Source organism: Alkanindiges hydrocarboniclasticus, assembly GCF_001982605.1.
Taxonomy (GTDB): domain Bacteria; phylum Pseudomonadota; class Gammaproteobacteria; order Pseudomonadales; family Moraxellaceae; genus Alkanindiges; species Alkanindiges hydrocarboniclasticus.
In genome coordinates, this window is sequence record NZ_MLCN01000023.1 from 1 (window position 1) to 115,343 (window position 115,343).

At 47.4% G+C, this 115,343-nt stretch carries 107 protein-coding genes and 1 pseudogene (1 of these 108 running past the window's edge); 67 read left to right on the plus strand and 41 right to left on the minus strand.

Going from position 1 to position 115,343, the window contains the following annotated elements:
- The first annotated feature begins 320 nt into the window (after window positions 1-320).
- The 3 genes from tig (at window position 321) to clpX (ending at window position 3,860) form a co-directional block, all read left to right on the plus strand.
- Window positions 321-1,655, plus strand: a complete 1,335-nt coding sequence (tig, locus tag BKE30_RS08910) for a trigger factor (protein ID WP_076878258.1) — start codon at window positions 321-323, stop codon at window positions 1,653-1,655.
- A gap of 240 nt (window positions 1,656-1,895) precedes the next feature.
- Window positions 1,896-2,486 (plus strand): ATP-dependent Clp endopeptidase proteolytic subunit ClpP, encoded by a 591-nt coding sequence (gene clpP / locus BKE30_RS08915; protein WP_026471036.1) that lies wholly within the window; start codon window positions 1,896-1,898, stop codon window positions 2,484-2,486.
- 45 nt (window positions 2,487-2,531) lie between these two features.
- Window positions 2,532-3,860 carry an ATP-dependent Clp protease ATP-binding subunit ClpX gene (clpX, locus tag BKE30_RS08920; protein ID WP_076878259.1) on the plus strand — a complete coding sequence of 443 codons (1,329 nt, stop codon included), beginning with the start codon at window positions 2,532-2,534 and terminating at the stop codon, window positions 3,858-3,860.
- A gap of 111 nt (window positions 3,861-3,971) precedes the next feature.
- Here clpX and BKE30_RS08925 read toward each other — a convergent pair whose 3' ends face one another.
- Complete coding sequence (locus BKE30_RS08925; RefSeq protein ID WP_158073180.1) at window positions 3,972-4,334, minus strand: MerR family transcriptional regulator; 363 nt, start codon at window positions 4,332-4,334, stop codon at window positions 3,972-3,974.
- Window positions 4,335-4,427: 93 nt separating this feature from the next.
- On the opposite strand from BKE30_RS08925, the gene BKE30_RS08930 reads away from it, so the two are divergent.
- Complete coding sequence (locus tag BKE30_RS08930; RefSeq protein WP_076878260.1) at window positions 4,428-5,522, plus strand: SDR family oxidoreductase; 1,095 nt, start codon at window positions 4,428-4,430, stop codon at window positions 5,520-5,522.
- A 19-nt stretch (window positions 5,523-5,541) separates the two neighbouring features.
- Here BKE30_RS08930 and BKE30_RS08935 read toward each other — a convergent pair whose 3' ends face one another.
- The 5 genes from BKE30_RS08935 to rep form a co-directional block, all read right to left on the minus strand.
- On the minus strand, window positions 5,542-6,348 hold the full coding sequence (locus tag BKE30_RS08935; protein WP_076878261.1) for a class II glutamine amidotransferase: 807 nt from the start codon (window positions 6,346-6,348) through the stop codon (window positions 5,542-5,544).
- Window positions 6,349-6,623: 275 nt separating this feature from the next.
- Window positions 6,624-7,532, minus strand: a complete 909-nt coding sequence (argB, locus tag BKE30_RS08940) for an acetylglutamate kinase (RefSeq protein ID WP_076878262.1) — start codon at window positions 7,530-7,532, stop codon at window positions 6,624-6,626.
- A gap of 19 nt (window positions 7,533-7,551) precedes the next feature.
- Window positions 7,552-10,065, minus strand: a complete 2,514-nt coding sequence (locus tag BKE30_RS15750; protein ID WP_143253693.1) for a phosphomannomutase/phosphoglucomutase — start codon at window positions 10,063-10,065, stop codon at window positions 7,552-7,554.
- Window positions 10,066-10,192: 127 nt separating this feature from the next.
- On the minus strand, window positions 10,193-10,645 hold the full coding sequence (dut, locus tag BKE30_RS08950) for a dUTP diphosphatase (RefSeq protein WP_076878263.1): 453 nt from the start codon (window positions 10,643-10,645) through the stop codon (window positions 10,193-10,195).
- Between the two features lie 115 nt (window positions 10,646-10,760).
- Window positions 10,761-12,806 (minus strand): DNA helicase Rep, encoded by a 2,046-nt coding sequence (gene rep, locus BKE30_RS08955; RefSeq protein ID WP_076878264.1) that lies wholly within the window; start codon window positions 12,804-12,806, stop codon window positions 10,761-10,763.
- Window positions 12,807-13,142: 336 nt separating this feature from the next.
- On the opposite strand from rep, the gene BKE30_RS08960 reads away from it, so the two are divergent.
- The 6 genes from BKE30_RS08960 (at window position 13,143) to BKE30_RS08985 (ending at window position 18,406) form a co-directional block, all read left to right on the plus strand.
- Window positions 13,143-13,826, plus strand: coding sequence for a hypothetical protein (locus BKE30_RS08960; RefSeq protein ID WP_083698517.1), 684 nt, complete (start codon window positions 13,143-13,145; stop codon window positions 13,824-13,826).
- Window positions 13,827-13,831: 5 nt separating this feature from the next.
- Complete coding sequence (locus BKE30_RS08965; protein WP_076878266.1) at window positions 13,832-14,536, plus strand: hypothetical protein; 705 nt, start codon at window positions 13,832-13,834, stop codon at window positions 14,534-14,536.
- A 211-nt stretch (window positions 14,537-14,747) separates the two neighbouring features.
- Entirely contained in the window at window positions 14,748-15,200 is a 453-nt protein-coding gene (locus tag BKE30_RS08970) for a bacteriohemerythrin (RefSeq protein ID WP_076878417.1), read from the plus strand.
- A gap of 282 nt (window positions 15,201-15,482) precedes the next feature.
- A complete protein-coding gene (locus tag BKE30_RS08975; RefSeq protein WP_143253694.1) occupies window positions 15,483-16,571 on the plus strand; it encodes a hypothetical protein in 1,089 nt (362 codons plus the stop codon).
- 18 nt (window positions 16,572-16,589) lie between these two features.
- Window positions 16,590-16,928: an RnfH family protein gene (locus BKE30_RS08980; protein WP_076878268.1), complete on the plus strand. Its 339-nt coding sequence runs from the start codon at window positions 16,590-16,592 to the stop codon at window positions 16,926-16,928.
- A gap of 182 nt (window positions 16,929-17,110) precedes the next feature.
- The gene (locus BKE30_RS08985) at window positions 17,111-18,406 is read left to right on the plus strand and encodes an FAD-dependent oxidoreductase (RefSeq protein WP_076878269.1); all 1,296 of its coding nucleotides are present in this window, start codon (window positions 17,111-17,113) and stop codon (window positions 18,404-18,406) included.
- A gap of 108 nt (window positions 18,407-18,514) precedes the next feature.
- On the opposite strand, the gene BKE30_RS08990 is transcribed toward BKE30_RS08985, so the two are convergent.
- Window positions 18,515-18,913, minus strand: coding sequence for an outer membrane protein assembly factor BamE (locus BKE30_RS08990; RefSeq protein WP_026471024.1), 399 nt, complete (start codon window positions 18,911-18,913; stop codon window positions 18,515-18,517).
- A gap of 116 nt (window positions 18,914-19,029) precedes the next feature.
- On the opposite strand from BKE30_RS08990, the gene fur reads away from it, so the two are divergent.
- On the plus strand, window positions 19,030-19,467 hold the full coding sequence (fur, locus tag BKE30_RS08995; RefSeq protein WP_026471023.1) for a ferric iron uptake transcriptional regulator: 438 nt from the start codon (window positions 19,030-19,032) through the stop codon (window positions 19,465-19,467).
- Window positions 19,468-19,668: 201 nt separating this feature from the next.
- Here the strand turns inward: fur and BKE30_RS09000 are convergent, their stop codons facing one another.
- Window positions 19,669-20,130: a winged helix-turn-helix transcriptional regulator gene (locus BKE30_RS09000; RefSeq protein WP_076878270.1), complete on the minus strand. Its 462-nt coding sequence runs from the start codon at window positions 20,128-20,130 to the stop codon at window positions 19,669-19,671.
- 210 nt (window positions 20,131-20,340) lie between these two features.
- Between BKE30_RS09000 and BKE30_RS09005 the strand changes: the two genes are divergently transcribed.
- The gene (locus tag BKE30_RS09005) at window positions 20,341-21,231 is read left to right on the plus strand and encodes a metal-dependent hydrolase (protein WP_076878271.1); all 891 of its coding nucleotides are present in this window, start codon (window positions 20,341-20,343) and stop codon (window positions 21,229-21,231) included.
- A gap of 223 nt (window positions 21,232-21,454) precedes the next feature.
- Complete coding sequence (locus BKE30_RS09010; protein ID WP_076878272.1) at window positions 21,455-21,886, plus strand: PaaI family thioesterase; 432 nt, start codon at window positions 21,455-21,457, stop codon at window positions 21,884-21,886.
- 81 nt (window positions 21,887-21,967) lie between these two features.
- Here BKE30_RS09010 and BKE30_RS09015 read toward each other — a convergent pair whose 3' ends face one another.
- Together BKE30_RS09015 and BKE30_RS09020 are read right to left on the minus strand one after the other, a co-directional pair.
- Window positions 21,968-23,092, minus strand: a complete 1,125-nt coding sequence (locus BKE30_RS09015; protein ID WP_076878273.1) for a PilT/PilU family type 4a pilus ATPase — start codon at window positions 23,090-23,092, stop codon at window positions 21,968-21,970.
- A 37-nt stretch (window positions 23,093-23,129) separates the two neighbouring features.
- Entirely contained in the window at window positions 23,130-24,167 is a 1,038-nt protein-coding gene (locus BKE30_RS09020; protein ID WP_076878274.1) for a type IV pilus twitching motility protein PilT, read from the minus strand.
- A gap of 125 nt (window positions 24,168-24,292) precedes the next feature.
- On the opposite strand from BKE30_RS09020, the gene BKE30_RS09025 reads away from it, so the two are divergent.
- Together BKE30_RS09025 and BKE30_RS09030 are read left to right on the plus strand one after the other, a co-directional pair.
- Window positions 24,293-24,970: a YggS family pyridoxal phosphate-dependent enzyme gene (locus BKE30_RS09025; RefSeq protein WP_076878275.1), complete on the plus strand. Its 678-nt coding sequence runs from the start codon at window positions 24,293-24,295 to the stop codon at window positions 24,968-24,970.
- Window positions 24,971-24,975: 5 nt separating this feature from the next.
- Entirely contained in the window at window positions 24,976-25,749 is a 774-nt protein-coding gene (locus BKE30_RS09030; RefSeq protein ID WP_076878276.1) for a hypothetical protein, read from the plus strand.
- A gap of 1 nt (window position 25,750) precedes the next feature.
- On the opposite strand, the gene BKE30_RS09035 is transcribed toward BKE30_RS09030, so the two are convergent.
- The 4 genes from BKE30_RS09035 to BKE30_RS09050 form a co-directional block, all read right to left on the minus strand.
- Entirely contained in the window at window positions 25,751-29,362 is a 3,612-nt protein-coding gene (locus BKE30_RS09035) for an AAA family ATPase (protein ID WP_076878277.1), read from the minus strand.
- A gap of 10 nt (window positions 29,363-29,372) precedes the next feature.
- Window positions 29,373-30,665, minus strand: coding sequence for an exonuclease SbcCD subunit D C-terminal domain-containing protein (locus BKE30_RS09040; RefSeq protein ID WP_076878278.1), 1,293 nt, complete (start codon window positions 30,663-30,665; stop codon window positions 29,373-29,375).
- Between the two features lie 262 nt (window positions 30,666-30,927).
- Window positions 30,928-31,344: a hypothetical protein gene (locus tag BKE30_RS09045; RefSeq protein WP_076878279.1), complete on the minus strand. Its 417-nt coding sequence runs from the start codon at window positions 31,342-31,344 to the stop codon at window positions 30,928-30,930.
- Window positions 31,345-31,583: 239 nt separating this feature from the next.
- Complete coding sequence (locus BKE30_RS09050; protein WP_083698518.1) at window positions 31,584-32,585, minus strand: TIGR04086 family membrane protein; 1,002 nt, start codon at window positions 32,583-32,585, stop codon at window positions 31,584-31,586.
- Between the two features lie 717 nt (window positions 32,586-33,302).
- Here BKE30_RS09050 and dsbD point away from each other — a divergent pair.
- Entirely contained in the window at window positions 33,303-35,426 is a 2,124-nt protein-coding gene (gene dsbD, locus BKE30_RS09055; protein ID WP_076878280.1) for a protein-disulfide reductase DsbD, read from the plus strand.
- A gap of 87 nt (window positions 35,427-35,513) precedes the next feature.
- Window positions 35,514-36,137: a 2-hydroxychromene-2-carboxylate isomerase gene (locus tag BKE30_RS09060; protein ID WP_076878281.1), complete on the plus strand. Its 624-nt coding sequence runs from the start codon at window positions 35,514-35,516 to the stop codon at window positions 36,135-36,137.
- Here BKE30_RS09060 and thiO read toward each other — a convergent pair.
- From thiO to BKE30_RS16015, 3 genes are all read right to left on the minus strand, one after another.
- Entirely contained in the window at window positions 36,129-37,271 is a 1,143-nt protein-coding gene (thiO, locus tag BKE30_RS09065) for a glycine oxidase ThiO (RefSeq protein WP_076878282.1), read from the minus strand. The two genes, BKE30_RS09060 and thiO, sit on opposite strands and share 9 nt — an antisense overlap.
- On the minus strand, window positions 37,271-38,284 hold the full coding sequence (gene hemB, locus BKE30_RS09070; protein WP_076878283.1) for a porphobilinogen synthase: 1,014 nt from the start codon (window positions 38,282-38,284) through the stop codon (window positions 37,271-37,273). Before hemB ends, thiO begins: the two co-directional genes overlap by 1 nt.
- Window positions 38,285-38,569: 285 nt before the next feature.
- Entirely contained in the window at window positions 38,570-38,737 is a 168-nt protein-coding gene (locus BKE30_RS16015; RefSeq protein ID WP_158073181.1) for a hypothetical protein, read from the minus strand.
- Window positions 38,738-39,066: 329 nt separating this feature from the next.
- Here BKE30_RS16015 and BKE30_RS09080 point away from each other — a divergent pair, with 329 nt between their 5' ends.
- The gene (locus tag BKE30_RS09080; protein ID WP_076878285.1) at window positions 39,067-39,654 is read left to right on the plus strand and encodes a BLUF domain-containing protein; all 588 of its coding nucleotides are present in this window, start codon (window positions 39,067-39,069) and stop codon (window positions 39,652-39,654) included.
- 93 nt (window positions 39,655-39,747) lie between these two features.
- Here the strand turns inward: BKE30_RS09080 and BKE30_RS09085 are convergent, their stop codons facing one another.
- Entirely contained in the window at window positions 39,748-40,047 is a 300-nt protein-coding gene (locus BKE30_RS09085) for a hypothetical protein (protein WP_076878286.1), read from the minus strand.
- Between the two features lie 304 nt (window positions 40,048-40,351).
- On the opposite strand from BKE30_RS09085, the gene BKE30_RS09090 reads away from it, so the two are divergent.
- From BKE30_RS09090 to BKE30_RS09100, 3 genes are all read left to right on the plus strand, one after another.
- Window positions 40,352-40,924 carry a thioesterase family protein gene (locus BKE30_RS09090; protein ID WP_083698520.1) on the plus strand — a complete coding sequence of 191 codons (573 nt, stop codon included), beginning with the start codon at window positions 40,352-40,354 and terminating at the stop codon, window positions 40,922-40,924.
- A gap of 36 nt (window positions 40,925-40,960) precedes the next feature.
- A complete protein-coding gene (locus tag BKE30_RS09095; protein ID WP_076878287.1) occupies window positions 40,961-41,212 on the plus strand; it encodes a YkgJ family cysteine cluster protein in 252 nt (83 codons plus the stop codon).
- 247 nt (window positions 41,213-41,459) lie between these two features.
- Window positions 41,460-42,431, plus strand: coding sequence for a hypothetical protein (locus BKE30_RS09100; protein ID WP_076878288.1), 972 nt, complete (start codon window positions 41,460-41,462; stop codon window positions 42,429-42,431).
- A gap of 85 nt (window positions 42,432-42,516) precedes the next feature.
- Here the strand turns inward: BKE30_RS09100 and BKE30_RS09105 are convergent, their stop codons facing one another.
- The 3 genes from BKE30_RS09105 to BKE30_RS09115 form a co-directional block, all read right to left on the minus strand.
- Entirely contained in the window at window positions 42,517-43,113 is a 597-nt protein-coding gene (locus BKE30_RS09105) for a DOMON domain-containing protein (RefSeq protein ID WP_076878289.1), read from the minus strand.
- Window positions 43,114-43,150: 37 nt separating this feature from the next.
- Window positions 43,151-43,474, minus strand: coding sequence for a ribosome assembly RNA-binding protein YhbY (gene yhbY / locus BKE30_RS09110; protein ID WP_076878290.1), 324 nt, complete (start codon window positions 43,472-43,474; stop codon window positions 43,151-43,153).
- Between the two features lie 174 nt (window positions 43,475-43,648).
- Complete coding sequence (locus BKE30_RS09115; protein ID WP_076878291.1) at window positions 43,649-44,659, minus strand: zinc-binding alcohol dehydrogenase family protein; 1,011 nt, start codon at window positions 44,657-44,659, stop codon at window positions 43,649-43,651.
- 234 nt (window positions 44,660-44,893) lie between these two features.
- On the opposite strand from BKE30_RS09115, the gene BKE30_RS16210 reads away from it, so the two are divergent.
- From BKE30_RS16210 to folP, 4 genes are all read left to right on the plus strand, one after another.
- A complete protein-coding gene (locus BKE30_RS16210; protein WP_198938066.1) occupies window positions 44,894-45,043 on the plus strand; it encodes a winged helix-turn-helix transcriptional regulator in 150 nt (49 codons plus the stop codon).
- 194 nt (window positions 45,044-45,237) lie between these two features.
- Window positions 45,238-45,885 carry a 23S rRNA (uridine(2552)-2'-O)-methyltransferase RlmE gene (rlmE, locus tag BKE30_RS09120; protein WP_076878292.1) on the plus strand — a complete coding sequence of 216 codons (648 nt, stop codon included), beginning with the start codon at window positions 45,238-45,240 and terminating at the stop codon, window positions 45,883-45,885.
- A 171-nt stretch (window positions 45,886-46,056) separates the two neighbouring features.
- Window positions 46,057-47,961: an ATP-dependent zinc metalloprotease FtsH gene (ftsH, locus tag BKE30_RS09125; protein ID WP_076878293.1), complete on the plus strand. Its 1,905-nt coding sequence runs from the start codon at window positions 46,057-46,059 to the stop codon at window positions 47,959-47,961.
- Window positions 47,962-48,071: 110 nt separating this feature from the next.
- The gene (folP, locus tag BKE30_RS09130) at window positions 48,072-48,929 is read left to right on the plus strand and encodes a dihydropteroate synthase (protein ID WP_076878294.1); all 858 of its coding nucleotides are present in this window, start codon (window positions 48,072-48,074) and stop codon (window positions 48,927-48,929) included.
- 31 nt (window positions 48,930-48,960) lie between these two features.
- On the opposite strand, the gene BKE30_RS09135 is transcribed toward folP, so the two are convergent.
- Both BKE30_RS09135 and rsmI read right to left on the minus strand, forming a co-directional pair.
- Window positions 48,961-49,332, minus strand: a complete 372-nt coding sequence (locus BKE30_RS09135) for a hypothetical protein (protein WP_076878295.1) — start codon at window positions 49,330-49,332, stop codon at window positions 48,961-48,963.
- 138 nt (window positions 49,333-49,470) lie between these two features.
- On the minus strand, window positions 49,471-50,307 hold the full coding sequence (gene rsmI / locus BKE30_RS09140) for a 16S rRNA (cytidine(1402)-2'-O)-methyltransferase (RefSeq protein ID WP_076878296.1): 837 nt from the start codon (window positions 50,305-50,307) through the stop codon (window positions 49,471-49,473).
- 15 nt (window positions 50,308-50,322) lie between these two features.
- Here rsmI and BKE30_RS09145 point away from each other — a divergent pair, with 15 nt between their 5' ends.
- From BKE30_RS09145 to BKE30_RS09165, 5 genes are all read left to right on the plus strand, one after another.
- Window positions 50,323-51,339, plus strand: coding sequence for a penicillin-binding protein activator (locus tag BKE30_RS09145; protein WP_083698521.1), 1,017 nt, complete (start codon window positions 50,323-50,325; stop codon window positions 51,337-51,339).
- Between the two features lie 61 nt (window positions 51,340-51,400).
- Window positions 51,401-51,841 (plus strand): YraN family protein, encoded by a 441-nt coding sequence (locus tag BKE30_RS09150; RefSeq protein ID WP_076878297.1) that lies wholly within the window; start codon window positions 51,401-51,403, stop codon window positions 51,839-51,841.
- A 195-nt stretch (window positions 51,842-52,036) separates the two neighbouring features.
- Complete coding sequence (locus BKE30_RS09155) at window positions 52,037-52,825, plus strand: BON domain-containing protein (protein ID WP_454464560.1); 789 nt, start codon at window positions 52,037-52,039, stop codon at window positions 52,823-52,825.
- Window positions 52,826-52,875: 50 nt separating this feature from the next.
- On the plus strand, window positions 52,876-53,904 hold the full coding sequence (locus BKE30_RS09160) for an alpha/beta hydrolase (protein WP_198938067.1): 1,029 nt from the start codon (window positions 52,876-52,878) through the stop codon (window positions 53,902-53,904).
- A gap of 374 nt (window positions 53,905-54,278) precedes the next feature.
- Window positions 54,279-55,652: an erythromycin esterase family protein gene (locus BKE30_RS09165; RefSeq protein WP_198938068.1), complete on the plus strand. Its 1,374-nt coding sequence runs from the start codon at window positions 54,279-54,281 to the stop codon at window positions 55,650-55,652.
- A 202-nt stretch (window positions 55,653-55,854) separates the two neighbouring features.
- Here the strand turns inward: BKE30_RS09165 and nudC are convergent, their stop codons facing one another.
- The 3 genes from nudC to dnaQ form a co-directional block, all read right to left on the minus strand.
- The gene (gene nudC, locus BKE30_RS09170) at window positions 55,855-56,661 is read right to left on the minus strand and encodes an NAD(+) diphosphatase (RefSeq protein WP_227518382.1); all 807 of its coding nucleotides are present in this window, start codon (window positions 56,659-56,661) and stop codon (window positions 55,855-55,857) included.
- Window positions 56,662-56,682: 21 nt separating this feature from the next.
- The gene (locus tag BKE30_RS09175; RefSeq protein WP_076878299.1) at window positions 56,683-58,341 is read right to left on the minus strand and encodes a hypothetical protein; all 1,659 of its coding nucleotides are present in this window, start codon (window positions 58,339-58,341) and stop codon (window positions 56,683-56,685) included.
- Between the two features lie 282 nt (window positions 58,342-58,623).
- On the minus strand, window positions 58,624-60,066 hold the full coding sequence (gene dnaQ, locus BKE30_RS09180) for a DNA polymerase III subunit epsilon (protein ID WP_076878424.1): 1,443 nt from the start codon (window positions 60,064-60,066) through the stop codon (window positions 58,624-58,626).
- Window positions 60,067-60,393: 327 nt separating this feature from the next.
- Here dnaQ and BKE30_RS09185 point away from each other — a divergent pair, with 327 nt between their 5' ends.
- The 10 genes from BKE30_RS09185 (at window position 60,394) to dps (ending at window position 73,187) form a co-directional block, all read left to right on the plus strand.
- Window positions 60,394-63,681, plus strand: a complete 3,288-nt coding sequence (locus BKE30_RS09185) for a LysM peptidoglycan-binding domain-containing protein (protein WP_076878300.1) — start codon at window positions 60,394-60,396, stop codon at window positions 63,679-63,681.
- A gap of 147 nt (window positions 63,682-63,828) precedes the next feature.
- Window positions 63,829-65,643 (plus strand): extracellular solute-binding protein, encoded by a 1,815-nt coding sequence (locus BKE30_RS09190; RefSeq protein ID WP_198938069.1) that lies wholly within the window; start codon window positions 63,829-63,831, stop codon window positions 65,641-65,643.
- Between the two features lie 96 nt (window positions 65,644-65,739).
- Window positions 65,740-66,828 carry a microcin C ABC transporter permease YejB gene (locus tag BKE30_RS09195; protein WP_076878301.1) on the plus strand — a complete coding sequence of 363 codons (1,089 nt, stop codon included), beginning with the start codon at window positions 65,740-65,742 and terminating at the stop codon, window positions 66,826-66,828.
- Window positions 66,825-67,835 carry an ABC transporter permease gene (locus tag BKE30_RS09200; RefSeq protein WP_076878302.1) on the plus strand — a complete coding sequence of 337 codons (1,011 nt, stop codon included), beginning with the start codon at window positions 66,825-66,827 and terminating at the stop codon, window positions 67,833-67,835. The genes BKE30_RS09195 and BKE30_RS09200 overlap by 4 nt, the downstream gene beginning before the upstream one ends.
- The gene (locus BKE30_RS09205; protein WP_076878303.1) at window positions 67,813-69,459 is read left to right on the plus strand and encodes an ABC transporter ATP-binding protein; all 1,647 of its coding nucleotides are present in this window, start codon (window positions 67,813-67,815) and stop codon (window positions 69,457-69,459) included. Before BKE30_RS09200 ends, BKE30_RS09205 begins: the two co-directional genes overlap by 23 nt.
- A 123-nt stretch (window positions 69,460-69,582) precedes the next feature.
- The gene (locus BKE30_RS09210; RefSeq protein WP_076878304.1) at window positions 69,583-70,134 is read left to right on the plus strand and encodes a hypothetical protein; all 552 of its coding nucleotides are present in this window, start codon (window positions 69,583-69,585) and stop codon (window positions 70,132-70,134) included.
- An 18-nt stretch (window positions 70,135-70,152) separates the two neighbouring features.
- On the plus strand, window positions 70,153-70,851 hold the full coding sequence (locus tag BKE30_RS09215; protein WP_076878305.1) for an XAC2610-related protein: 699 nt from the start codon (window positions 70,153-70,155) through the stop codon (window positions 70,849-70,851).
- A gap of 68 nt (window positions 70,852-70,919) precedes the next feature.
- A complete protein-coding gene (locus BKE30_RS09220; RefSeq protein WP_076878306.1) occupies window positions 70,920-71,750 on the plus strand; it encodes an enoyl-ACP reductase FabI in 831 nt (276 codons plus the stop codon).
- Between the two features lie 29 nt (window positions 71,751-71,779).
- On the plus strand, window positions 71,780-72,343 hold the full coding sequence (locus tag BKE30_RS09225) for a hypothetical protein (protein ID WP_076878307.1): 564 nt from the start codon (window positions 71,780-71,782) through the stop codon (window positions 72,341-72,343).
- A 334-nt stretch (window positions 72,344-72,677) separates the two neighbouring features.
- Entirely contained in the window at window positions 72,678-73,187 is a 510-nt protein-coding gene (gene dps, locus BKE30_RS09230) for a DNA starvation/stationary phase protection protein Dps (protein WP_406564679.1), read from the plus strand.
- Between the two features lie 126 nt (window positions 73,188-73,313).
- Here dps and BKE30_RS09235 read toward each other — a convergent pair whose 3' ends face one another.
- From BKE30_RS09235 to BKE30_RS09245, 3 genes are all read right to left on the minus strand, one after another.
- Window positions 73,314-74,741, minus strand: coding sequence for an efflux transporter outer membrane subunit (locus BKE30_RS09235; protein WP_076878309.1), 1,428 nt, complete (start codon window positions 74,739-74,741; stop codon window positions 73,314-73,316).
- Between the two features lie 73 nt (window positions 74,742-74,814).
- Window positions 74,815-76,836, minus strand: coding sequence for a MacB family efflux pump subunit (locus BKE30_RS09240; RefSeq protein WP_076878426.1), 2,022 nt, complete (start codon window positions 76,834-76,836; stop codon window positions 74,815-74,817).
- Between the two features lie 36 nt (window positions 76,837-76,872).
- Complete coding sequence (locus BKE30_RS09245; protein WP_076878427.1) at window positions 76,873-78,207, minus strand: MacA family efflux pump subunit; 1,335 nt, start codon at window positions 78,205-78,207, stop codon at window positions 76,873-76,875.
- A gap of 547 nt (window positions 78,208-78,754) precedes the next feature.
- Between BKE30_RS09245 and BKE30_RS09250 the strand changes: the two genes are divergently transcribed.
- The 15 genes from BKE30_RS09250 (at window position 78,755) to BKE30_RS09320 (ending at window position 95,246) form a co-directional block, all read left to right on the plus strand.
- Window positions 78,755-79,324, plus strand: coding sequence for an NADH-quinone oxidoreductase subunit A (locus BKE30_RS09250; protein WP_076878310.1), 570 nt, complete (start codon window positions 78,755-78,757; stop codon window positions 79,322-79,324).
- Between the two features lie 6 nt (window positions 79,325-79,330).
- Complete coding sequence (locus tag BKE30_RS09255) at window positions 79,331-80,008, plus strand: NADH-quinone oxidoreductase subunit B (RefSeq protein WP_076878311.1); 678 nt, start codon at window positions 79,331-79,333, stop codon at window positions 80,006-80,008.
- A 103-nt stretch (window positions 80,009-80,111) separates the two neighbouring features.
- The gene (gene nuoC / locus BKE30_RS09260; protein ID WP_076878312.1) at window positions 80,112-81,911 is read left to right on the plus strand and encodes an NADH-quinone oxidoreductase subunit C/D; all 1,800 of its coding nucleotides are present in this window, start codon (window positions 80,112-80,114) and stop codon (window positions 81,909-81,911) included.
- Between the two features lie 15 nt (window positions 81,912-81,926).
- Window positions 81,927-82,436, plus strand: a complete 510-nt coding sequence (nuoE, locus tag BKE30_RS09265; protein WP_076878313.1) for an NADH-quinone oxidoreductase subunit NuoE — start codon at window positions 81,927-81,929, stop codon at window positions 82,434-82,436.
- Window positions 82,433-83,782, plus strand: coding sequence for an NADH-quinone oxidoreductase subunit NuoF (gene nuoF / locus BKE30_RS09270; protein ID WP_076878314.1), 1,350 nt, complete (start codon window positions 82,433-82,435; stop codon window positions 83,780-83,782). The genes nuoE and nuoF overlap by 4 nt, the downstream gene beginning before the upstream one ends.
- Before the next feature lie 11 nt (window positions 83,783-83,793).
- Window positions 83,794-86,511, plus strand: coding sequence for an NADH-quinone oxidoreductase subunit NuoG (gene nuoG / locus BKE30_RS09275; RefSeq protein ID WP_076878315.1), 2,718 nt, complete (start codon window positions 83,794-83,796; stop codon window positions 86,509-86,511).
- A gap of 43 nt (window positions 86,512-86,554) precedes the next feature.
- Window positions 86,555-87,544 carry an NADH-quinone oxidoreductase subunit NuoH gene (gene nuoH, locus BKE30_RS09280; protein WP_076878428.1) on the plus strand — a complete coding sequence of 330 codons (990 nt, stop codon included), beginning with the start codon at window positions 86,555-86,557 and terminating at the stop codon, window positions 87,542-87,544.
- 19 nt (window positions 87,545-87,563) lie between these two features.
- Window positions 87,564-88,127: an NADH-quinone oxidoreductase subunit NuoI gene (nuoI, locus tag BKE30_RS09285; RefSeq protein ID WP_076878316.1), complete on the plus strand. Its 564-nt coding sequence runs from the start codon at window positions 87,564-87,566 to the stop codon at window positions 88,125-88,127.
- Complete coding sequence (gene nuoJ, locus BKE30_RS09290) at window positions 88,124-88,684, plus strand: NADH-quinone oxidoreductase subunit J (protein WP_076878317.1); 561 nt, start codon at window positions 88,124-88,126, stop codon at window positions 88,682-88,684. Before nuoI ends, nuoJ begins: the two co-directional genes overlap by 4 nt.
- On the plus strand, window positions 88,684-88,992 hold the full coding sequence (nuoK, locus tag BKE30_RS09295; protein ID WP_076878429.1) for an NADH-quinone oxidoreductase subunit NuoK: 309 nt from the start codon (window positions 88,684-88,686) through the stop codon (window positions 88,990-88,992). The genes nuoJ and nuoK overlap by 1 nt, the downstream gene beginning before the upstream one ends.
- Window positions 88,989-90,866 (plus strand): NADH-quinone oxidoreductase subunit L, encoded by a 1,878-nt coding sequence (gene nuoL, locus BKE30_RS09300; RefSeq protein ID WP_076878318.1) that lies wholly within the window; start codon window positions 88,989-88,991, stop codon window positions 90,864-90,866. The genes nuoK and nuoL overlap by 4 nt, the downstream gene beginning before the upstream one ends.
- A 1-nt stretch (window position 90,867) precedes the next feature.
- Complete coding sequence (gene nuoM, locus BKE30_RS09305; protein WP_076878319.1) at window positions 90,868-92,475, plus strand: NADH-quinone oxidoreductase subunit M; 1,608 nt, start codon at window positions 90,868-90,870, stop codon at window positions 92,473-92,475.
- Window positions 92,476-92,478: 3 nt separating this feature from the next.
- Window positions 92,479-93,939 carry an NADH-quinone oxidoreductase subunit NuoN gene (nuoN, locus tag BKE30_RS09310; RefSeq protein ID WP_076878320.1) on the plus strand — a complete coding sequence of 487 codons (1,461 nt, stop codon included), beginning with the start codon at window positions 92,479-92,481 and terminating at the stop codon, window positions 93,937-93,939.
- A 134-nt stretch (window positions 93,940-94,073) separates the two neighbouring features.
- On the plus strand, window positions 94,074-94,727 hold the full coding sequence (gene upp / locus BKE30_RS09315) for a uracil phosphoribosyltransferase (RefSeq protein ID WP_076878430.1): 654 nt from the start codon (window positions 94,074-94,076) through the stop codon (window positions 94,725-94,727).
- Between the two features lie 12 nt (window positions 94,728-94,739).
- Complete coding sequence (locus BKE30_RS09320) at window positions 94,740-95,246, plus strand: GNAT family N-acetyltransferase (protein WP_076878321.1); 507 nt, start codon at window positions 94,740-94,742, stop codon at window positions 95,244-95,246.
- 34 nt (window positions 95,247-95,280) lie between these two features.
- Here BKE30_RS09320 and gigC read toward each other — a convergent pair whose 3' ends face one another.
- Window positions 95,281-96,168 carry a LysR family transcriptional regulator GigC gene (gene gigC, locus BKE30_RS09325; protein WP_076878322.1) on the minus strand — a complete coding sequence of 296 codons (888 nt, stop codon included), beginning with the start codon at window positions 96,166-96,168 and terminating at the stop codon, window positions 95,281-95,283.
- 97 nt (window positions 96,169-96,265) lie between these two features.
- Between gigC and BKE30_RS09330 the strand changes: the two genes are divergently transcribed.
- Window positions 96,266-97,039 (plus strand): ferredoxin--NADP reductase, encoded by a 774-nt coding sequence (locus BKE30_RS09330; RefSeq protein WP_076878323.1) that lies wholly within the window; start codon window positions 96,266-96,268, stop codon window positions 97,037-97,039.
- Between the two features lie 76 nt (window positions 97,040-97,115).
- On the opposite strand, the gene BKE30_RS09335 is transcribed toward BKE30_RS09330, so the two are convergent.
- Window positions 97,116-97,538, minus strand: coding sequence for a hypothetical protein (locus BKE30_RS09335; RefSeq protein WP_076878324.1), 423 nt, complete (start codon window positions 97,536-97,538; stop codon window positions 97,116-97,118).
- Window positions 97,539-97,699: 161 nt separating this feature from the next.
- Between BKE30_RS09335 and BKE30_RS09340 the strand changes: the two genes are divergently transcribed.
- Entirely contained in the window at window positions 97,700-98,248 is a 549-nt protein-coding gene (locus tag BKE30_RS09340; RefSeq protein ID WP_083698522.1) for a DUF805 domain-containing protein, read from the plus strand.
- Between the two features lie 473 nt (window positions 98,249-98,721).
- On the plus strand, window positions 98,722-100,371 hold the full coding sequence (locus BKE30_RS09345) for a mechanosensitive ion channel (RefSeq protein ID WP_076878326.1): 1,650 nt from the start codon (window positions 98,722-98,724) through the stop codon (window positions 100,369-100,371).
- An 89-nt stretch (window positions 100,372-100,460) separates the two neighbouring features.
- On the opposite strand, the gene BKE30_RS09350 is transcribed toward BKE30_RS09345, so the two are convergent.
- Window positions 100,461-101,039 (minus strand): DUF2306 domain-containing protein, encoded by a 579-nt coding sequence (locus tag BKE30_RS09350; protein ID WP_083698523.1) that lies wholly within the window; start codon window positions 101,037-101,039, stop codon window positions 100,461-100,463.
- 169 nt (window positions 101,040-101,208) lie between these two features.
- On the opposite strand from BKE30_RS09350, the gene BKE30_RS09355 reads away from it, so the two are divergent.
- Together BKE30_RS09355 and BKE30_RS09360 are read left to right on the plus strand one after the other, a co-directional pair.
- Window positions 101,209-101,946 (plus strand): YARHG domain-containing protein, encoded by a 738-nt coding sequence (locus tag BKE30_RS09355; RefSeq protein WP_076878328.1) that lies wholly within the window; start codon window positions 101,209-101,211, stop codon window positions 101,944-101,946.
- Window positions 101,947-101,992: 46 nt separating this feature from the next.
- Complete coding sequence (locus BKE30_RS09360; RefSeq protein ID WP_227518383.1) at window positions 101,993-102,358, plus strand: DUF4870 family protein; 366 nt, start codon at window positions 101,993-101,995, stop codon at window positions 102,356-102,358.
- Between the two features lie 60 nt (window positions 102,359-102,418).
- Here BKE30_RS09360 and BKE30_RS09365 read toward each other — a convergent pair whose 3' ends face one another.
- The gene (locus BKE30_RS09365) at window positions 102,419-102,940 is read right to left on the minus strand and encodes a DUF421 domain-containing protein (protein WP_076878329.1); all 522 of its coding nucleotides are present in this window, start codon (window positions 102,938-102,940) and stop codon (window positions 102,419-102,421) included.
- Between the two features lie 192 nt (window positions 102,941-103,132).
- On the minus strand, window positions 103,133-104,320 hold the full coding sequence (locus BKE30_RS09370) for an ammonium transporter (protein WP_076878330.1): 1,188 nt from the start codon (window positions 104,318-104,320) through the stop codon (window positions 103,133-103,135).
- 573 nt (window positions 104,321-104,893) lie between these two features.
- Between BKE30_RS09370 and BKE30_RS09375 the strand changes: the two genes are divergently transcribed.
- Window positions 104,894-105,430 carry a DUF421 domain-containing protein gene (locus BKE30_RS09375; RefSeq protein ID WP_076878331.1) on the plus strand — a complete coding sequence of 179 codons (537 nt, stop codon included), beginning with the start codon at window positions 104,894-104,896 and terminating at the stop codon, window positions 105,428-105,430.
- Window positions 105,431-105,539: 109 nt separating this feature from the next.
- Here the strand turns inward: BKE30_RS09375 and BKE30_RS09380 are convergent, their stop codons facing one another.
- Together BKE30_RS09380 and BKE30_RS09385 are read right to left on the minus strand one after the other, a co-directional pair.
- The gene (locus tag BKE30_RS09380; RefSeq protein WP_406564680.1) at window positions 105,540-106,685 is read right to left on the minus strand and encodes a BaiN/RdsA family NAD(P)/FAD-dependent oxidoreductase; all 1,146 of its coding nucleotides are present in this window, start codon (window positions 106,683-106,685) and stop codon (window positions 105,540-105,542) included.
- Window positions 106,686-106,814: 129 nt separating this feature from the next.
- Entirely contained in the window at window positions 106,815-107,708 is an 894-nt protein-coding gene (locus BKE30_RS09385) for a 1-aminocyclopropane-1-carboxylate deaminase/D-cysteine desulfhydrase (RefSeq protein WP_076878332.1), read from the minus strand.
- A 106-nt stretch (window positions 107,709-107,814) separates the two neighbouring features.
- Between BKE30_RS09385 and BKE30_RS09390 the strand changes: the two genes are divergently transcribed.
- Together BKE30_RS09390 and BKE30_RS09395 are read left to right on the plus strand one after the other, a co-directional pair.
- Window positions 107,815-108,291 (plus strand): hypothetical protein, encoded by a 477-nt coding sequence (locus tag BKE30_RS09390; protein WP_076878333.1) that lies wholly within the window; start codon window positions 107,815-107,817, stop codon window positions 108,289-108,291.
- 110 nt (window positions 108,292-108,401) lie between these two features.
- Window positions 108,402-109,163, plus strand: coding sequence for a TIGR04219 family outer membrane beta-barrel protein (locus tag BKE30_RS09395; RefSeq protein WP_083698524.1), 762 nt, complete (start codon window positions 108,402-108,404; stop codon window positions 109,161-109,163).
- Window positions 109,164-109,229: 66 nt separating this feature from the next.
- Here BKE30_RS09395 and BKE30_RS09400 read toward each other — a convergent pair whose 3' ends face one another.
- The 4 genes and pseudogenes from BKE30_RS09400 to BKE30_RS09415 form a co-directional block, all read right to left on the minus strand.
- Complete coding sequence (locus BKE30_RS09400) at window positions 109,230-109,631, minus strand: helix-turn-helix domain-containing protein (protein ID WP_076878334.1); 402 nt, start codon at window positions 109,629-109,631, stop codon at window positions 109,230-109,232.
- Between the two features lie 2 nt (window positions 109,632-109,633).
- Window positions 109,634-109,753 (minus strand): annotated as a pseudogene (locus BKE30_RS09405) (type II toxin-antitoxin system HigB family toxin); the annotation flags it as partial.
- Between the two features lie 6 nt (window positions 109,754-109,759).
- Window positions 109,760-110,182: a type II toxin-antitoxin system VapC family toxin gene (locus BKE30_RS09410; protein WP_076878335.1), complete on the minus strand. Its 423-nt coding sequence runs from the start codon at window positions 110,180-110,182 to the stop codon at window positions 109,760-109,762.
- The gene (locus BKE30_RS09415) at window positions 110,176-110,448 is read right to left on the minus strand and encodes a type II toxin-antitoxin system Phd/YefM family antitoxin (RefSeq protein ID WP_076878336.1); all 273 of its coding nucleotides are present in this window, start codon (window positions 110,446-110,448) and stop codon (window positions 110,176-110,178) included. The genes BKE30_RS09410 and BKE30_RS09415 overlap by 7 nt, the downstream gene beginning before the upstream one ends.
- A gap of 160 nt (window positions 110,449-110,608) precedes the next feature.
- Between BKE30_RS09415 and BKE30_RS09420 the strand changes: the two genes are divergently transcribed.
- Genes BKE30_RS09420 through BKE30_RS09430 form a run of 3 tightly spaced genes read left to right on the plus strand, consistent with a single transcriptional unit; the run spans window position 110,609 to window position 111,541 of the window.
- On the plus strand, window positions 110,609-111,016 hold the full coding sequence (locus tag BKE30_RS09420) for a hypothetical protein (protein WP_076878337.1): 408 nt from the start codon (window positions 110,609-110,611) through the stop codon (window positions 111,014-111,016).
- A gap of 2 nt (window positions 111,017-111,018) precedes the next feature.
- Window positions 111,019-111,267: a type II toxin-antitoxin system Phd/YefM family antitoxin gene (locus tag BKE30_RS09425; protein WP_076878338.1), complete on the plus strand. Its 249-nt coding sequence runs from the start codon at window positions 111,019-111,021 to the stop codon at window positions 111,265-111,267.
- The gene (locus BKE30_RS09430; protein ID WP_076878339.1) at window positions 111,257-111,541 is read left to right on the plus strand and encodes a type II toxin-antitoxin system RelE family toxin; all 285 of its coding nucleotides are present in this window, start codon (window positions 111,257-111,259) and stop codon (window positions 111,539-111,541) included. The genes BKE30_RS09425 and BKE30_RS09430 overlap by 11 nt, the downstream gene beginning before the upstream one ends.
- Window positions 111,542-111,584: 43 nt before the next feature.
- Here BKE30_RS09430 and BKE30_RS09435 read toward each other — a convergent pair whose 3' ends face one another.
- Window positions 111,585-114,545, minus strand: coding sequence for a valine--tRNA ligase (locus tag BKE30_RS09435; protein WP_076878340.1), 2,961 nt, complete (start codon window positions 114,543-114,545; stop codon window positions 111,585-111,587).
- Between the two features lie 165 nt (window positions 114,546-114,710).
- On the opposite strand from BKE30_RS09435, the gene BKE30_RS09440 reads away from it, so the two are divergent.
- A protein-coding gene (locus tag BKE30_RS09440; protein ID WP_076878341.1) for an SDR family oxidoreductase crosses the window boundary here: on the plus strand, window positions 114,711-115,343 show its 5' portion. 171 nt of this gene lie beyond the right edge of the window; the window shows 633 of its 804 coding nt (coding positions 1-633); it begins with the start codon at window positions 114,711-114,713; its stop codon lies off the right edge, out of view.

Sequence of the window (115,343 nt, forward strand, 5' to 3'; positions counted from 1 at the left end):
TTGTACAAGCCTGTGAAAAATTATATGTAAGTTATTAAAATTAAATAATTTTATAGTAATATTCATACTGCATGCCAGTTGAGGTAATCTTAGCAAGAATTTTATAAAAAAGTCTGGCAGCCTTTAGCTCTAAAAATGATTTTAATTACCCAAAAGCCCTACTTTTATTTAAATACAATCTAAAAACCCAGCAAAAACTGCTCATTTTCTGAAATTGCTCGACATTTTGCAGCTTTTTTTTGTATAAGATCGCAGCTTGGCTTATACTAGCCGACTTTAAAATTTTAGCTCAACCTTATACATATATCATCGAGGAAGCCATGATCGTTAAGACTGAAACGGTTTCGGGCGTTGCCCGTCGTCTAAATGTTACTGTTCCAACCAGCCGCATTGACGAACAATTTGAAGCTCGCCTGAAACGTGCAGCAAAAAACGTAAAAATCAATGGTTTCCGCCCAGGCAAGGTGCCCATGTCACGTATCCGTGCCGATTACGGCCCGGGCATCCGTCAGGAAGTGATCAACGACATTATCCGTGACAGCGTATTTGAAGCCATTCAGCAGGAAAAAATCAATGCTGTTGGCATGCCAAACATTGAAAAAGTAGACCTGAACAATGATGGTCTGGTGTATGAAGCCACTGTTGAAGTATATCCGGAAGTGACTGTAAAAGGTCTGGAAGATCTTTCCATCGACCGTAAAACCTCTGAAGTGTCTGATGACGACGTAGAAACCATGATCGAAAACCTGCGCAAGCAGCGTCAGACATGGGCTGTTACCAAAGGTATGGCCAAAAAAGACATGCAGGTGACTTTCGACTTTGAAGGCACTGTTGACGGTGAAAAGTTTGAAGGCGGCAGCGCACAGGACTTTAAACTGGTACTGGGTTCTGGCCGCATGATTCCCGGCTTTGAAGATGGTATCGTTGGCATGAAAGCCGGTGAAGAAAAAGTTATTGATGTGACTTTCCCGGAAGATTATCAGGCTGAAAACCTGCAAGGCAAAGCTGCCCAGTTCAAGATCACGCTAAAACAGGTTGAGAAGCCAAAGTTACCTGAGATTGATGCCGAGTTTTTAAACCTGTTCGGTGTAAGCGAAGAAGAAGGCGTTGACAAGCTGAAAGCTGATGTTCGCAAGAACATGGAACGCGAAGTAAAAAACAGCCTGCGTCAACAGTTGAAACAGGCTGCATTTAATGCCGTGCTGGAAAACAACGACGTTGAAGTGCCAAATGCCATGGTTACTGAAGAAATTGGCCGTCAGCGTCAGCAGATGCTGCAACAGTTTGCCCAGCAGTTTGGTGGCGCGCAGCAAAACTTTGACCAAAGCATGCTGCCGGACGAACTGTTCCGCGAGCAGGCTGAGCGTTCAGTGAAACTGGGTGTATTGATTGGCAAGGTACTGGAAGATGCCAAGCTGTCAGTTGATCAGGAACGTGTGAAAGCGTTTATCGAAGAAACTGCCCAGTCTTATGAAGACCCAACCGAAGTGATTGAGTACTTCAACAGCGACAAGCAGCAACGCGCGCAAATTGAAGCTGTGGTACTGGAAGATCAGGTGGTTGACCATATTCTGGCCACTGCCAAAGTGACTGACCAGACTATCAGCTATCAGGATCTGATCAAGGAGCAGCAAGCCCAGCGCGCTGGCCGCTAATTGCCTGAAATTGTTGTTGTAACATAGCAGGAAAGGCGCTTTAAGCGCCTTTTTTGTTGCGCTTTTAAAGACTATTCTGCTGCTTTTAGCCAAACAGGCATGCTGGTATTTTTCACAATGCAACAGCATAACCCCTTTGCAATTTTGGCTATTATCCGCCATAGTGTGAATATAGTTAAAACCAGCTTTATCAGGAAAAACAAAGTGTCATTTGATTTTGAAACTGCAAATTCTGCACCCATAAGTAACGCGCTAGTGCCCATGGTGGTTGAACAGTCTTCACGGGGCGAGCGTTCTTTTGATATCTATTCGCGCCTGCTGCGTGAACGGATTATTTTCCTGTCAGGTGAAGTTGAAGATCACATGGCAAACCTTATTGTGGCCCAGCTCTTGTTTTTGGAAGCTGAGAACCCAGATAAGGACATCCATTTGTACATCAATTCACCGGGTGGTTCAGTGACTGCCGGTATGGCCATTTATGATGTGATGCAGTTTATCAAGCCGGATGTATCGACGACCTGTCTGGGTCAGGCTGCCAGTATGGGCGCGTTCCTGCTCAATGCCGGCGCACCGGGCAAGCGTTATGCGCTGGCTAATTCTCGTATCATGATTCACCAGCCGCTGGGTGGTTTTCGTGGTCAGGCATCCGATATTGAAATCCATGCCCGTGAAATTATCCAGATCAAGGAAAAGCTGAACCGCCTGATGGCGCAGCACAGTGGTCAGGATTATGAGCGCATTGCACGCGATACCGACCGTGATAATTTTTTAAATGCTGAAGCGGCACGTGAATACGGCCTGGTTGATGCAGTACTGTCCAAGCGTCCTTAAGCCTACGGGTTTAAGCGTTTGGTAAATTAACCTATTGGAGTTCTCATGTCCGATTTACCCAAAGGACAAAAAACCTGTTCGTTTTGTGGCAAGCGTCAAGCTGAAGTGAGCAAGCTGATTGCAGGTGAAAATGCGTTTATCTGTAATGAGTGCATTGAAGTCTGTACCGATCTGGTGCAAACCAGCCAGCAGGTAGAATCCGGTGACTGGGCCAAGCGTCCATTGCCAAAGCCCGCTGAAATCCGTGCGTCACTGGACCAGTATGTGATTGGTCAGGAAACGGCCAAAAAGACCTTATCGGTGGCTGTATACAATCACTACAAGCGTTTAAAGGCCAGCCAGAATCTGTCTGCGCAGCAAGGCGTTAAAGATGCCATGGTCGAGCTGTCAAAAAGTAATATCCTGCTGATTGGCCCCACTGGCTCTGGTAAAACCCTGCTGGCGCAAACGCTGGCACGTTTGCTGGATGTCCCATTTGCCATGGCAGATGCCACCACCTTAACCGAAGCTGGTTATGTGGGGGAAGATGTTGAAAACATCGTACAGAAACTGCTGCAAAAATCGGATTACGACATCGAAAAAGCGCAGATGGGTATCATCTATATTGATGAAATCGATAAGATTACCCGCAAGAGCGATAATCCTTCCATTACCCGTGATGTATCCGGGGAAGGCGTGCAGCAAGCCCTGTTAAAAATGATTGAAGGCACGGTTGCTTCTATTCCGCCTCAAGGTGGCCGTAAGCATCCGCAGCAGGAATTTGTTCAGGTTGATACCAGCAATATCCTGTTCATTTGTGGTGGTGCTTTTGCCGGTCTTGAAAAACTGGTGAAACAGCGTCATGAAAAAGGCGGCATTGGCTTTAGTGCGGAAGTTCGCAAGAAAGATGAATCCAAGAAGCTGGGTCAGTTATTCCGTGAGGTAGAGCCGGAAGACCTGATCAAGTATGGCCTGATTCCTGAATTTATTGGTCGCTTGCCGGTGGTGGCTTCCCTTGAGGAGCTGGACGAAGAAGCACTGATGCAGATTCTGACAGAACCAAAGAATGCATTGACCCGCCAGTATCAATATTTGTTTGAAATGGAAAATGTTGACTTGGTGTTTGAGGATGCTGCATTACGGGCTGTGGCTAAAAAAGCACTGGAACGTAATACTGGCGCACGCGGCCTGCGTTCAATTCTGGAAAATGTATTGCTGGATACCATGTATGAGCTGCCCTCAGCAGATCATATTGGTACAGTACGCATTACTGAAGCAGTAATTAATGACAGCGCCAAGCCAATTTTTGAACCTGAGCGCCTGCCTGTATCGCCAAAGGCTGACCATACTTACTCAGCCGAGCATTTAACGCTGGTGGATTCGCGTAGCGCTTAATCTGGCTGTTATTAACACCAGTTAGGTCTTTACCAGTCACTAAAAGCGCCTCATGATGAGGCGCTTTTTTTATCACTGTGTTGTCCTGCTTGTTTATAGTGAGAAACCGGATTAACACGCTTGGCGCAGAGGGCAGTTTAGCCCAATGGGTAATTCAAGCAATCGTTGCCGCAAGGTGTGCAGGCTGAGGATACGCTGGTCAATGAGTTGTATTTTTTCATCAATTACGGTTTTTACCATGGCTTCTGGTAATTCACCACCGCGCAGCAACGGCAAAAATTCCTGAATTTCGTGCAGTGAAAAACCCAGCGATTGTGCCAGTTTAATTAGGCCCAGCACCTCAATAATGTCATGATCATAATAGCGATAGCCATTATTTTGCCGCTTACTGTGAATCAGTCCGGATTTTTCATAAAAACGAATGGCATCGCGGCTGATACCTGCCTGTGTGGCAACTTCACCAATCTGCATCATTTTTCCCGATATTTTTTTCAGTATCATGCTTGACCTTGAAGTGTACTCCACTGTTTAGACTTTGTCTGTGTTCATCCAAACAGGAAGAGAGACATGATAACAACGACAGTACTGGTAACGGGTGCAAGTGGCTTTATAGGGCGTTATCTGGTGTTAAAGCTATTGCAGCAGGGTGATCGGGTATTTGCCCTGCTTAGGAATCCCAAAGTACAACTGGCTCAATTGCACACATGGCTGCAACAGCAGGGGATTGATCCAGTTGATTTAAACCGCATGGAAAGCGTGCAGGGTGATTTTAGCCAGCAGACACTGGGAATTAGTCAGGCAGATTGGCAGCGTATGGGCTTGGTCAGCGTGGTATACCAATGTGCGGCATTGTATCAGTGGAATTTAACCCAGCAGCAGGCACGCCAGATTAATGTGATTGCGCCACTAAAGCTGATGCAGTTGGCCAGCCAGCATGTCCAGCTCGAACGCTTTGTACAGGTTTCCGGTTATATGCTTAAGGTGGAATCGCATCTGCAAAAACTGGGCATTGATTGCCAGCAGCCGGATCAGACCAACTGGCCGCAAGTCTACAAAAAAGTGGGCAGTTACGAGGCATCCAAGCTGGAAAGCCATTTTGTAATAAAAGACGCTGCACGCCAGCAAGGTATTGCATTGACCCTGATTTTACCGGCTGCCATTATTGGTAATAGCCAACATGGAGAGCTAGACGCCGCACAACCGATTTATCAAACTTTCAAGGATTTATTACAGCAACGACTGGCAGCAATACCCGGTAGCAAAAAGCATCGGCTGCCAATGATTAGTGTGGATTATGTGGCCGCGTTTATGGCAAAAATTGCCAGTGTGTCCGAGAGTATCGATCAGGAGTATTTGCTGCTGGATAATGCCACGCCAAGCTTGCAGCAAGTATTAAAGATTGGCGCAGAAGCAGCACAGGTGACAGCCCCAACAAACCATATTCCTATTGCTGTGTTGCAATGCTTGTCCCGCTGGCACTGGCTGGCAACAACACTCAATATTGCTGCCGAGGCATTGCCATTTATTCGTACGGAAAGTTTTGATACGCGGCAGGCTGATGACATGGCGCAAAAGCTGGGTTTGGAGAAACCTCGCATTAATCATGTGATTCAACAAACTGCACGCTATGTACAACAGGATTTAGCTAACCATTTATCTTAACAGGTTTAAAAAATCAATTTTAACTGGCTTCAACCAGTCGCTGGATGATGGTGTGCGCGGTCTGGTGAACTTTGCCATCCTGAAACCAGATCAGTTCACCCGGCTGGTATTTTTGCCAGATTTCATTGTCAGTCAGCGGGGCGGTCGCAACCACGGCCACCCGGTCTTCTGGCTTGGTGACCTGACTAAAATCAATTTCCACATCCATATCCACCAGATGCGCATGCTGGAAAGGCCACTCGCGCACAATCCAGTGCAGGTGGGTGGTGGCATAGCTAAACAGTGCCTGACCATTGGACAGGATAAAATTGAAAGTCCCGTATTCTGCAATTTTGGGTGAAACTTCAGCCAGAAAATCAAAAATCTGCTGTTGTGAGGGTTCATCCTTGCCAAAACGATGGCGCAGCTCTTGCAAAATATAGCAGTAAGCACGTTCGCTATCGGTAGTGCCAACCGGCATAAACTGGCCACACAACTGGGGCCAGTATTCCTTTAAGTCCCCGTTATGGGCAAAAATCCAGTGACGACCCCACAGTTCGCGCATGAAGGGATGGTTATTTTCAAGTTCAATCTTGCCTTGGGTGGCCTTACGAATATGGGCAATCACATTACGTGACTTGATGGGATAATTGCGAATAAAGTCCGCCAGTGGCGAATGCACGGCAGACTGGCAGTCAATAAACAGGCGGCAGGCTTTTTGTTCAAAAAAGGCAATACCAAAACCATCGGCATGATCGGAGGTAATGCCCGCGCGCTGGCTAAAGCCTTTAAACGAAAAGGTAATATCGGTTGGCGTGGCACAGTTCATGCCCAGTAACTCGCACATACAAGAACCACACTCAGGCAAAAATAGGATTAATAATAAATACTCAGCACACAAGAGCAATGACATAAAACGCTAGGGATATTGTGCATAAGCCCTGACAAGAGTGCAAATTATCATTTGCATTGCTGTGATAAAAATTACTTGATGAAAATTGCTTGATGAAAAACGGGTTTGATCGCAGTGCAGTGGCAAAAAGCAGCTTAATTAAAAACTACCCAGCAATAAAAATTGCCCACAACTTAAAGCAGTTATGGACAATCAGGCTACCGCAGGATTTATTGAGATTTAGGCAGGCGATTGCTAATCAGTGTGCCAATGCCTTCATCAGTAAAGACTTCCAGCAGGGTCACATGAGGAACCCGGCCATCCACAATATGCGCACTCACCACACCACCTTTAACGGCATCAAGCGCACAGGACACTTTAGGAATCATGCCACCATAAATAACCCCTGTCTCAATCAGGTGGTCAACTTCCTGGGTGCTTAAGCCCGTCATGACTTTTTTGTTAGCATCCATGACCCCGGAAATATTGGTCAGCAATACCAGTTTTTCAGCTTTTAAGGCTTCTGCAACTTTACCAGCCACCAAGTCGGCATTGATATTGTAGGTGTTGCCTTCTTCATCTACTCCAAGCGGTGCAATAACCGGAATAAAGTCACTTTCAATAAACAGGTTGAGTACATCAGTTTTAACACTAACTACTTCACCCACTAAGCCCAGATCAATTTGCTTAACCTGACCGTCATCAGTTTTTTTGTCCAGTAGCAGTTTTCTGGCGCGCAACAGGTTACCGTCCGTTCCTGTTAAACCAATGGCACGACCGCCATGGCGGTTAATCAGGTTAACAATGGATTTGTTGACGCTGCCACCCAGCACCATTTCCACAATTTCCATGGTGGATGCATCAGTGACCCGCATGCCATCAATCCGATCTGATTCACGGCCCAATTGCTTAAGCAGGTTATCCACCTGTGGGCCGCCGCCATGCACAACCACCGGATTCAGGCCGACGGTTTTGAGCAGCACAATGTCACGGGCAAATGAGCTTTCCAGTTCCGGGTCGGTCATGGCATTGCCGCCGTATTTCACCACAATGGTTTTATCGGCAAAGCGCTGAATATAGGGGAGCGCCTCAGTGAGAACGTTGGCAATATTCAGGGCGGTCTCGGTGTTCAAGGCCATGGGCAACTCCAGAGGGTTTTTATTCAAGAATCAACTGCGCCAGTCGTTCGTCTTGCGAGCGCAACAGGCGGGCAAATGTGGCACGGATCAAGCGCAGGTTTTCATCCGTATCGGCATCAAAACGGGCAGTAATAAAGTGGCCCGTATTTGACGGACGAATAATGCCAAAACCAGCATCAAAATCAAGTCGTATGCCATCAATGGTTGAAATTTTGGCATCAGACAGTTGGGCGGCTTCTATTTCAAAGGCTGACATCAGCTCGGCGGCATCGATATTATCCAATGGTAAATACAGGTCTGGCGTGGAAACCCGCTGTGGCAGGTCGGCAAGGGCTTCTTCCAGTGTCTGGCCACTGTTATCTAGCCACTCTAGCAGGCGCAGTGCGGCATAAATCCCGTCATCCTGCCCATGTCCCCGATGATCCTTGAAAAAATAATGCCCGGAGAATTCACCGGCAAACACAGCCTGATGTTCCGGGTCATTCAGCGCCTGACGCAGGAAAGTATTGCCAGTACGAACCATCACCGGCCGACCACCTGCCTGCGTAACAATACTGGACACCATGCGTGAACATTTCACATCAAAAATAATGTCACTGCCGGGATTGCTGTCCAGACAGATTTTGGCAAACAGGGTAATCAGGTGGTCGGGCGATACCACGTTGCCCTGACTATCCAGTACCACCACACGGTCACCATCGCCATCAAAGGCAAAACCAAGCTGGCTATTGGAGATGACAATGTCATTGCTGAGTTCTTGCAGGTGTTCGGCCTTGCTCGGGTCTGGCGCGCCATTGGGAAACATGCCGTTGGCCTCAGTATGCAAGCTACTGATCTCGCAGCCCGCAGCCTGAAACGCAGCCATTGCAAACTCGCCGGCACTGCCATGCATGGCATCAATAGAAATATTAAACGGCTGGCTTAAAATCACGTCGTCCTGTAGCAGGTTGAGGTAATGCTCGTTATAGGACATGCTGCGGATAGTACCTAAACCTTCAATAAAGTGCTCATCCAGCACACACTGCTTGATGCCTTCAATATTATCTGGCGTGGGTGACTGGTGCTGTACCAGCCATTTTAAGCCGTTTTCATTGGCCGGGTTGTGGCTTGCGGTAACCATGACCGCATTGCCATCATGCTGGGCCGCTGCAAAATAACAAATGGGGGTGGTAACCCGGCCAATATCAATCACCGTCAGGCCGCTGTCCACAAAAGCCTGCCGGATGAGGCGGGCATAACCCGAGCTGGAGGTGCGTGCATCGTAACCGACGACTACCTGATACTGGTTTTTATAACGAAGATGCGCCCCCAGCGCCCGGCCAATTTTAGTGACCAGCTCATTGCTTAAGTCATCAATGGTGCCGCGAATATCATAGGCACGGAAAATATGGTCAGGAAATCTGGGCGCACCCACATTAAATTCCACATCCGGCAGCAGGGTTTCATCCAGATTAAATTCAATGGCATCAGAATGCGCGGCTTTGCTGCTATCAGCCAAGGGTTCATCCAGGGGGTGCTGTAACAGGTCCAGTTCTTCAAAGGCTTCAGTGGCAGTTGCTTCATGGGCAATTGGTGCAGTGCTGGCTGTTTCACCTGTTAATGAGGTCTGGATAGAACTCGTGTTTGCTGAATCTGAAAGCTCAACTGCCGGGCTTATGTGTTCTGCAACAGTAGCCGCACTTATTGGTGAAATGGCCACATTATTGTTGTAGGCTGAGGTTGCCGCCGGATTAATGGCTGTCAGGTCATTGAGGCTGGTACTATGGGGGTTATCAAGGTTGGTATTATTGGCAAGCACGGCTGTGCCCGTAACAGGGCTTTTGCGCAAGGCCCAGATGACCAGAGGAATTAAACCGCTTAGCAGCGTGAGCAGGGCCGCCCACAATGGTAACTGACTGCCTGAACCGTTAGGCTGAACGGACAGTTGCCAGCTTTGCTGATTCAGTGGAATAGATTTGAAGCCGCCATCATTGCCACTGCCATGAATACGCAATACTTCCAGCTGGGTGCCGTCGCTTAGTTTCTGCGAGAATTTAAGTTCTATATTTGCAGGGGTAATACTTTCCAGATCCTTGACCAATGGTGCCAGTGGCCATTCAAAAACGGCATAACCGCCGGTTGGCATGGCGCGTGCGGTACTGACGACCCCCTTGGCCCCTGTACCACTAATTTCAGGCTGGGTTGGTGCTTTACGGGTGCGGTTCAGCAAGTCCTGATCGGCATAGTTTAAGGAAGGCGGAACAGTTCCATCGACAGGAACCACAGCCTTGAGCGTGGCGCTACTGCGCAGCATGGGCTGCTGGGCCAGTAAACCAGCTTGCTGCTGCCAGTGCTGGGCATAGTGCTCAATCAGTACGCTGGCCTGTTTGCTAAAGGTATCCAGTTGTAACTGGGTTTGCTGCTGCTCATGCTGCGCAACCAGATAATAGACACCAGCACTGCTGGCACCCGTCAATACCAGATGAATAATCAGGGCAAGTGGTTTATTTATTGTTAGACCTTTATTCATATTCAAAGGCTTGAGTTTGGGCACGACACACTTCCTTGATCGTTCTTGACATTACTGGATCATATTAACGGCCATGCTTAACCAGCAAAGCCGCCACAGTAAGGCCGGATTATGATTTCAATGGTTTTAACCCATTCACTGCACGGGCGGGTTACGCAGTACCCGTATGGCCAAAACCACCGCTGCCACGTTCAGTTTGCTCAAAGTCATTCACAACTTCAAGTTGAGTTTGTATAACAGGAACCAGCACATATTGTGCCATTCGCTCACCCGGGGCCAGCGTAAAAGCAGTTGTACCGCGATTCCACACTGAAACCATCAGTTCACCCTGATAGTCAGAGTCTATTAACCCCACCAGATTGCCCAGAACAATGCCATGTTTATGTCCCAGCCCGGAACGGGGTAAAATCAGGCCAGCATAGTGTGGATCAGCAATATAAATGGCCATGCCGGTTTTAACCAGTACGGTATCACCCGGGTTAAGCACAATGGCTTCATCAATACAGGCCCGCAGGTCAATGCCCGCAGAGCCTGCAGTCGCATGGGTAGGCAAAGGCCAGGTGGTGCCAATCCGTGAGTCCAGAATTTTAACTTGAAGTTTCATGCATCATTATCCTAAATGATTGAATAGGCGAATTGCTTAAAAAGCAGGCAAGGCTGGCCGAATGGTAAAATTATAAGCGCCAAGTATCGAAACACCTAGCGCAAGTAACTGATATCTATTTCATTAGTGCTTTTAAATTGGCCAGATAGGCCGCGGCCTGCGCTTTTGGGTCAACATTAGACAGTTTTTGTTTCTTTTTGCCAGACCATTCCAGTTCTTCCTCTGGCAGTTCATCCAGAAAACGGCTAGGGGTAGTATGCCGCATTTGCCCGCCCGCCTTGCGTTGTTCGGCCAGGGTCAGGGTGAGGCCTTGCCTTGCGCGGGTAATGCCCACATACATCAGGCGGCGTTCTTCTTCAATGGAATCCCCGGCAATGGAGTTGCGGTGCGGCAGCAATTCTTCTTCCAGTCCCATAATGTAAACATAGGGAAATTCCAGCCCCTTGGCCGCATGCAGGGTCATCAGGTTGACCTTGTCGGTGTCATCTTCTTCCTGTTGCTGTTCCAGCAAGTCCAGCAGCACCAGCTTGCGAATAACGCTTTCAATATTGCGTTCATCCACATCATCGGCACGGGTAATCAGGCTCTGGATACTGCTATACAGGGTTTCAATATTGTCCAGTTTGGTTTTTTCTGCGGCTGGTGTTGCAGCCTGTTCACGCACAAAATCAATATAGCCGGTTTCATTAATCATCTGGCGCACCACCGGCACCGGATCATCATTGTCATGCAGGCGACGGGTATAATCCTCAATAAATCCGGCGAATTCGTGCAGTTGTGACGCGGCTTTTTTGGCAAATACCATGCTCAGGCGCTGGTCTGCCGAGGCACTTAGCAATGACAAATGATTGTCCTGCGCAAACAGGCCCAGCTTTTCCAGGGTGGCCGGGCCAATGGCGCGCTTGGGCGTGTTGATAATGCGCAGAAAGGCACTGTCATCTTCCGGGTTGATAATCAGGCGCAGGTAACTCATCACGTCCTTGATTTCCGCACGGGCAAAGAATGAGGTGCCACCAGATAACTTATACGGAATTTGCATCTGGCGTAGCTGGGCTTCCAGCACACGGGCCTGAAAATTACCGCGGTACAGCACGGCATAATCCTTCCATGATTTGCCATTCATCAGCTTGTGGTTCATCAGGTCATGCGCCACGCGTTCGGCTTCATCGTCATCATTGCGGCAGGTAATAATCCGGATGGCTTCACCATGGCCTTTATCGCTCCACAACTGCTTTTCAAACAGGTGCGGATTGTTGGTAATCACCGAGTTGGCCGCTTTTAAAATCCGGCTGGTTGAACGGTAATTCTGTTCCAGCTTAATGACTTTAAGACTGGGAAAATCTTCGGCCAGCAGGGCCATGTTTTCCGGCTTGGCACCACGCCATGCATAAATCGACTGGTCGTCATCACCCACGGCAGTAAAGCGACCCATGACGCCCACCAATAGTTTGACCAGCATATACTGTGCAGTATTGGTATCCTGATATTCATCCACCAACAGGTAACGCACGCGGTTTTGCCACTTATCACGGATTTCAGCATTTTCTTGCAGCAAGCGGGTGGGCAGCGCAATCAGGTCATCAAAATCTACGGCATTGTAAGCACGGATGTTGCGCTCATAAAGCTCGTACAATTGTGCCAGATGTACGTCTTCGGGGGTTTCAGCGGTACTCATTGCCTGTGGCGGGAGTAGCAGGTCGTTTTTCCAGTCGGAAATGCGGCGCATGGCCTTGCCAATCAGTTCCTTGCTATCGGCACCGGCCAGATTGTCCTTGTGCATTAAATCCATCAGCAGGCGCTTGCAGTCGTCCGCATCCAGAATGGAAAAATTATTCTTGAGTGGCGTGTGCTTAAGCTCGATCCGTAACAGGTTTAAACCAAAATTGTGAAACGTGGAAACCGTTAAACCCTTGGATTCTTCGCGTGGAATCAGCTTGCCCACACGTTCCTTCATTTCGCGCGCGGCCTTGTTGGTAAAGGTCATGGCGGTAATACGATGCGCCGGAACCCCACAGTTTTGAATCAGGTGGGCAATCTTGCGGGTAATCACGGCAGTTTTGCCTGAACCTGCACCGGCCAGAACCAATAGCGGCCCTGACACATAGGTCATGGCTTCCTGCTGACGGGGATTAAGCTGGCTCAGTTTTGCATTACTGCTCATTGTATATGGTACTCAAGAAAAACAAGGCCCGGAAAATCAGGCTTAAAAAAAGGTAAAAACAACCACGGGATTATAGGCAATGCGCTTTGTTTAAGGGAGCTTTTAATTTTGTAAAAGTTCATGTGAAAGCCAAGACACGTCGCCAACTGACGTGTAAATAGCAAAATAAAAATATTACATAAATTATTATTACGGCTAAGTAACTGTAAGAATAATTACCAATTGCCAGAATAATAAGAAAAAATAAGTGATTAAACTCGCCTCATTATTAAGTAAATAGCGGAGCAACCCCAATTGAACGCAAAGCAATGGCTTTTGTCAGGATTATTACTATTTATGGTAGCCATTGCCGTTGGGGCAGGTATTGCATGGTGGATGTTGAATTACCTTGAAATTGGCTTGCCCATTCGTAATCAGCAGGCACAGGTACGCATTACCGAACCTGTGCAGGCCAAAGCAGATATTTATGATCCACTGGAGGTGATGGTAAAAGGCACCATTCATACGCAAATTCCCATTAACCAGCAGATTCAGGTGCCTATAAAAGACACTGTGCACACCATGGTGACTTTTGATAATGAAGTGCCTATCAAGCTACAGGTCAGGGTTGATAACCAGATTCCCCTGGACCAGATGGTACATGTGGATTCCAAGGTGGAAGTAAAAGTGCTGGGCAAGACCGTGAGTTTGCCCATTCGTGGCGATATTCCCATCAAGACCAATATTCCCGTGCACTTTACCATTCCCATTGACCAGAAAGTACGGCTGAAATTTGTGGCGCCCGTTGCGGCCAACATTGAGCAGCGTCTGAATATTCCCTTAAAAACCACCATTGATGCCAGAGTGCCTGTTCATGGAGTATTGCAGGTGCCTGTCAAGTCACAGCTGAATACCCAGTTGATTATTCCCGAGCCACTGGACACTGTAATTACCAGAAGCAACCTTAGAATTCCCCTTAAGGCGCTGTCCCTGCATCGCCATGATTCAACCCAGCCCAGCCACGCAGCAACAGGGCAGTGATTAAAATGAATCCAGGCAAAAAAATTCCTAAAAAAACCATCTGGCTGTTAACAGGGGCAGCGCTGGTGGTAATGCTGGGCGGTATGGCTGGCTTTTGGTGCTATGCCTATCTTGCGGTAGGCATTGAACTGCGCAATCAGCAGGGCAAAATGATGATGCCCCCACACATTAATGTAAATGTGGCGGCGACCAATACCTTTGGCATTCAACTGGCTGGTGATGTTAAGGTTGAAGTGCCCATTGACCAGAACATTGAAGTACCGCTGGCCGGCACCTACAAGACCCGAATTAAAATTGATACGCCTATTCCCATTAAATTTAATGTGCACTACAAAGGCAGTATCCCGGTCAAGACTATGGCAGAAATCAATGACACCACCGCACTGGTATTGCCGCGTTTGCCCAAACTGCCGTTAAAGCTTCAGGTGCCGCTGGAATTTAACCTGCCGGTTGATCTGGTAATTCCAGTGAATACCACGCTGCGTTTTGCCTATGAAGGACCCATCATGCTGGGCTTTAACCAAAATACTATTACCCGGCTCAATACCGTGTTACAGACGCAAGCACCGCTTAATCAGGCCATGCAGGTACCATTGCTCACCAGTTTTAACGTGAAGGTTTATCCTGAACCAAAGCCGCTGGATATGGTACTGGACACGCATTTGCGGCAGCCTATCAAGCAGCTAAAAATTAGCCGAAATGCAGATTGATCCCAATGATGTCTGTCTGGCGCGCTGTGAACTTGGCCATGTTGCTGGTTAAAAAATACTTTAGCCTTTTAATGGGTTTAAAAGCTTTTTTCTAGTGGTTTGTTTTTTAAGGAAAATTTAGAATTAACTTGAGTTAAATACTTGGTTTTAAAAGCATTAATTTTACCTTATGGTTAAGGTAATTATTAGGCAAACGGCTGAGGAAACAACCATGACAATAATGTGGTCACCCGACCTGGACACTGGCATTGAGGTGATTGACCGGCAGCACCAGCGCATTGTGGAATACATTAACCAGCTTGAGCAAACCAAAAATCACCATGACCGCAATGTGATGAAACAGGTACTGGATGATCTGGTGGACTATACCCAGTCGCACTTTGCCTTTGAGGAAAGTTTGCAGGAAGAAGCGGGCTATAAATATGCCAAGCCGCACCAGAAAGTACATCAGTTGTTTATCAAGCGCATTAATGACTATCAGGAGCGTTTTAACCGGGGGCAGGACATTACTGATGAGCTGCATCAGGTGCTGGTGACCTGGCTGATTAATCATATCCGCCGTGATGATGCGGATTATGTCGGCTCAGTGAAACAAAACATGATAGGGGTGATTAAGGCGCAGGAAGCCAAAAACAAAAACTGGTTTCAGCGCTGGTTTTCATAGCAATTTTTTGCAGCACAGGAGTGCCTATAACAGCAATAAGCATAATAGGAAAAGGACAGGGAAGTCTGGTTTGGCAGTAAGCAGTCAAACAAGATATGAGGCTGGTTTGAGGCACGCCGATTTTAGAAGAAAAATAACCTGTGGCAATTGCTGGTTTTAGTTGGGGCCTTCTTTCAAACGCATATATTTTGGTCTAAAAATGTAAAAAAAACCGTCATTAATAAGCGTTTTGCATTAGCATTGGCGCAGTTAAAACCCAATGTGATGTGGAATAGAACGCCCATGAATTCACCTTTGATATTGCGCGCAAGCAGCATATTGGCTGGCCTGACCATCACCCTGTTACTGGCTGGCTGGATCGTTCCGTTTATTCAGTTTAGCAGTGCCAGCCAGTTTGATTTCTGGCTGGTGTGGCTGCTGTGCATGATTATTCTGGCACTGCCATTTAGCCTGCTGGAAATTGCACTGGCCAAACGCAGCAAGGCGAATCCGTTGCCAGCGCTACTGGTACTGACCCGCGAAGCAGATGCAAAACCGGCCTGGCGGATTACCGGCTGGCTGGCGGCGGCTGTAATGTCACTGGTAAGTGGTGGATTGCTATACCAGTCTGCCAGCATGGTATTTGAGGGATTGGGTCATCGTCCCGCCGAACTGATGGGTTATTTATCCATTGGGCTGATTCTTGCTGGCGTGGCGTTGTCGTTTGTGCCACGTGCCATATTGATTCTGGTGGCCAGCATTGCCGCCATTATTGCCACTATTTTAAGCTTTGTACAAATGGGTGTAGGCCACTGGCAATGGACGGCTTTTAGCTTGCAGGAATGGGCATGGGCGGTAAGTCTGGCGTTGATTGCAACTGGTTTGGGCTATGGTATGTACTGGCAGCTTAATGCCAGTCAGTCCGTTGAAAAAGCCAGCAAAACCGCTTTGCCAATCTGGACAGGTCAACTGGCTGGTGGCGTCATGATTGCCATGGTACAGGGTTTCCATGGTACACATACCTTGTGGCTGTATGGTATTGCCTTGCTCGCGGGTGCAGCATTTTTGATTTCATTATTGCGTGAACAATTGCAGGCCCGTGGGTTAAGCATGGTTTTGCAATGGTTGTTTGTACTGCTGGGTCTGCTGTTGTGGCTGGTGCCGATGCAGCCTGTACTGACCACACTGACAGTCATTCTGGCGCTGGTGGTGTGCCTGCTGTATGCCATTTTTAGCGGCTGGATGATGAAAATCAGCCATTTGCGCAAGGCCTTAAATTTTGATCAGGAAGTTGTATATAACCTGTGGCGGATTGCAGTACGTGTGGTTATTCCCGTGGCTATTGTGGTGGCCATTATGGGTTTAATTCTAGGGCTGGTTTTACCGGCATAACCTGTCAGGACAGACTGCATGGCTGAGCAACTCACAGCAGAGAAAACCCCGGTAGAGAAAAAAACAGTGCAGGTGGCTTATGTCGATGCCACCGGACAATATCTGGTGAACATTGAGTGGCAGGCATCACTCACTGCCATGCAGGCACTGGCGCAATCCGGCCTGCTGGCAAAACTACCTGCCGGACAACCTTTGGCTGTTGGTATTTTTGGCGTGAGGGTGGATCAGCCTGAGCAGTATCTTTTGCAGGCAGGAGACCGGCTGGAAATATACCGTCCGCTCACCCGTGACCCGATGGCGGTGCGGCGCAAGCGGGCAGCAGCCCATCCGGTAGGGCGCTTAAAGCGCAAGCTGTAGCAGATGCCTGCTATCGTGTTAAAAATAATGTACTGACTTTATAAAACAGCTTTTCACTACACATTGTAAAAATCGGCTAATAACTTTAGTCAGTTTTTCGGCCCATAATGTGTTAGAAACCTTAAGGTTTATTCAGCCAGACTTGCTACACTACAACTAAAATAAACTCTGATAACTGAATAATGAAAAAACAGCATATTGCCATTATTGGTGCGGGTACTGCCGGGCTGGCACTTGCGCGTATTCTGGCGCACCAGCAGCATGAAATCACAATTATTGAAAAAGCCACAGTCATGGAAAACGTGGGGGCCGGTATTTTGCTGCAGCCCGCAGGACTGGCGGTATTTGAGCATTTGGGCGTGCTGGATGAAGCCCTAAAGCTGGGTTGCCGTGTGAACGGGCTGGAAGGCAGGCTTGCCAGTGGACATTTGCTGGTCAATAGTCATTATCGCGAAGTAGCCCCACAGTGCTTTGGCCTGGGCATGCACCGTGCCAGCCTGTGTCATGTACTGATGCAAAACCTGCAACAGCCCAATAATGACCGACAAATGATTCACTGGCACATGGGCACGGAAATTCACCACGTTATACCTTTTGGGCAGTGCATGCAGTTGATTGGCCAAACCATTAATGAACAAGCTTTCAAGCAAACTTTTGACGCCGTAATTGTTGCCAATGGCGCGCGTAGCCAGTTGCGGCCAAAGCAATGGGTAAAGCTGGACAAGCCTTATCCATGGGGGGCGGCATGGTGCATTGTGCCTGCCTGTACCACACTGGATAGCAATATCCTGCACCAGTTTTATGATAGCGCCAGTACCATGATGGGCATTTTGCCAACCGGTGCTGTGCCACAGCAAGCAGATCAGCCGTTGTCCAGTGTGTTCTGGAGCATGCCTACGCCCCATATATCTGGCTGGCTAAAAGATAATGCAAACCGTGACTACTGGTTAAAGTTGGTAGAACAGCGCTGGCCAATAGCTGCCGAGTGGCTATCGCAGGTGGTGGTTTCGCATGAACAGTGGCTACCTGCACATTACCGTGATGTGGTGCTCAGTCGTTATGGCGAAGGACGGTTAGGGATCATTGGCGATGCAGCCCATGCCATGAGTCCCCAGTTAGGTCAGGGTGTAAATATGGCATTACTGGATGCATGTGCACTGGGCAGGGCAATTGCACAGGCAGACGAGTGGAGCAAGGTCTGGGACAATTATCACCAGCAACGCTTAAGTTCTATCCGTTTTTACCAGTGGCTAAGCCGTACACTTACCCCATTTTACCAGTCACACCGGCGTGATCTGGGCTGGCTGCGTGATGCCGGATTTAGCTGGATGTACCGAATTCCATGGCTACGCAAGCAAATGGCGCATACCATTGCAGGGATCAAGCATCATCCCTTACAGGACATGTCGCTGGAAGAAATTTCAATGTCTTTGGTTGACCAGCAGCCTGTAAACAGCGATCTAAAAAGCCTGCAATAATAATTAATCTGTCATAGTAGCTCACCTGCAATGCTAAAAAGCACAGCCATAAAAAACGCCAGACCGGATTTAACCAGTCTGACGCAATATTGATGCAATTGCAGTAAGTTACAGCGGTGGTGCCGTTAAAATGGCGTCCTTGCTTTGCGGCAGGCCCGGTTGCTTCTCAGGCAGGGTTTCCAGACCTTCAATGCGGGTTACAATACCCTGCGCATCAAAATAAACCCGTAAATGCTGGCCGGAGGTGGCTGGCAGTTTGGCCTTGCGTGCATAAGTGCCGGGAATGTAGTTATACAAATAATCCCAGCGATCTGGATTCAAGGTATCGGTAATGGCTGGTGAACCCAACAGGAAACGCACCTGTTGCTGGGTCATGCCCACTTTAATTTGAGACGCCTGTGCCTGGGTCAATGGCGTACCCTGTGGCACATCAATTTTGTAAACACCAAACACAGAACAACCAGAAATGATGGATGAGGCAAATAAAGCCAACATGATTTTTTGCATTTTGCTACACTATCCCGTTAAATAACGATGCACACGGCGTAAAGGTCGATCATACTTTATTTGTGATTTAATTGCCCGTGACGTGTCAACAATAGATTACATTGAGAGACATATTTATGCCAATCACCAATCAGGACTTGCGTAAGGCTGGCCTAAAGGTAACCCTACCACGCATCAAGATTTTAGAGTTACTGGAAAACTCAAGTGATCATCATTTAAGTGCAGAAGACATTTATAAGACTCTGCTGGAACAGGGCGAAGATGTTGGTCTGGCAACTGTTTACCGGGTGCTCACCCAGTTTGAGGCTGCGGGCATTATTGAGCGTCATCACTTTGAAAACAATCATTCTGTATTTGAAATCATGCAGGAAGACCACCATGACCACATGGTTTGTCAAAGCTGTAACAAGGTGGTGGAATTCACCAATCCGGTGATTGAATCCGAGCAGCACAAAGTGGCTGAAAATCTGGGTTTTACCCTAACCGGGCATTCCCTGAACCTGTACGGTTATTGTAACAAGCCAGAATGTCAGGATGCGGCCCGTAAAAAATAAGCGAAAAACCAGACGTGTTGGCTGGGCTTGTAAAAGCATCTCTTAATTTATATAGAGATGCTTTTTTAACTTATGGACTTACCTAACGACAAATATCCGAATTAAAATTAAAATAGTTACCAATTAATAACAATTTAATTGCAATGTTCGCCTTCATCATAAATCAGCCAGTGCTATTTAATCTGGCTATATCCTGAACATTTAACCACTTTGCTGATTTTCTTCAAACACGGGTAGCATGTCGCGGGCATTTAATACCTCGCCACATGCTGAACAGCACATCACGGTTTGGGTTTTCTGGCCACAGTTTCTATGAATATAGGACACTTGCGCAAATTCGCCGTGATCATTTAGCCATGAATTGCCCCAGTGGCTAATTGCCAGAATAATGGGGTAGAGCGCTAGTCCACGTTCAGTAAGACGGTATTCGTAGCGTTTTGGCGCATCCTGATAAGCTACTTTTTCCAGTATTTTGCTTTCTACCAGCCGGTTAAGCCGCTCTGCCAGTACATGGCGCGTTACTCCCAGCTTCTTTTGAAAATCATCAAAACGCCTGATTTTTAAAAAACAATGCCGAATAATCAGTAGTGTCCACCGGTCTCCAAAAATCGCCAGACTCCGCGCGATAGGGCAATTTAATTCACCTTGTTCTTGCCATTTCATGACTTACCCTCCGTTAACCAATTCTAGCATAACTCTGCTTTTCTAATTGCTCTACAGGCCAGCGCTGTCCCCAATTGATATTGACACCTCTAAAGTAAGCCTCTACTCTGGTTTGTAAGTTCCTTTTTAGAACTTAATTATTTTGTTAAAGATTTTTCACTAAACATGCTTGTTGCAATAAACGCCCTTTGCTCATTTGAGGTAATGAATATGTCTAACCCAGCATCAGTATCTACGCAGAAAACCGTGCAGACCAAAGCCAAGCAAACCAAAGCCACGCCATCATTTCCGGTACGGCGTATGGATTATGAGTTTGCGGCCATGCCACGCTACTGGTTTGCCGATGAACCCTCATTAACCCACCTGTTTACCGGGATGTCGACATTGTTTCCGGAAGGGGAATCTTACTTTGTGCGCTCGGTACGTGCCTTGCGTCACCGGATTAAGGATAATCCGCAACTGGACAGGGATATTGGCGCATTTATCGGGCAGGAAGCCATGCATTCCAAGGAACACCATGCTTTTCACCAGAGTGCCGAGCAGTTTGGGCTTGATCCGGAATCTTTGGAAAAAGTAACAGGATTTATTTTAAAAAACTTTGAAAAAGTATTTAGCAAAAAAGCCAATTTATTGCTGACCGTAGGGCTGGAGCACTACACTGCTGTACTGGTTGTTACCATGATGGATAGTGTCAATGAGCTAATGACCGATGACACCGTGCGTAATTTATGGCTGTGGCATAGTGTGGAGGAAACTGAACACAAGGCTGTTGCCTTTGATATGTACCAGCATTTATATGGATCAGGACTAAATGCCTACCTGCCACGGGTAGCCATATTCAGTTTTGCACTGCTGATGATTACCAGCATGATGATGGTCTATACCACAGTGTTAATGAAGCGCGACAAGCAATTGCTGAACCTGAGATCGTGGAAAAAACTGGGTCAGATGATGATGAGTAGCCATAAAATTTTCATTCCCAAATTTTTGGATTATTACCGGCCTGATTTTCATCCCAATGATACCGATGACAGTGAGCTGGTTGCCAGAACCAAAGCCAAGCTGGGCCTGCTAAAGCCAGCAGACGCACTGGCTTGTTAATTGGCTGGTAAATAGTAGAACTCTTTCAAAAGCATGGTTGCGTTATGGTTCGGCAAGCTCAAGCACCGATGCTTGGGAACCACTGCTCAACCAAGGTAGCCTGAGCTTGTTGAAGGCAAGTATTATGAAAGAAGTCTGCTATTGCCACTTTTTCCAGTACTAATTAACTTTTTATCATTGCTCTTTTATCAATAAATTTTATCACTGAATGGAAAGTTAGATCATGAACCCAAAAGAAATGACCGGCCTGCAAATTATGCAGGCATTTGCCAAGGGGCTGTTTCCAACCCCGGGAATTGCCAAAACCATGCCGATGGAGCCTGTAGAAGTAGAGCAGGGTCGTGTGGTATTTACGGCCACGGCCAATGAAAGCCATACCAATCCCTTGGGCGGGGTGCATGGTGGTTTTGCAGCAACAGTGCTGGACTCGGTAACCGGCTGTGCCACGCATACCGTATTGGCAGCTGGTGAGGGCTATGGCACCATTGACCTGAATATCAAGATGTGTCGTCCCATTCCGTTTAACAAGACTTTGCGTGCTGAAGGCAAAGTCATTAATGTGAGTAAAAGTCTGGTGATTTCCGAAGGCTATATTCGTGATGAAAACGATAAAATCTATGCGTTTGCCACTGCAACCAACATGATTATTCGTTAGAAAAGCACTAAAAATCAGGCATGAAAAAAGGCGATAGCCCATGGTATCGCCTTTTTTTGTTTAATATGAATCGCTAAAAAACTATTCGCTATCCTCAATAGCCAGACCTTTGGTGGCCTGATCCAGAAAGCGGGTATCGGCGTTTTTACCGAGCTTAATCATCAGGCGCAAATCGTTGGGCGCATCCGCATGCTTAATGGCATCGTCATAAGTGATTTCACCGCCCAGATACAGGTCATACAAGGCCTGGTCAAAGGTTTGCATGCCCAGTTCGCGTGAGCGTTTCATCACGTTCTTGATTTCATGGATTTCACCCTTGCGGATGTAATCAGATACCAGTGGGGTATTGATCAGCACTTCAATACAGGCGCGTCGTGCCTTGCCATCCGGAGTAGGAATCAACTGCTGGGCGACGAGTGCTTTTAAGTTAAGCGACAAATCCATATAAAGCTGGCCATGACGGTCCGCTTCAAAGAAGTGAACAATGCGATCCAGCGCCTGGTTAGCATTGTTGGCGTGCAGGGTCGCCAGTACCAAGTGGCCGGTTTCGGCAAAGGCAATGGCATAGTCCATGACTTCGCGGGTACGGATTTCCCCAATCAGGATCACATCAGGGGCCTGACGCAAGGTATTTTTTAGCGCCACTTCAAAAGAATCGGTATCAATCCCCACTTCACGCTGGGTAATAATACAGCCCGAATGCTGGTGTACAAACTCAATCGGGTCTTCAATGGTAATGATATGACCGCGTGAATTCTTGTTGCGATGGCCAATCATGGACGCCAGTGAGGTGGATTTACCCGTACCTGTTGCGCCCACAAAAATGATAATGCCACGCTTGGTCATGGCAAGGTCTTTGATAACCGTGGGCAGCTTGAGGTCTTCCACCGAGGGAATATGAGTTTCGATCCGGCGCAAAATCATGCCCGGAAAATCGCGCTGTACAAAGGCACTCACCCGAAAACGAGCGGTTTCATCCTTGTCGACAATCGCGAAGTTGCATTCCCGCGTTGTACGAAATTCTTCGCGTTGCTTGTCAGTCATGACACTGTGAATCAGCTGACCCACCACTTCCGGGGTTAAGGCCGTTTTGGTCACTGGAATAATCTTGCCATTGATTTTCATGGATGGCGCAACACCCGCAGTGATAAACAGGTCTGAACCGTTTTTTTCGACCATTAGTCGCAATAAATCATTAAATTCCATGATACATCCCTGTGATGCTTACGAATAATGTGAAAAATCAGGTAAAGCTTTCAGGAACCTTGGCCGCACTGCGCGCAGCAGCCGGGCTAATTGTGCCTTTAGCCACCAGCGTTTTTAAGCTTTGGTCCAGTGTGGTCATGCCATAGCCTGCACCGGTTTGAATGGCGGAATACATTTGCGCCACCTTGTTTTCACGAATCAGGTTACGGATCGCTGGAATACCAATCATGATTTCATGCGCAGCCACACGGCCACCGCCATTTTTCTTGAGCAGGGTTTGCGAAATCACCGCCTGCAATGATTCAGACAGCATGGAGCGAACCATGTCTTTTTCTTCAGCCGGGAATACGTCTACCACACGGTCAATGGTTTTGGCCGCTGAGGTGGTATGCAGGGTTCCAAATACCAAGTGGCCGGTTTCTGCGGCAGTGAGCGCCAAACGAATGGTTTCCAGATCGCGCATTTCACCTACTAGAATAATATCCGGGTCTTCACGCAGGGCAGAGCGCAATGCCTCGTTAAAACCATGCGTATCGCGATGGACTTCACGCTGGTTAATCAGGCATTTTTTGGGGGTATGCACAAATTCAATCGGGTCTTCAACGGTTAGAATATGGTCAAAGCGGGTATTGTTAATATAGTCCAGCATGGCCGCCAGCGTGGTGGATTTGCCAGAACCCGTTGGCCCGGTCACCAGCACAATGCCACGTGGATATTCACTAATATCCTTAAAAATCTGGCCTAGCCCTAAGTCATCCATTGTTAATACTTTGGAGGGAATCGTCCGGAATACGGCACCGGCGCCACGGTTCTGGTTAAAGGCGTTAACACGGAAGCGGGCAATGCCGGGTACTTCAAAGGAAAAGTCAGTTTCTAAAAATTCTTCGTAGTCACGGCGCTGCTTGTCATTCATGATGTCATAAATCAGGCGGTGGACTTCTTTGTGTTCCATAGCGGGCAGGTTGATGCGGCGTACTTCGCCATCCACCCGGATCATGGGGGGCAGGCCTGCTGACAAGTGTAAGTCTGATGCACCATTTTTGGCAGAAAACGCAAGTAATTCGGTAATATCCATGTAAACCTCGTAATGCTTGAAGCAAATCGATGGTTAAAATGACTGATGAGGTGGCAGCGCAAAAATAATGCGTTATGCTAGGTCACCGGGCACATTCCATCGCGTCTTTTATCTATAGGCAGATCATGACTGATTTTGCGCTAAAACGGCAACAAATACTGAGTAAAATTGAAGCGGCTTGCAAAAAAAATGCAAGAAAATTTGAAGATGTTCAACTTTTGGCCGTCTCCAAAACCCATCCGGCAGAAGTGCTGCGTGAAATGCATGCGGCAGGCCAGCACAGCTTTGGCGAAAACTACTTGCAGGAAGCCTTGGCCAAGCAGGAACAGTTGCAGGATTTAAACCTTGAATGGCACTTTATCGGTCATGTACAGCGTAACAAAACTAAGCCGCTGGCCACACATTTTGACTGGGTGCATGGCGTGGATCGACTGATTATTGCCGAGCGATTATCGGCGCAGCGTCCTGAAAACCTTAAGCCACTCAATATTTGCATTCAGGTGAATATTGACGCGCAGGATAGCAAGGATGGTTGTACGCCTGAGCAAGTACCAGAACTGGTGCAGCAAATAAGCCAGCTTGCCAATATTCGTTTGCGTGGCCTGATGGTGATTCCAAAACCGGATAATACAGCAGCATTTAGGGATGCCGGAAATTTGTTTGATCAGGTAAAGGCCCAGCATGCCAATCTAAAGGATTGGGATACCTTAAGCATGGGCATGTCAGGTGACTTAGAGGAAGCCATTGCTGCGGGTTCGACGATGCTGCGGGTAGGGACGGCGTTGTTTGGGGCGAGGGATTAAAATAAATGGAAAATAATCTATGGGATCCAAGGTTACTAGCAGCATTCCTAGGAGCTGTAGTAACTATAATAATAGCGTTTATAGGATGGTTAATTGCAGCTAAGCAAAGGAAAACAGATAGATTATTAGAGATTAGAAGAAAAACTTACCTTGATGCGGTATCAAGTTTTACAGAAGCTATATCTTATCTTACTTCAATACCTGGCCATTTAAATAGTGCCGGAGTAAATTTCGCTGAAGGTATAGCTAATTTTCAAAAGGCAATTAATCAAGTTAATCTAATTTGTGAGGTTAAAAATTCATATCTCATAAATGAGTTAAATAATAAAGTAATTGAATCATTTTTTAAAATTCTAAAGTTAGCAGCACCAGTTCATGATTTGCAATTTGATATAAATGCTAAAACTCAAGTACAGAGTAACTTGAATAATAGGCTAGATAGCTTATTGGAAAGATGGGGACTTACATTAGAGGCAGAAATATTAAATCAAGAAATATTTGAAAATCAAAGCAAAGCTTTTGAAAGGTTGTCAGAGCAAATACAAGAGATTAATGCAGAAATTAATCAACTATGGGAGAACAAGTTAAATATTCAAAAAGAAGTTTCAAAGCAGAGTATTTTAATTGTTGCAAATGTTTCTCCAGTCGCTACTCAAGTGGAAATAGTCTTAAGAAAAGAGCTAGGGTTACCTTATGACAAAAATATTGCTAAACAAAGAGAGGATATGCTTGAACAACAGATTTATGCTTCATTAAAGCTTTTTGAAGATTTAGTTTGAATTATCCCACCACTTCAATCCGGCTGGCCCCAGACCCTTGCGGAATCACCTGAATCTTGACCGGAATGCGCTCATGCATGTCTTGAATATGTGAAATCAGCACCACTTTACGGCCTTGGCTTTGCAGGCGGTCCAGCGCGTCCATCACCACATGCAGTGAACTTTGATCCAGCGTACCAAAGCCTTCATCAATAAACAGCGATTCCAGTTTGGTATTGCCGGATGCCATATTGGCAATGCCCAAAGCCAGCGCCAGTGATACCAGAAAACTTTCGCCACCGGACAGCGACAGCACAGGGCGCACTTCATCATTCATATAATGATCAACAATGGTCAGGCCCAGTGAGTCTTCAATACAGCGCAACGAATAACGCGGTGTGAGCGCGGCAAGCTGCTGGTTGGCCAGCTCCACAAGCATTTGCAGGTGAAACTGCTGCGCCAGTTTTTTAAAGGTTGCCCCTTTGGCGTCACCAATTAAACTTGAAATTTTATCCCAGCGATGGTGCTCGGCTTTGGCCTTGTTGAGTTCAGCCTGATACTGCACCGCTTGTCGCTGCTGTTGCTCATCCTGCATTTTTTGAAGCTTCAACGCAGTACATTGTTCATCCAGTTGTTGCAGGGTCTGGATGATCTCCACCATATGACGTTGTAATTCTGGGAGGCTAAGCATGGGCTGATTGCTCAGATGCTGTTGCCACTGTTGGTCATAAATGCTTAAAGTGTTTTCAGCCTGTTGGACTTGCTGTTGCAGGCGCTGGGATTGTTCCTGTAGCTGCTGCTTTTGCAGGTAATCGCATCGCAGCAATTTGTCGATGTCTGCGTCCTGTAAGTCAGTATGCTGCTGTTGCCATTGTGCAATCTGCTGTTGGACGTGTTGTAAGGAAAGCTGGTTTTTATGCACATCCTGCTGTAAATGTTCCAGTTGTTGCTGCACTTTAATATGCTGTTTTTCAGTGTTTTGCTTGAGTTGGTCTGCCTGATTCAGGAGTTGTTGCTGATGTTGGTGCAGTTGTTGTAGCTGTTGTAGCCAGTCTTCGCTGGAGCGTACCGTAAACGGGGCAGCATACTGGCTAAATATGCTATCCAGTTGCTGCTGAATCTGTTGTTGCTGGGTTTGTTGCAACGCCAGTTGCTGCTGTAACTCGGTGTGCTGGGCCTGTTCATGCTGAATAGCCGACTGGAGTTGCAAGAGCTGTTGCTGTTGTTGCTGGGCCTGTTTTTCCAGTATCTTGAGTTGATTTTGGGCTTCGCAGCGCAAACGGATTTTTTGCACTATCTGAGCCTGTGTATCGTTACAGTCTTGCTGCCATGCCTGTACCAATTCAGGAGTGAGCAGTTCAATGGTTTGCTGTTCCAGTGCGGCCAGTTCCTGCCGTTTTTCTACTGATTTTTGACTGTTTTCCTGTTGCTTTTCCAGTTGCTGCCATGTTTTAAGCTGGGCTTGCTGTTGCCGGCATTGTTGTTCGAGCGCGGTTTTACTGCTGTCCAGTTTATCCTGAATGTCTTTAAGCAATTGCTGGGCAAAAGTCAGTTCCGGTTGCTGCTCCAGCCGCTGATAAAACTTGCTGCTGATCTTGCAGATTTCATCCAGAATACTTTGCCGATCATTAATCGCATGCTTTTGACGGCTGCTGAGCTGGTCGAGGCTGGTTTGCAGGCGGGTGAGTTGTTGCTGTAACGAAGCTTCTTGCTGGCGTGCTTGTTGTAATGCCAGTTCTGCCTGCTGCTGCTGGCTATCAAGTTGCTGGTTAAGTGCATTTAGCAGGTTTTGCGGATCATAAAATGGATGCTCGGTACTGCCGCAAACCATGCAGGGGTGTTCGGGTGTCAGTTGCTGGCGCAGTTCCTTAACACTCTGGGTGGTAAACAGGCGCTGTTCATTCAACAGTTGCTGGGTGGTTTTAAGTTGTAGCTCGGCATGTTGCGTTTGTTGACTGGCGTGCTGTGCTTCGGCTTGCATTGTGCCAAGCTGCTGCTGTTCACTGGCTTGTTGCTGCTGCATGACCAGAATCTGCTGCTCTACCTTGAGCCAGGATTTAAGCTGGTCACTAATGCGCTCGCAAGCTGCTTGATGCTTATGCTGTTTTTCCAGTTGCTGCTGGACCGTGTGCAATTGCTGTTCAAACTGCTCAAGGCTGCCATGCTGGGTAATCAGGTTGGCTAATTGCTGATGGATTTCATGGAGCTGTTGCTGCTGGCTGGCAATGTCCTGCTTAAAAATATCTGCCTGCTGGCGCAATAGTTCTTCACGTAACCGCGCTGCCTTTTGAACGGCTGAAATGGCCGCTTGTGGTTCGGCATCAAAGCAGACAAATTCCCGGGTTTGTTCCAAAACTGTGTGTTGCTGGGTTTGCTGTGTCTGTATGCTGGCTTGCTGTTGCTCCAGCTGGGTTTGTTCAGCCAGTTGGGGTGACAGCCTTGATATTAACAATTCAAGTTTGTCCTGCTGCTGCCGGATGTGGTCATTCAGGCTGGCCAGCTGATGCTCGCAATGCTGGGCGGTTTGTAACTGGGGTTTGAGGCTCTGCTGCTGCTGTTGCAGACTATTCAGGGCATCCAGTTGCTGCTGGTAATGCTGCTGTTGCTGGGTAAACTGCTGTTCCAGTACCGCCGCTTGTTGCTCAGCCTGTTGCCGGGTTTTTATTAGTTCTGCGGCATTATGCTGGAGCTGTTGGGCTTGTAAAAAACTGGAACGTATCGGTTCAAACTGTTCCAACTGCTGTAAAAAAACAAACTGGGGCTGAAAGTGCTGCAACTGCTGCTGGGCAGTAGCGAGAACTGCTTCCTGCTGGGCAATCTGTTGTTGTAGTTGCTGCTGCTGGCTGTACCATTCCAGTTGTTTTTCAAATTGCTGCTTTTGATGCAGCTGTTCATTCAACTGCTGCTGGGCCACATGCAACTGTTGATGCAGGCTTTGTCGCTCGTCATCACTTAAGGGGAGCTGGTCACCTATTTTCTTTTCAATGACTTCCACTTTTTCGCGGGCATGCTTGGTGGCAGCAAACGAGGCCATGCCAATGCGGGAATAAATATCCGAGTTAGTCAGATATTCCAGCAGATCGGCACGCTCGTTGTCCTTGGCCTTCAAGAAAGCGGTCACTTCCGACTGGGCCAGTAATACTGCACGGGTAAACTGGCTAAAGGTTAGACCCAGCAACTGGGTAATTTTTTCATTACACTCTTTAGTGCGCTCGGAAATTAACTGGTCATCTGTAATACAGCGCAAGGCCCGTTGTACCGGCTGAATCCGGCCATCGGCCTTAAGGCGAGCGCGTTTAACTTCCCAACGGGCCAGATAATACTTTTGGTCTTGTGCAATAAATTCCACTTCGGCAAAACCCTGCGCGCAACCTCGACGCAGAATATTGACGGTAGAATTGACCTGAACGTCATCGCCGCTGCTGTCTGCCAGTTTACCTTCGGCTTTTTGCAGCCGTGGAATCTGGTCAAACAGGGCCAGACAAATGGCATCCAGCAGGGTGGTTTTACCTGCCCCGGTAATACCCGTAATGGCAATCAATCCGGCATTTTTTAAGGGGGCCTGTTCAAAATTAATCACATGGTCGCCAGCAATGGACGCCAGATTACCCAGCCGCAAACTTAAAATTTTCATAGGTATTGTGTCATACAGCGTCTGGTGGAGCAGGGATGACAGGCTGACGTTTTACAGGCTGAGCCGTGTCCTGATCATCTGGATTTTCAGCTTGGGCAGAAAGTTGCTGAAAATCCTTAAGCACTTGTGGGTCTTCCACAAAACCCAGCTTTTGCCACAGTTGCTGAAACAGTTCTGCCGGCGTAGGTGGCGCGATTGGTGTTGATACATCTTCGCTATCGGATACCGTTTGCCGGGCCAGTGGTTTGGCCATACGGCTTAAGCGCACCAGCCGGTAATTATCCTGGGGTAAGGCAGCTTCAACCTGCTGCCTGAAATCCGGTGGCGGCGGCATCTCACTATAATATTCAATATCCACAAAAGCCTGTTGCGCCAGTGGCAAGGGATTACTGGCTTCCAGTGTTCTGGTTTTTTGCAGCACTTCATCCAGCGTGCCTTTAATTTTAAATAAGGGCACCCGGCGCGGCACATGCAGTGGTTGAATTACGGCTGGTGTATTTGGCTTTAGCTGGACTTTGACAATCTGGTGTTTGTAATTGACTTCACTAAACGACAGGGGAATGGGTGAGCCACTATAGCGAATATGCTCGTGTTCAATGCGTTGTGGCCGGTGCAAATGACCCAGCGCAACATATTGAATATCGTCGTGGAACAGTTGGGTCGAGAGTGCTTCGGCATTACCCACCACAATCGGACGTTCGGAGTCCGAGCTGGTGCCACCTTGCATATGCGCATGGGTCATGAGTACCAGTGACTGATCCTTGGTCTTGCGGCGGCGTGCTTCATCAATTAATTGCTGGTATAGGGCTTCGGTGGCCTGTGCGGTTTGCTGGTAATCCTGTCCATTGCCGGTAATTTCAGCTGGTCGTAAATAGGGCAGGGCAATACACCAGGCACAAACTTCACCCTGTGCGTTATAGATAGGACGCAACAGCTTGTCAAAGTTGAGGGTGTTGTCGTCCAGCCATTCAATCAGGCCAACCACATGAGTGTTGTATTTGGTCAGCAGTGGCTCAACCTGTTCCAGCCGGTGGCCCGAATCATGGTTGCCTGCAATCATCAGGATTTGTAAATGGCTGACTTGCGCCTGTGCCTGTGCAATAAAGTGATTGAGTTGCTTTAGGGCAGCCGTGGAAGGATTAACCACATCAAAAATATCGCCAGCAATCAGTAGTGCATCCGGCTGGTGCTCACGCAGTTGCTCGAGCAGCCAGCCTAAAAAACACTCGTGCTCATAATGCCGGGAATGATTATAAAAAAACTGTCCCAGATGCCAGTCAGAGGTGTGAAAAAAATGCAGCATATCCCTTGGTTCGCATTGTCCGGGTGATCTGGGTTTAAGGCTAACAGATTTTAGCAAAACTGGGCTATGGCAAAGCAGTAGAATTTTAAGCAACAGGGATTTTTATGGAATAAACCAATAAACTGGTTAGCACAAAAACTACAGATAAAATTCAGGCCATGCGCATCAACCTGCAGCATGGCCTGAATTTACCAAAAAGCTTTATTAACACGTTCTGGATTTAGATATTTAGGATTTATACATTCTGGTAATTTAATTGGAATTACTGGCCTGTCATATTGGTTGTGCCTGACATACTGCCTGTACCGGACATGTCAGTAGACATATTGCCGCTTGGGCCAATGTTTTTAAATGCCAGCGCACATTTACCAGCAACTTGCTTGCCATCCACCGTGGCCGTTACTGAAGAATTGGCCTGACCACTACAAGCCTGATCTGCTTCCATAGGGTCAATGTTACGCACATTGCGCGAATTAGGAACATAGCGATATTCACAGGTGCCGTTAAAAATTACCCCATTCATGGCCATGGACACCGGAGCACCCTGTGACTTGCCACGGCAAACTTGCTGAAGTTTGGACGGATTGTACTGGAATGTTTCACCCATAGGGGCTGCCTGTGCACTGCTTACTGCAACACTGCCCAACATCGCAATACCAACAAGTACTGGTAGTTTCATTGTGCCTTACCTCGTTATTAATATGGTGTAAACAGCCTAAGGCCATAAAGCATGGGCTTCAACCCGCTAAAGTTTTAAAAAAGTAAACTAATAAGCTGAAATGATTATAATTTGTGAGATCGTGAAAAGTTATATGTCCAGCATGGCAAAGCTTATCTCAAATACAAAAAAGCGAAGCCGGGAATAGCTTCGCTTTTTAACAGGTTGTTGCCTGCTAAGGATTAACCCTTATCCCCGTATTAGTGGTTACGGGTTGTAGTTACGCGGGTAGTTTCTACAGTGCGGATTGCCATGCGGCCACCAATGGCAGCAGCAATTGCACCCAGCAGTGAGGCAATAAAGGCCCACATTGCCGCTTTGGCAGCAGTTTCAGCAGCCTGTTCAGCCGCTTGACGGGCTTTGGCTTCAGCCGCTTTTAATTGCTGGCGAGCAGTCTGGTAAGTACCAATCCAGCCATCCACAGTACGCTCGGCTTCAGCCTGCGTTTGACCACGGGCAACCAGTACGTTTACCATGGCTTCACGGTCAACAGCCTGTACGGTATCCTGACCTTCGCGGAACAGGTTTTGCAGCAACTGGTCTACGTTGGCATTTTGCTGTGCAGGTGCCGTATTGGCATTGGCCTGAGCGGTAGTGGCTGTATCATCAGCTACATCTTCAGCTTGCGCGCGCAGGTTTTCAGGTTGTAACTCTGGCTTGCCGGTCTGGCGCAACAGGGTTTCAGCTTGCTGGCGGATATTGTCCAGATTAAATCCATTGCTACGCATGGCCTCATCTGGTGAATCATTATTGGCAGCAGCAGTCACCGCTGCAGTAGTACCCAGTGCAAGACCATGGCCAACCATGGTGCCGACACCAGTCACTACACGGCCCATAGCAGTGGTAATCAGCAAAGTAGACAGTGCCCATACCATAGCACCATGCATTAGCCCATCAGCTGGCGTACCGTTTGCCAGTCTGCCGCTTACCCAGCCACCAATAAACATGGCAATAATGGAAGTAATTGTCCACCAGATCAGGCCACCGGTAGCCAGTCCATCCATAGGATTCGCTTCACTGGCCGGATTAATGGTGGTCATGCCAATGGCTGTACCCAGCAGCATTAACAGTACCTGAACGGCCAGGGCAACGGCAGTACCTGCAAGAATCGCACCCCACGAAACGCGGTTGTACCACAATGGCATATCACTCACCGTTACACGGTCATGATGAACATTGGTATGTTGATTTGGAGTTTCCATAAGTCATCATCCATCGGTCAAATAAATTAAGAAGGTAAAATTAATTTAACGCATTGAATTACGACAACAATGTTTTAGTTTTGGGGCGAAACGTTAAGAAAATGTTTCAAAAGGGCTGCCTGTAACACATGCTTACTTTTTGAAGGTTTAGCATTACATTTTGAAATAGTTGAGTTAAACAGTAACTGGATAATACGAATAGCTCTAATAAAATGATTTAAGAAAGGCAGGAAACATTTCAATAGAACTATTTGAAATAAAACGATGCACTTATAAAGCGTTAACGATATAGAGGCTGGTTTAATACGTTACTGTATAAGAATAAAATTGAAATCAATTTTTTTTAGAATAAAAATTAAAAATAACGGCTGGCCCTGCTTGCGCATGTGAGAGTTTCAGGCCAGCCGCCAAGATTTGCTGCCCATTCCAGAAGAATGGATGCCACAACAAATAAAAGAGCCCTATATCAGGATGCCATCGATGACACAGAGCAAAATCAAACAAATCTAGAGGTGATTCCCTTATATAACGCCACAAGTACACAAAGGGTTGACAGCCTTTTGCAGAAAATAAAAAATATTTTTATGAATGATGAATAAGACACTGAATAAAGCCATGAATTAACAAAACACAGAAATATTCATTGGTGGAAAGCCATCATTGTTTTTTATACTCGCAGCCTGTTATAAAACAATGAAGACGCAGGATGTTTGCTTAATGTTGTTAAAAACCGGGTTTGGCGGGCTGGCCTTGAGGCTACTGGTGGTTTTGGCTTGTACGACGATTTACAGCACAGGCTGGGCTGAGTCGCCAGCAGCGCCATCCACTGAAAATAACACCTCAGTGCCTGCATCTGGTGTATTTGGCCAGAATAACAATAGTGGTTCGTTTGGCCGTTCCAAGACATTGCTGGGCCAGCAGGCTGGCAAACCAGCATTTTTATCGGCAACACAGGCCTTTCAGTTTACTGCCCTGCAAGCTGCCGACAAGGTCATTATTGAGGCCAACGTAGTACCGGGACATTATTTGTACCAGCAGCGTTTTGCTGTTCAGGCTAGCTCTGGCTTAACCGTGGGTAAAATTAGCTTTAACCAGCAGCCAGAATTTGAAAATGATCCTGAATTTGGTCGTGTGCCGGTATTTCATCAGGATGTAAGTCTGACGGTTCCTGTGCAGGGTAGTGGCACACTTACGCTGAGCTGGCAGGGCTGTGCCAAGGCTGGTGTCTGCTATCCGCCAGAGCAGTTTCAAACCCGCATCATCAATGCCAAGCCTGCCACTAAAACTGACACTCAAAAAGACAAGGCTTCTTCAGTTCAAGCTAATGCAAAGGCCGATATTGCAACAGCCCAGACCAATAAAACCCAGCCAGCAGTACCCGATACGCCAGCTATAACCTCAACAAATAATGCCAAGGCGCAAACAGCTTTAGAGAGTAAAACTAATGTAAAGGTCACTGCATTAGGTGATGCCCCGCCGATTGTGGCAACGCCATTGCCAGAAATGCTGCCAGCTACAAGTGCGCATGCCGAAACTGCAACTACCATAACGCCAAATCAGCCTGCGCCTATCAGCTCAGTCAATAGCATGATCAGCGATCCATTTGGTTTGGCAGACCATACTTTACTGGCATTGGGCCTGTTATTTCTGGCGGGTCTGGGTTTGGCCTTTACCCCGTGCGTGTTACCTATGCTGCCCATTGTGGCCAATCTGGTGGCCACCCAGCATCGCCGTTCAGCAGGGCACGGCTTTTTACTGGCCGCGGCTTATGCGGTTGGGGTAGCTTGTAGCTATGCGCTACTGGGCGCGCTAATAGCAGCGTTTGGCCATCAGATTAACCTGATTGCATGGTCACAGCATCCTGCCATTCTGATTGGTTTTGCCGTGATTTTTGTATTGCTGGCCCTGCACAGTTTTGAGCTGTTTGAATTGCGCCTGCCTGCTTTTATCCGTGGCCGTATCGAAAAGGTTGGGCAATATGGTCAGGCCAGCAAATGGTCGGGCAGTATTTTTGGCTGCTGGGTGGCTGGTTTTTTCTCAGCATTAATTGTATCGCCATGCTTATCTGCGCCGCTGGCTGGTGTTTTGCTATCGGTATCTACAGTGGGAAATCCATGGCTGGGTGCCCTGTCATTATTTTGTCTGGGCTTGGGGCTGGGTGTGCCACTCATGATTCTGGGCGCAACCGAAGGGCGCTTTTTACCCAAAGCAGGCAATTGGCTCAACTGGGTACGTCGCGGTTTTGGCTTACTACTATTTGCCGTCGCACTGATTTTACTTAATCGGGTTTTTGTTAGCCCATGGATGCTGCTGCTATGGGCGGTGTTAAGCGTATTTTTTGCCCTGTGGCTTTGGTACTGGGCGGGTCGTGGTGGAATGCTGACCAAGGCACTGGGCATTGTGGTAGGCATCTGGGCTGCCATGCAGGTGATTGGTGCAGGCCTTGGTGCAACCGATCCATTACGGCCATTAGCACCGCTGTTGCAAAAAAACAGTACGCCACAGTCAGTAAAAGTCATTTATACCACCGCGCAATTATCGCAGTATCAGCAACAGCATCCACGCTTGCTGGTTGAGCTAACAGCAGACTGGTGCATTGCCTGCAAAATTGTTGAACGTGAGCTGTTTTTGCAAAATCCGGTGCCTGAATTACAGGACTGGACACGGGTCAAACTTGATGTAACGCAAACCAATGCAGACAGCCGTGCTGTGCTAAAAAACCTTAACCTGTTTGGGCCACCGGCCATTTTGCTGTACCAGAATGGCCAACTGGTGGAACAGGTACTGGGTGAACCCACGCGTGATGAATTTCAGCAAATCTTGCAGCAGCGTGCCCATTAAGAGTGCTAATCGGTATTAAGCTGCCTTGGTGCAGTAGCGTTAAGCAAAAATCGTTTCCCACCCTTCCATCATACAAGGAACTTAGCAATGGAGAAAACACTGGACTTCTGGTTTGAATATGCCAGTCCTTATTCTTATCCGGCAGCCATGCGGGTAGAGCAACTGGCTGCGCAAGCCGGGGTTAAAGTACGCTGGCGGGTGTTTTTACTGGGTGCTGTATTTCAGCAGTATGGCTGGAAAACCACGCCTAACGAGCTTTTTCCAGCTAAGGGAAATTACATGTGGCACGACATGCAGCGTATTTGTGCCAGCCTGAATATGCCGTATCAGAGACCATCTACTTTTCCACGCAATGGTATGCTGGCTGCACGGATCTCTGCCAATTATGCCCAAAGCCCGTGGATTGGAGATTTTGTCCGCAACGTGTATCAAGCCAATTTTGCCGATGATCAGGATATTGGCAATAGCGAACTGATTGCACAAATTCTGGAAAAACTGGGCCAGAACAGTGAACAGATTATTGCCGAAGCCAACAGTGATGACGGCAAGCAAAAATTAAAGCAGCAAACCCAGCAGGCATTGCAGCAGGATGTGTTCGGCGCGCCCTTCATGATGGTGGGTAATGAGCCGTTCTGGGGCAATGACCGACTGGAACAGGCGATTTATTTTGCCGCACATGGCAAGTTGCCAGCCAGCGTGACATTACATTAATTTAAACGGCTGGTTTTGGCCTAAACGGTTGGCAGGCAGGTAAGCTGTCGGGTCAACCATTAATGTTTCACCCAGCATTTGCTGCTTTAAAAGCCGGGCAGAAGCGGGTGCCATCACCAGTCCATTTCTAAAATGTCCGCAATTCAGCCATAAGTTGCTTTGCTGTGAAGTCTGTCCAAGGGGCGCCTGACCAATATAAGGCACCCCATCCGGCACGCTAGGCCGCAAGCCCGCCCATGCATGAACACGAGGCATGTCCTGTAACTCAGGAGCCAGCCGATAAGCGGTTTGCTGAAGTTTTAGTCCGGTTTCAATATTTACATCGGTATTAAACCCCACGTCGTCGGTACTGGAACCACAGACAATATGTCCATCCAGCCGGGGAATCAGATAAATACCTTGGTGCATCACCATGGTCGGCAGCCATTGGGCGGGTGCCTTGAATAATATCATTTGTCCCTGAATGGGCTTAACCGGCACTTGCCAGTCAAACTGTTCACTCAGCAAACCAGACCATGCACCTGTGGCAATGACATACTGATCTGCCTGCCAGCGCTTGCCATGCTCATCCACGACAGCGCTAATGCGATTATTTTTAATGTCAAAACGCTGTACTGTAGTAAACGCCTGCATATTGACATTCGGTTGCAGTTTTAAAAATGCAATCAGGGTCTTGAGCAGGCGAGGATTACGAATATTGGCCAGTTCGGGAAACCACAAACCTTGGGAAATACTGGAATTTAATCTTGGGTTAATGCTGTGCAGTGCTGAATCAGTTAACAATTGTGCCGTTTGCTGTGGATCATGGTCATGCGCCGCCCAGCCAAGGCCAGTATTAAAATCAGCTTCATCCAGAATTAGCATGCCAGACGGATTAATTTCAATATCCAGCCCGGTGGCCTGTTGCAGCAGCGGTTGCCATTGCTGGTACATGGCTTTGCCAAAACGTGCCAACCCATTAACTGCATCCGGGTAAAGCCAGGGATACATGGTTGACAAAATGCCACCGCCTGCCCATGAGGCGGCCTGCCCAAAATCCTGCTTGTCCAGTAAGGTGACTTCGCAGCCTGCCTGTGACAGCTCTAGCGCAGTAAGCAGGCCAATAACTCCGCCACCAATAATCAGTACCTTCATTAATTCAGGCCTTTAAGCATTCTGGCGGCAGTTTCTGCAAAGTAGGTCAAAATGCCATCGGCCCCGGCACGCCGAAAGCCCAGCAATGATTCCAGAATAACGGCATCACTGAGCCAGCCGTTTTGAATGGCGGCCATGTGCATGGCATATTCACCGCTCACCTGATAAACAAAAGTTGGCACGCCAAAGGTATCCTTGACTTCGCGCACCAGATCCAGATAGGGCTGACCGGGTTTTACCATCACCATATCTGCGCCTTCCTGTAAGTCCAGTGCAACCTCATGCAGGGCTTCGGCGCGGTTACCCGGATTCATCTGATAGTTTTTCTTGTGGCCACCTTTAAGGTTACTGGCGCTGCCCACGGCATCACGGAATGGCCCATAGTAAGCCGAGGCATATTTGGCCGAGTAGGCCATCAGGTTGGTATAGATAAAACCATGGTGCTCCAGTGCCTGCCGGATGGCACCAATACGGCCATCCATCATGTCGCTAGGGGCAATAATGTCTGCGCCTGCTTCGGCGTGGCTTAAAGCCTGTTTCACCAATGCCTCTACGGTTTCATCATTCAAGACATAACCGGTGTCATCAATAATGCCATCCTGCCCATGCGTGGTATACGGGTCAAGGGCACCATCACTGATCAGCACCATGTCCGGTAGCTCTTTTTTTAGCAGGCGAATGGTATTTTGCACTAGTCCATCTGCTTGCCATGCCGCGCTGGCGTGTAAACTCTTGTCTTGCTGTGGGGTAACCGGAAACAGTGCCAGTTTACTGACACCCAGACTAAGCAGGGTTTCCGCTTTTTTGAGTAATAAATCGGCAGACAGGCGCTGAACACCGGGCATGCTATGAATATCCTGCGTCTGGTTTTGGCCGGGTAATACAAATACCGGACAAATAAGGTGCTTGGCCAGTAGCTCATGCTCAGTCACCATTTCACGAATGTGATCGTGCTTTCGTACGCGGCGTAAACGGGTGGCAGGAAAGGGGGCGCGATTAAACGAATAGCTCATGGCAGGCACTCTGGTCACATGAAAATTAACTCGGGTGCAAGCATAACATATTGTTTTATTTATTTAATGTTGGCATTAATTGCAGTTGTGTTTAAGCCAGTCGCCATTATTTTTGCAAGTGGTTAAAACTATTGGTGAATTCAGGAGTTGCAGATTTTGTTCCAGTGAAACCCTCACCATTAAAGGCCGGTTCAATGCTGTTTAATTAACCTGTTATGGGTTTAAATCACTTTTAGTTGTAAACAGCGCTACAACCTATTGGCATCATATTGAAACAACATCAACTTAAATCAGATCAATAAAAATATAAGCCACTACCAAAGCAATCAGGATAATATTACTAATAATAAAAATCCGGCCAGTCCCTCCGACTGTAGCAGCATCACACTCGCGGCAATAACCCGCATCCAGCTCTTTACCACATTTATTGCACAGTTCAGATTTAATCTTCACGGGGTTGGCTCCAGTTGATGCACCCATTAACCAGATTAAGAGCGGCTTAATAATTTCACCTTACGGGGGTTATTAATTATTCAACAGCAGAAAAATGTGACCCTTCGGGCAATTGAGTAAATTGACGTAATTTGATGTAGTTTTTTTCAAAATTACGGGATTAAAAGTAAACTTTAAAAACAGTAAGTGATTTCGAATATCATCTTTAAATATAATCTTTGTTTAATTTATCTAAAAAATAAATAAGCAGTTGATAGGCGTTAAACCCACAATATAGTAAGATTGCGGCGCGGTAAAACCCTTAACCCAGCCATGCATCAAGAGAGAAAATGCAAAAATACCAACAGGTTGTCTTTGTCAGCACTATTAATGATGCCAGTCCGCTGGTTAAGCGGGATATTTTAAGTCAGTTTAACGAAGATGCCATGACTTACTTCCAGCGGGGGGACATTACAGGCCTGCTGTTTTATGGTAATGATCATTTTTTCCATTATTTTGAAAGCGATGCAAAGCGCATGGAACAGCTTAAGGCTGATGTGCTGGCGTATCCGCATCATCATAATCAGCAATTAATCTACAATGAAAAAGCGCCGCAAAAGAAATTTAATAGCTGGCAAATGAAATACACCCAGAATGATCCACTGGTTCAGGCTTTTTTTGCCCGCCATGGCTGGGAACGTTTTGATCCTTATCTGCTGCAAGGCGAATTGCTGGATGAGTTTATGGCCATTGTCATGACTTATGCTGATTCCAGCGAATTAATTACAGGCAGGCCTGCGGTTAGCGTAGCGGAAAAGCATGCCAGTTTTCGGCATTATATGCTGGGCACGCTGGCCCTGATTGGTGTTGCATGGCTGGTATTTATGATATTAAGCCATCTTGGCTATATTAATTTTTCACTACTTTACTATCAGTAGCGGTTAAATCCCGGTCAACAATTGCTTATCAGGATGACCCAAGGCCCGCGTTAAACGGGCCTTTTTGCTGGATTTTTTAAAAGTAGTGCTGGGTTAACTGGCTTTTTTGAGCAGTCGCCGGGTGATTTTAACCAGTCGCGCAGTGGCAGGCTGCCCAAAAGCAAGAAGATAGTTTATAGATTTGTCTTGCTGGCTAGCACTGGCTTCTAGCTTGCCCACTTCACGGGCCCGTTCCAGCATATCCACCACTTCATGAAAAGACAGCATCACCTGATCATCATCACAAAATGGATAACGCACATTCAGGTTGCATTCAGGATCAAATTCGGTTTTGTGTAGCCGGTTTGGAATAAGACTTACCGCTAACGTCCTGCCTGACAATTTTTTACCCATTGCTTTACTCCTTCTTGAAGTAAATTAATAAGGCCAATGGATAGTTTATACCAGCCCATTGCTGCACAATAACGTCACAGAATGACGCTAAACTGACAGGGTAAATGCTAGGATAAATGATATTAATAGGCTGTATTTAAGCCTAAAAAACACTCCAAAAACCAGAAAATACAAGATAGGATAAAAATTATTGAAAATAACTAAATAAATTTCAGTCAGTTAAAATTTAAATTAGAGAGTTTTAAATTGTGATGAAGTTTACATTACAATACCGCCTCTTGTGAGCCAACATTGCGGAATTTTCATGTCGGAACAATCTAATTCTTCATCAATAGCTGAAGCGCATCAGCAGCCTCAATCTGTTCCTGTTCAGCAGGCGGCACCAGCGCATAAAAGTAGCTGGACCGGCGACATTACCACTACCGGGGTAATCAAGATTGATGTGGTGTTGCAACAGCTTTGCCGTGCCTTTAATACCTCACCGTTTTTTCATCATCTGAACATGAAAATGGTACTGGACGGGCAGGACATCAAGTGCATTGTAGACATGGATGATAGCCTGATTGGCAATGTGGCTTTTCAGATTCTGCATGGCGGTGTGGCCGCGACACTCCTGGATAGTATTGGCGGCATTGTGGCCATGGGTGAGTTATACAAGCGTGCGGACAAGGATCATATTGCCGATACGGTGAAAAAGGTAACCCGGCTGGCTACTGTTGATATGCGGATTGACTATATTGCACCAGGCCGTGGCAGGCAGTTTATTGGTTCAGCCGAAGTATTGCGCATGGGACGCAAGGGCTGTACCACACGCATGAATATGCACAATGATGAAGGCAAGCTCATTGCTACTGGCATTGCCTCTTATGCCTATTAGTCTTAAAGCAGCGAAGTTTAAAACAGGCGGTACGATATGAACTGCCGTCTGGGCTGTGGGGCATGCTGCATTGCGCCCAGTATCAGCAGCCCCATTCCGGGTATGCCTCAGGGTAAGCCAGCCGGTGTACGTTGTATTCAGCTGGATGCGCAGAATTTATGCAAGATTTTTGGTCATCCCGGGCGTCCAAAAGTATGTGGTTCATTACAACCGGAACAACGAATGTGTGGCAATAACAATGCCGCCGCTTTTGATTATCTGAATGAACTGGAAAAACTGACTTCCTGATCCGAATAAAGTCATTAAGACATTTTATTGATCAGTATTAAGACATTTTATTGATCAGTATTAAAACATTTTATTGATCAATGTTTAGATAACTCTTCATCTGGCCCAAACTTTATTAAAAATGACCTCTGACCCCCTGAACAGGGGATAGTGTTTTTTTAGGCCTTCCTTAATATTTGCTGTAAGTCACATTAATCAGTGCCTGGGGTGCTGATGATGACATGCCCATAGCTAAAAGGATGCCCTGATGAAACCATTAAATTTTAAAGCACTAACACTTGCCGTCTGTGTTGGCGCTACATTGAGTCTGGCTGCCTGTGGTAGCGACAATGATGATAACAACAGTACTGCTAACCCGGCACCGGCCAGTACTGAAACCATTAAGGGCACCGCAGCTACAGGCAAGCCATTTGTCGGTAAGATAGTTGTCAAAAACAAGGATGGCAAGGAATCCACAGCAGTTGATATTAAGCTGGATGGTACTTTTGAGGTGGCAGCGCCTAAGGGTGGGCCATACCTGATTAAAGCATATAATGATAAAACCGGTGATCAGGCCGTCACGCTATATTCCTATTCTATGGATGCCAAAACTCAGGTCAATGTGAACCAGCTCACTACGCAGGCAATATTTGCTGCCAATGGTCAGGCCAGCCTGGATGCGCTGTATAAAGACTGGGACAAGCAAAACAGCGTGGTTACAGCAGCCAAGGTTGAAGACGCCGCCAAAAAAGTGGCAGCCAACCTGAGCAGCCAGTTTGCTGCCGTCAGTATTGATGCCAAAAAGCTTAATATTTTTAGCTACGAATTCAAGGCCAATGGCAGTGGTTTTGATGCAGTGCTGGACAAGGTGCAGATTTCAGGCTTTAGCAACTGTAATGTCAGTAGCTGTAACGTAAAATACATGATTAATGGCAGCGAGTTTTCCTGGAATTACCAGATCAGCACCACGGGCTATTCATGGGTGGTTGATGGCGGTGGTATCCCGGGTTCAGGCCAGAACTGTCTGGTGGGCGTTGACGTGAAAGTAGCCGGACAAAATGTTTCCCAGAAAGTCTGTTATTCCAATTTCCCAACCAATACCGTGTGTGGTGCCGCCAATGGTGCATTAGGTAGCGCCTTGCAGGTGTTTTCTTCAGGTATTGGTGGCGTTAGTGCAACTTATACTTTTAGTGCGGTTGGCTCCTGTCCAGCTGGCGCCACGGTGGTTGCCTGGAAATAACCAAATTTAAAAATAAATGATCTAAAAAAAATCGCATAAAAAAGCCCTGAACTACTCAGGGCTTTTTTATATTCAGGATTTTTTGCTAAAAGGTGCTAATCCAGTCGCGTTTGCAATGAAAGTCAGCCTGCGCACCTGAATGCTGTAATGCAAAATAAAGTTCAGGCTGCTTACGGGTTTTGATGACACTGGTCATGCCAATCATCAGGTCATTCCAGCCACACTGATAGTTTTCAAAAAAATGATGAAAGCTTAATACGGCTTCCAGCTTTTGCGGCTGTGCCTTTAGCTCCAGCAATTGAATATCGTGAACAGCAACAGGTGGCATGTCCGCAGGTTCACGATAATCATCAAAGCCATAGCAGTTCCAGACGCCTGCTGGACTCAGGTTAATTTCCCGATAAGCTGTCTGGTTCTTAAGCCCAATAAAAAGCTCAAAACAGGTGTGCTGCCATAAATAGTCACGGCGCGGGTAACCTAGTGCATCAGCATCGGTATGACTGGATGAAGGCGTACCCAGACAGGAAGCCAGATTATCCGCTGAATCTGGCCAGAGCACCTGTTGTTCGGGATCATTCAGCCAGAACAGCACACGCACTGAATATGGAAGCAGGATTTCAGTGGCACCAACAAGGCGGATACTGCGGTCTAGGGTAAACGGTTCTAACTCATAGCTTGGCAAGATCCGCTACTCCATAGAGAACAAAGAATAAAAAGGCTTACTTGGCCAGATGGGCAAAGCGAATCAGGTTGGACAGATGCTGGTTTTGTTTGGCTGCTTTTTTGTAGAGCAAAACAATTTTGCCAATTTGCTGCACAATTTCAGCCCCGGTTTTTTCGACCAGTTCCTGCATCAGGGCCGCACGGAGTTCACGGTCTTCGCCACTGACTTTAACTTTAATCAGCTCGTGGTCATTCAGTGCGCGGTTGGCTTCTTCAATAACACCTTCGGTCAGGCCCTGACTGCCCAGCATCACCACAGGATGCAGTGCATGTCCGATTTGACGTAAACGCTTACGTTCCTGATTTGAAAGACTGCTCATACACTGAACTCAAACAACATTGAATAAGGTTGTCTATTGTAGCGAAAAACCCCAAGGCAAGAAATGATTATCTCAAGCCTTGGCGATCAGGTTTGTGTTCTGGCGTCTGTGCTATAGCAAAAATTCCATTTAAAATGCCAAATCAAAAAAACAATTTTAATTAAATAATTGTTTTTAAAAGCCACTCAGTACAATTTTGCCGATGCTCTGGTTACTTTCCAGCAGGGCATGGGCTTTTTTCAGGTTTTTCGCATTGATAGTGCCAAAGTGCTGATTTTGCGTACTATGAATTTTACCGGCATCCACCAGTTGTGCCACGTCATTAAGGATCTTGCCTTGGGCTTGCAGGTCGCTAGTCTGGAACAGCGAGCGGGTAAACATAAATTCCCAGTGAATGGCCACGCTTTTGCGCTTAAATACACTAATGTCCAGTTGTTGAGGATCGTCAATCAAAACCAGCGCGCCTTGCGGTGCAATAATTTCGCTAATGGCCTGCAAATGCTGGTCAGTATGGGTAGTTGAAAATACATACTGCGGTGGCTGTAATTGCTGGGCCTGAAGTTGCTCATTTAATGACTCACTGTGATCGAGCACCACATGTGCGCCCAGTTGCTGGCACCAGTCTCTGGTTTCTGGCCGTGATGCCGTTGCAATAATGGTTAAGCCAGTTAGTGCACGCAGCAACTGAATGGCAATGGAACCCACACCACCAGCGCCGCCAATAATCAGAACACTGGCATTTTCTGCCGGCGTTGTACTAATTTTTAAGCGGTCAAACAGGGCTTCCCATGCGGTAATGCTGGTCAGGGGCAAGGCTGCGGCTTGCTCAAAGGAAAGACTTTTTGGTTTTAAACCGACAATACGTTCATCCACCAGATGAAACTCGCTATTAGTGCCAGCACGGGTTAAGTCACCAGAATAAAACACTTCATCACCCACCTTAAACTGGCTAACCGCTTCACCTACTGCTGTTACCACGCCAGCAGCATCCCAGCCCAGCACCTTGTACTGTCCAGTATCGGGCTGAACTATCTGGCGAATTTTAGTATCAACCGGATTAACAGAGATTGCTTTCACCTCAACCAACAGGTCACGGCCACGGGCAACAGGTGCAGGCAGTTCAATATCCAGCAGGGATTTTTGTTCTTCAATGGCAAGTGAATTCTGGTAAGCAATGGCACGCATATTAAAAGTCCTGAACCTTGTAAAGCAGGCATAGAGCCCTAATTAACCAACACCTTAAAAGCAAAGAAACTTTTCTGCAAGAATGCACATTCATGACACCAGCTATCCCTTTTGACATTAATGACATATTTAATACTGATAGCCCGAAATGATTAATTGAATGATTCACTGCAAGCTCTACCCACCGCATCTTGATCAGCTTGCTGTTATCAAGAAATGAATACAGGAAACCAGATGCCTAATATTGCCCATGAACGCCATGATTGTACGGCAGGATGCCCGGTAGAAGGTGTGCTTGAAATAATTGATGGTAAATGGAAAGGGGTTATCCTGTATCATTTGCTGGATGAAACCCTGCGCTTTACTGAAATCCGTCAGGGGTAAAACTCTGGCACCCATTATCCGTGCCATGGAGCCTTGGGGCCGGGAAAATTTGCCAGAGTTAGCCCATGCACGCATGACGAATGAGCGTGCTATGCACATTTCAGATAAAAACACTGACAAAATCAGTTAATATCTGCACTGTTGTTAAGTTAAGAAAACGTATTTAATGAAACTGGTTTTTTACAGGTTGAGCTATGGCTACACGCATTACCAACAATAAGCTGTCCAAGAGTAGTAAGGCTTGGATGCGTGAGCATCTGGATGACTTCTATGTGAAGAAAGCCCATAAAGAAGGCTATCGTGCGCGTGCTGCCTACAAATTACTTGAGATTCAGGAAAAATATCACCTGATCAAGCCCGGCATGACTGTGGTTGACCTAGGTGCCGCACCGGGAAGCTGGTCGCAGATTGCTGGCAAGCTGGTTGGTTCCAAAGGACTGGTCGTTGCCTCGGATATCTTGCATATGGATGCCTTGCCGGATGTGACTTTCTTGCAGGGAGACTTCCGGGAGCAGGCTGTTTTTGATGAATTGTTAAAAATTCTTAATGGCCGACCAGTGGACGTTGTAATTTCCGATATGGCCCCCAATACATCTGGTAATACTTCTGTTGATCAGCCGCGCATGATTTACCTGTGTGAACTGGCTCTGGATTTTGCCACCCGGGTATTAGGTCCCAAAGGCCAGTTTCTGGTAAAGGTTTTTCAGGGCGAAGGTTTTGATGAATATCGAAAATCAATTGTTGATACTTTTGATGTGCTAAAAACCACCAAGCCGGATGCATCACGGGCCCGGTCAAAAGAAGTATACCTGCTGGGTCAGGGACGTAAAAAATCCTTATAACGAAATTAAAATTTAGGTGTTCAGTGAAATTAACTGAAGCTTAAATTGAGTGAAAACCTGAGTGAAAGATCACATCTATCAGGTCGTCATGTACCGAATATCGACATTAGGTTCATGATTTGAATGCTATAATGCATGCTGTGATCATCATGTATATATGGGAAGAAAGCTTTGAGCGATCTCGTTAAGAATGCCGTGTTGTGGCTTGTCATCATCGGTGTTCTCGTGCTGGTATTTAGCAATTTTGAAAACCGCAACAAGCCGGATCAACTGAACTATTCCGAGTTCGTGGCGGCGGTTAATGCGGGTCAAATCAAGCAGGTCAAAATTGACGGCGAGAGAATTACGGGCGAGAAGCGTAGCGGAACAGCGTTTGAAAGTATTCGCCCAGCCGTGACTGATGCTGAATTGATGCCAAACCTGATTAAAAATAATGTAGAAATTGAAGGTACTGCGCCGCATCGTCAGGGCTTGCTCATGCAGTTGCTGATTGCCAGCTTCCCAGTGTTACTGATTATTCTGCTGTTTATGTTCTTTATGCGGAACATGCAGGGTGGTGCTGGTGGCAAAGGTGGGCCAATGAGCTTTGGTAAATCCAAGGCCAAAATGCTGACCGATGACCAGATCAAGGTTAACTTTGCTGATGTGGCCGGTTGTGATGAAGCCAAGCAGGAAGTGGTTGAAATTGTTGACTTCCTAAAAGACCCAGCCAAATTCAAGCGTCTGGGTGCCAAGATTCCCCGTGGTGTGCTGATGGTTGGCCCACCGGGAACAGGTAAAACCTTACTGGCTAAAGCCATTGCGGGTGAAGCCAAAGTACCGTTCTTCTCAATTTCCGGTTCGGACTTTGTTGAAATGTTTGTGGGCGTGGGTGCATCCCGCGTACGTGACATGTTTGAGCAGGCCAAGCGTCATGCGCCATGTATTATCTTTATTGACGAGATTGATGCAGTGGGCCGTCATCGGGGTTCAGGTACAGGTGGTGGTCACGATGAACGTGAGCAAACCTTGAACCAGATGCTGGTGGAAATGGATGGTTTTGAAGGCAATGAAGGTATTATCGTGATTGCTGCGACCAACCGCGTGGACGTACTGGATAAAGCATTGCTGCGTCCGGGCCGTTTTGACCGTCAGGTTGCAGTAGGCTTGCCCGACATCAAGGGCCGTGAGCAAATTCTGAATGTGCATATGACCAAACTGCCATCGGTAACAGGTGTTGATACGAAAGTACTGGCACGTGGTACACCTGGTTTTAGTGGTGCTGACCTTGCCAACCTTGTCAATGAAGCAGCACTGTTTGCTGCCCGTCGTAATAAAAATACGGTGGATATGCACGACTTTGAAGATGCCAAGGACAAGATTTTCATGGGGCCAGAGCGTAAGTCGATGGTACTGCGTGAAGAAGAACGTAAGGCTACTGCCTACCATGAAGCTGGTCATGCCATTGTGGCTGAGTTGCTGCCCGAAACTGATCCAGTACATAAAGTGACCATTATGCCGCGTGGCTGGGCGCTGGGTGTAACCTGGCAGTTGCCTGAACATGACCGCATTAGTCATTACAAGCATAAAATGCTAAATGAAATTTCCATTTTGTTTGGTGGCCGTATTGCTGAAGAAGTATTTATTAATCAGCAATCTACAGGTGCTTCCAATGACTTTGAACGTGCAACCAAAATTGCCCGTGCCATGGTCACCAAATATGGCATGTCAGATAAGTTAGGTGTGATGGTATATGAAGATGACCAATCACAGTCTTTCTTTGGCAATGTGGGTAGCCGTACCATTTCAGAAGCAACCCAGCAACAGGTTGATGCCGAAGTACGTCGTATTCTGGATGAGCAATACAAAATTGCCCGTGACCTGATTGAATCCAATCTGGACATTGCGCATGCGATGGTGAAAGCATTGCTGGAATGGGAAACCATTGACCGCGAGCAGATTCTGGACATTATGGCTGGCCGTACTCCAAAGCCGCCTCGTGTTTATGAACCTATTAATCCTGTGCCAACCCATAGTATTGATAGTGGCGGTTCTTCATCAGGGGGTTCTACGCCACCGCCTTTGCCAGTGATTTAATTGCTGTCTTAAAAATAATGTTTTCTACTGAAAACGCCTCTATAAAAAACCGCGCTTAATTCAGGCGCGGTTTTTTTATAAAATAACACTGTTGTCAAACTGGAACGCTTATGCAATTACGTCCATTACCCGCGGTTACTCTTAACTGCAAAAATAAAGTACTGGATTTATCCGTACCACAAGTCATGGGCATATTAAATGTGACACCAGATTCCTTTTCGGATGGTGGGCAATATACCCAGCTTGAATATGCCTTAAACCATGCAAAAGACATGGTAAGGCAAGGTGCCAGTATTATTGATATTGGGGGTGAATCCACCCGGCCTCATGCGGCCAAGGTCGGCATTGCACAAGAATTACAACGGGTAGTGCCTGTGGTAAAAGCCATTAGCCAGCAGCTTGATGTCATTATTTCAATTGATACCAGTACGCCGGAAGTCATGCAGGCTGCCGTAGATGCAGGTGCACATTTATGGAATGATGTGCGTGCGCTAACCCGGCCGAAAGCGCTGGAAATGGCGGCCAGTTTAAATGTTCCGGTAATTCTGATGCATATGCGTGGTGAACCAGACACCATGAATAGTCTGGCAAATTATGACAATGTAGTGCATGAGGTGATTAATGAACTAGAGCAACGCGTTAATGCAGCACTAACCGCAGGCATCGCGCGTGATCATATTATTCTGGACCCCGGTTTTGGTTTTGCCAAAAATGCCCAGCACAATTTAAAACTATTAAATTCGCTGTATCAGTTTAATGATTATTTTGGCTTGCCATGGCTGAGTGGATTGTCACGCAAGCGCTTTTTGGGTGAAGTGCTAAATGGTGCAAATGTAAATGATCGCTTGTATGCTGGTTTGGCAGGCCACCTGCTGTCAGTGCAGCAAGGGGCTTCTATCGTGCGCACGCATGATGTGCTTGCCACGGTTCAACATTTAAAATTGTGGCAAGCCAGCTTAAACGCTTAACAGGATACGGATATGACAAGCCATAAAGAGATTATGAGCAATTAACCGATTTATACTGATCTTCTTTAACCTGTTTAAAGCCCAGTGACTGTGCGGTTTCTAGCTGGAATGAAGCAATTTTATAAATACCCAGCTTGCCTTGTGCTGCACCACATACCTGTGTGCGCATCATGCCATCATCAGCGCAGTGAGCGCCCAGTACCTGCACTTGGTTTTGATCGAGCATACTCTGGGTTTTTTTAAGTGCTTCTTTACTGGATACTTGCTCGCATTGTTTTAAGCCAAGGTCTTTGGCTACCCATATAGGCTGATGGCTACCTTCAGGCAATTGGGACGGGGAGGACTGGCAGCCAGCCAGCAGGGCTGTACCCAGCAGGCTTAAGGCAAAAGCTGTATTTTTCATGAGCATTAATCCATTAATGTAATTGGAGAACATTGTTAGACTAACAAACTCATGGCGTTGTACTGCATTAAAAATGTTACGCCAGTGTTAATGCTCAGCAATGAAAAACAGGTTTCAACCTTCAAGATTTCGCTACGGTTAGTCTGCCTTGAGCTGCAAGGCCCGCTGGTACAGTTCATTTTTTTTCAGGCCTGTTAAATCAGCGGCAAGCTGTGATGCCGTTTTCACAGGTAGATCCTGCAACAGGCGTTTTAATAACTCATCCACTTTTTGCTGATCCTGCTCGCCGGTATCTGGCGCACCAGCCACCACCAGTACAATTTCACCCTTTTGCTGATTAGGATCATTTTTCACCCACTCAACCAGTTCAGCAAAGGTGGTCTTTTTAATGGTTTCAAAGGTTTTGGTAATTTCACGTGCCATGGTCACGCTACGATCTGCCCCAAAAATATCATGCATGTCCTGCGCGCAATCCAGAATACGATGCGGCGCTTCATAAAAAATCAGGGTTTGGGTGGCTGCTTTTAATGCTTGGAGTTTTTGCTGGCGGGCATGTGACTTGGCCGGTAAAAAACCTTCAAAACTAAAACGGTCACTCGGTAGCCCCGCTGCACTTAAGGCAGCAATGGCCGCACAGGCACCCGGCACCGGAATAACACGGATATTTTCTTCATGCGCGGCGCGCACCAGTTTAAAACCGGGATCACTAATGAGTGGTGTACCAGCATCACTGATTAGCGCAACTGACTGGCCTTGTTTAATTTTGTATATAATTTCTGAGATTTTGTGATTTTCGTTATGTTCATGGCAAGCTGTGAGTGCAGTTGTAATATGATAAGCATCCATTAGACGTGTCGCGTGCCGGGTGTCTTCAGCTGCAATGAGACTTACCTCACGCAATATTTGAATTGCACGCGGTGAAATATCTTCAAGGTGACCAATGGGCGTTGCCACCACATATAAATAAGCACTCATGCGGAAGGCTTCTCCATGTATCGAAAAACATTGAATATTTTAACAGGATTGGGGCTTACAGCAGTTTTACCCTTTCTGTTGGCGTCAGCGCAGGCCCAGCCACAAGCTAAAAAGCAATCACCCGTCAAGGCTGCCTTACAGGGGCAACCACAGGCGGAGGTACTGATTATCCTGCCCGCAAGTGGCCCAATGTCCGTGGCTGCCAATAGTGTGCGCGACGGTATTGAAGCTGCGTATTATGCAGGAAATTCCAGACCCGTGCTGCGTTTTGTAGACAATAGCCAGCGTTCCATTACCGATATTTTAAAAACCGAAGTTAAAAGAAATACCCAGCTCATTATTGGACCTTTGGCGCGTAATGAAGTGGAAGCACTGGTACAGGCCAAACCTGCTGTTAAAACCCTGGCACTGAACCAGGTCTATAAAACTGAACCCAATATCTGGCAGTTTGCTTTATCGCCTGATGAAGATGCACTGGCTATCACCAAACGCATTCAGGCCGATGGGGTAGCTCAGCTGTTGGTACTGACGCAGGATAGCCGAAGTAGCAGTACCAAGCGGTTTCGGGATGCTATGAGCCGGATCTGGGGTGGCAAGCTGGTCGATAGTACGCAAGTACCCCGCAAGCTGGATGAACAGCAGGGTATTTTGCTGCTGGGGGATTATGACTGGCTGAATCAGCTTAAAAAATTGCCCCAGAACAAGATTTATACTGTGCCGCTGGCTATCAAGGAAAATGCAAAATTGCCTGTAGGTCTGCAATTTTGTGATATTCCTGCGCTTTACAAGGCAGACTGGCCAGAGCTGCTTAAAGCATATGAGAAGAACCCTACCAGTGTGCCGTATCAGCGTCTGCTGGCGTTTGGCGGTGATACCTGGAACATTGCCAGTGTGATTTTAAGCAATGCATCAAACAACAATCAGGGGCAGACCATTCATGGCCGTACCGGCACCATCCGAATTGTAAAAAATACCATAGACCGTTATCCGCAGTGCATGAAGGTGCAAAATACAGGCTTAAGCTTTGATTGAAACCAGTTGTTATTAAGCGTGTCATCAATCAATCCACACGATAATCAGGGGTAATTTGTTTATGCCGGTAGGCCGTTCCAGCAGCCCAACCCACCAGCAGGGTGCCAAGGCAGAAGATGCAGCGGCAATATTTATGCAGCAACAAGGCTATCAACTGGTGGCACAAAACTTTAATACCCGCTTTGGTGAAATAGACCTGATTGTCCAGCGTGTCAACCAGTTGGTGTTTGTCGAGGTGCGTCAGCGCAAGGCCAATAGTCTGGTGAGTGCGCTGGAAAGCATTACGGTAGCCAAGCAGCGTAAAATTATTAAGGCTGCGCAGGGTTTTTTGCAGCAGCACCCACAGTACCACAACCATAATTGCCGTTTTGATGTGATTGCCTGTACTTCACCAATAAAACCAGCTACCAATTTGCAGCTTACGTTGCACCCTGCTTTAGGGCACGCTGAATTGCAAGCTATGCAACTGGAGTGGATTCAGGCGGCTTTTGAGAGTGCCTGATGTTGATAGGTCCAATATAGCTATGCCTGATTTTAATATCGCCCCTGTATAAAATTCATAATTCATTCATGGCGCTAGATAAAACTGTTAAATAATTGCCAGAGTCATTCAAAAGCATCTTTAAAATTAGTTACACTCGGTCAGTTTGAATTGATCTTGTCTTGAGGAAACGTGGTTATGAATAAGTCTGGCTATCTGGGACTAAAAATGGGTTTGGCTGGCATTATGCTGGTGGGGTTATCTGGGTGTGCCAGTTTTCTGGCGCAAAGCACCGGGCCTGCACCATTGGGGACAGATAGTGGTGTACGGACTTTTAGTCAGGTGTTAAATGATAATTCCATTGAGCGTACCGCCAAGATCAATACCTACAAGCTGGATGAGCGCTTTAAATATGCCCGTATTAATCTTGCCAGTTTTCACAGTGCGGTATTGCTGACCGGGCAAGTGGGCGACCAGTATTTAAAACAGCTGGCAGAAGACAACGTCAAAGCCATGACTGATGTAAAAACCGTACACAACTATATTACGATTGGCGAAAAAATCCCTTATAACACCATTGTGCAGGACAGTATTGTGACTGCAAATATCCGCCGCATGCTGGTGACTTCACCGGATATTTCAGACACCAAGGTTAAGGTGCAAACTGAAGATGGCGTAGTTTATGTTATGGGTAAGCTAACGCCCAGTGAAAATCAGGCGCTGGTCAATATTTTGCAAAGTACCCCAAATATTGTCAAAGTGGTGTCGCTCATTGACTTGCTGAGTGATACAGGCGTGGCAACTTCAAGCAACGGGTTATCACAGGCTAGTGCAGCCGCTGCAACGACCAGCAGCAATGCAAGCGCAAGCCTGACTACTAGTGCGGTAACCATGCCATTAGCAGCACCACTAAACAGTTCAACAAAGAATATTGATGAAACACCGGTAGCTATTGATCCTGAGCAGGCAGCCCCGGATCAGGCAGATGAAACATCAGCACCTTAAGATCACGGTATTAATCGCAATGTAATAATGGGAAGGGATGGACGCTGGATATGACAGTCAAGGTAACGCCATATTTGCGAAAGAAGCATGATTTGCAGAAACCACATAATTCGCAAAAACAACATGCTTGGCAAAAAAAGTGTTTAATTGCAGTGGCTACCGTACTGCTGGTGGGCTGTAGCAGTTGTTCATCCCTTAATACGTCGCATGGTAGTGCGTCAGCCACCACCTCCAGTAACCAGAATAGCTCATCCATGTCTTCACTCAAGCAGTATTTTTCCGGTATAGGTTTTCTCAACGGCATTACCCGCAAGGACTTTAGTGCGCACTACAATATTGCCTATGGACAGGATACCCGGCAAAAGCTGGATATCTACCAGCCCCTGCATCTCACCAATAGCAACCCTCGGCCTGTAATCCTGTTTGTACACGGCGGTTCATGGGAAGAGGGCAGTAAGGATGATTACCTGTTTGTGGGTGAAAGTTTTACGCGTGCAGGTTATGTCACTGTAGTTATGAATTACCGGTTAGCGCCTGTGCACAAGTATCCTGATTATGTGCAGGACACTGCGCGGGCAATACAATGGATTAACCAGAATATTTCCCGCTATGGCGGCAACCCGCAACAACTGGTAGTCATGGGGCATTCTGCGGGTGCCTTTAATGCGGTAGAAGCCGTAGACAACCCGCGTTGGCTCAGTGAAGTAAACGTACCTGTATCCAGTATCAAGGCTGTGGTTGGGATTGCCGGGCCTTATAGCTATGATTTTCGCACCGATAGCACGCGTGATGCGTTTCCTGCCAATGCAGTACCGGATCAGGTAATGCCTGACCGTCATGTCAGGACAGATGCCCCGCCGCATTTATTACTGGTGGGTTCAAAAGATCAGCGGGTCAAGCCTGCCAATGCACAAAAAATGCACGCTGCATTACAAGCCAGACAAATTCCCGTACAACTGCAAACTGTTGAGGGAGCTAATCACATATCCATTATGGCAGCGGTAGCTACCCGATTATCATGGTACAAAAGTACCCGTCAGCAAATTCTGGATTATCTGGCAAAAACTTTAAAATCCTAACGCTAAAAATTGTCAGATTGTAGCATCTGATCCCGTTTAGCTTAAATTTACTATTGCTTAGCTACGAAGTGCTGCTGCTTTATCTGGCAGCTATTTTTAATAGTAGTGCACTTTAATAGTAGGGCATCAATTTTTAAAATTTTTCTAAAAAGCAGTATTTTTATAAAATAAAGTGCTGATGACGTTTTGCTGGTGCAAATCAATCGCTTTACAAGGGTTCACGCCTCGTTTCAAAAATTGACTAATCCACAGTCTAACCCTTATTTTGCTGCGTTGTCATATCCCTTATAAAAACAACTATTACTCTACATCGGGTAGGCCATCCCAATAACCATTCGCCTAATCCGAAACAAGAGCCAGATACAGGGAGAACAATGATGACCAGTCACCTGAAACAATTACAAGCGATCACCCATGCACTGAGCGGTAGCGCCGCTGCGGACGACCAGTTATTTGAACAAATTGGTGATGCCCAGTTTGTACTCATCGGTGAAGCTTCGCATGGCACGCATGATTTCTATCAGGAACGTGCGCAGATTACCCGCCGCCTGATTGAAGAAAAGAATTTTAGTGCGGTGGTGGTGGAAGCAGACTGGCCAGATGCTTACCGGGTTAACCGTTATGTTCGCGGTCAGGGCAAAGATCAAAATGCACAGGCTGCCTTGAGTGATTTCAAGCGTTTTCCACGCTGGATGTGGCGTAATGACATTGTACTACAATTTGTGGAGTGGCTACGCAAATACAACCAGCAGGCCCTGCAACAGTCCAAACCACTTACGGGTTTTTATGGCATGGATTTATATAGTCTGCATCGATCTATGGGGGCCGTGGTTGAATATCTGGATAGTGTAGACCCGGAAGCGGCGCATCGGGCACGGGCGCGTTATAGCTGCTTTGATTCATTTGGCAAGGAGCCGCAAACCTATGGCATGGCCACAGTGTATGGAGTGGCAGAACCCTGTGAAGAGGCTGTCATAGCCCAGTTGATGGAGCTTCGTCATCAGGAGGAAGCGCTGGTGAACAATGAGGGGATACTGGCTGAGGACGAGCATTTTTATGCGGAACAAAATGCACGTCTGGCAGTAGATGCAGAGCGTTATTACCGCGCCATGTTCCGTGGCCGGGATAATTCATGGAACCTGCGTGATACCCATATGGTCGATACCATTGATGCACTGGCCGCTCATCAGGCCGAGCAGGGCCAACCCGCCAAAATTATAGTCTGGGCGCATAACTCGCATTTGGGTGATGCCCGCGCAACCGAGGTTAGCCAGCGTGATCAGGTCAATGTTGGCCAGCTAATGCGGGAGCGGCACCCGGACAATACCTTTATTATTGGCTTTAGCACCTATCAGGGTGAGGTGTTTGCAGCAGATGACTGGGATAGCCCCGGCATTCGTAAAAAAGTACGGCCCGGTTTGCCAGACAGTCATGAAGCGCTATTGCATGAGCTTAGTCAGCAGGCTGGGGTAGAAAAATTCTGGCTCAATTTGCAGGCTCAACAACGCAAACAAACACAGGATGCCGTGCTGCTTGGTAAAGAACGGCTGGAACGATACATCGGCGTAATTTATGCACCTGCCACCGAGCGCTGGAGTCATTACCTTAAAACCCGTCTGGACCAGCAGTATGATGCACTCATCTATATGGATAAAACCAAAGCCTTAAATCCACTGGATCGGCAAAGTGTGGCTGATCGGGAAGAAACGGAGCAAGATTTGCCAGAAACCTATCCAACGGGTGAGTAAGCCAGCAGTTTGGGGTTTTAATAGGCCACAGTCCCAATAAGTGATGGTTAATGCCTATTTTTTTATCAGCAGCAAGCAGCACAAATAAGTCCAGCTTTTAAAGCCAAGTGAAATGGTTGAGGTGCAATTAAAGCGTAAGCGGCTTATTCATAAATTGCTTAATAAAATGAATAGGCCTGCTTTGATGGAGATTTAGGAGGCGCTAGGTATTTGTGGTGCTTTGAGAGATAACCTGCTCAATCATCCAGTAGGCGATGCTGCCTTTGGGAGGGATGGTTGGCAGTTGATAAAAGTCAAAAAAAGCGGCTTCTGCAATTTCTTCATCCTGAAGCAATAACTCACCGCCTGCATATTCAGCCTTAAATGCCAGCATCAGATTGCTGGGAAAAGGCCACGGCTGACTGGCCATATACTGGATATTCTTTAAGCGAATACCCACTTCTTCCAGTGTTTCACGTGCAACGGCCTGTTCAAGGGTTTCACCCACTTCAACAAATCCGGCAATCAGGCCATACATGCTGGTATGACGTTGTGCCGAGCGGGCCAGCAAAATCTGCGCGCCTTTAGTGATAGCAATAATGACACAGGGATTAATGCGGGGATACTGCGAATAATGGCACACCGTACAGGTCATGCAGTGTTCACGGCTATGCGCTGTGGCCTTATTACCACATCGGCTACAAAACTGGTGGTTACGCTTCCATTCCAGCAGTTGCATGGCACGGCTGGTTTGTTCAAATTGCGCGACAGTCCAGTGGCTAACCAGCTGGCGTACAGGCATAAGCTGATAGCCAGACGGAATTTCGGATTCATTTATAAGGGCACGTGCAACAACCTGACCGATTGAGTCGGTTGCATGACTGACCACAATATCTTCCGGATGGGAAGGCAAGCGCGGCAGCTCGAGCTGTTGGTTAACCAGCAAAGCGTTATCTTTGAGGATATAAGCGGTGACCAGTGCCAAATTCTCAGGGACTTGGTCATTTGGCATCAGGTCATCTGTTTGCATAGCTGTTACCTATCTTGGTATTCAGGCTGCCAGTTCCTGAACACTTTTAAGGCCAATCTCAAAAGGACGGATACCCAGCGGTTTTTGCTGTTGCAGACTTTCCAGGTAGTGATCTACGCTAACCATGACATTGGCCAGCAAATTAATGTGATGACTGTCTGGCGGAGTGGACTGGTCTAAGGCAAAGGCACGCTCTACATATTGCGCGGCCTGCTTTAGCATATCTCGACCTGCCGTAGCATTCATAAAGGCCAAAGCACCGGCAATGGATTCAAACATGGCTGGCACGTTATTCATGTGCAGCAGGTCTTTGGTTTCCAGATAGGACGACAGGGAACGCATGCTCAGGTTCAGTGATTCCCGGCTTTCCTTAATCAGCGTTTCACCGGCTTCTTCCAGCTGATGCAGGGAAATATGCAGGTTATGGAAAGGCAGTTTGCTGCTTCCGGCGATGTAGGAGCGATCCAGCACGGTTAGGGCATTGCCCGCATAAAGCAGGGCATCCATCAGGTTATTTACATCTTCAATATTGGTGAGGTCGCGCCAGTTTGCCACCTGATGGGCCTGATGCGCCAGCATGGTACTGGCTTCACCCAGATTGAGCAGAGACAGGGCATTGGCCAGTTGATGCAATTGCTCGGCAATCGCTGGAAAACTGCTGTCAATGCTGTCGCCATGCTGCATGCTGTCAATCTTGTTTTTGATGTCAGTCATTTCCTGCTGCATCAGTTCTGTTGTCACATGAATGGTGGCACTGTCCGGCCCATGCAAATAACGTCCTAACAGACCGGCCTGTGCATCGCTGATGAGATATTCATTCAGACCCAGTTGCTGGCGCAGCTCATCCGCTTCCTCATGGTCACGGCAGGCGCTTAAGGTCAGGGCATCGGCCATATCCTGTTCGGTTGGGGTAAAGGCCGCAGGATTGCCAACAAATTTTTGCAGGTTACGTTCAATCAGGATCAGGGTGCGCAGGCGAACATCATTCAGTTTACAGCTTTGCAGTTCGGTAAAAGCAGTATTGATAGCATGCCAGTACAACTCTGAGCTACTGCCAGCCGCCAGCATACTGGTAAAGTGACCGACCAGTTTAATGGCCTGAAAATCCAGTGCATTGGCCTGTTTTTTGAGTAAGTGGTTAAGTGATGTTTTGTATAGGGCCAGCAGCTGGTTCACCTGTGCAGCACTGATTTCAGGCTTTTGCAGGTTCAGGTTCAGCTTCGGCAGTTGGATAATGCTGAGATAAGGCTGCAGGAAATAGCCTTCACGTAATAGCGGCTCACCCAGTTCAGCGTAAATACGGTTGATGGAAGGCAGCAGGAAATGTGGCAGCAGGTTTTCACGCAGTACCACAAATTCCAGATAGCGCGACAACATCATCAGGCCTTCGCTTACAGCGCCCAATTGCTGGTCGGTTACCTTGGTGGTATTGGCAACAATATGATTAATCAGTTGCGAGGTGGCCTGTGACAGTTCAACAGCCCCGGCGATTTCCAGCAGGCTTAATACCCCATGAATCTGGCGCATGTTTTCGCTGGCTTCAGCCAGACCAAAGGTATTGCTGGTGTCGTCAATATAGGCGCTTAAGGCATTTTGTACTTGTAGTAATGAGGCATCTATTTCCGGTTTAACAATATGAAGTGCAATGGCATCAAAATGTTGAGCGGTAGCAAGGGACATAGTAATAACATCCTTCCTTAGATCTTATTTGGGGTCGACGTATTAGCCGGTACTGGGTCAGTAACAGGGTAGTACAGGAGTTGGGTATCTGGGGTACAAACCCCCGGCAGGTCTTTAATAGACAGAGTTTGCTGGAGTATTTGGCACCTGCTATAACATATAGTGTTTGGCGCAGGACAGCCAGTAAAAAATCATACTTTGCTGAAGTTTTTTAAACCATTTGTGGCAAACTGCACAGTTTATGTTCAGAAAACGGATTGCTATTGTTTAGCAATGGACAGCTTACTCAAATACTGTGCGCCACAGCGCTGGTGTGCCATTTTTCTCGCCAAACTGATCCAGCCACTGCACATGATGTTGCGCTTCCTGCTGTGATGCTGCAATCACAGGCAGGCTAAAACGGCCCGCAAACTGGCGGTGCTGGGTCAGCCCACCGGCACTGTTCTGGTCATCGCCGATATCCAGTGTCACCTGGCCACCTGTCATGGTGAGGTAAACATCGGCCAGAATTTCCGCATCCAGCAATGCACCGTGGAACGTACGGTCGCGCTGCTTGATTTCGTAGCGTCTTACCAGTGCATCCAGCGAGTTTTTCTGGCCCGGATGCTTGCGCTTGGCCAGCGCCAAGGTGTCAGTTACATCCACCCGGCTTTTGAGCGAAGGCAAGCCGGCCTTTAAAAATTCACCTTCTAAAAAGTTCATGTCAAAGGTGGCATTGTGTGCAATGATTTCCGCGCCGTGCAGGTAGTCGCTTAGTTCATGGGCAATCTGTTCAAACCGCAGCTTGTCCTGTAAAAATTCATCGGTAATACCGTGGACAGTAACCGAATCACCCACCGGGCGTAGCGGATTGATATACACATGAAATGAGCTGCCAGTCAGCTTGCGGTTGATCATTTCAATCACGCCAACTTCAATGACGCGATCCCCATCAGCAAAGCTAAAGCCGGTGGTTTCGGTATCTAAAATCAGTTGGCGCCTGCCGGACAGTTTCAGTGTGGCAGGCGTACGCTGAATACCATTTTGTGGATTGGCCTGTTCCAGTTGTTGTTCCTTGTTGTGCTGTTCGACTGCGGTTTTGGGTTCAACATCGTCTACCCATTCTTCGTCTGCTGTATATAAATCGTCTGGCTCCTGCTCATAAACCATGTCCAGACCAAGTGGATCGTGGCTTAGCCAGTCAGGCTCCGGTGCAGCAGGGTCAGTTTCAGGCGTAGTGGAAGTGGAGTGTGCAGAAACCGGATTTTGATAAACCTGATGATTGCCTGTGCCATTTTTAACCTGATCAGCACCCCGGTTGGCTAGCATATCGGCGCGCTCATTGCCAGCATGACCGGCATGGCCTTTAATCCAGTGCCATTCAATTGTGCGATTTTGGCACGTTTGGTCCAGTTGCTGCCAAAGGTCGGCATTGATCACTGCCTTGCCATCGGCCTTGCGCCAGTTTTTCTTTTTCCAGCCAATGATCCATTCGGTAATGCCTTGCTTGACATAATTGGAATCTGTCCAGATTACTAGCGGCTGCCCGGCAGCGCATGCCTTGATGCCTTCAATGGCCGCCGTCAGTTCCATGCGGTTATTGGTGGTATTGGGTTCACCGCCACACAGTTCCTGTTCCTGTCCATCAGGGTACTGCATATAAACACCCCAGCCACCAAGGCCCGGATTGCCACGACAGGCGCCATCAACATATAAAACAACTGGCTGGGTTTGGGAATTACTCATGGCCTGCAACAGCTCCGGACGGATCAAGCCAGCAGTCTACCGAAGCCCGGGGTACAGGTAAAGCAACTAACCGGTTCAGTCAACCAAAAGCCCAAAAACACGTTAATCATAAAAACCTTTAAAAAAAACGGTGCAAGGATTTTTAGCTGCGGTACTTTCAATATCGTTACGTTTGGCTATTCTTATTTTCAAACTTTGTAAGTAATATGGCTAAATTGCAACATTCGCTGACATTCTTGCGCGAGAACAGGGTTGGAGAGCCAAGGCAGTCTTCATACAATGTGGCGCTTTAGTGAATGCGTTTAATTTGGGTGGTAGGAACAAACTATGCAACATTCTGTAGAAACCGTTGAGCAAAATACGTCTGGCTTTCAGGGTAAGCTCATGGCCCTAACGGTTGCCTTGATGGCCGCCGGGATTGTGAGTGGTTGCTCCAGTACACCGCCCAAAAAAACCATGCAGGCCAAAACCAGCAAAACTGTGGGCTATAGTAAAGCAGGCCAGCAGGAAGCCTTGCTGGATGCCAATAGTGTTGATTCGCTTGAAGCGCTGTTGTCTGCAACTGACATGGCGGCAGTAGAAGGTGACCGACTGGCAGTACTGCGTCATGGTGATGTATGGAAGCGCATGCGCGCTGGTTTCCAGATGAACCTGAATGTGCAAAATAGCCGCATTAGTGCGCAACGGAGCTGGTTTGCCAGCCGTCAGCCTTATGTTAACCGCCTAAGCGCACGTGCCAGCCGTTATTTATACCATACGGTGACTGAGGCAGAGCGCCGTGGGATTCCCACAGAGCTGGCCTTACTACCAGTCATTGAAAGCTCTTATGATCCGGCAGCAACCAGTAGTGCCGCCGCCGCAGGCATGTGGCAGTTTATTCCAAGCACAGGCACCATTTATGGTTTGCGCCAGAATTCCATTTATGATGGCCGCCGCGATGTAGTGGAATCCACCCGTGCAGCCTATGAGTTCTTGACCAGCCTGTATAACCAGTTTGGCTCATGGGAACTGGCACTGGCTGCCTATAATGCAGGTCCTGGTCGTGTTCAGCAGGCCATTAACCGTAATGCGGCGGCTGGTTTGCCCACCGATTACTGGTCGCTCCGGTTGCCGTCTGAAACCATGAGCTATGTGCCGCGCTTTATGGCAGTGGCGCAGATTGTCAAAAATCCGGATCAATATGGCATTTACCTGCCCAGTATTGCCAACCGTCCGCACTTCCGGGAAGTTCAATTGCCCGGTGTGGTTGACCTGACACTTGCAGCATCCATTGCAGGTTTAAGTTATCAGGAACTTTACGAATTAAACCCCGGTTTTAGAAGTAGTTATACTGACCCAATGGGGCCAAACCGCCTGTTGATTCCAGCGGCATTAAATGCACAGGTTGACCAGCGATTACGCAGTATGCCAACCCTTGGGCAAACCAACCCCGGCCTGATGGCAAGCCTTGGCCCGGTGGGTGGCGCTGTGATTTTAAGTCAGGGTGGCAATACGGCAAACCGCAGTTTTAGCACCCAGCAGGCTGCGGCATTGATGAGCGCAGGCACAGTCAACCGGACTAACACGTCATCCATTCGCCCATCGGTAACCCAGCCAGTTACTGTTCGTAATTCCACGCCGTCTAGTAGTAATACCAGCAGCACCATTACGACCACGTTAAGCAATGGCAAGAAAACCGTAAGTACCACTGCTCCGGTTGTGCCTGTCAAGCCTGCAACTGTACCTGTAACTACAGCCAGCAGCGGCTTGCTGGCCATGGGCACCAAGCGTAATCCTACCCCGAATTCTGCCAATGCACTGGCGAATTTTGCCAATCAGGCTGACTTGCCCAGTAGCCCACGGATTCCGGTTGCAGTCACTCCGGCCCGCAATATTCAGCCAGTGGGTGAGCCTCCGTTAAGTAATGCCGAACTGCGTGGACTGACAGCTTCAGCGGCAGTGGCTAATTCAGTGGTGGGTGAACCCCAGCCAAGTGTCGAAGAAAAAGCCAAAGTTGTGGCTGAGTTGCAGGCGCTGGCGCCAGCCGGTACGCAAGTGGTTGATCCACTGGATGGCAAGATCAAGCTTACCGCCATTCAAACCAGCCAGTCGGTGGCCGATGCCAAAGGGCAGGAGCTAAAAATCAAGTATGAACAGCCCGTGCTGGTTGTCCAGAAAAACAATGCGTCACCCGCCAAGCCAAAAGTGGCTCCAGTTATAGTCAATGCCACGCAAAAACCGCAGGGCGAACGCTCCGTGCATGTCGTACAGTCTGGCGATACGCTGGCTAACATTGCCAGCCGTTATGGCGTTAACTGGCGTGATGTGGCCAACTGGAACCAGATTGACCCCGGCAAGTCACTGTACGTTGGCACCAGTCTGTATTTGTACAATGCCAAAAAGCCGCAGCCAAGCCGCCCAACCAGTTACACTGTTCAGGCAGGTGATACGCTTACTGCCGTGGCTGAAAAATTTGGCCTGAGCAACAAGCAGCTTGCTGACATGAATAACCTGAGCCCAACCAGCAACCTGATCCGTGGTGCGCGCCTGACCCTTATTGATAATGGCAGCAGTAAAACTAATGACGAACAGGGACAAAGTCAGGCCCGTAATGAGAAGTCCAGTTCAGGCAGCAAATCCGGTGACAGGGTTGAAACCATTAGCTATAAGGTCAAGCCGGGTGAATCGGTAGGTTTGCTTGCCAACCGCTATCAGATTAGTAATGAGGAACTGGCATCATTCAACAAATTTTCTGCCAATAGCACCCTGTATGTAGGGCAAACCATTAAGGTGCCTGCCACAGCCGTTAATGACGCTGAGGAAAAACCCGCAGCTACCAATATACGTATCAATAAATCTAGTGCAAAAGAATCTGCTGCAAAAATTGACACCATCAGCTATACCGTGAAGTCAGGCGATACTTTAAGCCGGATAGCCAGCCGGTTTAATACCAGCAATGATGAGCTGGCCAAGCTAAACAAGATTTCTGCCAGCAGCATGGTGATTGTCGGGCAAAAGCTGAACGTACCGGATACTGAAACCCCTGAACAACCAGCACGTCCAACCAGCTATACCGTGCAGTCTGGTGATACCCTAACGGGTGTGGCTGCAAGGTTTGACCTGACCCCGCAGGAACTGGCTGAGATGAATGACCTGAAAGCCAGCAGCAACCTGATCCGTGGCGCTACCCTGACACTGGTGGCAAGCGATACCAAGCCAGATAAAACCGACAGCAAGTCCGGCAAAAAGGCTGCCAGCAAAAAGGCCGAGCAGGATGATGTTGAAGTTGAAACGGTAAACAGCAAGCTAAGCCGCTCTAATGACACTGAAAGCTATACGGTAAAACGCGGTGAGTCACTCAATAGCATTGCAGCAAAACACGACATAACTGTGTCTGAACTGGCCAAGCTAAACCAGTTGTCCAGCAAGAGCATGGTACAGGTTGGCCAAAACCTGAATGTGCCCAAGCTTACCAGTAATTACACCATTAAGCGGGGCGATACCTTAATTGGTGTGGCCTCAAGGCATGGTGTATCGGTGAATGATCTGGCCAAGCTGAACCAGATTTCTCCATCCACCAGTGTCAAGATTGGTGATGTGCTGGTAGTACCAAATAGTGGCAGTCGTAGCTTATAATTTTTTAGTCATTGATTGTGCCAAGTCATTGCGTGTTTTGAGTAATTGCCTATGCTACATTGCGGCCAGCGGACTGGTGAAGTTGTAAAAATGGAAAATCTGAAAAAACAACAAATAACGACCCGGGCTGCGGGCTGGTTACTGGCAATGGGAAGCAGTATTGGCTGTGCTTTGACAGCAACTGCTGCGCCCATTACCCAGAATTACATTGCACTGCATAGCAAGCCACTCTATGCCAGTGCAACTGCCATGCCTTATGCTAATCCGAAGGCACCAAAAGGTGGCATGTTGTCTCAGTCGGCAGTGCTGGCGACATTTGACAACTTTAATACCTTAAATGGCAAGGGAACACCGGCTGAAGGAATTGGGCTGGTTTACGATACCCTGATGTCACCTTCGCTTGATGAGCCGGGTATCCGTTATCCATTGCTGGCAGAGCGGGTAACTTACGATCCAGACGATTCGTCCTATGTAATCTATCATATCAATCCCAAGGCCCGCTTTAGCAATGGCACCCCTGTGACTGCTGCCGATGTGGTATTTAGCTTTAATATGCTGTTGACCAAGGGCGCGCCCGGTATCAAGGTTTATCTGGCTGAGGTTGACAAGGTCATTGCGCTGAATAAGCTGGCAGTACGCTTTAATTTCAAGTCAAAGGATAATATCGAGCTGCCCAGCATTGTGGGTGAAGTCCCAATTTACTCACAGAAGGACTGGCAGGGTCATGACTATGAACGGGTTTCACTTAGAATACCTGTTGGTAGCGGCCCATACCTGATGGATAATTTTGTCGCAGGGCGCAGCATCACGTACAAGCGTAATCCGAACTATTGGGCCAAAGATTTACCCGTCAATGTCGGACGTTATAATTTTGACCGAATGCGCTATTTGTATTTTCGCAATCCGGATGTTGCTTTTGAGGGCTTTAAGGCTGGCCAGTATTTTTTTCAAGAGGAAAATAAAGCACGCACCTGGAGTATCGGGTATAACTTTCCTGCATTTAACCAGAAATATGTGGTTAAAAAAGCCATTTCCAACCAGAATCCAGTTAACTTGCAGGCTTTTGTTTTTAATACGCGGCGCCCTTTGTTTTCAGATATCCGGGTGCGTCAGGCGCTAACCTATGCCTATGATTACGAATGGCTCAACAAGGCCCTGTTTTATGGTCATTATGACCGTATACAAAGCTATTTTTATAATAGTGAACTGGCGGCTACTGGAACACCGTCAGCCGCCGAATTAAAGCTGCTCAAACCTTGGCTGGATAAACTTAGTCCTATCCAGCGGCAGGGCGTACTAACCAATTGGCAGTTTCCAAAAAGTGATGCCAGCGGCTTTAACCGCAACAATTTGCTTAAGGCCAGAGAGCTACTATTGCAGGCTGGCTATCATTATCAGCATGGCAAACTGATGGATAAATCCGGCAAGCCGTTCCGGTTTGAAATCCTGATTCGGCAAGATGGATTGCAGCGTACTATTTTGCCATTTACCCGTAATCTGGCCCGGCTGGGGATTGATGCAACCATCCGGCTGGTTGATGCGCCACAATACATGGAACGCCAGCGTACCTTTGATTTTGATATGATCACGTTGGCAACCTCAAACACTATTTCGCCGGGTAATGAGCAGGCTCAGTATTGGAGTAGTGTTTCTGCCGATCAGGAAGGTAATTACAATCTGGCTGGTATTAAAAACCCGGCAATTGATGCCATGATTGACCTGATTATACGGGCACCCAACCGTGAGCAGCTTATTACACGCACCCGTGTTATGGATCGCTTGCTGCGTGCTGGTTACTATCTGATTCCGACTTATAGCAAGTCCAAATACTGGGTAGCCTACTGGGATATGTATGGCTATACCGCCCAGCGTCCCAAGTATGATCTGGGTGTGGATTACTGGTGGGTAGACCCGGCCAAGGAAAAGCGAGTCATGCAGTATTTACAGCGCCAACAAAAATAATGACTGATTTAAGGATGATTTTAATGATAACAGGCCTGATGTCCGGTGTTGAACCCGGCTTTAGTGTACCAGTAGTCTACTAAGGATTAGCACATTATGGGTGCATACATTGTCAAACGCATATTGCTGATTATCCCAACCCTGTTTCTGATTCTGCTCACTAACTTTTTAATTGTGCAGGCCGCACCGGGTGGTCCTGTAGAGCAGGCCATGGAACAGGCACGACACGGGGCCGGCTTGGGCAAGGTTTCAGTGGGCGGTGGTGATGGTGCCGGGACTTCAGGTGTATCATCTGCCCAGTATCAGGGCGCGCGTGGCCTGCCACCGGAGATTGTAGAGCAAATCAAACAGCAGTATGGCTTTGACAAACCCGCCCATGAGCGTTTCTGGCTGATGCTTAAAGGCTATGTAAGCCTTGATTTTGGAACCAGCTTTTTTAAGGACAAGCCTGTAGTTAGCCTGATGCTTGAAAAGCTGCCGGTATCGGTATCGCTGGGATTATGGAGCACTTTGCTGATTTACCTGATATCTATTCCTCTGGGTATCAAAAAAGCCCGTAGCCATGGGTTATTCTTTGATAAAAGCACTTCACTTTTGCTGGCCGTGGGCTATGCAGTGCCAACCTTTGTATTTGCCGTGGTGCTGATTGTATTTTTTGCAGGTGGCAGTTATTTTCAGTGGTTCCCGTTACAGGGGCTGGTGTCGGAGAACTTTGAACAGCTATCCCTGCTACAAAAAATAAAAGACTACTTCTGGCACTTAACCCTGCCGCTACTGGCTATTACGCTGGGTGGCTTTGCCAGCCTGACTTATCTCACCAAGTTTTCTTTTTTAGAAGAACTGGGCAAGCAGTATGTCTTGGCGGCGCGTTCCAAGGGTCTAACAGAAAACAGGGTGCTGTATGGTCATGTGTTTCGCAATGCCATGCTCATTGTGATTGCCAGCCTGCCCAGTGCCTTAATTGGGATTTTCTTTGTTGGCAACCTGTTTGTAGAAATTATTTTTAATCTGGATGGCTTGGGCCTGCTGGGCTTTGAGGCTATTCAAAACCGTGATTACCCCATCATTTTTGGCACGCTGTTTATATTCACGCTGCTGGGTTTAATTTTACAACTGGTGAGCGATATCTTATATCAGGTCATTGATCCCAGAATTAACTTTGATGCCCGAGGGTCTAACGGATGAGCCCGATTCTGCAAGCACGTTTACGCCGTTTTAAAAATAACCGGCTTGGGTTTTTCTGCTTTTGCCTGTTCATGCTGATTTTTATTGCCTGTCTGGGTGCCAACTTTATTGCCAATGAACGACCCTTGATAGTGAAGTATCAGGATTCATTTTACTTTCCGGTGGTTAAGGATTACCCCGAAACCACCTTTGGCGGAGTGTTTGAAACAGCAGCAGAATACCGCGATCCAGTTGTACAGCGCCTGATTAACCAGCAGGGCTGGATATTGTGGCCACCATTGCGCTATGCCAACCAGACAACCAATCTGGATCTGGCAGTACCCGTACCCTCACCACCGAGCGCGCAAAACTGGCTGGGAACGGATGACCTTGGTCATGATGTGATTGCACGGATTCTGTATGGATTACGGGTATCATTGTTATTTGGCCTGTTTTTAACGGCTGCAGCGGCTGCTATTGGTATTGTTGTGGGGGCACTGCAAGGCTATTACGGCGGCTGGGTAGACTTGCTTGGGCAGCGTATTTTGGAAGTCTGGGGTGGTTTGCCCACACTGTTTATGGTAATTATTCTGGTGAGCCTGTTTACACCGAATGTTTACTGGCTGTTTTTAATCATGCTGTTTTTTGGCTGGCCAGCGCTGGTGGGTTTGGTGCGTGCTGAATTTTTGCGTGCGCGTAACCTTGACTATGTTCGCGCTGCACGGTCTTTAGGGGTGAGTAACCGCTCCATCATGTTCCGGCATATTTTACCCAATGCCTTAAGCTCCAGTCTGTCACAGTTGCCATTTATGCTCACTGCCAATATTACCGCACTCACGGCACTGGACTTTTTAGGTTATGGCCTGCCACCCGGTTCTGCCTCTATTGGTGAACTATTACTTCAGGGCAAAACAAATCTGGATGCCCCATGGCTGGCCTTAAGTGGCTTTTTTACCATGGCAATTGTGCTGTCCTTATTGGTGTATATCGGGGAGGCCGCACGTGATGCATTTGACCCAAGACGTTAAAAAAGAAATGGGAATAAAAACTGAAGCTTCAGAAGTAGGCAACCTGCCGCTGCTACAAGTGCAGCATTTGTTTATCCGTACTCAGCAGCAAGTGCTGGTGCAGGATTTAAGCTTTGACCTGCATGCCGGGCAATCGCTGGCGATTGTGGGGGAAAGTGGGTCTGGCAAGTCAATTTCCTCACTGGCTTTGCTGGGGCTGCTGCCGGACAGCCTGCAGGTTACTGGACAAGCCAGCTTAAATGGAATAAGCCTGCTGCAACGAAATGAAACCCAGTGGCGACAAATTCGTGGCAAGAAAATTGCCATGATTTTTCAGGAACCCATGACCGCGCTTAATCCGCTGCATAAAGTGGAAAAGCAGATTGGCGAAATGCTACGCTTAAATGGATTAAGTAAAGCGCAGACGCGCACGAAAGTTATTGATTTGCTTAATCAGGTCGGTATTCCAGAGCCTGAAACCAAGCTTAGCCGTTATCCGCATGAGCTGTCCGGCGGGCAGCGTCAGCGTGTGATGATCGCCATGGCACTGGCACAGGACCCGGATATTTTAATTGCCGATGAGCCGACCACGGCGCTGGATGTCACCTTGCAGGCACAGGTTTTAAACCTGCTGAAGTCGCTACAGGCCAGCCGCCATATGGCCATGATCTTAATTAGCCATGACCTCAATCTGGTGCGCCGCTACAGTGATAACGTGATTGTCATGCAACTGGGGCAGGTGAAGGAACAGGGCAACACTGAACAGATTTTTGCCAATCCGCAGGATAACTATACCAGGCATTTGCTGGATCAGGATTTTGGCAAGGCCATTGTGCTGGAGAATGCCAATGTGTCAGCGCAGTCGGCAGCACAGCCTATGCTTAAGCTGGAACAGATTACCGTGCAGTTTCCCATTAAAACCGGCTTGCTTAACCGCGTTACAGATCAGGTGGTTGCGGTTGAGCCACTGGATTTAAGCGTTATGCGTGGAGAATCCGTGGGAATTGTGGGTGAAAGTGGTTCTGGAAAAACCTCGCTGGCACTGGCATTGGCCCGCCTGATTAAAAGTGATGGCAAAATTGTACTGAACCAGAATCGGCTGGATCACTTGAATGAAAACCAGCTACGGCCACTGCGTCCCCAGTTTCAAATGGTGTTTCAGGACCCGTTTGGCAGTTTAAACCCACGCCTGACCATTGAGCAGATTATTGGGGAGGGGGCCACCCGCCTGATTCCCAATAAAACTGAGCGTCGCAAGGCAGTTGAACAGGTGTTGCAAAAGGTGGAGTTACCTGCCGATTTTGCAGACCGTTATCCGCATCAGCTATCAGGTGGGCAACGGCAGCGTGTAGCACTGGCGCGGGCACTGATTATGAAACCCAAGCTGATGATTCTGGATGAACCCACCTCGGCGCTGGACAGAACCACGCAACGCGCTTTGGTGAACTTGTTGCGCAAGTTGCAGCAGGATGAGCAGATTAGTTATGTGTTTATTAGCCATGATCTGGCGGTGATTCGTGCCTTGTGTCAGCGCGTGCTGGTACTGCGGCATGGCAAGTTCATGGAGCTGCAGGCAACGGAAGACCTGTTCAATGCACCGCAAAGTGATTATACCAAGGCATTGATTGAGGCAGCGCTAGGGTAACTTTTCTTTAAAGCTGGATTTAAAAACACTTAATGTAGACTGCCAGCTTTCAAAAAATGAAACTGGCATTTAAGTTTATTGAAGAATTCTAATTAAAATTTAATTTAAAAACTTGGAACAAAAATGCGAAATTTTAGAATTTTATTACTTACTATTTTTTCATTAATCATATTGTCAGGCTGTAACCAGATTGAGTTTGCTACTCGAAACACGCCTTATATCAATACTTTAATTGAGCAATCACTAGCGCAGCCAAATCTGCAAATTGATCCTGAATTTCGTGCCCAGAAATTATTGCTGGATCTGGATGGCGATGGCGCACTTGATTTAGTGAGAGTGGTGAAAAACACGTTAAATCATAAAGCTGGTCTTGAAATTATTTTTGGTAATTATCAACGAGTGGAATATCTCATTGCTGGCAAAACACTGGCTGGCCTTAGTGAAGATGATTTATCAGGGTTTCAAACCTACAGTATTGCGCCCAAGCATGAAAAATATGTTGACCTGAATGTTTCTATCGGTGAAAACGGGGATATTCCAGCCATGGAAGATGTACCAGTTGATGAACTGGTTTATCTGGAGCATGATGGTATAGATATTGGGATGCTGGAATCCTGTGGTAGCGGCATTATTTATATGAAAAATAATAAATTTCACTGGATTCAGACCAGTTAGTCTAAGGGAAAATTAACAATGAAAAATGGAATAAGCCTTAAATTATTAATTTGTCTGGTTCTAAGCGGACCGCTACTAAGCCATGCCGCCACATTCCATATTCAAAATGGTTCCAAACTCTATAATGCCCAGCTTGATGTGGCTCACTGCGAAAAAGATGAATGTTCAGGCCAAGCTAGAATCTTGCTGTATCAAAAAGGCAGTCAGCAGATTTTTCAAACCCTAACTTCTGATGACCTGAATTTTTATCTGGATAAAAAACAACAGCCTAGCGTTAATATCATTCAGCTTTATAATGAGCAAAGCCCTTTGATATTTGAAGATTTTAACTTTGACGGCCAGCAGGACTTGGCAATCCGTAATGGCAATGAAAGCAGTTATGGTGGGCCGTCGTATGATGTTTATGTGTTTAATAAAACACGCCAGAAATTTGTACCCAGTAGTGAACTGACCGAACTGGCTTATGATAATCTGGGCATGTTTCAGACCGATGCCAAGCGCAAGCGATTAATTACCTTTGCCAAATCCGGCTGCTGTTTTCATGTGACCTCAGAGTATGCCGTTATTCCCAATAAAGGGTTAAAGCTGGTGCATGAAGTCACTGAAGATGCAATAGGCGGTGAGCAGGTAAAAGTGACCACCCGAACTTATAATCTAAAAAATGGAAAGTGGGGCACCACCGTCAAAAAATTTCCGGTAGATGAGTATTATCAATAAGCCAAGGCAGGCATCGCTAAAAAATTTGCTATGATGGCAGGCATGATTTTTAATGCATAAGGTTTGATATGACAGTCGCAGAACAGGGATTATCAGCGCAGGGAAAACTGCTACAGGGAAAACGCTTTTTAGTGGCCGGTGTTGCCAGCAAATTATCCATTGCCTATGGAATTGCACAGGCATTGCACCGTGAAGGGGCAGCGCTGGCCTTTACTTACCCTAATGAAAAACTAAAAAAACGGGTGGATGAGTTTGCCCGTCAGATGGGTTCTACACTGGTGTTTGCCTGCGACGTGGCAGATGACGCACAAATTGAACAAACTTTTGTTGATTTAGCCCAGCACTGGGATGGCTTGGACGGGGTGGTGCATTCCATTGGTTTTGCCCCTGCGGATCAACTGGACGGTGACTTTACTGATGTCACTAGCCGCGAAGGCTTTAAGATTGCGCACGATATTTCGGCCTATAGCTTTATTGCCATGGCGCGTGCGGCTAAACCTTTATTGCAGGCACGGCAGGGCTGCTTGCTGACCTTAACCTATCAGGGTTCCGAGCGGGTATTGCCCAATTACAATGTAATGGGTCTGGCCAAGGCCTCGCTGGAAGCCAGTGTGCGTTATCTGGCCAGCAGTCTGGGTAAGGATGGCATTCGGGTTAATGCCATTTCTGCCGGGCCAATTCGTACTCTTGCAGCCAGTGGCATCAAGAGTTTTCGTAAAATGCTGGATGTGAATGCCTCTATTGCGCCATTACAACGTAATGTCACTATTGAAGAAGTGGGCAACGCAGCATTATTTTTATGTTCACCATGGGCGTCGGGTATTACAGGTGAAATCATGTATGTGGATGGTGGCTTTAATACCGTGGGTATGAGCGAAAGCCTGCTGAATACCGACTAATGCCAAGAACAGGATAAAAGGGAACATTTGTGAATAGTTCGCGCTTTGAAAATGATTATGCGTCAGTCAATTATCGTTATATTGCAGCGTCCAATGAACTCAATGCGCGAACTTCACAGCGTCAGCAGGCGCTCACCATTTTTATTAGTTTTTTTATTGGCTTACTGGCAGCACTCATTGCAGCACATAATGCCAGCAAGGATAGCACTGCCCACATTGAATGGATTTTGCTGGGCTTTCCAGTGGCGTCAGCATCCTTTGCATTTTTAAATTTTAAGTATGAGCTGATCATTACCAATTTAAGGGAATATTTGTCTGAGCTGGAGCAACTGGGCAATGCGCATTTATATATTCCCAGTTATAACACCACCGCTAAATGGGTGATTAAATCCAACCGTGGCCGCCGCTTTCACGATTATGCCTGTGCCATTTTAATTGTGGCGTGCAACAGTATCGGGGTCAGTGCCTTTTATGTGCTGTTTCCAGAGCGGTTTAATGCATCATACTGGGTGTTATTGATAGTTTTTTTAATTACGCTCATTACTGCAGCAATGCAATGGTTTTTACCCAAGGCTGGCTTTAAGGTAAATTAAGGTTTTTGAGAATAAAAAACAGGGCAATCAAGCAGTGTCAAAAATTTGTTTTATACATGTCGCATGGAAAGTAAAGTAAATGTATTTCGTGAAATAATTATTGAGACCGATCTGGACGATAAACTTGAGCAGGTTAAGAAGGCGGTAAAGAATGACTAGTAAAATAAATTACATCACTTGTTCATAATCAAAGCCATACAAAAACCTTTAAAATTAAACACACAGCTTAGTGCTTCACTGTACTAATTTAAAGAAATATAGACCATGAAGTATATCTTCATCTCGGGTCTTATTTATTAAATTCTGCTCAGTAATAAATTCGGTGAACCCTATCATGTCAAAAACATTAAAAGTTTATACCCGTAATAATCTTGACCCGGCTGTAAAATCAGCCACCATTGAGATTCTTAACCAGATTCTAGCCAACCTGATTGATTTATCATTGCTGACCAAACAGGCGCACTGGAACATGCGGGGCAGCAACTTTATTGCCGTGCATGAAATGCTGGATACCTTTAGAACGACCCTGATTACTCATCTGGACAATGTGGCGGAGCGGGCGGTGCAAATCGGCGGTACAGCACTGGGCACAACCCAAACTGTGGCAGCCGCTTCACATTTAGCGTCTTATCCTGTGGATATCCATAATGTACAAGAACATTTAAAGGAACTGGCTGACCGTTATGGCGTGGTGGCCAATCATCTGCGTGACACCATTGATAAAATTGAAGACCCCATTTCTGAAGATATTATCCATGCAGCGCTGGAAGATCTGGATCAGTATCTCTGGTTTCTTGAGGCCAATATTGATTCTGAGCAGGCATCATCAGATCAAGGTGCTTAAACCGCCAGTCTTGTAGACCAATAGCCCGGTAGGTGTATAAAAGCAACTGCCGGGCTATTTTTTATATTTAAAATCAGCAAGGGTATCTGTCTTGATGAATTCACGATTAAGTCAACAGTGTCTGTATTAGTACTGAATCGGACTACCACCCAGACTTTGCATCAGTGTGACCATATTACCAAGCTGATTCAGTCGAATTTGAATCAGTGAATTTTCGGTATTACGGCGCGCTTCCTGTGCATCAATCCACTGTTTGAGGGCAACAGCACCAGCCCGATAACGCACTTCATTAAGGCGTTCAGTGCGCTGCGCCAGAGAAAGGGTGCGTTCCTGAGCACTGGCCTGTACCTGTAACTGGGTTTTATTGGACAGTGCATTTTCAACATCCGCCAGCGCGCTATAGATGGACTGGCGAAACCCGATAATTGCGGCCTGATATTCAAGCTCGCTAATGGCCAGATTGCGCTGCATGTCGTTATATTGCAAAAAGGGCAGCGATAATCCGGCACCCAGTGTCAGGGCTGGATTTTTGACCAGTTCAGTCAGCGACGTGCTACTGGACCCTAAGGAACCAGTCAGGCTGATGGATGGATAATAACTTGCACGGGTGGCATCCTTGTTGGCCAGCACGCGACGCAAGCGCAGTTCAGCCGCGGTCAGGTCGGGGCGGCGGGCAATCAGTTCAGCAGGTAGGCCTGCATCAATGACAGGCAATTGGAAGTTGGCCAAACGCTGTGGTTCGGTAAAACCCAGTTGGCCGGGTGCTCCATCAAACAAAATAGCCAAAGCGTTACGGGCTTCTACCCGTTGCTGAATTAGCTGGCTTTGGCTGGCTTCCTGTCCGACCAGCGACTGTTCAGCTTGTGCCAGTTCCAGGCCCGATACTGCGCCAGCCCGGTATTGTGCCTGTACCAGTTGGAACAGCTTGCGACTGTTGGCAATGCTGGCCTCACCCGAAGCAATCCGTTCATTCAAATACGCCAGTTGCCAGTACAGGTTACACACCGTACCCACCAGACTTTGTGCAGTGGCCTGCAAATCCTTTGCGGTGGCTGCGGCTTCCCAGCGTGCTGCTTCGGTCTGGCTGGCCAGTTTGCCCCATAAATCCACTTCATAACTAACCGAACCCGACAAACTCAATCCGCGTGAATTGTCATCGCCGTCACGCACATCCACCTGATGCGATGCGGAGACATTGGCACCCACACGTGGCAACTGCTGGTTGGCGGTTAATCCTGCCTGTTCACGGGCCTGTCTTAGGCGCAAGCCTGCCACCACCAGATCATTGTTGGCCGCCAAGGCACGATCCACCAGATTGTTCAGCTCGGCATCATTAAAAACAGTCCACCAGCGATCCTTTAGCTGGGCTATATCAAATTGATTAGCATTCTGGCCCCGTTGGCTCGGCTGCTGATTATACTGGGCAGGAAGCTGGACGCCAGGTTGCTGGTAAGGCGTGCGTACCACTGCGGAACAGCCACCCAGCACCGAGAGTGCCAAGACTGTCAGCACAAGATGCTGTGAACTTCTGGAAAATTTATGGCTTAACTTCATGATTACATTCTCATCATCTTTGCTCTGGCGCTTTAACCTGAAGCTGTTGAATTGACAATATTCGTCAGGCGCATTACTCACGGGCAAGCGCAGCCACCGGATCAAGCTGGGCCGCATTACGCGCAGGTAAAAATCCAAATAGGACACCAATTAAGGACGAGCAGATAAACGCAGCAACCATGGATGTGGTGGAATAAATCATCTGAAAGCTATCGCCGGCAAAATGACTAAAAATCTGCCCAATACCCAGCGCCAGCAATACACCCAGCACACCACCCAGAATGCACACCAGTACGGCTTCAATCAGGAACTGCTGCAAAATATCGCTTTGCCGCGCACCCACGGCCATGCGTACCCCAATTTCCTGCGTCCGTTCCGTAACGGATACCAGCATGATATTCATCACGCCAATGCCGCCAACAATCAGCGAAATAACTGCAATAGCAGAAATCAGCAGGGTCATGGTGGCGGTAGTTTGCTGAATGGTTTCCCGAATGCTGTCGCTGTTCTGGGTAAACACATCCTGCGCGCCATGCCGTTGTTCCAGCAGGCTTAAAATGGCATTTTCAGCAGCACTGGTCGGTGCGCTGTCATTAATGCGCACAATGATGCTACGTAAATTTGGCTGGCCTAAAATCCGGCTCATGACTGTGGTATAGGGCATCCAGACATTCAAGGAATCCGAATTGCCAAACATGCTTTTTTCCGCAGCGGTTACCCCAATAATGCGGGAAGGCACATTACCCAGCAAAATGACTTGGCCAACCGGATTTTCCCCATTGGGAAACAGGGTGTTTTTGGTGTTGTCATCAATCACCACATCCTGACTCAGTTCCTTGACATTTTGCCGGTCAAAGGCTTGTCCGCTAGTAAAGGTCATGCCCCGCACATCAAAGAAATCCTCACCTACGCCATTAATACTGGCGCTGGCTTCAATATCCCGGTAACGGATGGTCTGCGAGCTATTTACGCTGGGGCTAACGCTATCCACATAGGGTTGTTCGGCAATGGCATCAGCATCATCAGGAATCAGGGTCCGCGCCTGACTGGTGCGTGAATTATCACCAAAACCACGCCCTTGATACACCGTAATGGTATTAGTACCCAGACTGCTAATATTTTGCAAAATCTGTTGTTGTGAACCATTTCCCAGTGCCACAACCGATACCACCGAGGCAATACCAATAATAATACCCAGCATGGTTAAAAAGGTGCGCAGGCGATGGGCATTCATGGCCAGTATAGCCATACGGAAGGCTTCACCCAGCCGGTCAAATGAGGAACGCCATGCGGACACGCGCTTGGCAGGTTCATTGGTTGCAGCCTGTTCGGCCATCACCGCTGCTGCCTGATCATCCACATGGTCTTCAGTGGCATAAACCGGAGTATTTTGCCGGTCTGCAATAATTTCACCATCACTGATTTCAATAATCCGGCTGGCATTTTGTGCCACCAGTGGATCATGCGTCACCAGAATAATGGTATGGCCCTGTGCATGCAGTTCGCGCAAAATCCGCATAACTTCAATGCCGCTATTTTTATCCAGTGCGCCGGTTGGCTCATCCGCCAGAATGACATCACCGCCATTCACCAGTGCACGGGCAATACTCACGCGCTGCTGCTGACCACCCGATAACTGGCTGGGACGGTGGTTCAGACGTTCGCCCAGACCAAGCTGGGTAAGCAACTGTGCAGCCCGTTGCTGGCGCGCTGATGGCTCAATACCAGCATAAATAGAGGGAACTTCCACGTTGCCCACGGCAGACAAATCACCCAGCAGGTGATAGCGCTGGAAGATAAAGCCAAAGTATTCGCGGCGCAGGCGTGCCAGTTCATCCGGTTGCAGCTTGCCAGTTTCCTGTCCATTCACCCGGTAGCTGCCACGGGTAGGGCGGTCAAGGCAGCCCAGAATATTCATCAGGGTGGATTTACCGGAGCCGGACTGCCCAATAATGGCCACCAGTTCACCAGCATGAATTTGCAGGTTAATATTTTTAAGTACGGCGACAGTGCCTTCACCGGCTGGAAACTCACGGGTGAGATTTTCTACTTCCAGCAAGGGCACGGCTGACGGGCTTAAACCGGTTTGATTCAGGACTTGTATGTCGTTGGTTTTCACAGTGCTCACTGTTTAAAACCTCATTGGGCGGTTACTGGAGCGTTTGGCGGCATTGTTGGACGAATCACTGCTGTCAGCAATGACCACTTCTTCGCCTTCCTTAAGGCCCGCCTTGATTTCCGCAGTAATCCGGTTGTTTAAGCCCACTTTTACCTGACGGGGTACAGCATTGCCTTCCTGATCCAGTACACGCACCATGGCGCGGCGGTTGGCAATCTTGCTGCTGGCGCTGGCTTTGCTAGTAGGGGCATTCTCACTGTTAGCACTGCCGCTATTGCCAGCCTTTGCAGCCTGACTACCAGTTGCACTGGCACTATTTGCGCTGCTATCAGCCTCTCCAGCTTTTTTACCACGGCCTTGTCCAGTGCTTAAAGCTGCCGCAGGAACACTAATCACATTTTTGGCTTCATTCAGCACAATATAAACCTGTGCCGTCATGTCAATGCGCAGCTTGCCATCCGGGTTTGGCACATCAAACAGGGCATTGTAATACACTGCGCTGGAACTCGTACTGCTGCTAGTGCTGCTGCTTTCAGAGGTAATCGACTCCGGTGCCGGCTCAATGGCGCGCAGGCTGGCATAAATTTTCTTGTCCGGTTCGCCAAGCGTGGTGAAATACACCGGCTGGCCCTGATTAATGCGCATGACGTCGGCTTCACTGACCTGTGCCTTAATAGTCATGGTTTGCAGCTTGGCCAGCTTAACAATAGTCGGGGCAGACTGGTTGGCGTTTACGGTCTGGCCTTCTTCGGTCACAATTGCTACCACAGTGCCATTAATCGGTGCTGTAATACGGGTATAACCCACATTTTCACGGGCAGTTGAAATGGTCAGGCGGCTTTGTTCAATCTGGGCATCAATGGCTTTGACATTGGCTTGCGCGGTTTCAAAGGTGGCCTGTGCGCTTTCATATTCAGCGCGTGAAGTGGCATCCTGTGCCAGCATTTGCTTTTGCCGGTTAAACGCCAATTGTGCTTCCTTCAGGCTGGCCAGACGCGTGGCTTTTTGCGCCAGCAGGTTGTCCAGCGCAGCTTCTTCATTTCTGAGGTCATTTTCCTGACGTACCGAATCAATCTGCGCAATCAGTTGTCCCTGTTTGACCTGATCACCCAGTTTTACATACATTTTTTTAACCTGACCGGAGACCTGAGCACCTACACTGACCAGTTGTTCAGCCTGCAAAATACCGGTTGCCAGTACTGTTTCTTCAATATCACCGCGACTGACCTTGGCAGTAATGTATTGCGGTTTTTCTTCCTTGGGCTTTAAAAAATTCCAGGCCAGCAGGGCCACCAATGCAGTAATCAAGACAATTACCAAGATTTTCAGGGGACTGGACTTAGGCAACATAAAGATATCAGTTTGATTTTAAATGAAAACGACTATAAAGAGTGATTCAGCGAATTAGATTGGCTGAATTGTTTTTTTATATATCAAAATGTTAATGAATTGTAATTATTTTAGGAAAAATCCTGCATTTATCTTCTTAATTACATCAATCATAGGACTTTTAAGCATAAATGTTTTATTCGCTTCATATCACAGTAGTAAATTTTAATCAGCAACTGAAATATCCAGATTTTTTCTATCATTAAGTAATGCCTGCACTTGATAAAAATACAATGCCGCAAAATTAAATGAAACTTAAGACTAAAGTCTGATTTTTAAAAAATGCACCACGATAATACAAAAACCAAATGAATTAATGTCTTAATGAATGAATAAAAAATAAACAAATATTATGGTTTTAGCAGAACTCAATGAGGATACATGGCTAGAAACATTTAGGCGAAATCAGGTACAATCCCATGCAATCTTCAAGGATTTGGTTTTTTCATAACCAAATGTATTTTACCTACCAAAATTATTTTGGCCTGCCAGGAGTTGTCCCCGCATGAGTGCCATTACTCCATATGACTGGGCCGTTGTGGCTTTCGTTATCGGCGTCACATTTTTGTGCGTCTTCATGCTGACTGTGCCATTACTACTGGGTGGCAAGGCATGGGGCCGTGCCAAGAATGAACCCTTCGAATCTGGGGTTGTCGGAGCCGGCGGTGCGCGCTTGCGTCTGTCTGCCAAGTTTTATCTTGTTGCTATTTTCTTTGTAGTGTTCGATCTTGAGGCACTCTACCTGTATGCATGGTCTGTTTCGGTGCGTGAAGCTGGCTGGATTGGCTTCTGGACTGCTGCCATTTTTGTACTGATCCTGCTGATCGGCCTGATCTATGAATTGAGCACCGGTTCGCTGAACTGGTCGCCAGCCGACCGCCGCAAGCAGGCTGGTATTCAGCCTCATGTTGGCAAGCCCAATATGGATCTGGCGGAAATCACCCGTTTTAACAATATTGAAGAGCTGGAAACCGATCCCACCGGGAAAGTACCAGCGCAGTTATCCGGCAAGGTATCCGGTAAAGGTCCTTTACGTGCTGACCGGGCGTCTTCTCCAACTGCTGTTAAGGAGTAATGCGATATGAAATATACCTTGACCCGTGCCAATCCCAATGCAGAGCAATATCCATTGCAGGATCGCAGGGAAGTAAACGATCCGGTTAGCGACGATGTCAACAAGAATGTGTTTATGACCAAGCTTGAAGACCTGTTGCATTCCTCTGTGAACTGGGGCCGCAAGAATTCGTTGTGGCCTTATAACTTTGGCACATCCTGCTGTTATGTCGAATATGCCACCACCCTGACTGCCGTACATGATATGTCACGCTTTGGGGCAGAGGTTATCCGTGCCTCACCACGTCAGGCTGACCTGATGATTGTAGCGGGTACGGTGTTTATCAAAATGGCACCAGTTATTCAGCGCCTGTATGAGCAAATGCTGGAACCCAAGTGGGTCATTTCCATGGGTGCCTGTGCCAACTCGGGCGGTATGTACGATATATACTCGGTGGTGCAGGGTGTGGATAAAATCATTCCGGTGGATGTGTATGTACCGGGTTGCCCACCGCGTCCTGAAGCACTGATTCAGGGCCTGATGCTGTTGCAGGACCAGATTCAAAAAGAACGCCGCCCGTTGTCAGCGGTGATTGGTGATGACCTCAAACCGGTTTACCGCCCCAAAATGCAGCCTGAACGTGATCGTAAAAAGGCCCAGCGGATTGCGGTGACGAATTTGCGGTCACCAGACGAAAGTCGATAGTAATAAACCCTGACGCTGCCTTTGCAGCGTTTTGCCAGCTTATGCAAGTGATCAATGCTGATCCTTGTGCGCCAGAATTTGTAGTAAATAGGAAGCCTAACCAATGGCTGAAGAATCAATTGTTTTGCACGATGCTGCATCACAGTCACCTGCGGTTGATAAACGCCCCGCCTTTGCTGTTGTAGAAGAGCTGCGTGGCAAGTTTGGTGACTCTTTCAGGGTGCAAACGACCTTTGAAGACTTTCCAACCATCTGGGTGGAACGCTCTCAACTGCTCGATATACTGATGTTCCTGCGTACAGTATCACGTCCCTATGTGATGCTGTTCGACCTGTCCGCCATGGACGAGCGCCTGCGCAATCATCGTGAAGGACTGCCACCGTCTGATTTTACCGTGTTCTATCACCTGTTGTCGCTCGAGCGCAACACCGATATTCGCGTTAAGGTAGCCCTGTCGGAAAGTGACCTGAACATTCCTACCGCAACCCGTATCTGGCCTAACGCCAACTGGTACGAGCGCGAAGCCTATGACATGTTTGGCATCAACTTTACTGGCCATCCGATGTTGCGCCGTATTTTGCTGCCAACCTACTGGGAAGGTCATCCGCTGCGCAAGGACTATTCTGCGCGTGCTACAGAATATACCCCGTATTATCTGGACAAGGCCAAGCAGGACTTTGAACAGGAGCAACTGCGTTTTGTGCCGGAAGACTGGGGCATGAAGCGGGGTAACCGGGACGAGGACTTCATGTTCCTAAATCTCGGGCCAAACCATCCATCAGCGCATGGTGCCTTCCGTGTGGTATTACAGCTGGACGGTGAGGAAGTGGTTGATAGCGTGCCTGATATTGGTTACCACCATCGTGGTGCTGAAAAAATGGGCGAGCGCCAGACCTGGCATTCCTATATTCCCTATACCGACCGGGTGGATTATCTGGGTGGTGTTGCGCAAAACATGCCGTATGTCATGTCAGTTGAAAAACTGGCGGGCATTACCGTACCGGATCGTGCACAAGTCATCCGGGTCATGCTGTCCGAGTTTTTCCGTATCAATAACCACTTGCTGTTTATTGGTACTGCCATTCAGGATGCTGGTGGTATGACCCCGGTATTCTATATGTTTACCGATCGCCAGAAAATTTATGATGTGATTGAAGCCATTACTGGTTTCCGTATGCATCCGGCATGGTTCCGTATAGGTGGCACTGCCGCTGACCTGCCAAATGGCTGGCAAAAGCTGGTGCGTGAATTTCTGGACTGGATGCCAAGCCGCCTGAAAGAATACAAAAAGGCCGCCTTGCAAAACAGTGTAATGATTGGCCGTACCCGTAATGTTGCCCAGTATGATGCCAAGCAGGCACTGGCCTGGGGTGTTACTGGTACTGGCTTGCGTGCGACTGGTATTGATTTTGATGTGCGTAAGGCCCGTCCGTACAGTGGCTATGAAAACTTCGAGTTTGAAGTGCCGCTGTGCTATCACGGCGATGCCTACGACCGTATTCTGGTGCATTACGAAGAAATCTGGCAGTCCATGCGCATTATTGAGCAATGCCTGAACAACATGCCGTCTGGCCCTTATAAGGCCGACCATCCATTGGCTGTGCCGCCACCAAAAGACAAAACCCTGCATGACATTGAAACCCTGATTAACCACTTTTTAAGTGTGTCATGGGGGCCTGTGATGCCAGCGGGCGAGTCTACAGTAATGGCTGAGGTGGTGAAGGGGGCAAGTACTTATTATCTGACGTCCGATAAATCAACCATGAGTTATCGTACCCGGATTCGTACCCCGACGTTCCCGCACCTGCAACAAATTCCTTCTGTAATTAATGGCAGTTTGGTGTCCGACTTGATTATTTATCTGGCGACCATCGATATTGTAATGGCCGATGTGGATCGTTAAGAGGATAACGCCATCATGATGATTTTGACTGATAAAAAACCGCGCGTGAATGTTGAAGCCATTTTAACCGCGCAAGAAATTCACGATATTGAGCACCAGATTGCCCATTATCCTGATCCGCGTGCTGCCTCTCTGGATGCCCTGAAAATTGTGCAAAAGCGTAATGGCTGGGTAGACGATGCACAGGTGGTTGCCATTGGCCAGATGCTGGGTATTCCGGCTGCTGATGTTGAAGGCGTGGCGACTTTTTATAACCGTATTTACCGCCGTCCGGTGGGGCGTAATGTCATTTTGCTGTGTGATTCCATTGCCTGCTTCCTGATGGGAGCAGAAACACTGGCTGAAGCATTCCAGAAGCACCTTGGTATTCAATATGGCCAAACCACGGCAGATGGTCGTTTTACCCTGTTGCCAATTTGCTGTCTGGGCAATTGTGACAAGGGACCAACCCTGATGATCAATGAAGACACGCATGGTCTGGTTGGTGTCAATGACATCGCTGCGTTACTGGAGCAATATGTATGACAACGAATGTAAATACAGAACCAAGACCCATACATGGTAACGGCACCGCAGAAACCCATCCGCTGACCTGGCGCCTAAAACATCATGAGCTGATTCATGATGTAGACACCTACGAGTCACTGGAAGGCTACGCGGGCATGAAAAAAGCCTTAAGCATGACGCCGGCTGAAGTGCAGGAAGTGGTTAAGGCTGCAACCGTAAAAGGCCGTGGTGGTGCAGGCTTTCCGGCAGGGATCAAATGGTCACTGATGGCACCCAATGATGGCGGCCCGCGTTACCTGATTTGTAATGCCGATGAAATGGAGCCGGGCACCTTTAAAGATCGCCTGCTCATGGAAAAGCTGCCGCATCAACTGATCGAAGGCATGATCATTGCGGCCTACACTTTAGAAGCCACCATGGGATATATTTTTATCCGGGGTGAGTATATCGAAGCGGCGCAATATCTAAATAATGCTTTAGAGCAAGTGCGAGCCAAAGGCTATCTTGGTGAAAATATCCTAAACACTGGCTGGTCATTTGATATGCACGTGCATACCGGTGCGGGCCGTTATATTTGCGGTGAAGAAACCGCACTGATTAATTCTCTGGAAGGCCGTCGTGCCAATCCGCGTACCAAGCCTCCATTTCCACAGGTGGCTGGTGCATGGGGCCGCCCAACTATCGTCAATAACGTCGAAACCTTTAATAACCTGCCAGCCATTTTGTTACGTGGGCCAGAGTGGTACATCAACCTGTCTGCCCACAAGAGCAAGGATCCCGGCACCAAGATTTATGGGGTTTCCGGTAAGGTGCGTTTCCCCGGCTTGTGGGAGCTGCCTTTTGGTACAACTGCTCGCGAAGTGATTGAAGAATATGCCGGGGGCATGCGTGAAGGCTTAAAGCTAAAGGCATGGTTGCCTGGTGGTGCATCCACTGACTTTTTAACCGCGGAGCATCTGGATCTGCCGATGGATGCCGACAGCATTATGAAAGCAGGTTCGCGTCTGGGTACCTGCCTGATTATGGTAGTGGATGAAACCCAGTGCATGGTGTCGCTCACCCGCAATTTGGAAGAATTTTTTGCGCGTGAATCCTGTGGCTGGTGTACGCCGTGCCGCGATGGCTTGCCATGGAGCGTAAAGGCGCTGTCTGCCATTGAACATGGCCGTGGCAAGCTGGAAGACATTACCCATCTTGAGCAGCTCACCAAGAACCTGTGGATTGGCAAGACATTCTGTGCACATGCTCCGGGTGCCATGGAACCATTACAAAGCGCCCTAAAATATTTTCGCAGCGAGTTTGAAGCACTGATTCCCAAAGAAACAGAATCCGTGGTTCAAATCAGCAACGCTCAGCAAGCTTAAGGAACCAGGCGATGGCTACAATACATGTCGATGGTAAAGATTACGAGGTTGATGGATCAGAAAACCTGTTGCAGGTTTGTTTGTCCCTTGGCCTTGATATTCCCTATTTTTGTTGGCATCCGTCACTGGGTTCTGTAGGCTCATGCCGTCAGTGTGCAGTTAAACAGTATGCCAATGCGGATGACAAGCGCGGACGTCTGGTGATGTCCTGCATGACGCCCGCCGTCAACGATACCTATATTTCCATTGAAGATGACGAAGCAAAGGCCTTTCGCGAAACCATCGTGGAATACCTGATGACCAACCACCCGCATGACTGTCCGGTCTGTGAAGAAGGTGGGCATTGTCATTTACAGGACATGACCGTAATGACAGGACATGACCGCCGCCGTTATCGTTTTACCAAGCGCACGCATCAAAATCAGGATCTGGGGCCATTTATTGCCCATGAAATGAACCGCTGTATCGCTTGTTATCGCTGTGTGCGCTACTACAAGGATTATGCAGGCGGTACGGATCTGGGTGTGTATGGCAACGCAGCACGGGTTTATTTTGGCCGTGAGACCGATGGGGTACTGGAAAGCGAGTTTTCCGGCAATCTGGTTGAAGTGTGCCCAACTGGTGTATTTACCGATAAAACCCATTCCGAGCGTTATAACCGCAAATGGGACATGCAGTATGCACCCAGTATTTGTCAGGGTTGTTCTTCCGGCTGTAATATTTCTCCGGGAGAGCGCTATGGCGAGCTGCGCCGCATTGAAAACCGCTTTAATGGGTCGGTTAACCAGTATTTCCTGTGTGACAAGGGCCGCTTTGGGACAGGTTATGTCAACCGCAAGGATCGTCCGCGTCAGCCACAATTGCACATTGAAAACCGCACCTTAACCGTAAGTGTGGATGAAGCACTGGATCAGGCCATTGCCAGCTTAAAAGGCCAGAATGTGCTGGGTATTGGCTCACCACGCGCTAGTCTTGAAAGTAATTTTGCCTTGCGTGAGCTGGTGGGCAATGAAAATTTCTCTACCGGTATGACCCAGCAGGAACAGCAACTGGTTGAACTGGCAGCTAGCCTGATGCAAACCGAAGGCATTTATAATCCAAACCTGCGTGAAGTGGAAGATTATGATGCGGTGCTGATTCTGGGCGAAGACCTGACGCAAACGGCACCACGCATGGCCTTGTCGGTACGTCAGTCTGCCAAGAACAAAGGACTGGAAATGGCCGCCGAGCGTAAGACGCAAGGCTGGCTGGCTGAGCCGGTTGCCCGTATTGCACAGGATGCCAAAAGTCCGGTTTATATTTTAAGTTCAGTTGCTACGCGGTTAAGCGATATTGCTGAAGGCGAAGTGGTTGCTTCACCAAACGATATTGCACGTTTGGGTTTTGCCATTGCCGCAGCGATTAAAGCTGAAGCCATGAATAGTGATATTTCCGATGATGCCAAGGTGTTTGCACTGGAAGTAGCGCGTCAGCTTAAGCATGCCAAAAAGCCACTAATCATTTCTGGTACCAGCCTGCTGGAACCTGCCCTGATGGAAGCGGCTGCACAAGTTGCCTTAAATCTGGGTAGCTCTGATGGAAAAAGCAAGGCTGGCCTGACACTGGTTGTGCCAGAAGTAAACTCCATGGGTCTGGCGCTGATGGGCGGTATGCCACTGGAACAGGCTTTAACGCAAAGCTACGACGCCATGGTGATTGTTGAAAATGACTTGTACCGTCGCTTGCCAGCACAACAGGTCAAAGCTGCAATGGCTAAAACCCAGCAAATTATTGTGCTGGATCATCAGGATACCCCAACTGCTAAAAAAGCCTCTATTGTGCTATCTGCGGCAAGTTTTGCTGAAGGTGATGGAACAGTAGTGAGTCAGGAAGGCCGTGCCCAGCGTTACTTCCAGGTTTATGATCCGGCGTATTACAACCCCGAAATCAGCATCAAGGAAAGCTGGCGCTGGTTGCATGCCATTCATACCGGAATTCAGGGCAAACCTGTGGACTGGACGGTTCTGGATGATGTGATTGAAGCGGTGGCCAGCAAAGTTCCAGCACTTGAAGGCATTGTGGATGTTGCGCCAGACGCAGGCTACCGTGTTCATGGCCTGAAAATTGCCCGTGAACCACGCCGTTACTCTGGCCGTACCGCCATGCGGGCACCAATTTCCGTGCATGAGCCCAAGCAGCCAACCGACCGGGATTCGGCATTAACCTTCTCGATGGAAGGCTATGTTGGCCCGCAGGAATCATCTTCCCTGATTCCGTTCGCATGGGCACCGGGCTGGAACTCACCACAGTCGTGGAACAAGTTTCAGGATGAAGTCGGTGGGCATTTAAAAGCCGGTGATCCGGGCATACGCCTGTTTGACCGCCTGCCAAAACGTCCGGCACGCAGTTTTGTTGCGCCAGCGCCATTACTGGACAATGACAATACCTATCGTCTGGTTCCGGTGCATCATATTTTTGCCAGCGGCGAAATGACAGTGCGTACACCGGTCATGCAATCACGCATTCCAGCAGCGGCATTTAGTGTCAGCCGTGATGATGCCGCCCGCCTGAATGTTCAGCAGGGCCAGCGTGTGACGGTAAAAGCCGGAGATACCAGCATTAACCTGCCGGTCAATGTGGTTGATTACTTGCCATATGGCTATATTGGGTATCCGGTTGGACTTGCACCGGTAGTCAGCTTGACCGATTCAATAGCCATCAGCGTTGATGCTGCTGCGGTAGGAGTCTAACATGCGGGTTGATCCTTCAATTCCAACATTTTTAAATGACTATATGACCACCAACCAGTGGCAGACCACCTTTATGGTGGTGCAGGCCATTGTAATTTTACTGGTGGTGGTGCTGTTTGCGGCGCTGATGAGTTTTATTGAGCGCCGTTTGCTGGCTTTATGGCAGGACCGTTATGGTCCTAACCGGGTTGGTCCCGGCGGGATGTTCCAGATTGTTGCCGACATGCTGAAAATCATGTTTAAGGAAGACTGGACGCCAAAATTTGCAGACAAGCTGACTTTCCGTCTGGCACCTGCGGTTGCCATGGGTACAGCCGTACTGTCATTTATGGTCATTCCCATTAGCCCAAGCCTTGGCGTGGCAGACCTTGATATTGGCCTGCTGTTCTTTATGGCCATGGCAGGCATTGCAGTTTATGCCGTCCTGTTTGGGGGCTGGTCGTCCAATAACAAATATTCGTTGTTAGGTGGCTTACGCTCGGCAGCACAGACTATTTCTTATGAAGTATTTCTGGGTTTGTCGCTCATGGGCGTAGTGGCCATTGCCGGTTCCTTTAACCTGCGTGACATTGTGGAATCCCAGCGTGACCTGTGGAACATTGTGCCACAGTTTTTAGGGTTTTGTATCTTCGCCATTGCCGGTGTTGCGGTGACTCACCGTCATCCTTTCGACCAGCCGGAAGCCGAGCAGGAACTGGCTGAGGGTTATCATATTGAATATGGTGGCATGAAATGGGGTATGTTCTTCGTTGCCGAGTACGTCAACGTGGTGGTGATTTCTGCCCTGATTGTGGTGTTGTTCTTTGGTGGCTGGCTGGCCCCGTTTAATATTGAAATTCCATTTGTGCCACCGGTTTTCTGGTTTATTGTGAAAACACTGTTCTTTGTCATGATGTTTGTGTTGGCTCGTGGTTCTTTAATGCGCCCACGTTATGATCAGGTGATGAATTTTGGCTGGAAAGTGTGCCTGCCATTAACATTGATCAATCTTTTAGTTACTGCTGCAGTCATTCTGCACAACTATTCCGCCTAAGGGAGCAAGGAGAGCAGCTATGACAAATATTCTGGCTTCCTTTGGGAAGATTATTGTTGGGGCAGGGACCATTGTCCGTAGCCTGTTTATGGTGTTCAGTCATGCTTTTCGCAAGCGTGATACGATTTTGTATCCTGAAGTACCGGGGGAACAGATTGTACCACCGCGTTACCGTGGCCGAATCATTCTAACGCGTGACCCGGATGGGGAAGAGCGCTGTGTGGCCTGTAACCTGTGTGCTGTTGCGTGTCCGGTAGGCTGTATTTCGCTGCAAAAAGCAGAAAAAGAAGATGGCCGCTGGTATCCTGAATTTTTCCGTATCAATTTTTCCCGCTGCATTTTTTGTGGCATGTGTGAAGAAGCCTGTCCAACCACAGCCATTCAGCTCACGCCGGATTTTGAAATGGGCGAGTATGTACGTCAGGATCTGGTGTATGAAAAAGAACACTTGCTGATTTCCGGCCCTGGTAAATATCCTGATTATAATTTCTACCGGGTGGCAGGTATGGCAATTGACGGTAAACCCAAAGGGGCGGCAGAGCGTGAATCTGCACCTGTTGATACACGGAGCTTGCTACCATGATCTGGCCATTTTACCTCATGGCCATTGTGGCCCTGTTGTCTACCATACGGGTGGTAACCAATACCAACCCGGTACATGCCTTACTTAACCTGATTGTTTCACTGCTTGCAGTGGCAGGTATCTTCTTTATCGTTGGTGCACCTTTTGCCGGTGCGCTGGAAGTAATTGTGTATGCAGGCGCCATTATGGTGCTGTTTGTGTTTGTGGTTATGATGCTTAATCTGGGTGCGCAAACCACCGAGCAGGAAAAACTGTGGCTGAATTCATCAGCCTGGACAGTGCCTGCCTTGCTGACCTTTTTGCTGGGTCTGGCGCTGGTATGGATGCTGGCCTCTGGCAACACCGCAGCTCATCCGGCCATTGGCACACATGACGTGGGTCCGAAGCAGGTCGGTATTGCCCTGTTTGGTCCCTACTTATTGCTGGTCGAAATAGCGGCAATGCTATTGCTGGCTTCGCTGGTTGCGGCATTCCATCTGGGTAAGCGCGAGCCTGTTGTTGCAAAAGATGACTCTATAAAAGAAGATTTCGTAAGAGATAGCGAGGTGCAACCATGATGGGACCAATTCCACTGGAGCATGGCCTGATTCTGGCTACATTACTGTTTGCACTGGGGCTTTATGGCGTTATGGTACGTCGTAACCTGATGTTTATGCTCATGAGCCTTGAAATCATGATGAATGCTGCGGCGCTGGCTTTTGTGCTGGCCGGCAGTGTATGGGGCCAGCCTGACGGTCAGGTAATGTTCATCCTGATTCTGACGCTGGCTGCGGCCGAGGCCTGTATTGGTCTGGCCATCGTGCTTCAATTTTATCATCGCTTCCAGCATCTGGACGTTGATGCAGCTAGTGAGATGCGCGGATGAACCTACTGCTTTTAACTTTTATTTTTCCGCTGCTGGGCTTTATCTTACTCGCCGGTCTGCGTGACCAGATTTCTGAAAAAATGGCAGCCATCATTGGTGTTGGCTCCATGGCGCTGTCTGCATTAACGGCACTGTATGTCGGCATTGATTTTTTAAATCAGGGCACACAGGGCGGTTATTACCACCAGATTCTATGGACATGGATGCAGATTGGCAGTTTTGCGCCTAGTTTTGGCTTGCAACTGGATGGCCTGTCTCTGGTGATGATGGGCATGATTACGGGTGTTGGTTTTTTCATTCACCTGTTTGCCGCATGGTATATGCGTGGTGAAGAAGGCTTTGCCCGTTTTTTCTCTTACTTCAACCTGTTTGTGGCCAGCATGTTGTTGCTGGTACTGGGCGATAACCTGCTGGTGATGTTCTTGGGCTGGGAAGGTGTTGGCCTGTGTTCATACCTGCTGATTGGTTTTTATTTTAAAAACCCGGACAACGGCTTTGCAGCCATCAAGGCATTTACCGTAACCCGCGTGGGCGACGTATTACTGCTGATTGGCCTGTTTATCCTGTTCCAGCAATTTGGCACACTGGATATTTATGAAATTACCATACGCGCCCCAGAAGTTCTGACCAGTGGTAGTCCGGCAGTAACCTGGGCCGCCCTGATGTTACTGGGTGGCGCTGTGGGTAAGTCTGCACAGCTTCCCTTACAAACATGGCTGGCCGATGCAATGGCAGGTCCTACACCAGTTTCTGCACTGATTCATGCGGCGACCATGGTGACAGCAGGTGTTTATCTGATTGCCCGCATGCATCCGGTATTTGAGTTGGCACCGGATGTACTGTATCTGGTGGGTGTCATTGGGGCTATTACCTTGCTAATGGCTGGTTTTGCTGCACTGGTGCAAACCGATATCAAGCGGGTACTGGCTTATTCCACCATGAGCCAGCTGGGTTACATGTTTTTGGCATTGGGTGCTGAGGCCTATCAGGCGGCAGTATTCCACATGCTAACGCATGCATTTTTCAAAGCCCTGTTATTCCTGTCTTCAGGTGCGGTAATTATTGCCTGCCATCATGAGCAAAATATTCTAAAAATGGGTGGCCTCTGGAAAAAAATTCCATTTGTCTATCTGTGTTTTTTGGTGGGGGGTGGCGCACTGGCGGCATTTCCGTTTATCACTGTGGGCTTTTATTCCAAAGATGAAATCCTGTGGCAAGCATGGGCATCTGGCCATCCTGAACTTTTCTGGGCTGGTGTAGTGGGTGCGTTCTTAACCTCTATTTATACCTTCCGCCTGATCTGGCTGGTGTTTCATGGTCAAGAAAAAACCCACGCCCATAAAATTGAAGGCATTACCTATTGGTTGCCACTGGGCGTGCTATTGGTGCTGTCTACCTGTATTGGTGCGCTATTGCAGCATCCGGTAGGCCATGTATTAAACAATGTCTTGCCAGAGTTTGTGGTAAATGCAGCCGTAGCGCACGATAAACACTTCGTGGAATACACTGCGGTTGGGGTGGCCTTGCTTGGGCTGGTGATTGGCGCAGTATTGTTTGCCTTTAATTACCGTTCGGTACAAAAAATGGCCAATACTTCATTTGGTGCAGGCGTTGCGCATATTTGGCGTAATGCATGGGGCTTTGATGCGCTTTATCATTTGATATTTGTAAAACCTTATCTAATGATTGCGCGTATATTTGGCCGTGATCCGGTAGACCGGATCTGGGGCGTGTTTCCGGTACTGGTGAGGGCAGGTAACAGTGTTGCCACCAATCGCCAAACAGGATCACTGCGTGGTTATGCAGCGGCTATTGTGATCGGCGCGGTGATATTACTCATGATACTTATTGTGATTCAGGTACTGGGGAAATAAGATGCAGGAACTTTCAACTCCAAATAACTGGATTCTCCCTGCACTCATCTTGATTCCCTTTATTGCAGGTTTTTTATGCTGGGTATTCGAAAAGGTGAGTATCCGGGCACCACGCTGGATTGCCTTGATCGGGATGCTGGTCACGCTAGGGCTGAGCATTCAGTTATGGATGGCAGGTCATTACGGTGATACTACCGCCATTGTTGTACAACCGGGCATTGCACCGGTATGGCAGGCAGAATTTAGCCTGCCGTGGATTCCAATGCTGGGCATTAGTTTTCATCTGGCCCTCGATGGTTTATCCCTGATGATGGTGGCACTGACTGCCTTGCTAGGGGTATTGGCGGTAGGCTGTTCTTGGGATGAAATCCAGAAGAATGTGGGTTTCTTTCACCTGAACCTGCTGTGGAGCCTTGGCGGCGTTATTGGTGTATTTCTGGCCATAGACATGTTCCTGTTCTTCTTCTTCTGGGAGATGATGCTGGTACCTATCTATTTCCTGATTGCACTATGGGGACACTCCGGTTCAACGGGCCGTTCGCGTGTCTATGCTGCCACCAAGTTCTTTATTTATACGCAGGCTTCTGGCCTGATCATGCTGGTTGGCATTTTGACACTGGTTCTGATCCGTTTTACCCAGACCAATACCTTGTCATTTGACTATATGCATTTGCTGGGCACCACGCTGCCGTATGGCTTTGAATATGGCCTGATGCTGTGTTTCTTTATAGCTTTTGCGGTGAAGTTGCCCGTAGTGCCATTTCATGGCTGGTTGCCAGATGCCCACGCGCAGGCACCCACTGCGGGTTCGGTAGACCTTGCCGGTATCCTGATTAAAACAGCAGCCTATGGCATATTGCGTTTTGTACTGCCGCTGTTCCCGCATGCTTCGGCAGATTTTGCCAATATTGCCATTATTATGGGCTTGGTTGGTGTGTTTTATGGCGCATGGCTGGCTTTCCAGCAAACCGACATGAAGCGCCTGCTGGCTTATACCAGTGTGTCGCACATGGGCTTTATTCTGCTGGCCATTTATGCAGGTAATTTGATGACCCTGCAAGGTGTCATGATTATGATGCTGGCACATGGCCTGTCATCGGCAGCACTGTTCATTATGGCTGGCCAGATTTATGAGCGCCTGCACACCCGTGACTTGCGCCTGATGGGTGGCATGTGGGGTCAGTTCCGCTACCTGCCATTTTTCCTGATGTTCTTTAGTGCGGCATTAATGGGTATTCCGGGTACAGGTAACTTTGTTGCAGAATTCCTGATTTTGCTGGGTTCTTATGGTCGCTATCCGGTATTTACTATTCTGGCAACCGTCAGTCTGGTATTTGCAGGACTCTATACCCTGATCATGATTCATAAAGCCATGTTTGGACAGCCGCATGAGTCGCAGCAAAAAATGGCACAGCCGTTTAAAGACTTAAATGCCCGTGAAATGACCATGTTGCTGGTAATGGGGATTGGTTTACTATGGCTGGGGCTGTTCCCGCAGGATGTTTTAAATACATCTCACTTAAGTATGCAATGGTTGAGTAACTCGTATAATTACCCATTGTTTAATACGCCAAACATTAGCCCAATGAATAGCGTGGAGATTCAATAAGCCATGGATATGATTTCTACGCTGATGCCGCTGGCACCTGTTATTATTGTTAGCCTGACGGCCGTTTTGGTGATGTTGCTGGTGGCAATCAAGCGCCATCATGACCTGATTGCAACGGCAACCGTGATTGGCCTTAATGCGGCAGTGGCCTATATTGTCTGGCAGGCATTTTTCCAGAACAGTGGCCCGCAAGCCGTGATGGGCTTGTTTGTGGTTGATGGATTTGCGCTGTTTAATATGGCGCTGATCCTGATTGCCTCGCTGGCCTGTTGTACGCTGGCACACGCTTATATCGACAGCTACCAGCACAACCGTGAAGAGCTTTACCTGTTACTGCTGATTGCTGTGGCTGGTGGCATGCTGATGACGGCCAGCAGTCATATGACCTCATTTTTTATGAGCCTTGAATTGCTGTCCATTCCAACCTATGGCTTGCTGGCTTATACCCATGAGCGCAGCAAGTCACTGGAATCGGGCATCAAGTATCTGGTGTTATCGGCAACTGCTTCTGCGGCATTACTGATGGGCATGGCTTTCCTGTATAGCTATACCGGTACTATGGATTTCCGTAATCTGGGCCAGATTCTGGGGCAGGTAGCGCATGAGCCGATTGTCGTCATGGGCTTTGGCCTGATTGTAATTGCCATTGCATTCAAGCTGTCACTGGTGCCATTTCATGGCTGGACACCTGATGTGTATCAGGGTGCACCAGCACCGGCTGCAACCTTTCTGGCCACGGTGAGCAAGGTGGCCATGCTGGCCGTTGCATTACGTTTCCTGCTGGTGTCCAGTTCACTGGCCATGGAAGGCTTGCAAACCATTCTGGTAATTCTGGCGGTGCTGTCTATTCTGGTGGGTAACCTGCTGGCGGTACGTCAGGTTAACTTAAAACGCCTGCTGGGTTACTCATCCATCGCGCATTTTGGCTATTTGCTGATTGCCATTATCTGTCTGGGTGTATCATCCATTGCTACCGTCAGCATTTATCTGGTGACGTATGTATTCACCACCATTGGTGCGTTTGGTGCTGTTGCGCTGATGTCTAGTCCATATAGTGATACTGAAGCAGAATCCATTGCCGATTATCGCGGACTGTTCTGGCGTCGTCCGGTATTGACAGCAGTGCTGACCGTTATGATGCTCTCACTGGCGGGTATTCCACTTACCGCAGGCTTTATTGGCAAGTTCTTTGTGGTGATGGCTGCGGTACAGAACATGAGCTGGTTGCTGGCTGCCATGGTGATTCTGGGTAGTGCGATTGGTTTGTATTATTACCTGCGGGTGATGGTCGTACTGTATATGACCCCACCGGATACTCCACGCATTGATGCCCAGACTAACTGGGGCGTAAAGGCTGGCGGTATTATGGTGCTGCTGACTTCACTGCTGGTGCTATTGCTGGGTGTTTATCCGCAACCATTGATTAAACTGGCAGCACTGGCACAAATTGTGGTAATGCAGTAATTTCCTAGCTTGTAAACCCTATGACAGGATGCCTCAACAATGTTGGGGCATTTTGTTTTTTAGTGCAGGCCATTTTAAATTAATCTGTTTTTTGTATTATCATGACGCTGTTTACAGCAGCTGTTCTGATTAATATGCCTATCCTTGAAATTCGCCATCCCCTGATTCGTCATAAAATTGGTTTAATGCGTCGTGCTGACATTAGTACCAAGAATTTTAGGGAACTCTCGCAGGAAATTGCATCACTACTCACCTACGAAGCCACTAAGGATTTGATGCTTGAAAATGAGGTGATTGAAGGATGGGCCGGGCCGGTGAGTGTCGAGCGCATTGCAGGCAAGAAAATTACCATTGTACCGATTTTGCGGGCAGGCATTGGCATGCTGGAAGGCGTGCTGAACCTGATCCCCAGTGCCAAGGTGAGCGTGCTTGGACTAGAGCGTAATGAAGAAACCCTGCAAGCGCGCAGTTATCTGGAAAAGCTGGCCCCGGATATTCATGCGCGTCTGGCGCTAATCATTGACCCCATGCTGGCCACTGGCAATTCACTGGTGGCAGCCATAGATTTGCTCAAACAGGCAGGTTGCAAGGAAATTCGCGTGATGGTGCTGGTAGCAGCACCCGAAGGCATCCAGCACTTGCAGGCGCACCATCCGGATGTAATGATCTATACGGCTTCAATTGATGAGTGTCTCAATGAGAAAGGCTATATTATTCCGGGGCTAGGTGATGCGGGTGACAAGATTTTTGGCACGATTCAAAAGAAAATTATTTTTAACAAACCGTAGATTATACTGCTGATGCCTGCGCCCTTTAATATAACCGAGATTAGCGTGATCTTGGCTGACTACCGAAATCTTGTGCATGCCCGTGATCTGGTATTTTTAATGAATGAATATGCACAGGACCCTATGGGTGGTGGGGAAGCCTTAAGCCAGCACTGCCAGCGCCATCTGGTTGAGAGGTTGCAAAATTTTCCAACGGCTTATACATGGCTGGCTTACCATTACGCCAAACCAGTTGGATTGCTGAATGCCTTTATGGGCTTTTCAACCTTTAAATGCCAGCCGCTCCTGAATATCCACGATGTCATTGTGCAACAGCAGGCGCGTGGACTGGGTATTTCGCGCCTGTTATTTGAGGCCGCCGAAAGCCATGCAAAAACACTGGGCTGCTGTAAAATGACACTGGAAGTGCTGGCTGGTAATGAACCTGCCAAACGGGCTTACCGTACTTTTGGTTATGACAATTACCGCTTAGACGAAAGCGCCGGTATGGCCGAATTCTGGCAAAAATATCTGGACTAGCACCCAAGCACTGATGCACGGCTTTAGCAAAAATTTAAGTGTTGTTTTCCCGGCAAAATTCCATAAAGGCCTTTAAGCCCGGGCCTTTGTATTTCTGGCGGTGCACCAGCATAAACAGTGGACGTTTGAGCGTCCAGAAAGGCGTATCCAGAATCACCAGTTGGCCTTCATTGGCCAGTGGTTCAATGGCCAGCCGGGAGACACATGCCACGCCAAGTCCGCCAGCCACCACTTTTAAAATTGCTTCATTATGGCCCAGTGTCAGGCGCAGTTTGGCATTGGGCAAGTCTTTAAGCATGACATTGTCAAAAACCTCACGGGTGCCGGAACCTTCTTCGCGCAAAATCCAGTCTATTTTCTGAAAGTCATTTAAATCCAGCGGCCGGTCAAGCTGGGCCAGTGGATGCTGCGGCGCACAGCAAACGGCCAATTCATCATCACGCCATGGAAAAGCCTGCAATTGCGGTAAATGACACGACCCTTCAATCAGTCCCAGATCCAGCTGGAACTGGCTAACCGATTCGATAATCTGGCGTGTATTGCCAACCTGTAATTGTAGTTGCGCCTGTGGCTGGAATTTTAAAAAATCTGCCATCAGGTCAGGCATCAGGTAGTCACTAATGGTTAAGGTTGCCCCAAGGCGTAAGTCAATCGTTTGCAGCTCGCCTTGAGCAGCCTGTTCAAATGCCTCGCAGCGGCCCAGAATTTCCAGTGCCTGCGGTAGTAAAAAACGGCCAAGGTCATTGAGCTGCAAGCGTTTGCCCAACCGGTCAAACAGGGGAGCACCCAATGCATCTTCAAGGTCAGCCAGCGCCATACTGGCTGCACTCTGGGTCAGGCGTACAGCATCACTGGCACGGGTGACTGTGCCTTCCTGGGCAACGGCAACAAACACGGCCAGTTGTCTTAACGTCATGCGCATGAAGTGTACCTTTTTTGACTTTTTTCGTAAGGGCATTAGGAACGGTAGCGATACATGCTACCATTGCCGGGCAGCATAGAGATATAAGTATGTACTGATGAGTGAAGAAAAATTTACCCGGGAAACAGTGCTGGATGTGCGGCGCTGGAGTGAAAACCTGTTTAGTTTTACCCTGACTCGGCCTGCACATTTTCGCTTCAGTGCCGGGCAGTTTGCCCGTATTGGCATTGAGGTGGACGGTGAGAAAATTTTTCGTGCCTATTCGGTGGTGTCTTCACCATTTGCCGAGCAGCTGGAATTCTTTTCCATTGTGGTGCCGGATGGTGCCTTTACTTCACGTTTACAGCACCTAAAAGCAGGTGATAATCTGTTGCTGGAAAAAATTCCCTTTGGTTTTTTAACACTGGCACGCTACCAGAAACCCTTGCCGCATGACCTGTGGCTTTTGGCTACCGGCACCGGACTTGCGCCGTTTTTATCCATGTTGCAGGACTTTGCACCGTGGCAGCAATATCAGCAGATTATTCTGGCTTACAGCGTACGCACCCGTGAGGAACTGGCTTACGCTGAAGAAATTGACCGCATTGCCCAAAGTTTTGGCGAGAATGGTGCCAATTTCCAATTTTTGCCAATTATCACCCGAGATACCATTGCGGCAGGTGATGCTGCTTTACATCAGCGCTTGCCGGTATTAATTGAAAATGGCCTGCTGGAACAGCACGCAGGCATACCGTTAAACCCTGAAACCAGCCATGTCATGCTGTGTGGTAATCCGCAAATGGTGGAAGATACCCGCAATGCGCTTAAAGCAAGGGGCCTAAGCATGAACCGGCGTGGTGAAGGAAATATTGCCGTAGAAAATTACTGGTAAGAGAAACGCAGGGAAGTAGCCTATGGGTCTACTTCCTGCTGAACGTCATGACTTATTTATTAACCTCATGAATTACTTAGTGATAGCGCATATCAAAAAAATCGCGCATGTCTTTTAGGGTGGCTTGCAAGTCCCACGCCAGCCATGCCGGTTCAAACACAGAAGAATAATAGGCCCGCTGCTCATCACTAACCAGCACGCGAATGGGGCAGTCCTCTTCGGTCAGTCGCCATGGAAAAATGGGGGCATCGGCTTCCAGTAGGGCTTCAAGGTTACGTAGATCAATAATCAGTGCCGAAATGTACTCCGGAAAGGCCATCACAGAAAATTCATCACTGCGCCGTCTTAAATACTCAAGGTCGTACCAGTTTAATTGTGGTGCATCCCCTTCAAAGGCAATGATGCCAATTAAATGACCATCCCTTGAGGTGTGCAGCCAGCATTGGTGCTTTAGGGTGGTCGGCAGGTCAAGCTGAACAGGTGTAACTGAATAGGGCATCACAGCACTTAAACTGCTAAAAGAGCGCGCAATTTTAAGTAAGTTTTGTTGACAAAGCAAAAAATAATACGCTATCTATAGGCTCGATGGTTAACTGATGTAACCTGTAAAAAAATCCAGTAATAATTTTTAATGATAATTAGGGTATACGAGGTAATTTTATGACAACTTACGATCCTTCAAAGCCGCCTGCCATGGCACCGGTTGCTGACCATCCGCTGTCACCGCGCGGCCGTTTTGCCCGTCTGGCTTATCTGGCTTGGTATCTGGTGATTTCTTTGGTTATTGTTCTGGTGGCAATACTGGGCATTGCCATTTTTGGTAATTCGGCCAATACCACCGATCCTTATGCCAATATCGGGACAGCCAGTATTTTAATTATGGCGGTTGCCTATATTGTATTTTTTTACTATGCCATTGTTTTTACCATTCGCCGCCTGCATGACTTAAATCAGAGTGGCTGGCTATCCCTGCTTATACTGGTACCACTGGTTAACGTGTTTTTTATGCTGTATGTGATGATTGCACCGGGAACCAAGGGCAGCAATAACTTTGGCCTGCCACGACCCAACAAAGGCTGGGAAAGTGTATTAGGCATCATTTATATTATCCTCAGTGTTCTGGCTATTATTGGTGGGATTGCAGTAATGACCATGCTGGGCGGCATGTCAGGTGATATGAGCAATCTGGCCAACATGACAAAATATTAATTTATATAAGCTGGACTGTATCTGACAATCTTTACAAGCCAAAGCACTGTCTTTGGCTTTGTTATTTTTGAGCCGTAAAAATATTTGCCCAGCATCTTAATTGTGAAGATAAAAAAGGCCGCTTAATGCGCCAAACCACAGATACAAGCCTATAAATGTTTAAAAAATAAAACTTAAATTTTGAATGTTAATAAAAACCCTACCTAGCTTGACAAAAACAGTATGAAGGAAACAAAAGCGTTGTTTTTATATTTTGGTGCTTTGTTAAGGTTATTTAGGGTCATCACTAAGTTGATTTCAATAAAAAACTTAAGTCATGACCTGAAGATAAAGGGTATTGATGAGTAGCTCCATTGTACGTTAGGGCAGGCCAACTGCCGGATAACACAACGCCGAATAATTCTCTCTGGACGTACAGATGCAAGCTGCTGATTAATAAAAAATGAATGACCGATATGATCAAGGGGTTAGTTATGGATAATTTCCAGAACTTCCAGCATACATATGGTGTTCAGCTAGAACCTATTCTCGGTGCGATTGCTTTGCTGCTTGTCGGCTGGGTTGTTGCATTGCTAGCTGGCGCCGGTGTACGTAAGTTACTTTCAAAACTCAATGTCAATCGACATGTTAATAGCTCAACAGGACACCATACCGATATTGAACACATCGCTGGGCGCGTTGTTTTCTGGTTTATATTGATTATTGCCGTTATTGCCAGCTTTAACCTGTTGAATCTACATGCAGTTTCTGCCCCGTTTTCCAATATGGTCAATGAGGTTCTGCTCTTTATTCCCCGTGTACTGTCTGCATTGGTACTGGCTGTGCTGGGCTGGATACTGGCCACACTGGCGCGTGCCGGAATTACCCGTCTACTGGCGCGTACCACACTGGATGAGCGCTTAAGTGCCGATGTGGGCGTGCAGCCATTAAGCAATAATATTGGCCAGATTGTTTACTGGTTAATCCTGCTGCTGTTTGTTCCCATGGTACTGTCTGCACTTGGCTTAAACGGCCTGTTGCTGCCTGTACAGAACATGGTCAATGATTTGCTGCTATTCCTGCCGAACCTGTTTGCTGCACTGGTAATTGGTTTTGTGGGCTATTTTGTGGCAAAAATTGTTCGCAATATTGTGGTGGGTCTGGTTTCCAGCTTAAATCTGCAATCGGCTGCGGCGCATGTTGGGGTTAAAAATACCACCAGCATTCCTAACATTGCCGGTTCGATTGTATTTATCCTGATCCTGATTCCAACCCTGATTGCAGCACTGGATGCATTACACATTGAGGCAGTTTCACAGCCTGCAATTCGTATGCTTGACCAGATCATGTATGCCATTCCAAACATCATTGCTGCAGCATTGATCCTGATCATTACCTATGTGGTCGCCAAGTTTGTGGCTGGTATTTTAGTTAACCTGATGGCTGGTACTGAACTGGATCGCCTGCCTGCCAAACTGGACATGCAGCGCTTTTTGGGTAGCACCAACCTGTCAACCATCATTGGTAAATTGCTGGTATTTTTTGCCATGCTGTTTGCGGTAGCTGAGGCAGCCAACCGTCTGGGCTTCGTTCAGGTTAGCGATTTAATCACCATCTTTATTGCTTTTGGTGCCAATATCCTGCTGGGCGTAGCAATTTTTATCATTGGCTTCTGGCTGGCCAACCTGATTGGCGATATTGTACAGCGTGGTCGTTATAATTATTCACTGTGGCTGGCCAATGTAGTACGGATGCTGATTATTGGTCTGGTACTGGCTATGGGCCTGCGTGCGATGGGCATTGCGGATTCCATTGTTAATCTGGCCTTCGGTCTGACACTGGGTGCGGTTGCAGTTGCCTTTGCACTGGCTTTTGGTTTGGGAGGGCGCGAGCCTGCACAACGCCTACTGGATGACATGCTCACCAAGGCAAAACGTGAAGCCAACAAGCCAACTCCACCAACCGCATCGGGCATGAGCAATGCCGACATGGATGCGCCTTTAAGCACTAGCTTTGGTTCTCCAGTAGGTTCGCCTGCAGTATCTCCGATTGTTAGCCCTTCAGAAACTACGCCACCTACCGGCACGGACAATGAACTGATTCTGCCTGACAATCCGGATGATCCAATCAATCCGCTGCGTTAACAGGCTTTAAGGTTGTGATTTAAGCAGCCTGCCTTAAATAAGCAAACCAGAAACCGCTGATTCGTCAGCGGTTTTTCAATATGGAAAAGCTATTTTTTACGGCTAAGATAATAAATAATTAGTTCGGCAATCAGTAAGTTAATTACCCAGCCCAGCCAGGCTTCCAGTTGATAAATCAGCTTTGGCGTTAGACCATCTACATAAGGCGCGAATTGATACAAAATGAGTTTCCATGAACGTAAACTCAAGGCGGATAATGACAGTGCAAAGCTGCGGATCATCCAGTTACGGTGTTGGGACCAGTTTTTTTGCACGGCGTATTGTAATGCCAGTAGCGTACTGGCCATCCATAACAAGCCTAAAATGATAAAACAAACCTGCGTGACTAATCCGCCAGCAGCATAAAACGCCATAACTAAGCCGCTGGGTGCTGCAAAACCCAGTACCGTCAGGATATAGAGCCAGCCCAGCCGCCGGTGCCATACGGGAAAACGCTGTCTAACCACAGGCCAGAACTGGGTAAAGCCAGCCAGCAAAATAAAACTGCTAAAGACCACATGGATTTTAAAGGCAATTTGCCATGGCAGAAAATGCACCACATCCTGTTTTAAAGCCAAAAAACCTTGCGTATCGGACCATGGAAAATAGCTGAGGCAGATTTTTATCATCAGCGCGCAAAGCCAGATAAAAATGCCCAACAGAACAAATATTATGATGTTGTAATATATTTTAAGGTGGGTCATTTAAAAACTGGATAACAATGAAAGAATTTTTATTTTCAACAAGCCCGCTGGTTTGTAAAGCTTTAAAGCAGAAAATTAACATGAGAATAGTTATATGAGCAATCACAACAACTGCCACGACAACAGCCGCCATAATAAAGCTCACAGCTTTAGCCTACTGTTACTTGGCCTGCTTGCCAGCCCGGTCTATGCAGCCAGCACTACTGCTTTAAGCCACACCGCTTTAAATCAGTTTGCCACTAGCTGGACGGGCAGTTTTGATGAGCGTCGCATTGGTTTTTTTATAGATCATATTCAGCAGGGGCAGGTTAAAGGCTACAGTATTTTGGGCGCAAACAAGCAAAATTTTACAGGTATCATACAGCCAGCAGGAGCCAACAAATACACCATTATGGCGCGTGAAACGGGTAAGCCACAAAGCGCAGGTGTATTTAAGCTGCATCTGGATTTAACCAAGCCCAAGGTGCTGGAAGGATCATGGCAGGCTAATGCAGCAGGGATTAAACCGAAGTTTTTTGAGCTTGCTCCCCAGCAATGTGGTTATCAAGCTAGTGCAGGGCAATATCCGCAAGCATCCAGACGTTTACTCAAAGATAGTGATTTGCAAATTAGCAAGCAAGAGTTGCAATACATGCGTAATGAAATTTATGCGCGCCATAATTACTCATTTAGCAATAAAGTCATTGCCAGCCTGTTTGCCCATCAGGACTGGTATATCCCGTGCGCTTTAAATGTTGACAAGCAACTGAGCAAAATTGAGCAGGAAAATATCCGGCGTATCAAACTGATGGAACCCTACGCTGAAAACGTGGAGCTCGACTGGGGGCGCTAGTCTTTTTTAGTGTTGAGTAGCAGTCATTTTCAAAAAAGGAAGAACGATGATGAATAACCATGATCCAATACACCCACAGTATTCACAAAACCTGCAAAAACTGGACAGTAACCGCCAGCTTACCCTGATTATTTATATCCTCTATGCGTTGGGGCTGTTTTCCGGGATTACTGCAATTATTGCCATTATTATCAACTATGTAAAGCAGGATGACGTTAGGGGAACATGGCTGCACACACACTTTGACTGGCAAATTAAAACCTTCTGGTGTGTGTTAATCGTAGGTATTATTGGCACACTTACCCGTTTTCTCCTGATTGGCTACGTTATCCTGTTTGTTTTAACCCTGTGGTACATCTACCGTATGGTTAAAGGGTTTCTGGCCTTTAATGAACGTCGCAGTATTGAATAATCAAAGCCAGTACCGTATTACGCTAAAAGCCAGCTCTAAACATTAAGGCGTAGCCCATGCTCAGGTTTGTTTTTCCCTGGGCTTGGCCTGCTGATTGTTACGCTTTTGCTGTTCAATCACACTCAGCTTGCCGTCACTTTCCATGAAAGCTTTTTTAACCTGTTCAATGTTTTCAATGCCTTGCTCACGTAACTGGCTTAACAGCTCAGCCTGTGTTACAAATTCCCGGCGCATATTGCGATGCAGCATTTTGCCATTACGGATCAGGATCAGTGGCTCTGCATCCATCAGCCGCTCAAACCAGCGAAAATGGTAGCTAAGCCAGTCTAAAAAGAAGTTCCAGAACATCAGGGTGGCTACCAGAATCAGGCCGTCGGGGACTGTTCTGTATTCTCCCGCCATCCCGTTTTGCGAGGCATCGGCCAGCAGAATCACCAGCAGCAAATCACCGGTTTCCATGCCACCAGCCTGTCGCTTTAAAATCAGCCGCATCAGGATAATCAGGGACAAGTACATGACTGTGCCACGGACAATAATTTCCAGCACTGGGGTGTCAAAGGAAAAAACGCTACTCCAGTCCATGTTGACTGCTCTATTTATTGTGATGGCATAAATTATGGATTAAGAACAGATTAAAAAATGAAGGCAATTGGTTGCTATCCGGTAACCCACACGGAACATCTGTATAAAAACTCCAATAGAAAAAGCCATGCTGCAACTGACCAGCACGGCTTTGGATAATACGTGCCTTACGACAATAAAATGCCTAAAGGATTAAAACAGGTTTTGGTCGTAAGTGGATGAAACGCGGTGAATACTTAAATCAGCACCGTTATATTCTTCTTCAGGGCTTAAGCGAATGCCTATGGTTGCCTTTAAAACGCCATACACCACAAAGCCGCCAAGCAATGCAATGCTGATTCCAAGGCCTGTGCCAATAAGCTGTGACATTAATGAAACACCGCCCAGTCCACCCAGCGACTGTAAGCCAAAAATCCCAACGGCCAAGCCGCCAAAAGCACCACAAACTCCATGCAGCGGCCAGACACCCAGCACATCATCAATACGCAGGCGGTTTTGGGTAAAGGTAAATAGCCAGACAAACAGGCCACCAGCCATCCCGCCAATAAATAGTGCGCCCAATGGATGTACCACATCGGAACCGGCACAAATGGCTACCAGACCGGCCAAGGGGCCATTGTGCAAAAAGCCGGGATCATTCTTGCCCAGCATATTGGCGACCAGTGTGCCACCAGCCATGGCCATAAGCGAATTAACCGCCACCAGACCGGAAATACCTTCAATTTTCTGGGCGCTCATGACATTAAAGCCAAACCAGCCGACAATCAAAATCCATGCACCCAGTGCTAGAAAAGGAATGGACGAAGGGGGGTGTGCCGAAATTTTACCACCATTGCCGTAACGACCCTGACGCGCACCCAGCAGAAGAATCGCGGGCAGGGCAATCCATCCACCCATGGCATGTACCACCACTGAGCCCGCAAAATCATGGAAATTGGCACCAAAAGTACGCAGTAGCCAGTCCTGAATGCCCAGATGACCATTCCACGCAATACCTTCAAAAAATGGATAAATCAGCGCCACAATCGTAAACGTGGCAATGGTTTGTGGACGGAACTTGGCACGTTCAGCAATACCGCCAGAAATAATGGCAGGAATGGCAGCAGCAAAGGTCAGCAGGAAGAAGAATTTGATCAGGTGATAGCCATGCTCGGCGGTCAGTGCCGTATCGGCATGCATAAAATGCGTCCCATAGGCCACATAATAACCAATAAAAAAGTAGGCAATGGTTGAAACTGCAAAGTCAGTAAGGATTTTGCTTAAGGCATTAACCTGATTTTTTGTCCTGACAGTGCCCACTTCCAGAAATGCGAATCCGGCATGCATCGCCAGCACCAAAATAGCACCCATAAGGAGAAATAAAACGTCATTGCTGGTCATAAATGAACCTGTTCCAAAACGGTTTTAAAAGGCGTTGCTTATTTATTACTGGCTAATGTATATCAATTGTAATGCCAAAATTTTTATAAGCTTTTATTATATTGATAATTAATAAATTTTTTTAAAAATTAAAAAATTTTGTTTAGACATAAATTTGAACTGCTTTGGTGCTGGTCTTGTATTGGTGCAAAAAATGGCCGGATTAGTGCAAAAAAATACCAAAATGGTGCGCGAGTAAATGGTCTATTCTGGATCAAAATTGATTCATTTTTGAGCATTGAAAACTAAAAACTGAATACTAGAAATAAAACTGGTTTTACACAACCTAATCTGACAGTCATCCTAAAAATGCAAATAAGCCTAATAAAGCAAATTGTGAATGTAGGTGCAGGACACGGAAATATCAATTAACCACAGCATTTTATAACCAAAAATAAGGCCTAATGGCTTTAAGGTTTATAGACGAGTTTGTAATCCAACTGAGATGCAACTTATTTGCAGTGCGACCTTAAGTTTATTAAGCACTTGATGACACTATATCAAGGGAGGAGATTTAACGATGTCTGTTAGCGCGTGGTTTTTTCAATCCTGGCAGGATTTGGGCCGGTCATTGTCGTTGGTATACTGGCTTATATTGCGCTGATTTTTCTGTTACGGGTGTCGGGTAAGCGAACCTTAACCAAAATGAATGCCTTTGATCTGGTGATTACTTTTGCATTAGGCTCGACACTGGCGACGATCCTGTTATCCAAGGATGTGACCCTGATTGAAGGGATTGTGGCCTTTACAGTGCTTATTTCCCTGCAATACATTCTTTCTTTTTGTTCAGTACGCTCGCAAAAATTCAGGTCTGTCATCAAAAGCCGCCCAACCTTATTGTTTTACCATGGGCAAACCATTGATCTGGCCATGAAGGAGCAGCGTATTTCAGCAGATGAAATTGGGGCCGCAGTACGGGCGCAAGGCATTGCCCACCTGCAGGAGGTTGAGGCAGTAATACTGGAAACTGATGGCAGCTTTAGCGTTATTTCAAAAACCGGAAAACTGGCCGACAGCATTAACCCAAATGTGCCCAACTATCCACCGAAGCAGATGTTTCCCCCTGAGTGAATATATCTTTTAAGGTAAAAATAAACTCATTTACTGGGGCACTGCACTGGGGCGCAGTTAAGCAGATTAATTTGATTTGCCATTGTGTTGGCAAAGTTATAGCTCTGCTTTATACCACTTGGCCGGCAGCTACCCCGGATGCCCATGCCCACTGGAAATTAAAGCCTCCCAAGTGCCCTGTCACATCCATTACTTCACCAATAAAATACAGGCCTTTTTGCTTTTTACTTTCCATGGTTTTGGAAGACAACTCGGTGGTATCTACACCGCCCAGTGTGACTTCTGCAGTGCGGTAGCCTTCGGTACCTGACGGTTTCTGCTCAAACTGGTGTAGTTGTCCGGCAATTTGTTGCAACACGGCATCCGGTAATTGCCCCAGCGCCGTGTCGCTATGCTGTGGCCAGACCAGTTGCTGAAGTTCCAGCACAATACTTTTGGCCATAATCTCACTAAGCACGGTGCGTAGCAGTGATTTGGGCTGCGCCTGTTTTTTGTCAATCAGCCACTGGCTAAGATTCAACGCTGGAAAAAAATTGATAGAAATAGGTGAGCCAACTTGCCAGTAATTGGACAGCTGTAAGCTACTGGGGCCACTTAAGCCACGATGGGTAAACAGCAGTGCTTCGGTAAATTCGGCTTCTGTATTGCTTAAGGTCACATCCAGTGCATTGCCAGACAGGCGCTCGGTGACGGCCTTAAACTGGTTGGAAAAGGTAAACGGCACCAGGCCAGCACGGGTAGGATAGACCTGATGACCAAACTGTTTGGCTAACTCATAGCCAAACCCTGAGCCGCCTAGTGTAGGAATAGACAAACCGCCACTGGCTACCACTAGCGATTCACACTGATAGCTGCCCAGATTGGTACTGAGGATAAATTGCCCATGATTACTGGTTTGTACGCTGTCAATTTCAGTGCTGGTTTGAATCGTCACTTGGCCAGTTTTCTCGCATTCGGCCAGCAGCATATTTAAAATATCCTTGGCGCTGTTCAAGCAAAACAACTGGCCGTGCTTGCGTTCTTCATACGCAATTTTATAGTCGCCGACCAGCCCCAGAAAATCCCACTGGGTATAGCGGCTTAAGGCAGAAATCACAAAATGCGGATTGTGCGACAGAAAATTTTCCGGCTCGACATACAGGTTGGTAAAATTACAGCGTCCACCACCAGACATCAGGATTTTTTTGCCGACCTTGTTGGCGCGCTCCAGCACCAGCACCCGGCGGCCCCGTTTGGCAGCCACAGCCGCACACATCAAGCCTGAAGCACCAGCACCAATTACAATCACATCAGTTTGTAGCACGGAAATTTTCACAGCAATATAAAAGCTGAATTATAAGCGAGAAGCAGTTGTTTAAACCGCAAAAATTTATCTTATCAGCGTTTACGGAGAAAGATTAAAACGTGTACTCAAATTACCCTGCAATCCACCAGTATGAATTACCAGAATCTGGCTATGGGCTGGAAAATAACCTTGCTGGATTAAATCAAAAATACCAAACAGCATTTTTCCGGTATAAACAGGTTCAATCTCAATACCGTTCTGCCCATAAAAATCCTGCACAAATTGTAAAAGCGCAGGCGTGGTTTTGGCATAACCGCCCCAGTGATAGCCCGGTATAAGCTCCCAGTTGGTTTTTTGCGTCCATTGCTGGATTTCTGCCTGCAAAAAATCTCCTTTAAGTGCCGGAAAGCCTAAAACCATTTGCTGATCCGTGCTGGATTCAATAAGGCCTGCAATGGTGCCTCCAGTTCCAACCGCGCAGCAGATATAATCAAATTGTTGCTTGTCCTGTGCAGTCAATATTTCAGTGCAGCCTTGCACCGCCAGCGCATTGGTTCCACCTTCTGGAATTAAGTAAAATTCGCCAAACTGATTTTGTAGCGCTTGAATAAAATTTGGCTCGGTTTTGCGGCGATAATCCGCACGGCTAATAAATACAAGCCGCATGCCCTGTTGCTGGGCGAGTCTAAGCGTTGGGTTGTCATTAATTTTACCAAGCAGTTCTTCACCGCGAATAATGCCAATGGTGTTAAAGCCAAATTCATGACCTGCCGCTGCCACCGCTGCAATATGGTTGGAATATGCCCCGCCAAACGTCAGCAAGGTACGTTGATTTAATTGTCGAGCTTTTATCAGGTTGTATTTAAGCTTGCGAAATTTGTTGCCAGAAATCTGTGAATGCAGTAAATCCTCACGTTTGATAAAAACGCTGATGTTGTTTGGAAACGGGATGTCTAGTTGTTCATTAACGCTATTGTTGGCATCAAATCGCATATCAACAACGTATAAAAAGGATAGGGATAGAAGTTTAAAATTAATTCGTCATATTCGCCACGATTGTTGGTTACAATAGCGGCTATTTTATGAGTACTGATGATCTATGCTGAACGTCTACCTGACAGACCTCCATAAACAAGTGACTGCCGACTTAGGCCGTGGTGCAAAAGATATTGCCTTGGTGATGGCATTAAAAAAGGTGTTTTTAAGTACTACTGATTTATTGGAACCTGTTATTCCAGAAAACCAGGATATTAATCAGATCTCCTGGCGCGCCACCCAAGCGGATTTGATCACCTTTGAGCGACTAGCCAAAAGCTGGCAAGCCTTGGAGCTTCGGTTACAGGCCTATTCGGTATTTAGCAGTGATGATGCCATGGCCATTATTGTGCAAGCCGCCCAGCACCAACGCCAAGCGCGTTATGTCGAACAGGGGCAAACTGCCAATCTGGTGGAGCTGGATATTTTGCTGTTGTTTGCTATTCATCAGCAGCTTGATCAATTGCTGAGTAAAGAGCCACCGTATGCGCAGCAATTTTTGCAAAACTGGCCTGAATTTAAGGATGCGGTGAAATCGTAACAGCGATTTTTTTGCTTAAAAACGCGACATGATAAAAATATTGATGTTTTGCAGGTTTAGGCTAATATCGCGCGGCTTGATGATTTTTTAAGTTTTAAAGTGGAAAAATAATGATGAAATTAATTGTTGGTAAATCAGGTTTTAGAAAGTTAGCAGCTAAGAGTTCGGCTATTGGTGCCAGTGGCTATGTGTTATCCGTTGCATTGTTGGCGCTAGGTAGCACCACTGCGCAGGCTGATTTTATTGGTTTGTATGCGGGTGTGGATGGCATGTATACCAAGGCAGAAGATAGCGCGGGGCAGTCGGATGACAAGTTTAATGCCGTGTACAATTTGGCTTTTGAACATCCTGTCCCGTTTGTGCCTAACATCAAGTTGCGTTATAGCGACTTTAGCAATACTGAAAGCTCTGGCAATGCGCTTTATACCATTGATCAATCAGTAGGTGTACAAACGCTGGATGCACTGGGCTATTACGAAATTCTGGATAATATCGTTAGCATTGATGCCGGTCTTGGGGTAAAGCGGGTGAACACCAAGGATGCGGTGCGGTTAACCGTCGGTAATGCAGGTGCTGTGGTTAAAAATAATTACGATGAAACCTTGCCTGCGTTATATGTGGCTGCGGGCGGCAAGTTGCCCTTTACCGGTTTTAGTGCCAAAGCCGAAGTAATGGCAGGCCAAAATAGTGATGCCGACTTTAGTGATATCAATGCCGAAGTGAAATATAACTTTATCCAGAATATTGCGCTGGATCTAGGCGTAAAGTTTGGCTACCGCGCCATGACTGTCAACTTTGATGATGATTCAAACAGTAGCTTTGACAAGATTGAAGCGAAAGGGCCTTATGTTGGTTTGGAAGCACATTTTTAATCTTTTAGTCGCCTAATATAAAAAGCCGATTACTTCTAAGAGTGATCGGCTTTTTTATTGATATTTTTAAATAAAGACTTCGGCAGGTACGCCAAATCTTTTTGATAGCGCCTTGATATGATTCAGGTTCAGCTTGCGTTTACCATTCAAAATTTCTGAAATAACCGATTGTCCAGCAACTTCTGGCAAATCAGACTGGGATAAAGCATGCTGTTGCATTAAAAACGCTAGTACCTCATGCGGTGCAGCGTCAGGAATAGGGTAATGCACCTCATCGTAGGCGGCAATGACATCACCAATCCGATCTATTAGGCCAGATAAAGGGTGATTTTCGTCATCACCTACCGTATCTAATAACTCATCCAAAGTGGCCGCGAGTGTTTCGTATTCGATTTTATTGGTGGGTGGCGTAAGCACGGGTGCAATAAACTGCCAGTGTTCAATCGCTTGTTTTACCATCGTGTTCATACTTAGCCCTCTTTCCATTTATTTTGATCATATTCCTTATAAGAGAGAATATGCCGAATGTATACACGCTTGCCCTGAAATTTCACCACAGCAATCAAGCGAATTTTATTACCGCTAATTTCTCTACTTTATTCAAACCAATTTATAAGTCGTATTCCTGCAATTGCTTCAAAATCCTTGGCATTGCGAGTAACCAGACTTAAACCCTGTGACATTGCAATAGCCGCAATCTGACCATCTGCAAATGGCAGAGTTTTACCACTTTTGTGTGCTTCAACTCTAATTTCTGCATGAATTTTTGCCGCTATCGTATCGTAGGGCAGTATAGGAAGAAGACTTACCACATCATGAAGAAAGAGGCCAATAGATTGCTTGCGTTTGCTGTCGGGCATTCTTAACCAGCCAAAGCGTAGCTCATGCCAGACTAGGCTTGGAATGGCTATTTCGTTTTTATAACTCTGGAATTGCTTTAAAACATTAGACTTAGGTTCAGCCTTAACCAGTTCTGAAATAATATTGGTGTCCAATAACAGGCTAACCTGACTTACCAAGAGAAATCCCGCCCTTCAGACTGATCGCGCTCAAGGATAAAATCTTCGTCAAAATTATTTAATTCATCTTTGAATTTTTCCCGCCAATCATTAAGGCTCTCCGCAATATCTGAAGGCTGACCTGTTAGTTTTTGATATTCTGGAACAGACATCAAAACAGCAGTAGTCTGGCCGCGTTGGGAAATAAAGACTTTTTCACCTTGCTTGCTCTGGTCGATGAGATCGGCAAGATGGGCACGTGCTTGGGTGAAAGGAATGGCGGTCATAAGAGTTCCCTCTTTTAAGTGTACATTTGGATTGTACGCTTAGATTGTGGTTTAAGCAAACTCATACAATCAACTCTTTTAAATATCTTTTAAAAGCACTTTTAAAGATTCTTTTAAGTGTGTTATCATTAGTTCGAAGATTGATAAATTGGATATAAACATGGGTTCAGAGCGGCTCATTAATGAATTAACAGATGCTTTTGATAGGCTGGATGAGATTGAGCGCGAGTTAGCTGAGCGTAGCCCTAAAGGACTTCGAGTAAAAAAAAGTAACGGTGAAGTCTCTTATTATAATGCGGATAAAATTTCCGTTGCCATATCAAAAGCTTTTCAAGCTGTTGAAGGGCAAGACTCAAATTATCTTGTTGCACCTTATATAGCTGTTCGATATATAAAATGTATTGCCTTACTTAAGAGTAAAGAGGTTAAAAGGAGCCAGCAATTTAATGTTGTATTACGGATTATATTTAGATTAAGGCTATTTGTTTTTAATTCCTTAACTATAGAACGTATTTTTCAGTTTCTTGAACCACGCTTATTTCATACTAGTTTTAGGACAGGACTTTAATCATGACCCAATTAATTCATGCACGAATGACTGCAAGCATTACTGAGTTGAAGAAAAGCCCAATGGATACAGTGTTAGCAGGTCAGGGTGAGCCGATAGCAATATTAAATCGTAATACGCCTGCATTTTACTGTGTGCCTGCTGATCTATATGAGCAAATGATTGAGCAGCTTGAAGATTTAGAATTAAACACAATTGCAGACGCTCGTGCGAATCAAAAACGCATTCGAGTGAACATTGATGACTTATAATTTAGAGTTTTTAGAAGAAGCAAAGAAAGAATGGGAAAAGTTAAATCCCACCATCAGGCAACAGTTAAAAAAGAAGCTGGGACAGATTCTTGAAAATCCAAGAATTTCTAAGAATCAGCTTTCTGGATCAACTAACCGATATAAAATTAAGTTACGTAGTATTGGTTATCGTTTGGTTTATGAGGTGATAGATCAGGAAGTAGTTGTTTTGGTGGTTGCAGTTGGTAGACGTGAGAATAATCAGGTCTATAAAGCTGCTGATAATCGGCAATAAACACAATGACCCTAGCTAAAAATTAAGCTAGAGCCATTTTTTATTACAACGCCGCTAACTGCTCTTTCTGCGCATTTAGTTTCTGCAATTGATCCGCCAAATCAGCCAACACCACTTTTTCTGCGTCTACCACATGGGCAGGCGCTTTAGCCAAAAAGCCTTGATTGGACAACTTGCCATTGAGTACATCAAACTGCTTTTGCAGCTTCTCAATTTTCTTAGTGAGGCGGCCAATTTCAGCTTGCGGATCAATCAAACCTTTCATCGGTACAAAAATGGAAACCTGACCCACTACACTACTGGACGACAGCGGCGGTTCCTGATCATTGGACAGGAATTCAATACTTTCCACTTTGGATAGCGCTTTGAACAGCGGCTCAATGCGGCCCAGTTGCTCACGCTCCTTATCGCTCACGTTTTTCAGCAATATAGGTAGCAAGCGCGCGTTACCCAAGCCCATTTCACCACGAATATTCCGCACCGCACCAATTAGACCCTGTAGCCAGGTCATATCGGCTTCGGCTTGCTCGTTGATTTTGGCTTGTTCGGCTTGTGGGAAGGGTGCCAGCATAATCGTAGCGTCATCGTGATCAACAGCTTTTTTACCAATCATCGGCGCAACGGTTTGCCAGATTTCTTCAGTCAAAAATGGCATCAGCGGATGCAGCAAACGCAAGCTGCTTTCCAGCGTAGCCAGCAACACACGACGCACTTCGGCCTTGCGCTCCTCACTTACCTCATCACTATTTAATACCGGCTTGGTCAGTTCCACATACCAGTCGCAATATTCATTCCACACAAAGTCGTACATGGTTTGTGCCACCATGTCCAGACGATAATCTGCAAAGGCTTTATGCACGGCCGCTTCGGCTTTTTGCAGGCGGCTGACAATCCATTGTTCCGGTAGTTCCCACAGGTCAGTGCGTGGCGCTTGGCCAACTGTTTTACCTTCCACATTCATTAATACAAAGCGGGTGGCGTTCCAGATCTTGTTGCAGAAGTTACGGTAGCCTTCCACACGTTTTAAGTCAAACTTGATGTCACGTCCGGTGTTGGCCAGCGCACAGAAGGTAAAACGCAGCGCATCGGTGCCATAGGCATTAATGCCATCCGGGAATTCCTTGCGGGTGGCTTTTTCAATCTTGGCGGCATCCTTGGGATTCATCAGGCCGGTGGTGCGCTTGGCAATCAGGGTTTCCAGATCAATACCATCCACAAGGTCTAGCGGATCAAGCACGTTGCCTTTGGACTTGGACATTTTCTGGCCTTCGCCATCACGCACCAGACCATGTACGTATACTGTTTTAAACGGCACTTGTGGTTTACCGTTTTCATCTTTGACAAAATGCAGCGTCATCATGATCATCCGGGCTACCCAGAAGAAAATAATGTCAAAACCAGTGACCAGCACATCGGTAGAATGGAACGTTTTTAAGAAATAATTTTCCGCATCCTTGGCGGCATCACCTGTCCAGTCCAGCGTTGAGAACGTCCACAGGGCAGAGGAGAACCAGGTATCCAGTACATCTTCATCCTGATTCAGGCTGATATCGCTACCCAGATTGTATTTCTGGCGCACCTCATCTTCACTGCGACCCACATAAACCGAACCATCCTGCGCGTACCATGCCGGAATGCGATGTCCCCACCATAACTGGCGGCTAATACACCAGTCCTGAATGTTGTTCATCCATGCCATATACATGTTGCTGTATTGCTCAGGCACAAACTTGATATCGCCATTTTTAACAGCTTCAATGGCAGGCTCGGCCAGCGGGGCAATTTTCACGTACCACTGGTCGGTCAGCAGCGGTTCAACAATCACACCGGAACGATCACCGCGCGGTGCTTTAAGGGTGTATAGCTCAATTTTTTCCAGCCAGCCCTCAGATTCGGCCTGTGCTACCAGCTTCTTACGTGCTGCAAAGCGTTCCACACCGGCATATTCGCTTGGTGCTGCAAGAGTTTGGGTAATTGGCTGGCCCGCTTTTTCAATCCACTCAAACTCAGCCTGAATTTCTGCATTCTTATTAAAGATATTAATTAAAGGCAGGTTATGGCGCTTGCCCAGCTCATAGTCGTTAAAGTCATGCGCCGGGGTAATTTTTACGCAGCCCGTGCCAAAGTCTTTTTCAACATAGTCATCGCCAACAATGGGCACCAGACGGCCAGTAATCGGCAGGCGGATATTTTGTCCAATCAGGTGCTTGTAGCGTTCGTCCTCTGGATGCACGGCAACCGCAGTATCACCCAGCAGGGTTTCAGGACGCGTGGTGGCTACCACCAGATAATTATCACCATTACTGGTGGCAGTGCTGTCATTTTCAAAGAAATATTTAAAGTGCCACAGCGAACCTTGTTCTTCGTTATTTTCAACTTCAAGGTCAGACAAGGCAGTGTGCAGTTTCGGGTCCCAGTTGACCAGACGCTTGCCACGGTAAATCAGCCCTTCCTCATGCAGGCGTACAAACACTTCTTTTACTGCATTGGACAAGCCTTCGTCCATGGTAAAGCGTTCACGTGACCAGTCTACCGAAGAACCCAGACGGCGGATTTGCTGAGTAATGGTGCCACCGGATTTTTCTTTCCATTCCCAGACTTTCTTAATAAAGTCTTCACGGCCTAAGTCATGACGGCTGATGTTTTGTGCCGCCAGTTGGCGCTCTACCACCATTTGCGTGGCAATCCCGGCATGGTCGGTTCCCGGTTGCCACAGTGTGTTGTCACCCAGCATGCGGTGATAGCGGATCATGGCATCCATAATGGCATTGTTAAAGCCATGACCCATGTGCAGGCTGCCAGTCACATTGGGCGGTGGAATCATGATGGTAAATGGCTTGGCACCACCTTGCGGCTTAAAATAGCCTTGTTTTTCCCAGACTTCATACCAGTGTGCTTCAATGGCAGCCGGATCATAGGTGGTAGAAATGTTTTGCTGGCTCTCTGTCTGATTGCCTGTAGCTGCGCTGTTATCTGCTGCGCTGTTGTCAACTGTAGTGGTCATCGACAAAAATCCGAAAATCGTTTGAAAAAAATTGCAACTATTGTAGCGGATTTTGTGCACTTTTTGCGATTAAACGTAGTGGAACCTGTTTAGTCATCGTATTGATCTTTACAAGGTATTGATCTTTTGTCATAACCATAGCCAGGTGATCGGGGAAATCTATCAATGAATACAGATAATCTGAGCGGTCAGGTCATTTGGATTACCGGTGCGTCCAGCGGCATTGGCGAGGCACTGGCCAGGCAGTTTGCAAAACTGGGTGCGCAGGTGGTGCTTAGTGCCCGGCATGAGGAAGAACTCAAGCGGGTGGCACGCCAGTTGACACATCCTGAGCAGCACATGATTTTGCCGCTGGATGTCACTGATTATGCGTCGCTGACCGCTGCGTATGGCGAAGTGATCCAGAAAAAAGGCCGACTGGACTGCCTGATTAATAATGCAGGGGTCAGCCAGCGTGCGCTGATCTGCGATACGCTGGATCATACCGATCGCCAGATTATGGAAATTGATTATTTTGCGCCGGTTGCCTTAACCCGTGTGGTACTGCCGAGCATGCTCAAACAAGGTGCAGGGCATGTGGTGTTTATTTCCAGCGTGGCGGGCTTGCTGGGAACCCAGTATCGGGCCAGTTATGCAGCGGCCAAGGGTGCCATTCATTTGTGGGCCAATAGCTTGCGCGCTGAACTGGCGGATCAGGGCTTGCGGGTGTCAGTGATTTTTCCCGGTTTTGTCAAAACCAATGTGTCTGTGGCTGCCTTAAAGGGCAATGGTGAACAGTTGGGTAGCATGGATGATGCA

Bases quoted from the DNA above. Each gene is read 5' to 3' on its own strand.
- BKE30_RS09420 (WP_076878337.1), top strand. From the start codon at position 110,609: ATGGGTTCAGAGCGGCTCATTAATGAATTAACAGATGCTTTTGATAGG.
- rlmE (WP_076878292.1), top strand. From the start codon at position 45,238: ATGGCTACACGCATTACCAACAATAAGCTGTCCAAGAGTAGTAAGGCT.
- BKE30_RS09090 (WP_083698520.1), top strand. From the start codon at position 40,352: ATGTCGGAACAATCTAATTCTTCATCAATAGCTGAAGCGCATCAGCAG.
- nudC (WP_227518382.1), bottom strand. From the start codon at position 56,661: ATGCAAACAGATGACCTGATGCCAAATGACCAAGTCCCTGAGAATTTG.
- nuoN (WP_076878320.1), top strand. From the start codon at position 92,479: ATGGATATGATTTCTACGCTGATGCCGCTGGCACCTGTTATTATTGTT.
- BKE30_RS09220 (WP_076878306.1), top strand. From the start codon at position 70,920: ATGACAGTCGCAGAACAGGGATTATCAGCGCAGGGAAAACTGCTACAG.
- folP (WP_076878294.1), top strand. From the start codon at position 48,072: ATGCAATTACGTCCATTACCCGCGGTTACTCTTAACTGCAAAAATAAA.
- nuoL (WP_076878318.1), top strand. From the start codon at position 88,989: ATGAACCTACTGCTTTTAACTTTTATTTTTCCGCTGCTGGGCTTTATC.
- BKE30_RS16210 (WP_198938066.1), top strand. From the start codon at position 44,894: ATGCCTAATATTGCCCATGAACGCCATGATTGTACGGCAGGATGCCCG.
- gigC (WP_076878322.1), bottom strand. From the start codon at position 96,168: ATGCGCATGACGTTAAGACAACTGGCCGTGTTTGTTGCCGTTGCCCAG.
- yhbY (WP_076878290.1), bottom strand. From the start codon at position 43,474: ATGAGCAGTCTTTCAAATCAGGAACGTAAGCGTTTACGTCAAATCGGA.
- BKE30_RS09095 (WP_076878287.1), top strand. From the start codon at position 40,961: ATGAACTGCCGTCTGGGCTGTGGGGCATGCTGCATTGCGCCCAGTATC.
- BKE30_RS09380 (WP_406564680.1), bottom strand. From the start codon at position 106,685: ATGTGTGCGGCTGTGGCTGCCAAACGGGGCCGCCGGGTGCTGGTGCTG.
- BKE30_RS08980 (WP_076878268.1), top strand. From the start codon at position 16,590: ATGGCTGAGCAACTCACAGCAGAGAAAACCCCGGTAGAGAAAAAAACA.
- BKE30_RS09435 (WP_076878340.1), bottom strand. From the start codon at position 114,545: ATGACCACTACAGTTGACAACAGCGCAGCAGATAACAGCGCAGCTACA.
- BKE30_RS09145 (WP_083698521.1), top strand. From the start codon at position 50,323: ATGTATCGAAAAACATTGAATATTTTAACAGGATTGGGGCTTACAGCA.
- BKE30_RS09035 (WP_076878277.1), bottom strand. From the start codon at position 29,362: ATGAAAATTTTAAGTTTGCGGCTGGGTAATCTGGCGTCCATTGCTGGC.
- BKE30_RS09215 (WP_076878305.1), top strand. From the start codon at position 70,153: ATGAAAAATGGAATAAGCCTTAAATTATTAATTTGTCTGGTTCTAAGC.
- BKE30_RS09015 (WP_076878273.1), bottom strand. From the start codon at position 23,092: ATGGAATTTAATGATTTATTGCGACTAATGGTCGAAAAAAACGGTTCA.
- BKE30_RS09060 (WP_076878281.1), top strand. From the start codon at position 35,514: ATGGAGAAAACACTGGACTTCTGGTTTGAATATGCCAGTCCTTATTCT.
- BKE30_RS09010 (WP_076878272.1), top strand. From the start codon at position 21,455: ATGAACCCAAAAGAAATGACCGGCCTGCAAATTATGCAGGCATTTGCC.
- tig (WP_076878258.1), top strand. From the start codon at position 321: ATGATCGTTAAGACTGAAACGGTTTCGGGCGTTGCCCGTCGTCTAAAT.
- upp (WP_076878430.1), top strand. From the start codon at position 94,074: ATGCCTATCCTTGAAATTCGCCATCCCCTGATTCGTCATAAAATTGGT.
- BKE30_RS09115 (WP_076878291.1), bottom strand. From the start codon at position 44,659: ATGCGTGCCATTGCTTACCAGAATTCACTTGCCATTGAAGAACAAAAA.
- nuoE (WP_076878313.1), top strand. From the start codon at position 81,927: ATGATGATTTTGACTGATAAAAAACCGCGCGTGAATGTTGAAGCCATT.
- dnaQ (WP_076878424.1), bottom strand. From the start codon at position 60,066: ATGAGTAATTCCCAAACCCAGCCAGTTGTTTTATATGTTGATGGCGCC.
- BKE30_RS09340 (WP_083698522.1), top strand. From the start codon at position 97,700: ATGACAACTTACGATCCTTCAAAGCCGCCTGCCATGGCACCGGTTGCT.
- BKE30_RS09175 (WP_076878299.1), bottom strand. From the start codon at position 58,341: ATGTCCCTTGCTACCGCTCAACATTTTGATGCCATTGCACTTCATATT.
- BKE30_RS09005 (WP_076878271.1), top strand. From the start codon at position 20,341: ATGTCTAACCCAGCATCAGTATCTACGCAGAAAACCGTGCAGACCAAA.
- BKE30_RS09020 (WP_076878274.1), bottom strand. From the start codon at position 24,167: ATGGATATTACCGAATTACTTGCGTTTTCTGCCAAAAATGGTGCATCA.
- fur (WP_026471023.1), top strand. From the start codon at position 19,030: ATGCCAATCACCAATCAGGACTTGCGTAAGGCTGGCCTAAAGGTAACC.
- BKE30_RS09045 (WP_076878279.1), bottom strand. From the start codon at position 31,344: ATGAAACTACCAGTACTTGTTGGTATTGCGATGTTGGGCAGTGTTGCA.
- BKE30_RS09425 (WP_076878338.1), top strand. From the start codon at position 111,019: ATGACCCAATTAATTCATGCACGAATGACTGCAAGCATTACTGAGTTG.
- BKE30_RS09150 (WP_076878297.1), top strand. From the start codon at position 51,401: ATGCCGGTAGGCCGTTCCAGCAGCCCAACCCACCAGCAGGGTGCCAAG.
- clpX (WP_076878259.1), top strand. From the start codon at position 2,532: ATGTCCGATTTACCCAAAGGACAAAAAACCTGTTCGTTTTGTGGCAAG.
- BKE30_RS09330 (WP_076878323.1), top strand. From the start codon at position 96,266: ATGAGTGAAGAAAAATTTACCCGGGAAACAGTGCTGGATGTGCGGCGC.
- BKE30_RS08975 (WP_143253694.1), top strand. From the start codon at position 15,483: ATGAATTCACCTTTGATATTGCGCGCAAGCAGCATATTGGCTGGCCTG.
- BKE30_RS09135 (WP_076878295.1), bottom strand. From the start codon at position 49,332: ATGAAAAATACAGCTTTTGCCTTAAGCCTGCTGGGTACAGCCCTGCTG.
- BKE30_RS09415 (WP_076878336.1), bottom strand. From the start codon at position 110,448: ATGACCGCCATTCCTTTCACCCAAGCACGTGCCCATCTTGCCGATCTC.
- BKE30_RS08990 (WP_026471024.1), bottom strand. From the start codon at position 18,913: ATGCAAAAAATCATGTTGGCTTTATTTGCCTCATCCATCATTTCTGGT.
- nuoH (WP_076878428.1), top strand. From the start codon at position 86,555: ATGACCACCAACCAGTGGCAGACCACCTTTATGGTGGTGCAGGCCATT.
- BKE30_RS09355 (WP_076878328.1), top strand. From the start codon at position 101,209: ATGAGCAATCACAACAACTGCCACGACAACAGCCGCCATAATAAAGCT.
- BKE30_RS09190 (WP_198938069.1), top strand. From the start codon at position 63,829: ATGGGAAGCAGTATTGGCTGTGCTTTGACAGCAACTGCTGCGCCCATT.
- BKE30_RS09160 (WP_198938067.1), top strand. From the start codon at position 52,876: ATGACAGTCAAGGTAACGCCATATTTGCGAAAGAAGCATGATTTGCAG.
- rsmI (WP_076878296.1), bottom strand. From the start codon at position 50,307: ATGAGTGCTTATTTATATGTGGTGGCAACGCCCATTGGTCACCTTGAA.
- nuoM (WP_076878319.1), top strand. From the start codon at position 90,868: ATGCAGGAACTTTCAACTCCAAATAACTGGATTCTCCCTGCACTCATC.
- dsbD (WP_076878280.1), top strand. From the start codon at position 33,303: ATGTTGTTAAAAACCGGGTTTGGCGGGCTGGCCTTGAGGCTACTGGTG.
- nuoJ (WP_076878317.1), top strand. From the start codon at position 88,124: ATGATCTGGCCATTTTACCTCATGGCCATTGTGGCCCTGTTGTCTACC.
- hemB (WP_076878283.1), bottom strand. From the start codon at position 38,284: ATGAGCTATTCGTTTAATCGCGCCCCCTTTCCTGCCACCCGTTTACGC.
- BKE30_RS08985 (WP_076878269.1), top strand. From the start codon at position 17,111: ATGAAAAAACAGCATATTGCCATTATTGGTGCGGGTACTGCCGGGCTG.
- BKE30_RS09030 (WP_076878276.1), top strand. From the start codon at position 24,976: ATGGAAAATAATCTATGGGATCCAAGGTTACTAGCAGCATTCCTAGGA.
- nuoF (WP_076878314.1), top strand. From the start codon at position 82,433: ATGACAACGAATGTAAATACAGAACCAAGACCCATACATGGTAACGGC.
- BKE30_RS08935 (WP_076878261.1), bottom strand. From the start codon at position 6,348: ATGTGCGAGTTACTGGGCATGAACTGTGCCACGCCAACCGATATTACC.
- rep (WP_076878264.1), bottom strand. From the start codon at position 12,806: ATGAGCAGTAATGCAAAACTGAGCCAGCTTAATCCCCGTCAGCAGGAA.
- dps (WP_406564679.1), top strand. From the start codon at position 72,678: ATGTCAAAAACATTAAAAGTTTATACCCGTAATAATCTTGACCCGGCT.
- BKE30_RS09205 (WP_076878303.1), top strand. From the start codon at position 67,813: ATGCATTTGACCCAAGACGTTAAAAAAGAAATGGGAATAAAAACTGAA.
- BKE30_RS09360 (WP_227518383.1), top strand. From the start codon at position 101,993: ATGATGAATAACCATGATCCAATACACCCACAGTATTCACAAAACCTG.
- BKE30_RS09080 (WP_076878285.1), top strand. From the start codon at position 39,067: ATGCAAAAATACCAACAGGTTGTCTTTGTCAGCACTATTAATGATGCC.
- BKE30_RS09400 (WP_076878334.1), bottom strand. From the start codon at position 109,631: ATGAACACGATGGTAAAACAAGCGATTGAACACTGGCAGTTTATTGCA.
- BKE30_RS08970 (WP_076878417.1), top strand. From the start codon at position 14,748: ATGACAATAATGTGGTCACCCGACCTGGACACTGGCATTGAGGTGATT.
- BKE30_RS09050 (WP_083698518.1), bottom strand. From the start codon at position 32,585: ATGGAAACTCCAAATCAACATACCAATGTTCATCATGACCGTGTAACG.
- BKE30_RS09335 (WP_076878324.1), bottom strand. From the start codon at position 97,538: ATGCCCTATTCAGTTACACCTGTTCAGCTTGACCTGCCGACCACCCTA.
- BKE30_RS09000 (WP_076878270.1), bottom strand. From the start codon at position 20,130: ATGAAATGGCAAGAACAAGGTGAATTAAATTGCCCTATCGCGCGGAGT.
- nuoG (WP_076878315.1), top strand. From the start codon at position 83,794: ATGGCTACAATACATGTCGATGGTAAAGATTACGAGGTTGATGGATCA.
- BKE30_RS09100 (WP_076878288.1), top strand. From the start codon at position 41,460: ATGAAACCATTAAATTTTAAAGCACTAACACTTGCCGTCTGTGTTGGC.
- BKE30_RS08925 (WP_158073180.1), bottom strand. From the start codon at position 4,334: ATGATGCAGATTGGTGAAGTTGCCACACAGGCAGGTATCAGCCGCGAT.
- BKE30_RS08960 (WP_083698517.1), top strand. From the start codon at position 13,143: ATGGTAGCCATTGCCGTTGGGGCAGGTATTGCATGGTGGATGTTGAAT.
- BKE30_RS09350 (WP_083698523.1), bottom strand. From the start codon at position 101,039: ATGATAAAAATCTGCCTCAGCTATTTTCCATGGTCCGATACGCAAGGT.
- BKE30_RS09235 (WP_076878309.1), bottom strand. From the start codon at position 74,741: ATGAAGTTAAGCCATAAATTTTCCAGAAGTTCACAGCATCTTGTGCTG.
- nuoI (WP_076878316.1), top strand. From the start codon at position 87,564: ATGACAAATATTCTGGCTTCCTTTGGGAAGATTATTGTTGGGGCAGGG.
- argB (WP_076878262.1), bottom strand. From the start codon at position 7,532: ATGGCCTTGAACACCGAGACCGCCCTGAATATTGCCAACGTTCTCACT.
- BKE30_RS09345 (WP_076878326.1), top strand. From the start codon at position 98,722: ATGGATAATTTCCAGAACTTCCAGCATACATATGGTGTTCAGCTAGAA.
- BKE30_RS08965 (WP_076878266.1), top strand. From the start codon at position 13,832: ATGAATCCAGGCAAAAAAATTCCTAAAAAAACCATCTGGCTGTTAACA.
- nuoC (WP_076878312.1), top strand. From the start codon at position 80,112: ATGGCTGAAGAATCAATTGTTTTGCACGATGCTGCATCACAGTCACCT.
- BKE30_RS09200 (WP_076878302.1), top strand. From the start codon at position 66,825: ATGAGCCCGATTCTGCAAGCACGTTTACGCCGTTTTAAAAATAACCGG.
- dut (WP_076878263.1), bottom strand. From the start codon at position 10,645: ATGAAACTTCAAGTTAAAATTCTGGACTCACGGATTGGCACCACCTGG.
- BKE30_RS09365 (WP_076878329.1), bottom strand. From the start codon at position 102,940: ATGGACTGGAGTAGCGTTTTTTCCTTTGACACCCCAGTGCTGGAAATT.
- BKE30_RS09255 (WP_076878311.1), top strand. From the start codon at position 79,331: ATGAAATATACCTTGACCCGTGCCAATCCCAATGCAGAGCAATATCCA.
- BKE30_RS09195 (WP_076878301.1), top strand. From the start codon at position 65,740: ATGGGTGCATACATTGTCAAACGCATATTGCTGATTATCCCAACCCTG.
- BKE30_RS09430 (WP_076878339.1), top strand. From the start codon at position 111,257: ATGACTTATAATTTAGAGTTTTTAGAAGAAGCAAAGAAAGAATGGGAA.
- BKE30_RS09395 (WP_083698524.1), top strand. From the start codon at position 108,402: ATGATGAAATTAATTGTTGGTAAATCAGGTTTTAGAAAGTTAGCAGCT.
- BKE30_RS09085 (WP_076878286.1), bottom strand. From the start codon at position 40,047: ATGGGTAAAAAATTGTCAGGCAGGACGTTAGCGGTAAGTCTTATTCCA.
- BKE30_RS09320 (WP_076878321.1), top strand. From the start codon at position 94,740: ATGCCTGCGCCCTTTAATATAACCGAGATTAGCGTGATCTTGGCTGAC.
- BKE30_RS09390 (WP_076878333.1), top strand. From the start codon at position 107,815: ATGCTGAACGTCTACCTGACAGACCTCCATAAACAAGTGACTGCCGAC.
- BKE30_RS09210 (WP_076878304.1), top strand. From the start codon at position 69,583: ATGCGAAATTTTAGAATTTTATTACTTACTATTTTTTCATTAATCATA.
- BKE30_RS09385 (WP_076878332.1), bottom strand. From the start codon at position 107,708: ATGCGATTTGATGCCAACAATAGCGTTAATGAACAACTAGACATCCCG.
- nuoK (WP_076878429.1), top strand. From the start codon at position 88,684: ATGGGACCAATTCCACTGGAGCATGGCCTGATTCTGGCTACATTACTG.
- BKE30_RS09250 (WP_076878310.1), top strand. From the start codon at position 78,755: ATGAGTGCCATTACTCCATATGACTGGGCCGTTGTGGCTTTCGTTATC.
- BKE30_RS08930 (WP_076878260.1), top strand. From the start codon at position 4,428: ATGATAACAACGACAGTACTGGTAACGGGTGCAAGTGGCTTTATAGGG.
- thiO (WP_076878282.1), bottom strand. From the start codon at position 37,271: ATGAAGGTACTGATTATTGGTGGCGGAGTTATTGGCCTGCTTACTGCG.
- BKE30_RS09370 (WP_076878330.1), bottom strand. From the start codon at position 104,320: ATGACCAGCAATGACGTTTTATTTCTCCTTATGGGTGCTATTTTGGTG.
- BKE30_RS09185 (WP_076878300.1), top strand. From the start codon at position 60,394: ATGCAACATTCTGTAGAAACCGTTGAGCAAAATACGTCTGGCTTTCAG.
- BKE30_RS09025 (WP_076878275.1), top strand. From the start codon at position 24,293: ATGACTGATTTTGCGCTAAAACGGCAACAAATACTGAGTAAAATTGAA.
- BKE30_RS09165 (WP_198938068.1), top strand. From the start codon at position 54,279: ATGATGACCAGTCACCTGAAACAATTACAAGCGATCACCCATGCACTG.
- BKE30_RS09040 (WP_076878278.1), bottom strand. From the start codon at position 30,665: ATGCTGCATTTTTTTCACACCTCTGACTGGCATCTGGGACAGTTTTTT.